Below are 113,743 nucleotides of genomic sequence, written 5' to 3'. Positions count from 1 at the left end.
GCCCTGCGCCTCGACGTAGTCGATGTCGTCGACGGCGACGAAACGGGTCACACCCGCCAGTTCCACCGGTATCTGTTCCGGCGCGCCGCCGGGCGCGAGGGCCGCCGGAGCGACGTGGGCCAGGTCGTGGACGCGTCGGACCGCCTCGGCGAGCCGCTCCCTGCGCACGGGCTTCAGGACGTAGTCGACCGCCTTCAGGTCGAAGGCCTGGAGGGCGAAGCCCTCGTGGGCGGTGACGAAGACGATCAGCGGCGGCCGGGCGAACCCGGCGAGCAGCCGGGCGACGTCGAGCCCGGTGAGACCGGCCATGTGGATGTCGAGGAAGACGACGTCGACGGCCTCCTCGCCGTCGGGGCCGGCCTCCAGGGCCCGCCCGATCCTGCGCAGCGCCTCGGTCGCGTCGGTGGCTCCCTCGGCGCTGCGGACCCGCGGGTCGGCACGCAGGAGGTAGAGGAGTTCCCCGAGGGCCGGCTCTTCGTCGTCGACGGCCAGTACGCGCAGCATGCAGCGGAGTGTAGGCGGGGCGGCGGGCTATCTCAGCAGTCGGGACATCCGGCGGTCGGCGAGCGGCTTGCCGCCGGTCTGGCAGGTCGGGCAGTACTGCAGCGAGGAGTCGCTGAAGGACACCTCGCGGATGGTGTCCCCGCAGACCGGGCACGGCTCGCCGGTGCGGCCGTGGACGCGCAGACCGCTCTTCTTCTCCGCTTTCAGCCTGCCCGCCGCGATGCCGTGCGAGCGTTCCACGGCCTCGCGCAGGGTGGTGCGCATCGCCTCGTACAGGACGGCGGTCTCCGCCTCGGTGAGGTTCTGGGTCGGCTTGAAGGGGGACATCCTCGCCGCGTGCAGGATCTCGTCGCTGTACGCGTTGCCGATGCCCGCGATCAGGCTCTGGTCGCGCAGGGCTCCCTTGAGCCGGCGCCGCTCCCCGGCGAGCAGCGCGGCGAACGAGGCGAGGTCGAACCCGGCGGCGAGCGGGTCGGGTCCGAGGCGGGCGACGCCGGGCACGTCCTGGGGGTCGCGGACGAGGTGGACGGCGAGGCGTTTGGTGGTGCCGGCCTCGGTGAGGTCGAAGCCCTCGCCCGTGATCAGCGCGGTGCGCAGGGCCAGGGGGCCCTTGCCGGGACGCGGGGGTCCCGAGGGCAGGGGGTCCCTCCACTGGAGCCAGCCCGCGCGGGCCAGATGGACCAGGAGGTGCAGCAGCTCGCCGGTGGTGCCGGCGGTCTCGATGTCGAGGAACTTGCCGTGCCGGGCGACCGAGACGACCTCGGCACCGTCGAGGGCGCCCAGTGGAGGGTCGTACGTCTTGAGCACGCTGATCGCGACCGGGATGACGCGGGCGATCTCCTTGCCCACGAGATGCTCGTCGAGGAACTCTCGCAGCGCTTCGACCTCGGGCAGTTCGGGCATGGCTCCACCCTGCCCCAAGCGGGCCCGCGCCGCGCGTTCGACGGCTCCCGCCCGCCGGCCGTCGTCCCCGCGCCGCCCCGCCGCTCCCGCCGTCCCCGCGGTCAGCGGCCGCCGTCCGCCCGGTCCAGCAGGTCGAGTTCGTCGCCGAGGGCGTCGGCGAGGGCGTCGAGGTCGGGGACGGCCTTGCCGTCGGCGACCAGGCCGACGTGGACCCGTCCGCCGTAGGGGGACATGGCGACGGCGAGGGACTGACCGCGGGCGAGCGGCGCCATGGGATAGAGCTCGCGCAGCGGGGCGCCGCCGAGGGAGAGGGCCGAGCGGGGCAGCGGCACGCTGGTGACCAGCACGTCGAAGAGGAGGCGGGCGGCTCCCGAGGCCAGCGGCGCCCCGAAGCGGTGGGCGAGCGGCGGGAGTTGGTCGGCGAGCACGGCGACGGCGCCGGCGCCCCGCAGCGGCCCGTCGGCCTTGTTGCGCTCCATCCCCCGTCGTACGGCGGCCAGCCGGGCGCCCGGGTCGGACTCGGTGACCGGCAGCGCGAGGAGGTACGCGGACAGGCTGTTGCCGGTGGCCGGCGCGGATCCCGGGCGCCGGCGCGAGACGGGGACGAGGGCGCGCGGGTCCACGCCGGGGAGCGGTTCCCCGCGTCCCTCGAGCCAGCGGCGCAGGGCCCCGGCGACCACGGCGAGCAGCACGTCGTTGGCGGTGCCGCCCGAGGCGCGGCGCACCCGCTGGATCCGGTCGAGGTCCAGGGCGGCGGTGGCCACCCGTCTGGTCCCGCTGGACTGGGCGGCGAGTGCCGTGGCGCCCCGGGGGTCCAGCCGGCTGGCGCGGAGCACGCTGGCGCCGACCTCCACGGCCCGGCCGAGGTCCTCGATCCGGTCGCGGGCGGCGCCGACGATCCGGCCGGGACCCGGGAGCCAGGAGCGAGGGGGCACGGGGCGGACCCGCCGCCGGCCGGCCCCGCGGGCGGCGGCGATCTCGTCGAAGATCCCGGCGCCGATGGCGACGGCCCGCAGGCCGTCCGCGAGGGCGTGGTGGAGTTTGACCAGGACGGCGAAGGAACCGTCGGGGGCGCCGGTGAGGAGGAACATCTCCCACGGGGGGCGCCCGCGCTCCAGAGGGCGTTCCATGAGGTCGCCGGCGAGCCGGGCGGCCTCGTCGGCGAAGTCCGCGCCCGGCAGGACGATCCGGCGCACGTGCCGTCGTACGTCGAAGTCCTTGTCCGACGCCCAGGCCGCGCCTCCTACGGGCAGCCAGACGTCGCGGACCCGCATGCGCAGCCGGGGGATCGCCGCCGCCCGGCGGGCGAGCAGGTCGAGGACGTCGGTGCCGTCCGGTGCCGGGCCGAAGTGGGCCAGGGCGCCCAGGTGCATGGGGTGGTCGGTGGATTCGAGGTGCCAGAAGGCCAGATCGAGGGGTGCCAGAAGCTCGGTGCTCAACGCATCCTCATGTCCAGGGTCGTGTGTCCGGAAAGGCAGCGGAAGCCCGAAGTCAATCGCGGACGGTCTGTTACGGTCAAGTACGATCTGTATACACAGGGTTAACTCCGAATTCGCACCAGACGCATTTGCCGCTGCCTCGCGACTCCACGCCCCAGACGTCCGAGATCTGGTCGACGAGCAGGAGCCCGCGTCCCGAGACGCCCGCGTCCCCCGCCTCCCGGCGCCTGGGCAGAGCGCTGGAGCGGTCCTCGACCTCCACCCGCAGCCGCCGTTCGGGGCCCTCGAGCATCCGCAGGGTCACGATCGCCCCTCCGTCGGTGTGCATCAGCGCGTTGGTGATCAGCTCGTCGGCGACCAGCTCGATCTCGTCGGAGCGGTCGCCGCCGCCCCAGGCCTTCACGGCGGCCCTGATCATGTGGCGGGCGGAGCTCAGAGCCTCCGGGTCGCTCTGCCCGACGTGCTGCTGGAGCCGGCCGCCGGGCCGTGGGAAGTACGCCCCCTCCCGGCGCAGCAGCAGGATCGCCACGTCGTCGTCGCCGCCCCGCTCGTCCACGCTGTCGCACAGGTGGTCGGCGAGCTGCTGGAGGTCGCGCGGCCCGCGCCGTACGAGGGAGGCGAGCCAGTGCATCCCTTCGTCGAGATCCGATCCGGGCGCCTCCACCAGGCCGTCGGTGTAGAGGACCAGGGTCTGGCCGGGGTCCAGTTCCAGGGCGGTCACCGGATAGTCCAGTCGTCCGAACTCCGCGGAGAGCCCGAGGGGCAGCCCGCCCTCCACGGCGAGCTTGCGGCAGCCGCCGTCGGCGTCCTGGATCAGGGGGTTCACATGGCCCGCGCGCACCAGCTGCACGACGCCGGTCGAGAGGTCAGCCTCGGCGTACGTACAGGTGGCGAAGCGCTCGGTGTCCAGTTCGTGGAGGAAGACGGAGGCCCGGGCCATCACCGTCGCCGGATTGTGCCCCTCGGCGGCGTAGGCCCGCAGCACGATCCGCAGCTGGCCCATGACGGCCGCCGCGTGGGTGTCGTGTCCCTGGACGTCGCCGATCACGGTGCCGACCCGGCCTCCGGGGAGCGGGATGACGTCGTACCAGTCACCGCCGATGTCCCGGCCGAGACGGGCCGAGCGGTAGCGGACGGCTATGTGCGCTCCCGGCACGTCGGGGATCCGGCGCGGCAGCATCGCCTGCTGGAGCCCTTCGGCCAGGTCGTGCTCCTGCTCGTAGAGCATGGCCCGCTGGAGGCTCTGCGCGATGCTGCTGCCGAGCGCGACCAGCAGATTGCGCTCGTCGGCGCTGAAGCCGGTCTTGTCGCTGTAGAGGAGGCCGAGCGCGCCGATCGGGCGGGCCTGGGCGATCAGCGGCAGGTAGGCGGCCGAGGTGATGCCCAGACCGCTGATGTGGGGCCACAGGAGCGGGTAGGACCGCGCGAAGTCCTCGGGCGAGTCGATGAACCGGGGCGCGAGGGTACGGATCACCTCGCCCATCGGGTACGGCTCGTCCACCCGGGTGAAGCGGGTGCCGGGCACGAAGGCGCCGACGGGGCCCTCGGCGACGAGGTGGATCCGGCCGGATTCGAGCAGGCCCATGACCAGGCTGGTGGCGCCGAAGTACTCCAGGCCGTGGGAGTCGTTCAGCAGGTCGATGACGTCCGTGACGGTCCGGGCGTGGGCGAGCGCCGCGGTGGTGCTCTCGACGACGCTCGTACGCTTGCGCCGTCCCTCGTCGAGGCCGAGCCGGGCGGCGGACTCGGTCAGCTCCTCCGAGGCGTCGCGGATGATGCCGAGGATCCGCCGGGGGCGTCCCGTCTCGTCGCGGTGGATGATGCCCTGCGTGTGGGTCCAGCGCTGGCTGCCGTCGCGGCGGCGGATGCGGAAGTAGGCGCCGTAGCGGTCACTGCCGTCCTTGAGGGCGTGGGTGACGAGCGTGTCGAGCCGACGGCCCTCGTCGGGCAGCACACGGGCGCCGAGGGTGGCGGGATCGTCGTCGTACTCGTCGGGGCGCATGTCGAAGACCGTCAGCGCGCCCTCGTCCATGGTCATGGTCCCGGTGGTCAGATCCCAGTCGAATCCGCCCATCCCGAACTCCTGGCCGAAGGTGCGGAGGAAGCAGCACGTCACACCCCCTGCCCCTGTTCCGCAGCGGCAGCTCTCCGCCGCCTCGCCCCCTCTGCCCGCGTCCATGGGGCCACGCTAGGCGCAGGTCCGGCCTCGCGCACGGCAGGATCACGCGGCGGGTCACGACGGCCGCGGACGGTGGGCGCGGACCGGAGGGTGCGGCACGGCGGCGGCGCCCGTGAGGGCGCGACCGGGGCGCACCCCACCTTCCAGGTCAGCCCTCGAAGGTCTCCGGCTGCCGGGCTCCCGGGTCGTCCGGGAAGAGGTCCTCGGGCAGACCCTCGGGCAGGTCGTCGGGCAGGTTCTCGGGCAGGTCGTCGGGCAGCGGAACGTCCTGATCCGGTCCCGTCGGCGCGTCGGGCTCCCTCGGCACGCCCTGCTCCGGGGGCGTATCCGGGCCGGGGGGCGGCTCCTGTCCCGGCGGCGGCTCGGGCAGCGGCTCCGGCGCGGACGGCGGGCCGTCCTCCGGGTCGCCGGGCGCCCGTCCCGTGCCGCCGTCGGGCGGGGGCGTGGGAACGCCCGGGGGCACCTGGCTCCGGGGCGGCGCGTCCGGGGCGTCCCGGCCGGTCGGCGGGCTCGGCGGTGCGGCGACGAGGTCGCACTCGTCCGGATCGCAGGGGGGCAGGACGTCGGGGTCGCGGTCCCCCTCGCCGTCGGACCCGCTGCGGCGCTCGATCCATGTGTTGTCGGCGAGGTTCACGATCACCAGGCTGCCGATGACGGTGGTGGTCGGGGTGACGGCCACGACCCGGTCGGGGCGGTAACCGCTCCAGGGTCTTCCGCTGTGCGCGGCCCCCTTGTCGTCGACGGGCGAACGCAGGGGGTTCCCGCAGGCGCAGCGGACGCGGGGAGCCCCGTAGCCGTCGACGAGGACCGCCGTGCCGGTCTGGAGGACGGCCTGGAAGGGGACGGCCTCGCCGGCCCGGTAGCCGTGGCCGGTGACCCGGGTGTCGGTGCGCAGCAGCACCGGGGTGAGTTCGCGCAGCCAGTCGGCGACGCCGGCCTCCGGAACACCGGCGCTCTCGGCGAAGGCCCGCGCCTTGGCCGGGTTCTCGGTGAGGAGGGCGACCTGCCGTTCGACGTCGCAGCTGGCCACCGAGCGGGTGCCGCCGTAGAGGCCGGGGGTGGAGCCGGTGACCTCGCGCAGCGCCCGCCCTCGGGCGGGCGCCGGGGACGCGGGCGCCTGGGCCCGGGCGGTCGTCCCCGCCGCGACGGTGGTGGTCAGTGCGGTGGAGGCGGTGAAGGGGTCGGGCCCCTGGGCCGTGGCCGACTGGAGGAGGACCTCCCCGAAGGCGGCGGTCGGCTCCTCGGTCCCCGCGCCACCGCTCGCGCCGCCGGAGGAACATCCCGCGACCAGCAGGACGGAGGCCAGTGCGGTGATCGCGGGGAGGGGCGGACGTGACCGCCGTAGGGGTGAGCGCACGTGCTTCTCCCGCCTCTTCGCCCCGAGCCGCTTGCTTCGCCCCGAGGGCGTTCGGCGCACCCGGGGCATTCCCTCATGTCTGTCCCATCCCGACCGCTCCCGCCATCGGAGTGCGGCCATTCGATGGCCCCGCCGGCTCCGGGTACGGAGCCGGCCCCGACTGCTTGAACACGTTCAAGACAAGGTCTACGCTCGACAGTGGCACTTGAACACGTTCAACAGGGGGTGGCGGCATGTCCGTGCTGGTCGGACTGATCGTGATGCTGGGCATGCTGGTCGTCGTCCCGGCGGGACTCCGGCTGATCGACGGCCCCCAGCCCGCCGGGCTGCGCCGCCTGGCCCGGTTCTGGCCGCTGCTCGCCCTTCCCGGCGCCGTCGCCCTCTGGCTTCCCCGCGGCCCCGCCGCGACCGCCCTCGCCGGCGTCTACGCCCTGGCCACGCTGGCACTGGCGCTGCACGCACCGCTCCGCCTCGCCGCGACGGGCTCCCTCGCCCCCGGCGAGATCGCCGTGCTCACCGCCCTGGCGGCCCCCTCGGTCGCCGGACTGGCCCTGGTCGCCGAACGCGCCGGCCACGAGCTCCTCGGCTTCGACCTCGAGATCCTCGCCCTCACGGTCCCCCACTTCCACTTCGCGGGCTTCGCCGCCGCTCTCGTGGCCGGCCTGGTCTGCCGCGCCTCCCCGGGCCCCACCGCGCGGTTCGCGGCCCTCAGCGTCCCGCTCGGCACCCTGCTCGTCCTGCTCGGCTACTTCGTGGACGACTGGGCCGAGCTGGCCGGAGCGGTCGTCCTCACCGCGGGGATGTGGGCGGTCGCCCTGCTGACCTGGCGGGATGTCCGCACCGGCGTGACCGACCCGGTCACCCGCTCCCTCCTCGCCTCCTCGGCGGCCGTCCTCGTCGCCACCATGCTGCTCGCCCTGAGCTGGGCACTGGGCGAGGCCACCGGACTGCCCCACCCCAGCCTCACCTGGATGGCCGCCACGCACGGCCTTGCCAACGCCCTCGGCTTCGCGCTGTGCTCGGTGCTCGCCTGGCGCCGGCTGCGCACCCTCCCGCCCCGATCGGAGACCGCGTCATGACCCGACTGATCCGCACCTTCGCCACCCCCTCCCCCACAGGCCCGAACTACCCCGAGGTCGGCGCCACGGCGTCGGGCTCTCTGCCCGCCGGCTATCACCACCTGCACCACACCACCCGCGTCGGGCACGGCCGCGAGGCCTTCGAGACCGCCGCCGCGGCCGTCACCACCTGGCGGATGCACCGCTCCTCGGGCGCCCGGGTCCGCAGCGAGGCCGACCGCGCCGAGCCGGGCGCCCTCGTCGAGGTCTCCGTCGGCGCCGGCCCCCTCCGCCTCGCCGCGCCCTGCGAGGTGGTGTGGACGGCGTACGAGGAGGACCGCGGCGGCTTCGCGTACGGCACCCGGGGCCGGCACCCCGAGCGCGGCGAGGAGTCCTTCGTCGTGGACCTGCACGCCGACGGCTCGGTCTGGTTCACGGTCACCGCGTTCAGCCGTCCCGCCGCCTGGTACACCCGCCTCGCGGGGCCCCTGATCCCGCTCCTCCAGCACGCCTACGCCCGCCACCTCGGGCGCACCCTGCGGCGCGTCGTCGAGGGGTGAAGGAGACACGCCGGGCGTTACGCTCCTTTGGTAGGCCTCTACAGACCTAGGTCCCGTCCGCGGTGGTTGCAGGCAGACCCCTCCCCATCCGAGGAGCCGGCGATGAGCCAGTACGACGAATACACGAGTCCCTCGCAGGCCGAGGGCGAGCGGCTCGACGAGGACATGGACGCCCAGGAACGGACGCAACGGCATCCGCAGACCCTGCGCACCACGCCGTCCCAGGCGGAGGGCGAGCGCACCGCGGACGACGAGGGGAAGGGCTGACCCACCGGCCCGCGCAGGGCCGGTGGGCCGTGGCGGGCGGGGCGCGACGGGCGGCGGCGCGCGCGGCTCCGATGACGGGACGGGGTGAACCCCGGCCCCTCGGGTCCGATACTGGAGGGGATGGAGTGGTTCACCGCACCCGACTACTGGCTGAGCCGGATCGTGTTCCAGCGCGGGCTCGCCGGGCTCTACCTCGTGGCGTTCCTCTCGGCCGCCCTGCAGTTCCGGGCCCTGATCGGAGAGCGGGGGATGACCCCCGTACCGGAGTACGTCCGCCGGGTGGACCCACGCAGGGCCCCCAGCATCTTCCACTGGCGCTACTCCGACCGCCTGTTCGCCCTGGTCGCCTGGACGGGGGCGGCGCTGGCGCTCGCCCTGGCGGCGGGCGCGGGAGACGCCGTCCCGCTCCCGGTCTCGATGCTCCTGTGGGCGGCGCTGTGGGCCCTGTACCTCTCCATCGTCAACGTCGGCCAGACCTGGTACGGCTTCGGCTGGGAGTCGCTGCTCCTGGAGACCGGGTTCCTCGCCGTCTTCCTCGGCAACGACGACACCGCGCCACCGGTCCTGGTGCTGTTCCTGCTGCGCTGGCTGCTCTTCCGCGTGGAGTTCGGGGCGGGACTGATCAAGCTGCGCGGCGACCGCTGCTGGCGCGACCTGACCTGCCTGTACTACCACCACGAGACGCAGCCGATGCCGGGGCCGCTCAGCTGGTTCTTCCACCGTCTGCCGCGGCCCCTGCACCGCGTCGAGGCGGCCGCCAACCACGTCGTCCAGCTGGTCGTCCCGGTGCTGCTCTTCGCTCCCCAGCCGGTGGCGACGGTCGCGGCCGGTCTCATGGTGGTCACCCAGCTGTGGCTGGTGCTCTCCGGCAACTTCGCCTGGCTGAACTGGATCACGATCGTCCTCGCGCTCTCCGCCGTGGACGGCTCGTCACTGGTCGGTGAGCACCCGCGGCCCGATCCGCCGCTCTGGTACGTCGTCGTGGTCGTGGCCGCGACGGCCCTGCTCCTCGCCCTCGGCTACCGCCCGGCCCGCAATCTCCTCTCCAAGCGCCAGGCGATGAACCGCTCGTACGACCCGTTCCACCTGGTCAACACGTACGGCGCCTTCGGCTCGATCGGCCGCGTGCGGGACGAGATCGTGATCGAGGGGACGGACGACCCGGCGCCACACCCGGGCACCGACTGGCGGGAGTACGGCTTCAAGGGCAAGCCGGGCGACCCGCGGCGGATGCCCCGCCAGTTCGCCCCGTACCATCTGCGACTCGACTGGCTGATGTGGTTCGCGGCGCTCTCCCCCGGCTACGCGCGCGACTGGTTCGGGCCCTTCCTCGAGCGGCTGCTCGAAGGCGACCGGCACACCCTGCGATTGTTGCGCCACAACCCCTTCCCCGAACGGCCGCCGGTCCACGTCCGGGCGCGGCTCTACCGCTACCGGTACACGACCTGGCGGGAACTGAGGGAGACCGGGGCGTGGTGGCACCGGACGCTGGTACGGGAGTACGCGCCGCCGGTCCGGCTGCGGGAGACGCGCGCCCGGTGAACGCGAGCGGGCCGGGCCCGCCGGACACGCCTGTGCCCCGGCCGGAATCCGGACGGGGGCACAGGGCGAAGCGATGATCGCGACTCAGTCGATACCGGGCAGGATGTGCGGCTCCGCGAGGTCGTCCTCGTAGCCTGCCAGCCGGATGGGGGCCGAGCGGGCCCACACCTCCAGGCTGCCCAGCTCTCCGGACCGCCGTGGCCGCTCCGGACGTTCGGCCGGTCGCTGGTCCTGCTTCGTCAGTTCTGGTGTCACCGCGCACTCCCTTGTGTCGCGTTACCAATGAGGGCTTGGCCGGTCGGTCGCGGTGGCGCCGTTCTCGGGCGGGACCGCGGCCTTGGTGGCAGGCCAGTCCCCGGGCCGGCCGTGAGGGTTTGGTGAAACCCTGGTGGCCGACCGTCGACATCAGACTAACCAAATGAGCGCCCTCGCGCTCTATGGGGCTCAAAAGTGTGACGCGATCGGGTGAATGCCATACGGGTGAGCGATCTACCAGTTGGCGGGGGCGTAGTCCTTCAGGAAGCAGCCGTACAAGTCCTCGCCCGCCTCGCCGCGCACGATCGGGTCGTAGACGCGGGCGGCGCCGTCGATCAGGTCGAGGGGGGCGTGGAAGCCCTCCTCGGCGAGCCGGATCTTGTCCGGGTGCGGGCGCTCGTCGGTGATCCAGCCGGTGTCGACGGCCGTCATGAGGATGCCGTCGGACTCGAACATCTCCTGGGCACTGGTGCGCGTCAGCATGTTGAGCGCGGCCTTGGCCATGTTGGTGTGCGGGTGGCCCGCCCCCTTGTAGCCGCGGCTGAAGACGCCCTCCATCGCGGAGACGTTGACGACGTACGTGCGCTTCGAGGCGGAGGCCGCCATCGCCGGGCGGAGCCGGCTGATCAGGATGAAGGGCGCGGTGGAGTTGCACAGCTGCACTTCGAGCAGCTCGACCGGGTCGACCTCGGAGACGGTCTGGATCCAGCTGTTGGTGTCGTGCAGGTCGGGGACCAGACCGCCGGCGTCGATCGCGGTACCGGCCGCGATCCGCTCCAGGGAGGCCGAGCCGCCGACGAGGGCCAGCTCGGTCACGTCCTTCGCGGTCAGCGCGTCGCCGCGACGGGCCGAGGGCAGGGCCGGGATGGTGTCGACGGCTCCGGAGCCGAAGGTGCCGATGATCTGGGCGGGCGGCAGCTCGCCGGCCGGCAGCGGCGCGGACTCGGCGGCGACCAGCTCGCTGTAAGCGCCCGGCGAGCGGCGTACGGTCTGGGCGGCGTTGTTGATGAGGATGTCCAGCGGGCCCTCCGCCGCGACCGAGTCGGCGAGCGCCACGACCTGGGCGGGGTCGCGCAGGTCGATGCCGACGACCTTGAGGCGGCCGATCCACTCGTCGCTGTCCGGCATCGCCTTGAAGCGCCGGATGGCGTCGTTGGGGAAGCGCGTGGTGATGGTGGTGTGGGCGCCGTCGCGCAGCAGCCGCAGCGCGATGTACATGCCGATCTTGGCGCGGCCGCCGGTGAGCAGGGCGCGCTTGCCGGTCAGGTCGGCGCGGGCGTCCCGCCGCGCACGGTTCTCCGCGGCGCAGGGCTGGCAGAGCTGGTGGTAGAAGTAGTCCACCTCGGTGTACCGCGTCTTGCAGATGTAGCAGGAGCGGGGGCGCTGGAGTATCCCGGCGATCTGCCCGGCCTCGGTGACGGAGGAGGGCAGGATGCCCTCGGTCTCGTCGTCGATCCGCTGGGCGGAGCCGGTGGCGGTGGACTCGGTGACCGCCTTGTCGTGTGCGGTCTTGGCGGCCCGGCGCTCCTGGCGGCGGCGCTGCTTCACGGTCCGGTAGATCCCGGCGGTGGCGCGGCGCACGGCGACCGCGTCGGGGTGGTCGACGTCGAGCTTGTCGAGCTCGTCGAGGACGCTCAGGCAGACGGCCAGGCGCTCGGGGTCGATGCCCGGCCCGTACTCCTGGGTCTCTTCAGTCACCGTCATGCCTTCGCCGTTCCTCGATCGCTCGTACGCTCGCGCGCGCCATCTCTCAAAAGAGGAACTTTACGGAGCCGGAGGCCGTGACTCCAAACCTGTGGCGGGAGGGTGTTCGAACACACAGTCGCCGCAGAGACCGCCCTGGGGCGAGCGGTAGTAGAGGCAGCAGGTGGTCCTGCGCAGGGCCGGGCCCCGGACGGTGCGGGCGAGGTCCGGGTGGGCGAACAGCCCGGAGACCAGGGCCGCGGCCCGTTCGCCGACGTCCGGGCGGCCCCGCGCGCGGGACCACCGGACCAGTTCGCGCAGGGCGCCGGCCAGGGCCGAGCCGGCGTTTCCCCACAGCAGCCGCGGCGCGATCCGGCCGTCCGCCCGGAAGGCGTGGGCCAGGGGGACGAGATGGGCTTCCAGGACGGCCTCGCGCAGCTCCGCCACCGTGCCGGGACGCGTGGCGGTGCCCGTCCACCACAGGTCGTCGGGCGAGGTGGCCGTCCCGTCCCAGTGCACGTGCCCGGGGTCGAGGTCGGGGAACCGGCCGTGGAGCGCCGCGGGCCCGAGGGCGACCGACCACAGCCGGGCCGCGAGCCCGAGGTGGGCGAGCGAGGCGGCCACCCGTCGCTCGGAAGTGCGAATGCGGGCGGCGACGGTGTCCACGCGGGCGGTCAGGGGGCCGGTGTGTCCCGCGTACAGGCGGGCCAGCGGCGGGGATGAGGTGCCGGCGGCCGGCGGGGCGGTGGACGCGGCCGGCGAGGCGGTGCGGGCGGCCGGCAGGGCGGTGGACGCGGCCGGCGGGGCGGTGCCTCCGCCCGGCGCGGTCGTCCGCAGCGCGAAGAAGCCGCCCACCGACGCGCTCTCGACGAGATCCACCGTCACTCTCCCCCTTCGCGTTCCGCCCCACCCTCGGCATGGGTGCGGTCAAAACTGGGTCACACCCGGTCATGATCGAGTCATGACCGGACCAAGCCGGTCCCGGTGCCCGTTGATCACCGTAACGCTCGGGCGCATGACCACTTCCCCTTCCCCGTCACCCTCCCCCTTCCCTGCCGCACGGACGTCCGTGCCCCGGCGGCGGGCGGTACTGACCCTCACGGCCGCCGCCGTCGCCGCGGGCGTTCCCACCGCGCGGGCCGCGGCCGCCCGGTCGACCCGCACCCGCACCGGAAAGCCGCCGGCCGCGGCGCGCGCGCTGGCCGAACTCCGGGCCGGGAACGCCCGGTTCGCGGCCCTGCGGCAGATTCACCCGCACGAGGACGCCACCCGGCGCGCGGCCGTCGCGGTCTCCCAGCACCCCTTCGCCCTGACACTCGGCTGCGTCGACTCGCGGGTGCCGCCCGAGCTGGTCTTCGACCAGGGGCTCGGCGACCTGCTGGCGATACGGTCGGCCGGACAGGCACTCGACGAGGCCGTACTCGGTTCGATCCAGTTCGGCGTCGCCGAGCTGGGCGTTCCGCTGGTGGTCGTGCTCGGCCACGAGCGCTGCGGGGCCGTGACGGCGGCGGTGGAGTACGTCTGCACCGGAAAGCCCGCCGAGGGCCACCTCGCCCGGATCGTCGAGGAGATCGCCCCGGCCGCGCGGGAGGCGCGCGGCCTGCCGGGCGACTGGGTGGAGAACACGGTGCGGGCCAATGTGGACCGGATACGGCGTCGACTGGCTCGGGATGAGGCGTTCGACGAGGCCCTGGTCGTCGGCGCCCGCTTCGACCTGGATACCGGAAAGGTCGCTTTCCACCCCTCCTGACCTGCGGCGCCGTACATCTCAAGGTGTACGCGACGGCCCCGTACTGCGACGGCAGTACGTCGGATGGGGTTCCCAGGTACGACGACGAGAACACCGAAAGGAGCGATCGTTGAAGGTATGAACCCCCTCCTGCTGTCCGTGCTCCTGTCACTGGTCTCGGCGGTCGCCTACGCGGCCGCGGCGATCGTGCAGGAGCGCGTGGCGGCCACCGTCGGCGGTCACGCGTACGCCCCGCTGCGCAACCCGGCCTGGTGGGGGTCGGTGCTGCTCAACGGCCTGGGAGCGGCGCTCCACGTGGCCGCGCTCGCCTACGGTCCGCTCAGCCTGGTGCAGCCCCTGGGCGCGCTCACGATCGTCTTCGCGCTCCCGATGGCGGCGCTCTTCGTCGGCCGCCGGGCCGGCCGCACGGCCTGGCGGGGAGCGGTGATGGCCACGGTCGGCCTGGCCGGCCTGCTCAGCCTGACCGGCGGCGCCGGGGCCCGGTCCCTGGACGGGAGCGAGCGATGGCTCCTCGCCGCCGGGACGCTCGGTGTGATCGTCGCGCTGTTCGCCGCCGCGCGGGTGGTGGGCCGCTCCGTACTGCGGAGCGTGATCCTGGCCGCCGCCGCGGGCGTCTCGTTCGGGATCGCCTCGGTGTTCACGAAGACGGTCGCGGTGGAGTGGACGGCGAGCGCGCCGCTCGCGCAGTGGCCCAGCCTTCTGGTCCTCTCGGCGCTCGCGGTCACCGGACTGCTGCTCTCGCAGGCCTCCTACCGGGGCGCGGGCCTCGCGGCGCCGCTGGCCACGGTCACGGTGGTCAACCCGGTGGTCGCGGCGGCCGTGGGCCTGACGCTGTTCGGCGAGACCTTCCGCTACGGCGCGGCCGGCACCGTGGCCGCGCTGATCTGCGGCGCCGTGACGGCGGCCGGCCTCGTCCAGCTCACCACGGACCGCCTGTCGACGGCGGAGGACTCGCGCGCGGTGCCAGACCCGTGCCCGGATCCGGTGTCGGACCCGGGCCCAGGGGCGGGTAGCGCCTGCCGTCCGGAGCGGCCCGGCACGATCCGGACGACCGGGCCCCGGCCTCGCGGGACGGGTCGGGACGCCGGGGGCGCGGAGTCGCACCGCGCGTCAGATCGAGACGCCGCGGCCCCGGAGGTACGCCAGGGGGTCGATGTCGGAGCCGTAGCCGGGACCCGTCCGCACTTCGAAGTGGAGGTGCGGTCCCGAGCTGTTGCCGGTCGACCCTGACCGGGCGATGCGCTGGCCGCCGCCGACCCGCTGCCCCTCCCGGACGTGGAGCGCGGACAGGTGGGCGTACTGGCTGTAGCGGCCGTCGTCGTGGCGGATCACGATCTCGTAGCCGTACGCGCCGCCCCATCCCGCCGAGACGACCTTGCCGTCGGCCACCGCCTTGACCGAGGTCCCGGTCGGGACCGGGAAGTCCACCCCGGTGTGGTAGCCGCTGGACCAGGAGGAGCCGGCCTTGCGGTAGCGCGTGCCGAGGGAACCGGAGACCGGGGCGCTGTAGCGGTCGTCGGCCCGGGGCGCGGGCGCCGGCCTCGTGGCGGGTTTCGTGGCCGGCCTGCTCACCGGCTTCGTGACGGGTCTGGCCACGGCTTTCGCCGGCGGCCCGGCCGCGGGCCGGGTGACCGGCTGCGTCCGTGCGGTCGGCGCCTTGGTCGCGGGCGCCTTGCCCGGGGGTGTCACGGTCGGCGGTTTGGCAGAGGGTGCCTTGGTCGTGGGCGCCTTGACCCTCGGCGCATCGGCGGGCGGGGTCCTGGGCGGCGCGGAGATGCGCAGGGTGAGCCGCTGTCCGGGGTGGATCAGGTCGGGGTCGCCGCCGACGACGGCGCGGTTCTCCTGGTACAGGCCCTGCCAGCCGCCCCTCACCCGCTCCTCGCGGGCGATCCGCGAGAGCGAGTCGCCCGGGGCGACCGTGTACATCTCACGGACCGTCGGCACGCTGGTCGGGGTGGTGGTGGCGGGCGGCTTCGGGGTGGCGGCCGGGGGCTTCATGCCCGTCGGCTGCTGCGCCGCGGGCGCCGGGGAGCGGCGCACCGTCCCCTGCTCGCCGGAGCCGCGCTGCCCGGGCAGGGACACCGGCCGGACGTCCGGCGCGTCGCCGCCTCGGGCCAGTCCGGCCCGGGAGGAGCACGTCGGCCAGGCTCCCGGGCCCTGCCCCTTGAGCACCTTCTCCGCGACGAGGATCTGCTGGTCCTTCGAGGCCAGGTCGGCGCGCGGGGCGTAGTGCGTGCCGCCGTACCGCTCCCAGGTCGACTGGCTGAACTGCAGGCCGCCGAAGTAGCCGTTGCCGGTGTTGATGGCCCAGTTCGAGGAGGACTCGCAGGCCGCGACCTTCTCCCACACGTCGAGGGAGGCGGCTTGGGCCGAGCCGGCGCCGATCAGCGGCAGCGCGATCCCGGCGCCGCTCGCGGTGACCGTGAGCGAGGCCCGGTTGATCCGGCTCTGCTGCGGTCTGCGGTGTCGTCCGCGTAAGGCCATGGTCCCCCCTTGGGCGCATCAGCAGCCGTCCAAGTTACGGGCAATCCACAGACCGTGACAAGGCCCCGCACGCAATCCGTGCGGGGCCCGACTTCCTCGCGTCGGCTGCCGCTCAGGGGCCCGCGGGGCCCGGCTGGGGCTGCGGCTCCGGTTCGGGTACGGGCGTGGGCTGCGGCGGTTCGGGCACCGGGTTCGGCGGCGGGACCGGCGTCGGCTCGGGAGCCGGGCCGGGCGTGGGCGGCGGAACCGGGCCCGGAGGCGGGACCGGCGAGGGGGGCACCGGATCGGGGTACGGGTGGGTCATGACGGGCCTCTCGGTCGACTCGGCCGTTCTGCACCAGGTTCTCCCGATGCGCGTGCCCGCGCCCGACGGATCCATTCCTTCGGGTCGACCGCCCGCCGCCACGGCGCCCCCGGCGAGGGGTCGCCGTCCGATCAGGCCGGATCAGGTCACCGCGTCCCCGGCAGGATCGACACGGCACCCCTGAGGCCGGTGGCGGGGCTGGAGAGGACGCGCGGCGAGGTGCGCGTGCGGTCGGCGGCGTCCGCCATGGACGCCTGGGCCAGTACGACGGCGACGTCCCCGGCCGGGTCGATCCGGTCCACGGCGGCGGCCGCCGCGTCGAGGCAGCCGTCGCGGTCACCCGCCTCGAAGCGCTCCCACGCCTCCTCGACCAGCAGGGTGGTCACGGCGGGGATCCGGTCGCGGGCCTCCTCGCGCAGCAGGTCGAGCGTCGGCCCGACGGTGGACGCCACGGTCGCGACGACCACGATCCTCGCGTGGCGCACGGCGGCGGCCGCCATCGGCCGGTCGGCCCTCAGCACCGGCACCCCAGGGAGGCCGCGTCGCGCTCGGCGACGGCCCCGAGGGTCGAGCAGGTGCAGAGCACGGCCGTCGCGCCGTCGGCGACGGCCCGCGCCAGGAGGTCGTGGACGGCGCAGGCGACCGCCGGCGGCCCTGGCTCGTGCCGGCAGCTCCTCGGCGACGAGGTGGCGCGGCACGAGCCCGGGATGGTCCCGGTCCCGCAGGCCGTCGAAGACGGGGACGTGGGCGGCCGAGGTGTGCAGCAGGGCCAGGGTCACCGGAGTTCCGGCGTCGCCCTCAGCCGGTCCTTCGCCGCCCGGACCACCTCGGCGGGGGCCTCGGGAGCCTCCTCGGGATGCTTCCGCGCCCAGGAGGCGGCGTACGGACACAGGGGCACGACGGGAACACCCTCGCGCGCCGCGATCGCGTAGAACTCCCGGACGAGCGCCCCGGCGATGCCCTTGCCCTCGTGACCCTCCTCGACGACCGTGTGCACGGCGACGAGGGCGTGCGACGGGGCGTCCAGGACGAAGTAGACGATGCCACCGACATAGGTGTCGCCCTCGAACGCCTCCAGGCGCCCCTTCTCCCGCTCGTCGCGGATCTGCGGAACCGCCGCCATGTGGAACATCCCCCTCGTCAGGCGTGCGCGGCGACGGCCTGCGGGCTGCGCCGGGTGTCACTCCCGGGCACCGGCGCGGACGCGTCGGTGCCCAGCTCCACGATCCGGTTGCCCGCGTCCACGTGCACGACCCGGGGCACGAGACTCCGCGCCTCGGCGTCCTCGACCTGCGCGTAGCTGATGAGGATCACCAGGTCACCGGGGTGGACGAGATGGGCGGCGGCGCCGTTGATGCCGATGACACCGGACCCGCGCTCACCCTCGATGACGTACGTCTCCAGCCGGGCGCCGTTGTCGATGTCGACGATGTGGACCAGCTCGCCGGGCAGCAGATCGGCCGCCTCCATGAGATCGGCGTCGACGGTGACGGATCCGACGTAGTGGAGGTCGGCCTGGGTCACGGTGGCCCGGTGGATCTTGGACTTGAACATGGTGCGCAGCACTATGGACTCCTCGAAGACGGCTCCCTGCCTGCTTTCTGCAGGTCAAGGGCGCTCTCGACTGTACACCGGGATGCGTCGGCCGAGGATTGTGAGGAACATCGCTCCGGCCAGGTCATACGGCCCCCACCTGGGCTTTCATGACGTCGCGGCCGGCTGTTCGGGCCATTCCGCAGAACGCACCGCGGCTCATGCCGACCGAATACCGGCTTACCTGATGATCCATCACATACGCTAATTCCCCCTCTGCACGCATGGATGACGCGCGTCGACGTGGCGACCTGTCGGGCACCGACCTCACTCCGTCTCGTGGAGAAGGGTCCCTTAGGCCGTAGGCCGGACGGCCGGGCCGCCCCGGAAGCCGGCTCGCCGCCTGCCGCCCGCCTGAGGCCCCTCGGCGGGCTGCCTCTCGAGCCGGAGGTGCGGTGGGAAGCCGCCCTCGATCGGCGGCGCACCGGCTGCGCGTCTTCGGCGTGGCGCGGCACGCCAGGTGGCTACGGCACCGACGGTGGCGGGATCCCTGTCCGGAGCGCTCGGCGGGCGCAGGGAATCACTCGCTTCCGCCCGGGGCGGCCCGGAGGAAGCGCTCGTACCCTGCGGGCGCCGCACCGCGGCCGGCGCGGTCCTCGTCCTCGATGGACCGGAGGGCGGCGCGCCGGCCGCCGTCGGACGCCCAGGAAGTCACCGGACCGCAGCGCCGTGTGCGGTGCGAGGAACCGGTACGTCGTGTCCGAGGACGGGAACCCGCTGCCATGTCACGCCGTTGTCGGCGGTGACCCAGGCCCGCACCTCGCGCAGGCCGTCGAACGCGCCCGTGACGTCGGCCTTCACCGACATCGGGGTCCGTCCGTGGCCGCGCCGGCTGCGCTGTCGTGCGGTCGAGCCCCTCACCCCTTGGCGAGCGAGTCCTTGAGGGCGATGTTGAGCTTCAGGACGTTCACCCGAGGTTCACCGATGAAGCCGAGGATGCGGTCGTCGGTGTGGGCGGCGACCAGCTTCTCGACCGTTGTGATGTCCAGCTCGTTGCGCTCGGCGACGCGGTGGACCTGGAGTCTCGCGTACTCCGGTGAGATGTGAGGGTCCAGGCCGGAGCCGGAAGAGGTGACGGCGTCGGCGGGCACGTCGGAAGGCCGCACCCGGTAGCCGGCCGTCGAGTTGTCCTTGATCACGGCGGCCTTGGCGTCCTTGACCCCCTGGATCAGGTCGGCGTCGTCGCCCGAGCGGTTGGTCGCGCCGGAGAGGACGATCGAGTACTGGGTGTTGACGGAGTTGGTGCCCAGGCCGTTCGAGGGGCGGGGCTGGAACCAGCGCAGGTCCGGGGCCGCGGTCTCCTCGCCGTCCATCAGGGGCAGGTCGTAGCGCTGGCCGATGAGTTCGGAGCCGACCACCTTCCCGCTCGCGTCCTCGATCTCGGACCCGTTGGCCCTGCCCGGGAAGGCGAGTTGGGCGACGCCGGTCACGGCGAGAGGGTAGAGCACGCCGCACACCAGGGTCAGGACGAGCAGGGCGCGCAGGCCCGCCCCGAGGACACGGCCGGTGTTCGCTGCTGAGTTGTTCATCGTGGGTCAGCCGATTCCGGGGATGAGGGTGAGGAGCATGTCGATGAGCTTGATGCCGATGAACGGGGCGACCAGACCGCCCAGTCCGTAGAGGCCGAGGTTGCGCCGCAGCATCGCGTCCGCGCTCGACGGGCGGTAGCGCACGCCCTTCAACGCGAGTGGGACGAGGGCGATGATGATCAGCGCGTTGAAGATCACGGCCGAGAGGATCGCGGACTCGGGCGAGTGCAGGCCCATGATGTTGAGTCTGTCCAGCGACGGGTAGGCGACGGCGAACATGGCCGGGATGACCGCGAAGTACTTGGCGACGTCGTTGGCGATGGAGAAGGTCGTGAGGGCGCCCCGGGTGATGAGGAGTTGCTTGCCGATCTCCACGATCTCGATGAGCTTGGTCGGGTCGGAGTCGAGGTCGACCATGTTGCCGGCCTCCTTCGCGGCCGACGTGCCCGTGTTCATCGCCACGCCCACGTCCGCCTGCGCCAGAGCCGGGGCGTCGTTCGTGCCGTCACCCGTCATCGCGACCAGCTTCCCGCCCGCCTGCTCGCGCTTGATGAGGGCCATCTTGTCCTCGGGGGCGGCCTCGGCGAGGAAGTCGTCGACGCCCGCCTCCTCGGCGATGGCCTTGGCGGTCAGCGGGTTGTCACCCGTGATCATGATCGTCTTGATGCCCATGCGGCGCAGCTCGTCGAACCGCTCCCGCATGCCGTCCTTGACGACGTCCTTGAGGTGGATGACACCCAGGACCCGCGCGCCCTTGCCGTCCTCCACAGCCACCAGCAGCGGCGTGCCACCAGCCTCGGAGATCCGGTCCGTGAGCGCCCGCGCGTCCTCGGCGACGGTGCCACCCTGCTCCTTCACCCACGCCACGACCGAACCTGTCGCGCCCTTGCGGATCTTCCTGCCGTCCACGTCCACGCCCGACATGCGGGTCTGCGCGGTGAACTCGATCCACGTCGCGTGCGCCAGTTCGCCGTGGCGCGGCTCACGAAGCCCGTACCTCTCCTTCGCCAGCACGACGACCGAGCGGCCCTCGGGCGTCTCGTCCGCGAGCGAGGACAGCTGGGCGGCGTCGGCCACCTCGGCCTCCGTCGCCCCGCGCACGGGGACGAACTCCGCCGCCTGCCGGTTGCCCAGGGTGATCGTGCCCGTCTTGTCGAGGAGCAAGGTGCTCACATCGCCGGCGGCCTCGACCGCCCGCCCGGACATCGCGAGGACGTTGCGCTGCACAAGGCGGTCCATGCCCGCGATGCCGATCGCCGAGAGCAGCGCCCCGATGGTCGTCGGGATCAGGCAGACCAGGAGAGCGCTGAGGACGATCAGTGAGGTCTGCTCGTTCGCCCCGGCGTAGATCGCGAACGGCTTCAGGGTGACGACGGCGAGCAGGAAGACGATCGTCAGCGAGGCGAGGAGGATGTTCAGGGCGATCTCGTTGGGCGTCTTCTGCCGGGCGGCTCCCTCGACCAGGTTGATCATGCGGTCGATGAAGGTCTCGCCCGGCTTCGTCGTGATGGTGATGACGATGCGGTCGGAGAGCACCTTGGTTCCGCCGGTGACCGCGCACCGGTCGCCGCCGGACTCGCGGATCACGGGCGCGGACTCACCGGTGATGGCCGACTCGTCCACGCTCGCGACACCCTCGACGACATCCCCGTCGCCGGGAATGACGTCACCGGCTTCGCAGACCACCAGGTCACCGACGCGCAGTTCGGCGCCGGCGACCTTCTCCTCGCCCTTGCCCTCCTTGGTCAGGCGGCGGGCGACAGTGTCGGCCTTCGCCCTGCGCAGGGTGTCGGCCTGCGCCTTGCCGCGCCCCTCGGCGACGGCCTCGGCGAGGTTGGCGAAGATCGTGGTGAGCCAGAGCCAGGCGGTGATCGCCCAGCCGAACCAGTCCCCCGGGTTCTTCAGGGCGAGCGCGGTGGTGACCACCGACCCGACCAGGACCACGAACATGACCGGCGACGTGACCATCACGCGCGGGTCGAGCTTCCTGAGCGCGTCCGGGAAGGAAGCGATCAGCTGCTTCGGGTCGAACAGGCCGCCGCCGACCCGGCCGGCCGACGGGTGACCGCCGGACAGGTCGCCGTGCGGTGCCTTCGCCGAAGGGGCGGAGGTGGACATCGGATCCTCGTGCTTCTGTACGTCGATGGTCATGCCGCGAGCCCTTCGGCGAGCGGGCCAAGGGCGAGCGCCGGGAAGTAGGTGAGACCGGCGACGATCATGATCGTGCCGACGAGCAGCCCGGTGAACAGCGGCTTCTCGGTCCTCAGGGTGCCCGCCGTCTCGGGTACGGGCTGCTGCTCGGCGAGTGAGCCGGCCAGCGCCAGGACGAACACCATCGGCAGGAACCGGCCGAGCAGCATCGCGATGCCGATCGTCGTGTTGAACCACTGCGTGTCGGCGTTGAGTCCGGCGAAGGCCGAGCCGTTGTTGTTGGCTCCGGAGGTGTAGGCGTACAGGATCTCGGAGAAGCCGTGCGCGCCTGAGTTGGTCATCGAGTTCGCCGGGGTGTCCAGGACGAAGGAGGCCGCCGTGAAGCAGAGCACGAGCGCCGGGGTGACGAGGATGTGGCAAGCGGCGAACTTGATCTCGCGGGTGCCGATCTTCTTGCCCAGGTACTCCGGGGTGCGGCCGACCATCAGGCCCGCGAGGAACACCGCGATGATCGCCATGATCAGCATGCCGTAGAGGCCGGAGCCGACACCGCCGGGCGCGATCTCGCCCAGCTGCATCCCCAGCATGGCGATGCCGCCGCCGAAACCGGTGTACGAGGAGTGGAAGGAGTTCACCGCACCGGTCGAGGTCAGCGTGGTCGCCACCGCGAAGATCGTCGAACCGCCGATACCGAACCGGTTCTCCTTGCCCTCCATCGCCCCGCCGGCCAGCTCGAACGCCGGCCCCCTGGCCGCGAACTCGGTCCACATCATCAGCGCCGTGAAACCGACCCAGATCACGGCCATCGTGCCGAGGATCGCGTACCCCTGCTTCAACGAGCCGACCATCCGCCCGAAGGTCCGCGTCAGCGCGAAGGGGATGACCAGGATCAGGTAGATCTCGAGGAGGTTCGACAGGCCGTCGGGGTTCTCGAAGGGGTGGGCGGAGTTGGCGTTGAAGTAGCCGCCGCCGTTGGTGCCCAGTTCCTTGATGACCTCCTGTGAGGCCACCGCCCCGCCGTTCCACTGCTGCGTGCCGCCGGTGAACTGCCCGACCTCGTGGATCCCGGAGAAGTTCTGGATCGCCCCGCAGGCGACGAGGACGAGAGCACCGATCACCGAGATCGGGAGCAGGATGCGGACGACTCCGCGGACCAGGTCGGCCCAGAAGTTGCCCAGCTCACCCGTACGAGACCGGGCGAAGCCGCGCACCAGGGCGATCGCGACCGCGATGCCGACCGCCGCGGAGACGAAGTTCTGCACCGCCAGGCCGCCGGTCTGCACGACGTGGCCCATGGCCTGCTCGCCGTAGTACGACTGCCAGTCGGTGTTCGCCACGAACGACGCCGCCGTGTTGAACGCCTGGTCCGGGTCGATCGACACGAAGCCGAGCGAGCCCGGCAGTGCCCCCTGGAGCCGCTGGAGCCCGTACAGGAACAGCACGCTCACCGTGGAGAAGGCGAGCACGCCGCGGAGGTAGGCCGGCCAGCGCATCTCCACCGACGGGTTCGCGCCGATCGCCGTGTAGATCCACTTCTCGGGCCGCAGGTGCCTCTCGGAGGAGTACACCTTCGCCATGTAGTCGCCCAGCGGCCGGTACGACAGACCGAGCGCGACGATCAGTGCCAGGAGCTGGAGGATTCCAGCCAGGACAGGACTCATATCCCTGCTCAGAACCTCTCCGGCTTGACCAGCGCGAGGACGAGGTATCCCAGCAGGGCGGCGGCCACGAGCAGACCGACGATGTTCTCGGCACTCACAGCTTCGCCAACCCCCTGGCGATGAACGCCACCAGCGCGAAGACCGCGACCGTGGTGACGACGAAGGCCACGTCGGCCATCGTGAACTCCCGAAAAAAGAACGAGCGGATTCTCTGACGAGATGAGGAAACCGCCTTTTCGGCCACCCGCCGTCGCCGTTGACGCCGCCCTGACGCTCTTGACGCCTCCCTTGACGCGCCCCCTACGCGACACGTCGCCGGCCAGGCTCGCCGGACCGCCGGGTTCCGGCTCCATCGTGAGTACGGCCGCCACACCACCGGACCGGCCGCCGTCAGCGGCGCGTCAAATCTGCGCGCCGCCGCGTGAACAGCGCGTAGCGACTCCGGTACCGGGGGTGCGGACGGCCTAGCGTCGGCTCCATGCAGCCACCCCCTTCTCCCTCCTCCCCGAGGGGCGCTCCCCACGACACCCTGTCCGACGTCGGATGGCTCGGCGAGGCTTCGTACGCGATCGGGTGCGCAGCCCTTCTGCTCGGAACGTCGCTGCTCGTCGACGCGGCCGCGCACGGCCTGACCCTGCTCCGGACGACGGGGTGGATCGCGCTGGCGGCGGCCCTGCTGGTGATTCTGCTGCCCGGGCGTGTCAGCGCCGGGCCGGGCCATCTGACGGTGCGGGGCCTGTGGGTCACCAAGTCCGTCCGGACCGACCGGCTCTCAGCGGTCGACTGGCCGGTCGGCATCGCGCAGCGCTTGGTCCTCACAGACACGGACGGCGTACGGGCAGAGGTGGACCTGCGGGTGCTCACCTCCAACCCGGCCCTGCGGCTGCGGCTCGAAACCGACGCGCAGGCCGCCCTCGAGCACGGCACCCTGGTTCGCGGAGCCGCGAGTCTGGCCCGGCTGTCCCTGCGCGTCGACGCGGAGACCACCCGCGGCGTCTTCGACGTCTCGGGCCTGAGCCGGTCCTGACCAGAAGGCCCAGCGACACCGGTGTCAAGAACGCGCCATGCATCGACTCGCATCACGGCGGCGAGGAGTGGTGCGCGGCAGTCTCCTCGTGTGGGGGATGTCTGGCGGCCTGACCGGGGCGTGCGACGGACGACGTACGTGCTCGCTACCGGAGCCGGACTCCTGGTCGCGCCGGGAGCGGTCCTCGGCGTTCCGTGGGTGTTCGGAATCGGCGCGTGCTTGCTCATGGCCGCTTTCGCTGTCGATGTGTTCCGTAGGCCATAGCCCGATCCCTGCCGATCGCGCGGGCCCCGACAGCTACTGAGCCGATCGCGTCCAGGTCCCGGTCCACCCTTCGAGCCTCCTCGGGGAGGGTCGGACGGGGACCGTTCGGCCCAGGCGAGACGCCTGTCCCGTGGGCGAGAATGGTGGTGTCGGATCCGGGAGGTCCCCATGGATACCCAGCCGAATGCCGCCGCGACGGCCTATCCTCTCCTGCTCGACGCGGCTCTGCCGGAGTTCCGGTTCTCGCGCGTGGAGTGTGCCGTGATCGCCGCCGCTCCCGACGTCGTGTACGGCGCGGCCCGCGGCCTGGACACGCTGTCCGTACACTCGCCGCTGTTCGACATGGTCATGTGGGCGCGCGGGGTGCCGGACCGCGTGCGGCGTCGCCCCGTGGCCACACCGCCGTCGATGCGGGTGTCCGACCTGTTCGAACCCGGCGCGGCTGGCGACCAGGAGGGCCTAGAGGTCCAGCCGTGGGTCGCCCTGGGGGAACGCGCGGGCCGGGAGATCGCCTTCGGGGCCGTCGGCAAGGTGTGGAAGCCCACCATCGAGTGGCGCCGTGTCGAACCCGGTGATTACGCGGGCTTCGACGAACCCGGCTGGGCCAAGATGGCGGCCGCCTTCATCGTTCACCCCTACGGGGCACGGCGGTCCCTCCTGACCTACGAGGCGCGCACCGCCTGCACCGACCCGGCTTCCACCACCAGGTTCGGCCGCTATTGGACGCTGGTCTCACCGGGCGTCGGCATCGTGCTGCGCGGTGCGCTGCGGTCGATCAGAGCGGCCGCGGAGGCCGGAGAACGAAGCACCTGAGGAGAGGTGGCGCGATGCGTGCTGTGATCGTGTACGAGAGTCTGTTCGGCGACACGCGCGAGATCGCCGAGGCGATCGGGGAGGGTGTGAAGGAGGCGCACCCGGACGCCGATGTCGAGTGCGTGCCGGTGAGTGACGCGGCGCCGGAGCGCATCGGTCCCACCGACCTGCTGGTCGTCGGCGGGCCGACCCACATGCGGGGCATGACCACCGGGATGAGCCGGAAGGCGGGGCTGAAGTCCCAGGGAGAGGCGGCCGAGCGGGAGGAGCGCCCCTTCGCCCCCGAGGAGGGCGCCGAGGGCCCAGGGGTCCGCGGCTGGTTCCACGACACGCTCCCGAAGGCCCACACGGGCACCCATGCCGCCGCTGCCTTCGACACCCGGGCGGACACGCGTCTGGCCGGCGCCGCCGCCACGGGCATCGCGCGCCGGTTGCGCGGCCATGGTTACGAACTCGTCGCGGAACCGGCGGGGTTCATCGTCGAGGACATCGAGGGCCCGCTGCGCGCGGGTGAGAGGGAGCGGGCCAGGGGATGGGGCGCGGCCCTCCCGGTCGCCTGACCGACCGGGCCGGACCGCCGCCGCGCACCCGGTGCCGTCGGCGCCTCGCACGGGCCGAACAGGGCGCCATGGGGGCCATCCGGCCCTCCTCGCTCCTTGCGGGCGAGGCCAGACTGGGAGTGGACACCGACCAGGAGGCCCCGATGAGCACTCCCCCGAGCCCACGGCTCACAGCGGCACTCTCCGCCGACCAGCGGGACCGGCTGCTGGCGTGTGCCAGTCCGGTGGACTTCCCCGAGGGGACCCGGCTGTTCGAGGAAGGCGGTTACGCCGACCGGTTCTGGATCGTCCGTACGGGGACGGCCACGCTGGACGTCCACGTCCCGGGCGGCCGGCCGGCCGTGGTCGACAGCGTCAGTGCGGGCGAACTGCTCGGCTGGTCCTGGCTGTTCGAGCCGTACCGCTGGCATTTCGGAGCCGAGGCCATGACGCGGGTACGCGCGGACGAGTTCGACGCGGCGACCGTGCGCATGATGATGGACGCCGATCCGGGCTTCGGCCTCGCCCTGGACCACTTCGTCGGCCAGATGCTCGCCCATCGTCTCTTCTCCGCCCGTGTGCGGCTGCTGGATCTTTACGCCCCGCACGGGAGCGGCCTGTAGGTCCTGATTCACCTCACTGGGAGAACGTGATGCCCGCTTCGCGCTACACCGTCAGCGACGTCATGACCCACACCGCCATCGCGATCGGGCGGGACGCGCCGTACAAGGAGATCGTCGCGCTCCTGGACCAGTGGAAGGTCAGCGCCCTGCCCGTGCTGGAAGGGGAAGCGCGGGTGATCGGGGTGGTGTCGGAGGCCGACCTGCTCCCGAAGGAGGAATTCCGCACGGACGAGCCGCGCCCGGACGAGTTCGCCGCGGCGTCGAAGGCCGGAGCTCTGCGGGCCGGGGAACTCATGTCCAGCCCGGCCGTGACCGTGCACCCTGAGGCGACACTCGCCGAGGCGGCACGGATCATGGCGACGCGGAGGGTGAAGCGCCTGCCCGTCGTCAACGGCGTGGGCATGCTGGAGGGCGTGGTGAGCCGGAGCGATCTGCTGAAGGTGTTCCTTCGTTCGGACGCCGAGATCGAGGAGGACGTACGTCTCTCCGTCCTCGACGGGCCTGCCGTACCCGCAGGGCTGGAGGTGGCGGTGGCGGACGGTGTGGCCACGGTCCGTGGGTCCCTCTCCGACCGGTCGCTGGTGCCGCTGCTCGCACGCGCCGTGCGCGCGGTGGAAGGGGTCGTGGACGTCCGGATGGAACTCGGCGCCCACGAGGAGGCCGCGTGACGGACAATCCCCAGGGGGGCTCCAGGTACCCGACGAGCACAGGGGTCGCCATGTCAGACCTGCCGGCAGCCGACGCACCCACCAGAGTCTTCCTCGTGGACGATCACGAGGTCGTCCGCCGGGGCCTTCACGACCTGATCGACGACGAGCCCGACCTGGAAGTGGTCGGCGAAGCGGCTACGGCTGCCCAGGCACTGGCCAGGGGGCCTGCCCTGCGGCCGGACGTGGCCGTGCTGGACGTGCGGCTGCCCGACGGCGACGGCATCTCCGTGTGCCGGGAGCTGCGCTCCCGGATGCCGGACCTGGCATGCCTGATGCTGACCTCCTTCGACGACGAGGACGCCCTGCTCGACGCCATCATGGCGGGAGCGGCCGGATACGTCCTGAAACAGATCAAGGGCTCCGATCTCGTCTCGGCGGTACGGACCGTGGCCACCGGGCAGTCGATGCTCGACCCGGCCACCACCGCCCGGCTGATGCACTCGCTGCGCGACCCGGAGGCGGCGAAGCCACCGGAGGACGAGCGGCTCGCGGTGCTCTCCGAGCGGGAGCGTTCGGTGCTCGGACTGATCGGGGAGGGACTCACCAACCGCCAGATCGCCAAGCGGCTCTACCTGTCCGAGAAGACGGTCAAGAACCACATCTCGCGACTGCTCGGCAAGCTGGGCGTGGAGCGGCGCGTGCAGGCGGCGGTGATCGCCGCGCAGGTACACGAGCACGGTCCAGAGGAGGGATGACCGCCTCACCTCCGGTCGGCGGCGAGGGGGACACGCCACTCGAGCACGGTGCCACTGCGGGGTTCCACCCGCGCGAAGACGGAGAGGGAGCCGCCGAGCCGGTGCGCGCGTTCGGCGAGGTTCCGCAGGCCGCTGCGGGGCCGGTTCGCGGGGATGCCCCTTCCGTCGTCGCTCACCGTCACGGCCAGGACGCCGTCTTCCACGATCACCGCCACGTCGACAGCACGGGCTCGTGCGTGCCGGGCGACGTTGGTGAGTGCCTCACCGATCACCGCGATCACCTCATCGGCCATCCCCGGAGGCACGTCCGTATCGAGCAGGCCCTCCATGCGCAGGGCGGGAGCGAACCCCAGCGTCGGGGCGGCCGACTCGACGGCTGTGACGACGCGACTGCGCAGCCTGGGTGCGGTTCCCGGCGTCTCGTGGTCGCGGAGGCCGAAGATGGTCGACCTGATGATCTTGATGGTGGCGTCCAGGTCATCGATGGCCCGGGACAGGCGGTCCAGCGCTTCCGGGTGCTCGATGAAGCGCCGGGCGCTCTGGAGGGTCATCCCCGTGGCGAAGAGGCGCTGAATCGCCAGATCGTGCAGGTCGCGGGCGATCCGGTCGCGGTCCTCCAGGAGGACCACCTGTTCGGCGTCACGGCGGCGGTCGGCGAGTTCGAGTGCCAGGGCCGCTTGCCCCGCGAATCCGGGGAGGGCGGAGATCTCCGCACCCGCGAACGGAGCCCTGCCGGTGCGCCGGGCGAGGATCAGTACGCCGCTCAGCCGCTCCTTGGTGCCGACCGTGACCGCCACCGCCGGCCCGAAGCCCCTCCACCGCTCGGGCTGTACGGTGACCCGCTCGTCGCTCTCCACATCCGCCACGTTGACCAGGCCGTCCTCCTCCGCGAGCGCGGCGGCGGCCAGAGTCCCCTCGCTGCTCGGCAGGACCACGTCCCGGTGGGCGTCGGACCCGGCGCCGCGCGCGAGTGACCCCCGTAGCTCGCCGCCCGTGCCCACCAGGTAGAAGACGCCCATGTCGGCGCCCGCGATGTCGACGGCCCGCTCCAGCATCCCGTCGAGCACCTGCGACTCCTCCGCGCCGGACAGGAGGGCGCTGGTGAGGTCGGCACTCGCGGCCAGCCACTGCTCCCTGAGACGGCCCTCTTCGTACAGGCGGGCGTTCTCGATCGCGATGCCGGCGGCGACGGCCAGCGTCGTCACGACGGCCTCGTCCTCGGAGTCGAAGTCCGCCGCCCCCCGCTTCTCGGTGAGGTAGAGGTTGCCGAAGACCTCCTCGCGAACGCGGATGGGGACGCCGAGGAAGGAGTGCATCGGCGGGTGATGGGCCGGGAACCCGTACGAGGCGGGGTGCTCGGACAGCTCGGACAGGCGCAGCGGCCGGGGGTTGCGGATGAGCTCGCCGAGGATGCCGTGTCCGGACGGCAGGGCGCCGATCTGCGCACGGCGTCGGTCGTCGATGCCGATGGGGAGGAACGCGGAGAGTTTCCGGTCTCCGCCGATGACACCGAGGGCTCCGTATTCGGCGTCGACGAGGGTGACGGCCGCCTCCACGATGCCGCGCAGCACCTGCGGCAGGTCGAGTTCCCGTCCCACGGACATCACGGCTTCGAGGAGCCCGTTGAGCCGGTCCCTCGTCCCCCGCACCTCGCCGATGCGGGCCTGGAGTTCGTCGAGCAGTTCGTCGAGCTTCAGCCGTGGCATCCGCGCGCTCACGGACTCGGTGTCCTTCCGGGCCATCAAGACCTCCGGTCACGTCAGGCGCGGGGACCGCGCCCGGCGCCCGACTCTCACGGTAGCCCCTGGGCCACGACCGCTCCTGTCGGACTCGTTCCCCGGAAGGCCGTGCGGCAAGGAAGTCGGCCGGGGGGGGAGGCTGCGGCGAGGACGATGCCCGCTCAGCCGAGCGGTTCGGTCTCCAGGGCCGAGCTGGGGAAGGGCACGGAGAGCGCTGCCGCGCCCGGCAGCGCGGAGGCGAGGACGGACAGGGGAAGGAAACGGGTTCTTCCGGGTCAGCGGCCGCGCACGCAGGCCCAGGAGGAAGCCGAGCCGGGCGGCGAGGAGCGCGACGAACAGGACAGGCTGCCAGGGCAAGCCGGCGGGGTGAGTGTCGTTCTGCGGCGGCACGGCGGCCACCAGGGACTGCCCCCGTCTTCGCAGGCGTGCCTCGTCCGCGGCCCAGCCAAGGGCCGTGTGCCGGTCCTCGACCGGGTCGATGCCGACGACGATCTCATCGCGGTCCGTGGTGGTGTGCCCGCGGCGGTACGGCGTGACGTCCCCCGTAAGGGACTTCGACACCGCCCGGCCGTACCTCTGCACGCTTCGAGAAGACGCCGCAGATCGCGCTGCTCGGCACGGTCGACGACACCCCTGAGGCATGGCCGAGGGCCGGTCAGGTCATGCGCCGGGTCCTCCAGCGGGGCACCCTCGACGGCCTCGCCACCTCCCTGATGTCACAGCCGCCGGAATGGCCCGGACTCCGTTCGGAGACACGCGATCCCGGCTCGGCGGTCGGTTTCGTCCACATGGTGATCCGCCTGGGCCACGGCCCCGATGGGCGGGCCACGCCGCGCCGTCCCCCCGCCGAGGTGCTCGCCTTCGGCTGACGCGCCTCGGGCGGACGGCGCCGCTGCTCACAGGCGGAACCAACGCTCGTGCCCGGGTGCGACCGTGACCCTGCGGTCGCCGGGAAGGACGACGGCGAGCGGGCCCTCGGGCGAGGCGGGGACCCGGATGGCCAGCCGGCCCGGAAGCACCCGCAGGCGCACCCCTCGATGGCGGCCGACGCACAGGGTGAAGGCGAACCGCGGGATCTCCGCCAGTGGCACCGGAGCGACCCGGAGCCCTTCAGGTCCCGTTTCCAGGCCGGTGATCCCGCGCTCGACGAGGTCGACCGTGCCGGCCATCGCCCCGAGGTGGATGCCCTCGCCGGTCGTTCCGCCCTGGACGTCGGCCACGTCGGCGAGCAGCGCCTCCTCGCAGTACCGCCAGGCCTCGGTCCCCTGCTGCCGGGCGAGCACCCAGCCGTGGACGAGGCTGCTGAGCGTCGAGCCGTGGCTGGTGCGCCGGAGGTAGGAGTCCACGGTGGCGCGCCAGACCTCGTCGTCCAGCCGGTAGCCCAGCCTGGCGAACAGTCCGTACAGCTCCTCGGGACGGAAGAGGTATCCGAGCATGAGGGTGTCGGCCTGCTTCGACGCCCGGTAGCGGTTGACGGTGTCGCCCTCGGCCTCCAGGATCCGGTCGAGCCTGCGGATGTCGCCGTACCGGGCCCGGTAGGCCTCCCAGTCCAGCTCCGCCAGGTCTCCGTACCCCTCGAACTGGCTGACCACGCCCTGGTGGAACGGCACGTACAGGCGGCGGGAGACGTCCTCCCAGCGGGCGAGTTCGCCGTCGTCCAGCGAGAGTCGCTCCGAGAGTTCGGCGCGGCGGGCGGCGGGCAGCTCACCGAGGAGGTCGAGGCCACGGGCGAGGACCCAGGCCGCGGTCACGTTGGTGTAGGCGTTGTCGTCGATCCCCGGGGCCACGGCATGCGGATAGGCGTCGTGGTACTCGTCGGGTCCCATGACGCCGCGGATGCGGTAGCGGCCGAGCGCGGGGTCGAAGGTGGCGGCCCCGGCCCAGTGGCGCGCGACCTCGAGGACGATCTCCGCCCCGGCGGAGTGGAGGAATCCGCGGTCGCCGGTGGCCTGCGCGTACCGCCAGACGTTGTACGCGACGGCGGAGCCCACATGGTGCTGGAGCCGCGAGTGGTCGGGCAGCCAGCGCCCGGAGCGGGGGTTGAGATGCAGGGCCTGTGTCTCCTCCCGGCCCGAACTCGCGCTCTGCCATGGATACATCGCCCCCTGGTGACCGGCGAGGCGGGCGGCCTCGCGGGCGGCCGGCAGGCGGCGGTGCCGGTACATGAGCAGAGCGCGGGCCACCTCGGGGAAGTGGAGGTCGAGGTAGGGCAGGACGAAGAGCTCGTCCCAGAAGACGTGCCCCCGGTACGCCTCACCGTGCAGCCCGCGAGCGGGCACGCCCACGTCGAGGTCCGCCGTGTGCGGGGAGAGCGTCTGGAGCAGGTGGAACACGTGCAGCCGCAAAATGCGGCCGGCCTCCCCGGGCACGTGCAGCTCCCCCTGCTCCCAGACGCGCTGCCACGCCGCCTTGTGGGCGGAGAGCAGCCGGGGGAAGGACGGGGCCCGAGCGAGCACGTCGGTGGCGGTCGAGAGCGGGTCGGTGCCGGGCCGGTCGTGGGACGTGTGCAGGGCCAGGGTCTTCACGACCATCGCCGAGCGGCGGGGAGCGACCGGCAGGCGGAACGTCTGGACGGTGCCGGTACCGGTGGCCTCCTCCTGCCCGGGCCGCGCCGGCCGGGTGACCGTGCGCACGGCCATGGCGATCCTGACGCCCGGATCGACGGTACGGCAGGAGATCCAGGCGACACCGGCCGGCTCGAAGCCGGTCCGGTGATCGGTGAGATGACGGCCGTCCAGGTGCCGGTAGCGCTCCACTCCGGCGTTCGTGACGGCGCCGTCGAGGACGGACCGCACCTCGACGGCGCCACTCCACCCGTAGGCCCGGAACAGCGTGTACTGGGCCGCCAGCCTGGTGTCCCCCATGTGCACGACGCGGATGTGGCCGACGCGCAGGCCCCGCCCCTGAGCATCCTCGAAGTACAGGTGGCGGGTGAGCACGCCCGTGCGCAGGTCGAGGTGCACGTCGTAGTGACGCAGGTCTTCGGCGTCGGGCGTCAGCCAGCCACCGGCCGGCCCGTCGTCCGGCAGGCAGCGATAGCGCAGAAGCGTCCAGTTCGGAAGGTTGACGAGGTCCTCGTTCTCCACGCGCTCACCCGCGACCACCGAGGTGAGCCGGTCGTAGCAGCCCGCCAGATAGGTACCCGGGTAGTGCCCGGTTCCGGCGGTGCACTCGGGGGCGGAGCCCCGGGTGGCGAACCGGCCGTTGCCGAGCGTGCAGAGCGATTCGACCAGCGGCTCGCGCCCCGGGTCGTAGCGGTCGTAGCCCCACGTCCAGCCGGAGGTCATCCGCGCCCACCCCACACGCTCCGGACCAGCGTCGTGAGATCGGGCACCACGAGGTCGGCGCCCTGCTCGCGCAGGCGCGCGGCGGCGCTCCGCGGAGGGGTGCGGTCGACTCCGACGGCGAGACCGAAACCGCCGCGACGCGCCGCCGCGACCCCGGCGAGTGCGTCCTCGGCGACGGCGACGTCTCGTGGACGGCTGCCGAGGAGGGCCGCCGCTCGCAGGAAGAGCGCCGGATCCGGCTTTCCGGCGAGGCCGAGCCGGGCGGCGTCCTCGCCGTCCACGATCGTCGAGAGGAGACCGGCGAGCCCGGCGGCCCGGAGCAGTGGCCGGGCGTGCCGGGAGGCGGACACCGCGGCGCACGGGACTCCCGCCGTGCGCAGCGCCGCGAGAGCAGGCCGGGCGTCGGCGAAGGCCGTGACGCCTTCCGTACGCAGCAGATCGGTGAAGGCCTGTTCCTTGCGTGCGGCGACCGCCCAGACCGTCGTGGAACCGGGCGGGTCACGGGGCGTTCCCGTGGGGAGTCCCAGGCCCCGGGCGCCGAGGAAGGCCGCCGCCCCGTCGAACCGTGGTTTCCCGTCGACGTACCGCCGGTAGTCGGCGTCCGCGTCGAAGGGCGGCTGCTCCGCGCCCGCCACGGCGTCCAGGCATGCGTCCAGCGCGGTCTTCCAGGCCGCGGCGTGGAGGCCGGCCGAGTCGAGGAGGACGCCGTCGGTGTCGAGGACGAGGGCACGCGGCGGGCCGGACGCGGGCCCTCGGACATCCACCGGAGAACTCTGTGCCGGGCCCGGAGGGGAGCCGGTCATCGGTACGTCCTACATCCCGCCGAGCGCGACCTTGAGGGCGCCCGTCTCCGCGGCGCGCCCGAAGACGTCGTACGCCTCCTCCATCCGCCCCAACGCGAAACGGTGGGTGATCAGGGAGGACGACGGGAGTCGCCCTGCCGCCATCATGCGCAGCAGCATGGGTGTGGACGAGGTGTCCACCAGACCGGTGGTGATCGTGACGTCCTTGATCCACAGGTCTTCGAGGTGGAGGACCGCCGGCTTGCCGTGCACGCCGATGTTGGCGATGTTGCCGCCCGGTCGGACCATCCGGGCGCACATCTCGAACGCCTCCGGGACGCCGACGGCCTCCATGACGACGTCGGCGCCCAGGCCGTCGGTGAGATCGGCGACGAGTTGTTCGGGTCCCTCCCCGGCGTTCACGGTGGCGTCCGCTCCGCGTGCACGGGCGGCGGCGAGCCGCGACTCGTCGAGGTCGACGGCGATGATCCGGCCCGGACTGTAGAAGCCGGCCGTGACGATGGCGGCGAGACCGATGGGGCCCGCGCCGACGACGACCACCGTGTCGGCGGGGCGCACGGCACCGTTCAGGACCCCGACCTCGTAGGAGGTGGGAAAGATGTCGGCGAGCAGGACCGCGTCGGAGCCGTCGATCGAGTCCGGCAGCGGATGGAGGGACAGATCGGCGAAGGGAACCCGGACGTACTCGGCCTGTGTGCCGTCGACGGTGTGGCCGAGGATCCAGCCGCCGCCGCCCCGGCACTGGCCGTAGCGGCTCTCGCGGCAGAACCGGCACCTGCCGCAGGCGGAGATGCACGAGACCAGGACGCGGTCTCCCGGCCGCATCGTGCGAACGTCGCCTCCGGTCTCGACCACGGTGCCCACCGCCTCGTGGCCGAGGACGCGTCCGGGCGTCACCTCCGGCACGTCTCCCTTCAGGATGTGCAGGTCCGTGCCGCAGATGGTGACGACGTCGACCCGGACGATCGCGTCGGCGGGGTCCTCGAGGCCCGGGTCGGGTGCCTCCTGCCAGGCGATCCGACCGGGTCCCTGGAAGACGAGTGCCTTCATGGCGCCCACCCACTCCCTCTCGCGCCTCGTTGCGGTCCTCGTCCACCAGGCTCCGCGGAGCCCAGCGGCGCCGCATGAGCCGGTCGGTCCCCGAAAGGGGCCCTTCCGGGCCCTGCGGAGCCGGCCGGGCGGGGCGCGAAGGTGGTGGGTGGTACCAGTCCCCCGGAGGGAGGGCTGACCATGACCGGTTCCGGTGACGCCGGCCTGGTCCGCCGACCGGGGCCCGACCGTCCCCCGGGTGTGACCTGACCGGCCCTCCCGGGCGCGGCCGCCGCGCGGGAGGCTGACCGTGAAAGAGCTGGAGGCACGGCATGAGCACCATGACGATGCTGCTGAGCGGACTCGCTCCGAAGGCGCGCGACCGGCTTCTCCGGCAGTCCAGGCCGGTCCGGTTCCCCGCGGGCACGCGGATCTTCCGCGAGTGGCAGCGGGCCGACCGCTTCTGGGTCATCGAATCCGGGCGGGTCGACCTGGACGAGCACCGCCCTGGCCAGGGCTCCGTACTCGTCGAGACACTCCTCCCCGGCGACCTGCTCGGCTGTTCCGGAATGACCCCTCCCCACCACTGGCGCTGCGGCGCCTCGGCGATCACCGAGGTGCACGCCCTCGAATTCGACGGACAGGCCGTCACGGAGCTGCGCACGCGGGACGCCTCCGTCGACGAGGCGCTGTCCGCCGCCGTCGCCGCCGCGCTGACGCGACGGCTCCTGACCTGAGGATCGGGCGATGACAGGCCAGCGGTTCACCGTCGCCGACGTCATGACCGAGAAGGTCGTCGCCGTCCGGCCCGGCGCGCAGTTCAAGGAGATCGTCGCCGCCATGGAGCGGTGGAAGGTGACCGCCGTCCCGGTCGTCGAGGGCGAAGGCCGCGTCGTCGGGGTGGTCTCCGAGGCGGATCTGCTCCTCAAGGAGGAGTTCCACGATCGCCGTCTCGGACTCGTCGAGCAGATGCGGCGTCTCGACGCCACGGCCAAGGCGGGTTCCCTCCGGGCGGAAGACCTGATGACCGCCCCCGCCGTCACGGTGGCGCCCGACGCGCCGCTGCCCCAGGCAGCGCGCGTGATGGCCGCACAGCACGTCAAGCGGCTGCCGGTCGTCGACGCGAGCGGCACGATCCAGGGGATCGTGAGCCGGTCCGACCTCCTCAAGGTGTTCCTCCGGCCGGACGAGGACCTCGCCGACGACGTACGTCGCGACGTCATCGAGCACCTCTTCCCGCTCTCCCGCCACCGGGTCGACGTCCGCGTCCGCGCCGGTGTCGTGACCATGTCGGGCGAGGTCGGCGACAGCGCGCTCATCCCTCTGGCGGAACGCCTGGCACGGGCTGTCGAGGGCGTAGTGGACGTGCGGTGCCGGCTCACGGCCCACGGGGCGCACCCGTGTCCGCCGTGACCGCACCGACCCGGACGAGGTCACGACGGCGCTTCCGTACCCGCGGGAGGGCATGCGGGAGCCGGCCGCCTTCGGGCTCTTCGTCCGTGGCCTTCCGCCGAACCGCGGGCTCCTCGTCGCCGCCGGCCCGGAACCGGCCCTGGATCGTCTCCCGCTTCCGGGTGGGCCGCTCCGTTGGACCGTGCCGCCGGACCGCGTCGGGGGAGGCCGACCGACCGGCGTTCGAAGACGACCGACTGCCGAGGAAGTGACGATCATGGACATGCAGCGCGCCTCTCGCCCTCCGGTGCTGGTGACGGCCGAACTCGATACTCCGCTGTCGCGCTGGCTGTGGCTCGTGAAATGGATCCTGGTGATCCCTCATGGGATCGTGCTGTTCTTCCTGTGGATCGCCTTCTTCGTGGTGACGGTGATCGCGTTCTTCGCGATCCTCTTCACCGAGCGCTTCCCCCGGGGCCTGTTCGACTTCAATCTCGGCGTGCTCCGCTGGTCCTGGCGGGTGTCGTACTACTCGTACGGGGCTCTCGGCACGGACCGCTACCCGCCCTTCAGCCTGGGCCCTGAGCCGGACTACCCGGCCCGGCTCGACATCACCTGGCCGGAGCGGCTCTCCCGCTCGCAGGTGCTCGTCAAATGGTGGCTGCTGGCCATCCCCCACTACCTGGTGATCGGCTTCTTCACGGGCGGGCTGCAGGTGCACTGGTGGAGCGGCGGACTGATCACGCTGCTCACGCTCATCGCGGGCTTCGCCGTGGCCTTCACCGACCGGTATCCGCGCGACCTGTTCGCCCTGATCGTCGGGCTGAACCGCTGGGTCCTGCGGGTCGCCGCCTACGCGAGCCTCATGACGGACGCCTACCCGCCCTTCCGCCTCGACCAGGGCGGCGAGGAGCCGGCCGGCACCGGGCGCTCCGCGGTCGCCGGCTGACGGCGCCAGCCGGCACGCCTGTCCATCGCTGCGTTCCCGGTCCTGGTCTGGGACACGGACGAGCTGCGAGGATCTCTTCGGAACGGCCGCCCTGCCTTCCTCGGCCGGGACCCGTGGGAGTCGCCCGCACGGGTGGCGTCACGCGAGGTGACGTGCGCGTACGACGCCTTCGGGTGGTCCACGTCGCGCCTTTCGGCAGGCCGGGCACCGTTCAGCGCGCGGTGTCGAGTTCGGCTCCTATGCGGTACGAGCCTTCGCGCCGCACTTGCTGCCGTAGGCGACCGGAATCCGCCCGGGGTTCACGAGGTGGCTCCTCCCGGCGGGGTGCCGCCTCGCCTCACCGGGATGGTGCGTGCGGCACCGGTCTTCTCCCGGGGCATCGGAACGCGGATGGTGAGGATGCCGTCCGTGTACGACGCCTCGACGTCGTCGGCCGGAATCGTGTCCGGGAGGCGTACCGTCCTGCGGAATGATCCGTAGCGGAACTCCGAGTGGTCCTTGTCCTCCCTGCTCTCGCTGTGCTCGGCGCTCACCGTGATGAGGTCGTCGTCGACGGTGATGCCGATGTCGTTGTCCGGGTCCATGCCCGGAAGCTCGGCCCGCAGCACGTACGCGTCGTCACCGCTGGTCACCTCCACGGGTATGGAGTGAGCAGCCGTCGCGGGCCGCCATCCGGGCAGTCCCGGAAACTCCCGGTTGAACATGTCGTTGAAGTCGGGGAAGAGGCTGTGCCTTCGTTCCACCTCGCGTCCTGCCATTGTTCCGCTCCTCGAGTGGGGGCCCAGGGCGATGGTCGTGAACCCGATTCGGTGAGAGACGGCGGACCGGGAGGGGGCCCGGTCCGGCTCCGTAAGCCCATCGTGCGCCCGCCGGACCGCGTGGCACAGCGTCTCAGAGGGTCGTCGGAGGGGCCGAACGGGCCGGACGAAGTGGACCGACCGGCCCATGGCGTGACGGCTCCCGCGCCGGTGCCGTCAGCGGCAGATCTCCTCAGAGGAAGAGCGCCGAGACGGTGATGGTGTGTATCGGTCGCTTGGGAGGCGGGTTCGCCCCCTTCACGGACGACGGGTGCTTCATCGGGCCGGCGGACAGCGGGCCTCCCGGCGTCACCTGTCGGCACCCCAGGGCTTGCCTTCCGGTCTTCCGCGCGACTCGGTTCCGCGTCTTCCTGGGCATGATCGCTCCCTTCGTTCGGCGCCGCTCGCGAGCATCGGCTCGGCGCGGGCCACGTGCCGTGTACGGTTCGCGAAGCTGTCCGGCGCCACGCAGACGGAGGCGACAGCCAGGCGGAGCGGGGGTGCTCTCCCTACGGCTTCGCCGGCCGCCCGGATGAGAGCCGGGGACCGCTGCCCCCGAGGATCACCCCCGAGCAGCATCCCGTTCATGTCTCCTCGACCCGGGCGGCGAAGGCGGGTGGGACGATCTCCACGGGGCAGTGGGCGTGGTGGAGCAGCACGTGGGCGACACGCCCCAAGGACGGGCCCGCGCCCAGAACACGGTGTTCTCGGCCCATCACGAGCAGATCGGTGTGGGCACTGGCCTCCACCAGGATCCCGGGCGTGCTCGTGCCGGTCTCGACGTGATGGCTGACGATGAGCCCGGGGTAGAAGTCGCGTACGCGGTCGGCGAGGGCTTTGATCTCGTGCACGCGCTGCCGCGCGACCTCGTCGAGGTCGTCCAGCATGGTCGCGACGCTGCCGACATGGGTGAGCAGGTTCCAGACGCTCACCAGTCGCAGCACCGCCTTGTGGGCGTCCGCCTCGGCTGCGGCGAGGAGCAGCCAGCCGAGATCGGAGGCACCGTGCACGGCTGCCGTCACCGTGCCGGCCTCGGGATGGTCGCCGTCACCGCGGACGACGATCACCGGTCCCTCCGCTCGAGCGGCCACTCCCAGACCGACGGAGCCGAGCATGAGGGCCGAGAAGCCGCCGAGCCCTCGGTTGCCCACCACGATCGTCCCCCGACGACCGGCGGCCGCCCGGAGCCCGGCGACCGGCTCCTGACGGCTCAGTTCCTTGGTGACGGCAAGGTCGGGAAAGCGCTCTTGCACCGAGCCGGCGGTCTCGATCAGCAGGTCGCGCCCCGCCTCGCGAACCGCCTGGACCGTCTCGGCATCGGCGAAGAGGGCCCGGCGGTCGGTGTCGGCGGCGTGGACGAGATGCAGGGGCCGCCCCCGTCGGTCCGCCTCGGCGGCGGCCCAGAGCACGGCCGTGCGCGCGGAAGGAGACCCGTCGACTCCCACGACGACGCCGCCGAGCTCCGGCCGGGCGGGAATCTCGCTGGCCATGGTTCCTCCTCCGGGGACGTCCGGGGCTCGGAAGCAGGTCCCGCGGAACTCCTGCTTCCTCCGGGGACGTCCGGGGCTCGGAAGCAGGTCCCGCGGAACTCCTGCTACATCCGGGGCTCGGAAGCAGGTCCCGCGGGCACACTCCGAGGCTGACACCTGACGGGCCGCCTCGGGATGGGCCGTTCGGGCCCGATCGGCACCTGCCCGGCCCTGCTGAGGGGGACGGGGCCATTCCGGCCCGGGATCCCGGGACGTCCTCTGCGGTCCGCGCCACGGCGGGAAGGAGCGGGACGCGAGGGAGGAGGCACACCATGACGCCCCAGGTCACCGTCGGTCCGGACGGCTCGAAGGAAGGCCTCGCCGCCGTCGGTTGGGCGGCGACGGCGGTGTCGCGTTTAGTCCCCCTCCGGCTGATGCACGTGGAGAACGGCCGAAGGCACCCGAGGTGCCGCTTTCGTGCACCCGCGCCTCGACCGAGCGCGCCGAGAGCCTCCCCGGACCCGACCGACCGGACCATCAGGACGCGGACCGCCGAGATCACCGGCATGCGCGAGATGCTCCGCGGCGGCCGACGGCGAGAACGGGGTCACCCTCGGATCGGCCCTTGCCCGGCAGACCCGGGCGCCCCCGGGACCCGGATGCGGCGGCCGGTCACTCGACGCGGTGAGAGGGCCACCAAGGTGTCCCGCCCGTCCCCGGCCCACGGCTCCGGCGTGACGGAGTCCCTCATCCTCCGTGCGACGGCTTCGTCCGGCACCGTGCGCACCGGACCGACGAGGAGCACGCTCCATCCTTGGCTGAAGGCTTCGTCCAGGCGGTCCGCCTCGAAGGCGACCTCCTCGCCGGACGCCGAGGCGCGAGCCAGGGAGGACTCCGCAGCGGTCATGAAGACGGCCTCCCCGCCGAGGGCCCGGTAGTTCACGGGAAACACCGCGAGCCCGTCCTGCCCTTCGACGGCGACCCGGCCGACGCCTTGGCCGTCGAGCAGTTCCCAGCACTCCGCCTCCTCGATCTCCTCCATCTGCGGCCGGTACCCGGCGCGGCCACCACCGGGGGCGCGGTCCGCCGTGTACCCGGTGAGATCCTGGACGGTGGTCTCCAGGGCATTCGCGAGCCGGACCAGGAACTCGATCCCGGGGGTGGGCACCCGCTCCTCCACGTAGGCGAGGTAGCCGGGAGTGGAGCCGGCCCGTTCCGCCACCTCCTCCCAGGAGAGCCCGAGTTGGGCGCGCCGTGCCGCGACGCGGCGGCCCAGGTCGCTCGTGCCATGCGCGTCGTGCCGAGCGTCGGCTGTGTTCATCACGGCTCTCCTTGCGTGGTCCCCAGAGGCCGCTGCGGCACGACGGCGACCGGGCACGTGGCGTGGTGCAGGGCGCGGTGGGCGACTCTGCCGAGCTCCATGCCGGCGAGACCGCCCCGGCGTCGGGCCCCGACGACCAGCAGGTCGGCGGCGGCGGAGCGCTCGGTCAGCACTCTGTGGGCGGTCCCCTCGACCGTGGTCCTGCGCAGGCGCACGTGCGGATGTTCGGAGGCCGCGGCCTCCAGGGCCTTGTCGAGCAGTGCGGAGGACCGTTCCGCGACGTAGGCGCCTCCGTCACCGCTCGGCAGCGGGTGGTCGGCCGGCTCGTGGGCCGGGCGGCGCCACGCACGGACCACGTCGAGTTCCGCGTCCCTGACAGCCGCCTCACGGAAGGCGAACCGCACGGCCGGCGAGTCCACGTCGTGCTCCCCGACGCCGAGCAGGACGCGTTCGTGGCGTGCTTCCAGGGAGTGCCGGTCGCCTCTGACGACCACGACAGGGCAGTGGGCCCGGGCGGCCACGACGAGGCCGGTGGAGCCGAGCAGGAGATCGGCGAACTCGCCGCGTCCCCGGGACCCGACGACGAGGATCGTGCCCTCACGTCCTTCCTCGAGCAGCGCGGTGGACGCGTCCTCGGCCAGGACGTCCGTGGTGAGAGGGAGGCCGGGTGCGCGGACCCGTGCCCGGTCGGCGGCGGTGCCGACGATGTTCTCGGCGAGGACCTGGCCTGACGGCCGTTCCGTGGCCCAGGGCGGCACGGCTCCCTCGTACCGTTCCCACAGCGAGGCGTGGACGATCCGCAGCGGGAGCCCGTGCCGTACGGCTTCGTCGACCGCCCAGTCCAAGGCCGTGAGACCGGCGTCGGATCCGTCGACCCCTACCACCAGGGGTGATTCCATCGTGCCCACCGCCTTTCCGCGTCGTGTGGTGGCTTTCTGCCACCACGCTCGCACCGGCGTGGAGGGGCCGGGTAGGGCCGGTCGGTCCCGGTCGCGGCCCGCCAGGACCACCCCGGGAGGCGCCGCGGCGACACGACGGGAGCAGGGGTCGTCCGCGGCGACACGACGGGAGGAGGGGTCGTCCGCGGCGACACGACGGGAGGAGGGGTCGTCCATCCGCTTCTCGAGGGTCCTGGTCGCGCGGTGCCCGCCGCGCGGCCCGGTGGACCGTCCGGTTCACGCGTCACCACGGGGTGTGAACGCGGTTCCCGTGCTGTCGGCCGAGGGACGGGGCTCGGCGGGGTCCGGGACAGACCGACCCGGGTGGTGCCCGGCGCGGGGTTCCTCCTGGCCCTGTCGTCTGCCGGTCTCCGCCATGGTCCTCGCCTCCCGGACCTCATGACCGGCCGCGGCCCTCCGTGACCGGCGCTCGCCTGCCACGACGGGTCCCTGTCAGCCGCTCGCCATAGGGGCCGTCCGTCCCGGAAGGGGACCGTTCGGCACTGCCCCGGGACCGGCTCCGCGCGGCAGGGTGAGCTCTGCCGGGGCCAGCGTTCCGTACAGGAGGACCGTCATGCGGCACCGCACGGTATTCGAGGTGACGGTCGAGTACGCCCGCGGCGGTCTCGCGTTCGATGGGGGGCCACCCCGATGAACGCCCTCTGGGTGGCACCCGTCATGCCCGAATACGACAGCGCCCGGGCCGCGTTCTCCTGGCGACGCGAGCGCTCCCGGCTCGCCGGGCTGCCGGACGGCGGCCTCAACATGGGGTACGAGGCGGTCGACCGGCATCTGCGCGAGGGCCACGGTGAACGTGTCGCGCTGCGATGCGTGGGCCGCGACGGATCCGTGTCGACGGTTTCCTTCGCCCGGCTCGCGGCCGCGAGCTCCCGCTTCGCGCACGGGCTGGAGAGGCTCGGTGTGGAACGCGGTGAGCGTGTCTTCACCCTGCTGGGCCGCCGGTCCGAGCTGTACGGCACCGTCCTCGGAACGCTGCGTGCCGGGCGGGTCCTGTGTCCCCTGTCCACCGCCTTCGGCCCCGAGCCCGTCGCGCTGCGCATGCGGCTGGGCAACGCCAGGGCCCTGGTCACGACCCGGGAGCAGTACGAGCGCAAGGTGGCGCCGGCGAGGTCCCGGCTCCCGCACCTGCGGCACGTCCTGCTCCTCGACCCCGGTGCCGACCCGCCGCCGGGCACCCTCTCCCTCTCCTCGGTCACGGACGGGGCGCCGGACGCGTACACGGTGGGGGCGACCGATCCCTCGGAGCCGGCGTTGCTGCACTTCACCAGCGGCACGGCGGGAACGCCCCAGTGCGCGGTCCACGTGCACGAGGCGGTCCTCGCGCACCACGTCACCGCCGCCTACGCCCTGGACCTTCACGAGGGCGACGTCTTCTGGTGCACCGCCGACCCCGGCTGGATCACCGGCATGTCGTACGGCATCATCGCCCCCCTCACCCACGGGGTGACGACCGTCGTCGACGAGGGGGACTTCGCCTCCGCCCGCTGGTACGCGGTCCTCGCCGACCAGCGGGTCACCGTCTGGTACACCACACCGACCGCGCTCCGCACGCTCATGCGCGCCGCACCACGCGGCGGCGACGCGACGCCCGCCGGGCGCCACGACCTGTCGTCGCTCCGGTTCGTCGCGAGTACCGGCGAGCCGCTCGATCCCGAGGCCGTGCGCTGGGGCGCGGAGGCTCTCGGACCACCGGTCCACGACACCTGGTGGCAGACGGAGACGGGGGCGATCATGATCGCCAACTTCGCGGCCGATCCGGTGCGGCCCGGTTCCATGGGCCGGCCGCTTCCGGGCGTCGAGGCCGCCGTGCTCGCGTGCGGCGAGGACGGCCGGGCCGCGGTCACCGGCGGGCACCCCCGGATCCTCCGGGAGCCGGACGCGCGGGGCGAGCTCGCCCTGCGAGCGGGCTGGCCCTCGATGTTCCGCGGCTACCTCCACGAGCCGAGCCGATACGAGGCGTGCTTCGCGGACGGCTGGTACCTGACCGGGGACCTGGTCAGCCGCGACGCCGACGGCTGGTACTGGTTCGTGGGCCGCGCCGACGACGTCATCACGTCCGCGGGGCACCTCATCGGGCCGTTCGAGGTGGAGAGCGTGCTCATGGAGCATCCGGCGGTCGCCGAGGCCGGGGTCATCGGACGGCCCGACCCGCCGGCCGGCGCGGTCGTCAAGGCGTTCGTGCTGCCGCGCCCGGAGTATCCGCCCGACACCGAACTGCGGCGCGAGGTCCTGGCGTTCGCCCGTCGGCGCCTCGGCCCGGCCGCCGCCCCCCGGGAGATCGAGTTCGTCGAGAACCTCCCCCACACCCGGAGCGGAGAAGTGATGCGCCGCCTGCTGCGGGCCCGTCAACCGGGTTTGCCCGACGGCGATGTGTCCGTCTACGACGTCGACGACACCGACCAAGGAGGTGGACGATCATGACCCAGGGTGTCGTGGTCGGCCTGGACGGCACGGATCAGGCGGACGCCGCCGCGCGGTGGGCCGCGGAGGAGGCGCTTGTGCGCGGCACCGGGGTGCACCTGGTACACGCGCGGGAGGCGTCACCCGCGGCCCTGCTGCCGTTCGCGGCTCGGGAACCCGACGAGCCGTGGGCGGAGGATCTGCTCGCTCGCACGGCGGCCGGACTGCGCGAACGTCATCCCGGTCTGTCGGTGACCACCCGGCTTCTGCCCGCGGAGCCCGTGGCGAGCCTCGTCGCCGCGGCCGAACAGGGCGATCTCCTCGTCCTCGGCTCACGGGCGTTGAGCGGAGTGGCCGGATATCTGATCGGCTCGGTCGGGATGTCGGTAGCCGGGGTGGTCAAGCGGCCCGTGGTCCTCGTACGGACCCTCGGCACGTCTCCCTCGCGGGGACCCGTCGTGGTCGGCGTCGACCTGCGACACCCCGTGGACACCGTTCTGGGATTCGCCTTCGAGGAGGCGGCCCGGCGCCTCACCCAGGTGCGGGTCGTCTACGCACAGCAGCTGCCCGGTTTCGCGACGCTCGGCCCTCCCGTCGTCCCGGACATCCGTCTCACCGTCGGCCCCGAGATCCAGCGTTCGCTTGACGACATCCTCGAACCCTGGCGTGCGAGGTTCCCCGGCCTGGTGGTGAGCGGGCGGGTGACGGTCGGGTCGGCGGGCCAGGAACTGGTGCGGACCGCCGAGGACGCCGCTCTCGTGGTGGTGGGTCGGCGCATTCAGCGATCGACGCTGGGTACCCGCCTCGGAAGCGTGGCCCACGCGGTCCTGCACCACAGTCGACCACCGGTCGCCCTCGTGCCCCACGACTGACGTCGGGACCGCCGGCCCGCAGGGCGGCGCGCAACCCGCCGACGACGCGGGCGACCGCCTCGGCCCCCCCTGGACGGTCGCCATGCGCCGCGCTCGCGGACCATCGGCTCGGTGAGACGTTCGGGGGCGTGGGGTATCCGTACGCGGAGCGACCCTTCACGCAGGTGCGGCCCTGGTCGACGGGCCCGTCCCGGGCGGATTCGTCCTCCTCGCCGTGACCGCGACGGGCGCGGGCACCTTGGCCGCCACCGCCGTCCGGCGGCGCTCCCGGGCATCGGGGAACGCCTGATCAGGGCCGGGTGAGGCCCGCCGGGGCGCGCCTCGCCGTCACCGGCGATGGGGCCCTTCGGCCCCTGTCCCGGGTCTGGCTGGCCGTAGCGTCCCGTCGCCTCCGGCGGTTGGTATGGAGCACATGGGAACCGATCAGGCGCTTCTCGTCGCCACCGGAGTCAGCGAGATCTACCGGACGGGTTCCGTGGAGGTCACCGCCCTCCGCGACCTGGATCTCCTCGTGTGGCACGGGGAGATGGTGGCGGTCATGGGACCGTGGGGTTCAGGAAAGACCACGCTGCTGAACTGCTTGTCCGGGCTGACGACATCGACGGCGGCCGGGTGTCGGTCGGCGGCCATGACCTGTTCGCGATGTCGGACGCGGTGCGCACCGAGCACCGGGCCCACACCATGGGCTTCGTCTTCCAGGCGTTCAACCTCATACCGGTCTTCTCCGCGGTGGAGAACAACGGTGGCCGGCCGAGGAGTTCCCCGGGGTGCGCCGAAGGGGACGGCCCCTGCCAGGCCGAGGGCGACTCGGGCCTCGCAGGCGACCGTTGGCCGCGCGAACGGGCCGTCCTCGTCGGGCAGGGCGGGATGGCGCGGACGACGGCGGACCGCGGGCGGTGGTCTCAGATGACGCCCTGGGCCGTCATGGCCCGCGCCACCCGCAGGAAGCCCGCCACGTTGGCGCCGAGTGCGTAGTCCTCGGGGTTTCCGCCGTAGGCCTCGGCGGTGTCGCGGCAGTCGGCGTGGACGGCGCGCATCACCGCGGCGAGCCGGGACTCGGTCTCCTCGAAGGACCAGCTGTCGCGGGAGGCGTTCTGCTGCATCTCCAGCGCCGAGGTGGCGACACCGCCCGCGTTGGCGGCCTTTCCGGGGCCGAAGAGGACTCCGGCCTCCCGGAGCACCTTCACCGCCTCCGGGGTGCAGGGCATGTTCGCGCCCTCCGCGACGGCGATGACTCCGTTCTTGACCAGAGCCACGGCGTCCTCGCGGCCCAGTTCGTTCTGGGTCGCGCACGGCAGGGCGATGTCGCACGGGACGTCGAACACCGTGCCGCGGGCCGAGAAGCGCGCCGTCGGCCTCGCCTCGGCGTAGGCGGAGATCCGTGCGCGCCGCACCTCCTTGACGTCCTTGAGCAGCTCAAGGTCGATGCCGTCCTCGTCGACGACGTACCCGGAGGAGTCGCTGCACGCCACCACCCGTCCGCCGAGCGCGTGGACCTTCTCCGCCGCGTACACCGCCACGTTCCCGGAACCGGAGACCACCACCCGGCGCCCCTCGAAACCGGCGCCGCGCGTGGCCAGCATCTCCTGGGCGAAGTACACCGCGCCGTAGCCCGTGGCCTCGGTGCGGACGTGGGAGCCGCCCCAGCCCACCGGCTTGCCGGTGAGGACGCCGGACTCGTAGCGGTTGGTGATCCGCTTGTACTGGCCGAAGAGGAAGCCGATCTCGCGCGCGCCGACGCCGATGTCGCCCGCCGGCACGTCCGTGTGCTCGCCCAGGTGGCGGTGGAGCTCGGTCATGAACGACTGGCAGAACCGCATGATCTCGCCGTCCGAGCGGCCCTTCGGGTCGAAGTCGGCGCCGCCCTTGCCGCCGCCGATCGCCATCCCCGTCAGCGCGTTCTTGAAGATCTGCTCGAAACCGAGGAACTTCACGATGCCGAGGTTGACGCTCGGATGGAACCGCAAGCCACCCTTGTACGGGCCGAGCGCGCTGCTGAACTCCACCCGGAAGCCCCGGTTGACGCGTACCGAGCCCTCGTCGTCGACCCAGGGGACCCGGAACATCAGCTGCCGCTCGGGCTCGACCAGCCGTTCCACGATCCCGGTCTCGGCGAACTCGGGATGCCGCTCCAGCGCGGGCGCGAGGGAGTCCAGCACCTCGGCCGCCGCCTGGTGGAACTCCGTCTCGCCGGGGTTGCGCCGGCAGACCTCGGTGTAGACGGCCTCGATGTGCGCGCTGACGTTCATCGGTGTGTCTCGCCTTCCTTCGCCGAAAGTCCCGTCGCCCGCGGGCGACGGGACCCAGTCGTGATCGGACCCTAACCTGTGCGGGGGCGAAGGCGGCCCCGCCCTCCGCCCGCCCGTAACGGAGGACGCGCCGCGGGAGGCGTCGCCGCGCTCGGTCCCGCCTCGAATGGACCAGCCTTGCCGCGCCGTGCAATCTGGAGGAGTGAAGACCGAGGCGCCCGCCAAGGGCCGGGGCCACGCCGCCGGAATCCTCCAGAACCCGGTTGTCGGCATGGCGCCGTGGATCATCTTCTCGTTGCTGGTCGGTCCCGGCCGGTTCGAGATCGCCGTCGCGCTGGCCCTCCTGACCGGCGTCGCTCTGGTCGCGGGCGGACGGTTCGTCGACCGGGGCAGCTCCTGGAAGCTGCTCGAACTCTCCGACCTGGTCTTCTTCGCCGTCCTGGCCGTCATCGGCGCCTTCGCGAGCGACGGCACCCTGCGCTGGCTCGAGACGTACGCCGGGGAGGTGTCCAACATCGCCCTCGTCGTGATCGCCTTCGGCTCCATGGCGGTCCGTATGCCGTTCACCCTCCAGTACGCGCGGGAACAGGTCGATCCCGCCTACTGGCGCACCCCGGTGTTCCTGCGGACCAACTACCTCATCACCGGCGCGTGGGGCCTCGCCTTCCTGGTCGCCGCCGTCGCCGGCGCGTACGGCGACCTGGTGCTGCACAACGCGGACAACATCTGGACCGGCTGGATCATCCAGATCCTGGCCGTCATCGCCGCGCTGCGCTTCACGCTGTGGTATCCCGACGTCGCCAGGGCCCGTGCGAGGAGCGCGGCGGGCCGGCCAGGGAGTGAAGCACCGCCCCTGTCCGGGCTGTTCGTGCCGCTGGCCGGTCTGCTGGTCCCCGTCGGGGTCGCCGTCCTGGTCTTCGACGAGGTGTGGTGGCTCGGTGTGGCCCTGATCGTGGCCGGTGTGCTGCTCACCAGGGCCCTGAGGACCCGCGACTGACCACCGCCCGGGGCCGGGCGGGGTGCACCGGCCCGTCATGGTCCGGCTCGGACGACAAGGAGTGCCCATGTCAGGGAAGTTCGAAGCGACGGCCCGCATCGACCGGCCCGTCGAGGAGGTGTTCGCCTACCTCGCCGACGGACGCCACGATCCGGAGTTCAGCCCCCGGGTCCTGCGCATCGAGCGGACCCCCGACGCGCCTACCGCTGTGGGCACCGTCTTCCGGAGCGCCGTGAAGGACGCCGGGATGAAGACCGCCAGGGAGTTCCGCATCACCGCCCTCGAAGCCCCGGTACGGATCCGCTGGGCCGAGGTCTCGAAGAACAAGGTGACGGCGCGGGAGGGCGGTTACGACCTGGAGGCGCTCCCGGGCGGCGGGACGCGGGTCCGCGTCCACAACGTGCTCGAGGGGCACGGGCTGGGCAAGCTCGTCGTCGGACCGGCCCTCTTCGCGGCCCGGAAGGACGCCCCGGCGTTCGCGGGCCGGATCAAGGCGGCGGCGGAGGCGGCGATCCCGCCCCGCTGACGCGGCCGGGGCACCGGTACACGGCGCCCCGCGGTGGACAGCCCGGCGGGCTGGGGCGGGTCGCGACAGGAGCACCGCCCGCCCGAAGGGCGCTCCCCGCGGCGTATGGTGCGCGCGATCGCCCGAAGGGCGGGCCCCGCGGCTACGGCGCGCGCAAGGCGGAGGATCGTCCTCGTACGGGACGTACTCGGCCGATCCCGACAACGGGGCGAGCCGGCGTGCCAGGCGCCGTCCTATCCGACCGGTCCGGCCGGCGGCAAACGCTTTAGCGGTCCTCATCGGCCCTGGTCGCCGGGAGCTGACCGACTACGGCCGCTCCGGCTGACGTGGCGGCCCCCTCGGACGCAGGATGCTCCGGACGGCCGGCACGCGCCGCAACGCCCCTGAGGGCCGACGCTCTTGACCAGGAAGAGGACCCGCTCCATGACATCCGATCGCACGGACGAGCAGGCGCGCGCTCTCGGCCTGGTGGAGGCCCAGCGCAAGGCGGTGGCCCTGTTCGCGGAGGTGGAGGCGCGGGGCCTGGTGGCCCCCGGCTCCGGCGAGCGGGAGGTCAGCGACCGGATCCGGGACCTGGCGAACGAGATGTTCGGCACCACCAGGCACTGGCACAAGCGGATCGTCCGCTCCGGACCCCACACCATGCACCCCTACAAGGAGAACCCGCCGGACCGGATCATCGGCGAGGAGGACATCGCCTTCGCCGACTTCGGTCCGATCTTCGAGGAGTACGAGGCCGACTTCGGCCGCACCTTCGTCTTCGGGAACGATCCCGTCAAGCACCGGCTCCGCGACGACCTGGTCCCCGTCTTCGACGCCGGGCGGCGCGCCTTCCGGGCGGACCCGGAGATCACCGGCCGCCGGCTGTACGCGGAGGTGGAGCGTGCGGGCTCGGAGCGGGGCTGGACCCTGGGCGGGTGGCACGCGGGGCATCTCGTCGGCGAGTTCCCGCACGAGACGATCGACGGCGCCACGGCGGAGTCGTACATCACCCCGGACAACGACCAGCCGTTGCGCCGTACCGACCGGGCCGGCCGGCGCTGCCACTGGATCCTGGAGATCCACCTCGTCGACACGTCACGGGGGTTCGGCGGGTTCCACGAGCAGCTGCTGGATCTTGCCTGACACGGACGCGGACACGACTGGGAACGCGCCTGTGCCTCGTACGGCACGGGGCGGGCAGCGGAGCGGCTCGGCCCGGGGACCGGGCTCGACGCCGGCGTGGCCGTGACGGCACGGGTCATGTCGACGGACGTCCGCGTCGGCCTTCCCCAGCCGCGGGACGGGACGGACCGGGATCGGCCGCGGCCCTCATCTCCTTCGCTCTAGCGCTCCCCTGACGACCCCGACGTGCCCGCGTGCCGGAGGACTACCGTCCGGGCCGCGGCCGGCCGGAGGGGCGTCGTTCACCGCGCGGCGAAGACAGGGCCGATGCCCTCCTCGGCCCCGCGCCCAGTAGGGACGGGAGTGTGTCCGCCCGTCGTCCGCGCCGGTGATCCCGACCCCTGTCGGTTCCTCCAATCGATCTCGCATCTGCTGCTAGGAAGCCACGAAATAATTGCATGTGAGAGCCAGAGAGCCCTACGGTGTCGCATATGCAGTCCTACACCATCGGGCAGGCGGCGCGCCTGCTCGGCGTCAGCCCCGACACCGCCCGCCGCTGGGCCGACGCCGGCCGCGTCGCCACCCATCGGGACGAGGGCGGGCGCCGCCTCATCGACGGCCGCGCTCTGGCCGCGTTCTCCGTCGAGGTCGCCCAGAGCGGCCAGGGCGAGGAGGACACTCCGTACACCAGCGCCCGCAACGCGTTCCCCGGCATCGTCACCGCGGTCAAGCTCGGCGACGTGGCGGCGCAGGTGGAGATCCAGGCCGGTCCGCACCGTCTGGTGTCCCTCCTGACCAGGGAGGCCGTCGAGGAGCTGGGACTCGAAGTCGGCATGCAGGCCACCGCCCGCGTGAAGTCGACCAGCGTGCACATCGACCGCACCTGACACCTCGCGCAGATCAGCGGCGTCGCCCGTCACCGGCGCGGCTCACCATCATCCGTTCGGACGGCCCCCGCCGGCCGTCGTCCCCAGGAGAGCCCCATGCCTTCTCCCTTCCCCTTCACCGGACGCCGCGCCGCCGGCGCCGCCCTGACGGCCGCGCTCCTCGTGCCGCTGGCCGCCTGCGGCGACGCCGGCACGAAGGACGCCGGCGGCCAGGGCGCCGCCTCCGCCTCCGGCGCCCCCGAGGCCGAGCTGACGGTCCTGGCCGCCGCCTCCCTGACCGATGTCTTCAAGACCGCCGGCGCCGCGTACGAGAAGAAGCACCCCGGGACCACCGTGACCTTCTCCTTCGCCGGGTCGCAGGAGCTCGCCGCGCAGGTGAAGCAGGGCGCTCCCGCCGACGCCCTGGTCACGGCCGACACCAAGACGATGGACGGGCTGCGGGCCGACACCGGCGCGCCGACCGTCATCGCCAGGAACCGCCTGGTCATCGCCACCGGCGAGGGCAACCCCAAGAAGATCGACGAGCTGAAGGACCTCGGCGACCCGGGGCTGAAGGTCGTCCTCGCCGCGCCCGAGGTGCCGGCCGGGCGCTACAGCGCGAAGATCCTCGACGCGCAGAAGATCGCGGTGAGGCCGGTCTCGCAGGAGCCGAACGTCCGCGCCGTGCTCAGCAAGGTCGAGCTGGGCGAGGCCGACGCCGGCCTCGTCTACAAGACCGACGCCGAGAAGTCCGCCGACGAGGTCGACGCGGTCGCGATCCCCGACGAGCAGAACGCCATCGCCGCGTATCCGGCCGCCACGCTCAAGGCGTCGAAGAACTCCGAGGCCGCCGCCGCGTTCGTCGCCTGGCTGAGCGGCCCGGAGGCGCGGGAGATACTGCGGGACGCCGGCTTCCAGCTGCCGTAGCCGCGTCCGCGCCCATGCCGGGGCTGCCCAGGTCCGGGGGGGGACCGGGCGGCTCCGGTACGGCTCCATCCGTCGCTCCCTCCTCCTCCGAGCCCGGGAACCATCGATGAAACGCCTCCGCCCCCTCCCGCCGGCCTCGGCCCGGACGCCGCGTGGCCGGCGCGCCTCGCGGGCGCGCGCGCCGCTCGCGCTGGCGGTTCCCGCGCTGCTGGCCGTCGCGTTCCTGCTGATGCCGCTGATCGGGATCCTCGTCCGCACGTCGTGGGGCGAGCTCGGAGACCATCTGACCAGCGCGGGTACCACGCGGGCGCTGCGTCTCTCGCTCGTCGTCTCGCTGTGGGCCCTCGGCCTGTCGCTGCTCCTCGGCGTGCCGCTGGCCTGGCTGCTCGCCCGGGTGGACTTCCCCGGCAAGGCGTTCGTCCGCTCCCTCGTCCTGCTCCCGATGGTCCTGCCGCCCACCGTCGGCGGGGTCGCCCTGCTGCTGGCCTTCGGCCGCCGCGGCCTGCTCGGTCCGTGGCTGGAGGACGCCTTCGGCATCACGCTGCCGTTCCATACCTCGGGCGCGGTCCTCGCCGCGACGTTCGTCGCCATGCCCTTCCTCGTCATCAGCCTGGAAGGCGCGCTCGGCGGACTCCGTCCCCGCTACGAGGAGACCGCCGCCTCGCTGGGTGCCTCGCCCCTCCGGGTGTTCCTCACCGTGACCCTGCCCATGGTCGCGCCGGGTCTCGTCGCGGGCGCCGCCCTCACCTGGGCTCGGGCACTGGGCGAGTTCGGGGCCACCATCACCTTCGCCGGCAATCTCCCCGGCACCACCCAGACCCTGCCCCTCCAGGTGTATCTGCTGCTCCAGGAGGAGCCGGAGGCGGCGACGTCCGTCTCCCTCCTGCTGCTCGTCATCGCCATGCTCGTCCTGATCGCGCTGCGCGGACGCTGGACCGGAACCCCGAGCGACCGGCCCCGCCCCGCGGCGCACGCGGCGGAGGAGCCGGACCCCGCCCCCGCGACGCTCCCCGCCGACCCGGCACCCGTCGCGACGCGGGACCGCTGGTCCCTCCACGCCGAGGTCTGCGGCTTCACCGAACTGACCCTGGACGCCGAACCGGGCACCACCATCGCCGTGGTCGGCGCCAACGGCGCGGGCAAGACCACCCTTCTGCGCGCCCTCCTCGGCCTGACCCCCCGCGCGCACGCCACCGTCCGTCTCGGTGACACCGACGTCACCGCGCGGCCTCCGCACCGCAGGGAGATCGCCTGGGTCCCCCAGGACGGCGCCCTCTTCCCGCACATGAGCGCCCTCGCCAACACCGCCTACGGGCTGCGCGCGCACGGTGCCTCCCGCGCCGAGGCGCGCCGCGAGGCGCGGCGGTGGCTCGACCGGCTCGGCGTCGGGCACCTCGCGCGCCGCAGGCCGGCGCAGCTCTCCGGCGGACAGGCACAGCGCGTGGCCCTCGCGCGCGCCCTGGCCGCCCGCCCCCGGCTGCTCCTCCTCGACGAGCCGCTCGCCGCACTCGACCAGACCACGCGCGCGCACGTACGCCACACCCTGCGCCGGCATCTCGACGGCTTCGGCGGCGTCTGCCTGATCGTGACCCACGACCCGGTCGAGGCGGTCGCCCTGGCGGGCCGCGTCCTCGTCCTCGACGACGGCCGGACGCTCCAGGACGCTCCGCCCTCCGAGGTCACCCGGCACCCCCGCTCCCCGTGGGTGGCCCGCATGCTCGGGCGCAACGCCTGGCCCGGCACGGGCTCGCCCGAGGGGCTGCGACTGGCCGACGGCGGCCGCCTGGTGGTCGCGGAGGCCGTCCCGACGGGCACCGAGGCGCTGGCGGTCATCGCCCCCGAGGCCGTCTCCCTCCACCGTGACAAGCCCGCCGGCAGCCCCCGCAACGTCTGGCCCGGCACCGTCCGGGAGATCACCACCTCCGGCAGCCGTCTGCGCGTCCTGGTCACCTCCGACCGGGCCCCCGACCTGGTCGCGGAGATCACACCTCAGGCGGCGGCCGAACTCGGGCTCGGCGACGGGACGGCGGTGTGGACGAGCGTGAAGGCGACGGAGGTGACGGTCGTGGCCCTCTGACGGGGACACCGTGGACGGCCCGGAGAGGTCGTGACGCGGAGCGGACGGAGTCATTGACTCCGGGTTCCTCCCCGTGAGAGAAACCGCTTGCTAAGGCGCGCTCCTCCCCGCGCCGCCGCCCCACCCGCCCCGGGGGTCCTCTCGCCATGCACTCCTCCGTCCCCTCTCCCCTTCCCGCCTCCTTCCTGTCCCGTCGCGGTCTGCTGCGCGCGACCCTCGGCGCCGCCGCCCTGGCACCGTTCGCGGTGCCGGCATCCGCCGCACCCGCCGTCGCCGCCGATGCCTACGACGCGCTCCGCCTGACGTGGCGGGACCTGCTCCTCGGCACCGGCTTCGACCCCGCCGCCGAGCCCTTCGCCTCGAAGCTGGCCGCGCTCGGCGCGACCGCCCGCGACCTCCGCGCCTCCATGGCCCCGGCGAACGGCTCCCTCTGGCCCGACCTCCCGTACCTCGACCCGGAGCCGGACACGGACGCCGAGTCGTACACGTACTCCGGCAATCTGCAGACGAGTTACAGCCGGCTGCGCACCCTCACCGAGGCGTACGCCCAGCCCGGTACCGGACTCAGCGGCGACACCGGCCTGCGGACGGACATCCTCACCGGACTCGACCACCTGCACGACCAGGCCTATCGCGCGGGCCGGGCCCGCTACGGCAACTGGTACAACTGGCAGATCGGCATCCCGCAGGCCCTCCTCGACATCGACGTGCTCCTGTACGAGCACCTGGGAGCGGCCCGTGTCGGGGCACACACCGCCGCCGTCGACCACTTCGTGCCGGACAGCGCGGTCGCGCACTACACCGGCACCTCCACGGGCGCCAACCGGGTCGACCTGTGCCGGGTCCTGGCGCTGCGCGGTGCCGTGGGCGGTTCCCCGGCGAAGCTGGCCCTCGCCCGCGACGCGTTGTCGCCGGTCTTCCCCTACGTCACCTCAGGGGACGGGCTCTACGCCGACGGAAGCTTCGTCCAGCACCTCTACGTGCCCTACGCCGGGTCGTACGGCGCCGTCATGCTCGGCGGCCTGTCGATGCTGTTCGCCCTGCTGGCGGGCTCCGCCTGGGAGGTCACGGACAACGGCAGGCAGGTCGTCCTCGACTCCGTCGAGAAGGCGTACGCGCCGTTCCTCTTCAACGGCCTGGCCATGGACGCCGTCTCGGGGCGCGCGGTCAGCAGGGGCGTGCAGAAGGCGGACACCCGGGGCGTGCGTCAGGACGACCATCTGCGCGGTCACGCCGTCATCGCGTGCGTACCCCTGCTCGCGCGGAGCGCGTCCGCCGCCGAGAGGGCCCGCTGGGACGGCATGGTCAAGGGCTGGATCGCGCGCGACTACTACAGCCCCGTCCTCTCCAGCCCCGCGCTCGGCGTCGCCGCGCTCGCCCGCCTCGAGAGCGTGGACGGCGGTCCGGCCCCGGCGACGCCCGAGCCGTCCGGGCATCGACTCTTCCCCGGCATGGACCGGGCCGTGCACCGTCGCCCTGGCTGGGCCGCGTGCCTCTCCATGGCGTCCAACCGGATCACGTACTACGAGAACGGCAACGGCGAGAACCTGCGGGCCTGGCACAGCGGATCGGGGATGCTGTACTGGTGGGGCGGCGACTTCGCCAACGGGCAGTACAGCGACGACTTCTGGCCGACGGTCGATCCCTACCGGCTGCCCGGCACCACCGCCTCCCGCACCCCGCTGGCCGACGGCGAGGGCGGCGTGTGGGGCGCCGCCCGGCCGGACGTGCGCTGGGTCGGCGGGGCGACCGACGGCACGTACGCGGCCGTCGGGCAGTACCTGAAGGGACTGTCCTCCACCCTCCTGGCCAAGAAGTCGTGGTTCTTCCTCGACGACTCGGTCGTCTGCCTCGGCGCAGGGATCCACGGCCGCGACGGCACCGGCGTCGAATCGGTCGTCGAGAACCGCAACCTCGGGGCGAACGGCGTGCACGCCTTCACCGTCGACGGTACGGCCCAGCCCGGCACGCCCGGCTGGAGCGGCACACTCACCGGCGCCCGGTGGGCCCATCTCGCGGGCCACGCCGGGTACGTCTTCCCCGGGGGTGCCACGACACCGCTGAAGGCGCTGCGCCAGGCGCGGACGGGCGCCTGGTCGGACATCAACAGGAGCGCCGTGACCGATCCGGTCACCCGCAGGTACCTCACCCTCTGGTTCGACCACGGCACCGACCCGACGTGGGCCGCGTACTCCTACGTGCTGATGCCGGGAGCGAGCCAGGCGGCCACGGCGGCCCGCGCCGCCGACACGGCCTGGCTCGCGGTCCTCGCCAACACCAACGACCGGCAGGGCGTCCGCGTCCCCTCCCTCGGCTTCACGGGAATCAACTTCTGGGTCGGCGGCACGGTCGGCGACGTGACGGCCGGCGCCCCCGCCTGCGTGATGATCCGCGAGACGGGAACGACCGCGACCGTCTGCGTCTCCGGTCCCCTGCGCGACGGCGCGGCCATCGACCTGACATGGAACCGGCCGGTCTCCGCCGTCCTCTCCAGGGACCCCGCGGTCACCGTGCAGGGCACGGGCTCCGCGCTCCGCCTGCGCATCGCGCCGGGCACCCTCGCGGGGGTGCACAAGGCGGTGGTCCGGACGGGCTGAGAGGCACCGGACCCGAGCACGGCACCCGCCGCACCGCCCGGACGGCCGCGCCCCGATGGCCGCCTGGGCGGCCCGGTGGTCCACTCGGGAACGTGCCCTTCGACCACTACGGCGTCCTCGTCGGAACCCTGCGGCATCACTTCCGCGACACGCCCGACTCGCAGGGCTCCTGGTTTCACGTCCATCTCAGGGTCGACGCGCCAGGAGGCCAGTACAGGTGCGCCGTCGACGTGGACAGCCACCAGTCCGCCACCGGCGTGCAGTGGAAGACCTTCACCGTGGAGGCCTCGGACCTCGGCCCGGTGACCGCGCTGCCGCCCGGCTTCCACGATCTCGCCCGGACGGCCGGCTCCGGGGCCCTCGACTACATCCGGCACCGGGCGCTGCGTGGCCGCCCCGGCTGCGCCGGGCGCCTGCTGTCGCGGTGGACGACGTCGTCACGGCCGTGGACCTCCGGCTCCAACCTGGACGCCGCCCTGGCCCTGGAGCCGATCCTCGTCGTCGGCCGACCGATCCTCGTCTTCGGCGAGCCGTTCGACGCGGGTCTGGGCATGCACAACATCCACCAGAACCAGGGCGATCCGCAGGGCAGCCCGTGGTGGGACGAGAACGGCGTCTGGCAGGACGGAGCGACCGTGACCCGCCGCCCCGACGGCCGCTACGACGTCTTCCTCAACAAGTTCTCCACCCAGAAGGACCGCACGGACGCCGAGGGCCATCCACTTCCGTCCTCCTAGGGCGTGTGACGGCGTCTGGTGCGTGCGATCGCACGGCGGAGGGTCGCCCTCCTACTGGACGGACGTGGACGATCCCGGCAACGCGGCGAGCGTGCGTGCCAGGCGTCGCGGGGCAGGCGGGACTTTCGAAACACGCCCCAGGGCGTGTCCGGACGGTCTCCCGGCCCGTGCGGCCCGTACGACCGGTGATCGGCAGCACGTCATGTCAGAGCCCGGTCGGCGGCGCCGACAGGTTCGCCCACCGTCTCCCCGGCCTGCGCCGGGACGCCGCCCTGCGCGGCGGCGCCACCGCGCAGGGCGGTGAGGAACGAGCGGGCCCAGTGGCTCACGTCGTGGGTGAGGACGTGACCGCGCATGGCGGTCATGCGGTGGCGGGCCTCGGCCGGGCCCATCTCCAGGGCGCGGGCCAGCTGGGACTTGACCTCCTCCAGGTGGTACGGATTGACCTGGAGGGCGTCGGTGAGTTCGGCGGCGGCGCCCGCGAACTCGCTGAGGACCAGGGCGCCGCCGAGGTCGTGGCGGCAGGCGACGTACTCCTTGCAGACCAGGTTCATCCCGTCGCGCAGCGGGGTGACGAGCATGACGTCGGCCGCGCGGTAGAAGGCGGCGAGCTCCTCGCGGCCCACCGAGGTGTGCAGATAGTGGACGGCGGGGTGCCCGACCCTTCCGAACTCCCCGTTCATGCGGCCCACCGCCCGTTCGATGTCCTCGCGCATGCGGATGTAGTGCTCGACGCGCTCGCGGCTCGGGGTGGCGATCTGCACCATCGTGGTGTCCCGGGCGGAGATCCGCCCCTCCGCGAGGAGTTCGTGCAGGGCGCGGAGCCGGATGTCGATGCCCTTGGTGTAGTCGAGCCGGTCGACGCCGAGCACGATCTTCCGCGGGTTGCCGAGGTCGGCGCGGATCCGGCGGGCCCGGCGCTCGATGTCGGGCCGGCGGGCCAGGCTGTCGAGTTCGGCGGCGTCGATGGAGATGGGGAAGGCCCCCACCCCCACCGTGCGGTCGCCGACGGTCAGCCGGCCGGGTTCGTCACCGACGTCGGACACGGGCCGGCCCGCCTCGGCCTCGGCCAGCGTCCGGGCGAGCCACTGGAAGTTCCGTGCCCCGCCGGGGCGGTGGAAGCCGATGAGGTCCGCGCCCAGAAGTCCCTGCACGATCTCGGTGCGCCAGGGGAGCCGCATGAAGAGCTCGACGGGAGGGAACGGGATGTGCAGGAAGAAGCCGATCCGCAGGTCGGGCCGCAGGTCGCGCAGCATCGCGGGGACGAGCTGGAGCTGGTAGTCCTGGATCCAGACCGTGGCCCCGGGCCCGCCGGCCTCGGCGGCGGCCGCGGCGAACTTGCGGTTGACGTGGACGTACGCTTCCCACCAGTGGCGGTGGTACTCCGGCGGCATGACCACGTCGTGGTACAGCGGCCACAACGTGGCGTTGGAGAAGCCCTCGTAGAAGTCGTCGACCTCCTCCACCGTCAGGCCGACCGGGTGCAGCAGCAGTTCACCGTCCTGCCAGGAGCCCCGTGTCGTGCCGCCGACGCCGGGCCAGCCGACCCACGCTCCCCGGTGGGCGCGGAGGAAGGGCTCGAGCGCGCTCACCAGACCGCCAGGACTGCGGCGCCACCGTTCGGCGCCGTCCGCGTCCCGCTCCAGACTCACCGGCAGCCGGTTGGCCACGACGACGAGACCGGCACCGGTCGCCGTCGCTCCGTTCTCGTGCGGTTCTTCCATCCGGGTGCCTTCTTTCGCGAGATCACTCGGTCCTGGCCCACCGGGGAAACGGTGTACGTCAGTTCCGGAAGTCGACGATCGTCTACAGATCGGTGGTGCCCCTTTCGTTCTCGAAAATGTCCGCCCGATCGCAATAGTGACGAATTTGCGGGACGCGCACAGGAGGGCCTTTTCCGTCAACCCGTTCCGACCGCGACATCTGCGGGAAAGACGTGAAGACATGGGCGCTCTCGTGCAGGGAGAAACTGCTGCAACCAAAGGGAGCAGAGCGATTATTGGGGCTCTTCTCGACTCAGCCGGCGTCGAACTCCCGCTGCTCTCGGGAGGTGCCGTAAAGAAGGGAGCGGTCGTCGGCCTTCGTCCTGCGCGAGGTGACGCGACGGAAGTGAGGGCTTCGGCGACATCCGCCGCATTCCGTTCGGCCCCCAGAGAAGACGTGGGTCCCCGCTCGCGAATCCGGGCACGCGCCTGATCGCATTCCCGCCTCCGCTCCCGAGCGCGGAGAGCGAACGGCATCGGCCGTGTCCCCGCGCCATGAGGCCGGCGTCGTCGAGTAAGCCTCCGTGGTCTGGGTAGGCGCCGACCGGCTGCCCCGGAGGAGCGACAGGGAGGTGTTCCCCATGAGCACACCGAGCAATCCGGACCCGGAGCCCCGCACCACGCCCGGTCTCGACGCGGGCGGCGGCGTGCCCCCCGGAGAGACCCCTCCGGCCGAGGCGGGCACGAGCACCGGCACCGGCCCTCACCGGCCGCCCCGCCGCGGCTGGGCGCGTGGCCCCCTGGCCGTCGTCTGGGTCCTCGCCCTCGCCTGCGCGCTGTTCTTCCTCGCGTACGCGCTCGTGCTCGCCACGCGCTGACGCCGCCCGCCCGCGGACGCGGGGGGGGCGGCGACCGCCGCCCGCCCGCGGGGCTCCCGCGGGCGGGTCGTTCCGGCGCGCTTCAGCGCGCGCCCCGGCCCCGCCCACCCGCGCGCACGCCGTCCGGTCACCCTCAGCGCACGCCTCGACCTCCGCCGCAGTCTCCGCGCCCCCGGACGCCCCTGCCTCCGCGCCCCGCGCCGGCTCCCCTCCCCCTACCAAGGCTCCGGGCATTCGGCATGGAGACGGGCATATCCGGGTGAAAGGGTGCTTCCAGCGAGTAGCGCTGCTCGGCAGGGGTAGCAGCGGCCCGGAGGCCGAGCACCCGCTCCCTCCCCGTCCCCGTCCCCGTCCCCGTCCCCGCAGAGCCTCTCGTGACGAACCGCCTCCCGCGCCCCCGAAGAGCACCCGGACAGGCGGTTTCGTCTGGCGGCCCGCACGCACGTGACGGACGCTGAAGTTCCGCACCGGCCCCCCGGAGCGCGCCCCGCCCGGGCGCGGGGGGGGCGCCGCCGGCTTCTCGTCCTCCGGAGCTGCGGCTCATCACCTCACGTCCGTCGGAGGAGATCACCCATGACCACTTCATTCCCGACCCGCTGGCGGCACGCGGTCGTCACGGGCGGCGCCGGCTTCGTCGGTTCGCACCTGTGCGCCGCCCTGCTCGACGCCGGAACGGCGGTGACCTGCGTCGACGACTTCAGCACCGGGCGCCGGTCGAACGTCTCCCCCCTGATGGACGACCCCGGGTTCACCCTTCTGGAGGCGAACGTCTCCGAACCCTTCTCCGTCGGCCGACCGCCCGACCTCGTCCTCCACTTCGCCTCGCCCGCCTCTCCCGCGGACTATCTCCGCCTCCCCCTGCACACCCTGGAGGTCGGCAGCCTCGGGACGCGGAACGCCCTGGCCCTCGCCCGGACCTCGGAGGCGCGTTTCGTGCTCGCCTCGACGTCCGAGGTGTACGGCGACCCGCAGGAACATCCGCAGAGCGAGCGGTACTGGGGCCATGTGAACCCGGTCGGGCCGCGCAGCGTCTACGACGAGGCCAAGCGCTTCGGCGAGGCGCTCACGACGGCCGAGTCGTCGGAGCACGGCACCGACACCGCCATCGTGCGGCTCTTCAACACCTACGGACCGCGCATGCGCGGATACGACGGTCGGGCGGTGCCCACCTTCGTACGGCAGGCCCTCGACGGGGCGCCGCTGACGGTCACCGGGGACGGTCTGCAGACCCGGTCCCTCTGTTACGTCGACGACACCGTCCGAGGCATCCTCGCGGCCGCCGCCCACGGGATGCGCGGCCCGGTCAACCTCGGCAACCCGACCGAGATCACCATGCTGGACCTGGCGCGCTGGATCGTCGAACTCACCGGCTCCCGATCGGAGATCCGGTTCATCGAGCGGCCCACCGACGATCCCGCCGTCCGCTGCCCGGACATCACACTGGCCCGCGACAAGCTCCAGTGGGAGCCCACGGTCCAGGCCGAGGAAGGGCTGCGGCGCACGATCGCCTGGTTCCGCGCCCATCAGGACGACTGACCCCGCGCGCCACGCCCTCCTCGCGAGAGACAACCGTGCCCCGACAGCGGAAAGGCCCCCGCCACCATGCGTGTTCTCGGAATCAACGCTCTCTTCCACGACCCCGCCGCCGCCCTGGTCGTCGACGGGAAGACGGTCGCCGCAGCGGAAGAGGAACGATTCTCCCGACGTAAGCACGGCAAACGCCCCGTGCCGTTCTCCGCCTGGGAACTGCCCGAACAGGCGGCCCGCTGGTGCCTGCAGCGGGCCGGTCTGCGACCCCAGGACCTCGACGCCGTCGCGTACTCCTACGACCCGGCACAGTCCCTGCCGGCCGACGCCATGGGCCTCGACGACCCGTGGGACCACCTCCGTCAGACGTACGCGCGGGAGGTTCCCGGGTTCCTGCAGACCGCGCTCCCCGGCCTCGACCCCGGCATCGTCCGCTTCGTCGGCCACCACATGGCACACGCCGCGTCCAGCGCCTTCGCCGCGGACGACGCCGAGACGTCCTCGGTCCTGGTCCTCGACGGCCGGGGAGAACGCGGCTCCCACCTGTCCGCGCGCCGGACCGGCGACCGCATCGAGCCGCTGTACGCCCAGGAACTCCCCGAATCCCTCGGCCTCGTGTACGAGGAACTCACCGACCACCTGGGATTCCTGCGCTCCTCCGACGAGTTCAAGGTCATGGCGCTCGCCTCGCACGGCACGCCCCGCATGCTCGCCGAACTCCGCCGTTACGTCCACCCGACGGGCGAGGGCGGCTTCCGCGCGAGCGGCGTGCCCTGGGACGAGTTCTGCCCGCCCCGCGCGCCCGACGAGCCGTGGACCCAGGCCCATGCGGACGTCGCGGCGAGCACCCAGGCCGTCCTGGAGGAGACGATGCTGGACCTCGTGCGGTGGCTTCACGGGCGCACGCACGACCGGCTGCTGACCCTCGCCGGCGGTGTCGCCCTCAACTGCGTCGCCAACTCGCGGATCGCTCGCGAAGGGCCGTTCGCGCGCGTGTGGGTGCAGCCCGCCGCCGGTGACGCCGGCACCGCGCTCGGGAGCGCCCTGCTCCTGTCGGCGGGGGCGGGCGACAACCCGGAGCCGATGCCGACGGCCGCCCTCGGCCGGGACTGGTCCGACGCGGAGCTCGCCGGCTGGCTGAAGACGGCGGCCATCCCGTTCGAGCGCCCGCCCGACATCGCCGCCACCGTGGCCGAGGCACTGGCCGACAACGCCATCGTGGCCTGGTTCCAAGGGCGTTCCGAGTACGGGCCGCGGGCTCTCGGCCACCGCTCGCTGCTCGCCCACCCCGGACACGCGGGCAACCTGGAGCGGCTCAACGACGTGAAGGGCCGCGAACAGTTCCGGCCCGTCGCGCCCATGGTGCTCGCCGAGCGGGCGGCCGAGATGTTCGACGGGCCGCTGCCCAGTCCCTACATGCTCTTCGTGCACGACGTCGCCGCCGAGTGGCGCGAGCGCATCCCGGCGGTCGTGCACGTCGACGGCACGGCACGGATCCAGACGGTCGACCGGGACCGGGAGCCGCTCGTGGCGCGCATGCTCGAGGAGTTCGAGCGCCGCACGGGCCTGCCGGTCGTCGTCAACACCAGCCTCAACACCGCCGGAAGGCCCATGGCGGACGATCCGCGCGACGCCCTGGAGTGCTTCGGCTCGTCCCCGGTCGACCTGCTGGCCATCGGTCCCTTCGCGGTCCGCCGCGACGAGATGTTCCGTTCCGGCGCGAACGGGTGGTCGCGATGAACGGCCGCAGCCCCGCGCTCTCGTACGCCGTGGTCGTACCGACCCTCGGACGGCCGAGCCTCGGCCGCTGCCTCGCCGCCCTGGCCGCGTCCCCCGGACCGAAGCCGACCCGGATCGTGATCGTCCACGACCGCCCCGGCGGCGGGGCGATCCCCGGGCTCAGGATCCCCGAGGCCCTCAGGTCCCTGACCGCCGTCGTGCCCGGCGGAGGGCGCGGTCCGGCGGCGGCGCGGAACACCGGCGCCGTCGCCGCGGGCCCGGTGCCGTGGATCGTCTTCCTCGACGACGACGTGGTCCCCTCGGCCACCTGGGGCGAGGACCTGGAACGGGACCTCTCCACGGCCTCGTCCGACACCGCGGCGGTCTCCGCCCGTATCGACGTACCCCTGCCCGCGGACCGCCGCGCCACGGACTGGGAACGCAACACGGCCGGTCTGGCGACCGCCCGCTGGATCACCGCCGACATGGCCTTCCGCCGCGAGGCGCTGGAGGCGTCGGGAGGCTTCGACGAACGCTTCCGGCGCGCCTTCCGCGAGGACGCGGACCTGGCGCTGCGGCTCCTCGACGGCGGCTGGGTCCTGGCGGCGGGAACCCGGAGGACCACCCACCCCGTGCGACCGGCGGACCGCTGGGTCTCCCTGCGCCAGCAGGCCGGAAACGCCGACGACATCCTGATGAGGCGGCTGCACGGGCCTGACTGGTGGTCCCGCGCGGACGCTCCCCGCGGACGCATCCGCCGCCACCTGGCGGTGACCGCGGCCGGCGTCGGCGCGCTGGGCTGCGCCGCCCTCGGCAGGCCGGGAGCCGCGGCCGTGTGCGCGGCCGGCTGGCTGGCCGGGACCGCCGAGTTCGCCTTCGCCCGCATCGCCCCCGGCCCCCGTACGCCCGAGGAGATCACCGCCATGCTCCTGACGAGCGCGGTCATCCCGGCGGCCGCCACCTGGCACCGGCTGCGCGGGATGGTCGTCCACCGGTCGGCCCGCCCCCGCGAACGGGCCCGTCCCCCGGTCCTGCGCCCGACGGCTCCGGACGAGCCCCTGCGCGAGGGGGTCCGCTCATGACCGGCCCCTCGACGCCCCGGCCCCACCCACCGGACGCGCCGGGAGGTCGCGCGGGCGCCGTCGGCGGGGCCGGTCCCGCCGGCACCGACGCCGGTCACCCCCCGCACACCGCCCCGGCGCACCCGTCCGCCCCCGGACACCCCTGCCCCGGTGGCGTGGCGGCCGCACGTCCCGCCGCCGCGGATACCGGGCGTCCTCCGGGCGCGGGCGGCGGGCTCTCGCCGTCCGCACACGACCGCCGCTCACCGGCCGTGCGTCACGGTGGCGCGGACCGCCTCCCGACGCGGTCGCAGGACGCCGGACCCTGGCTGCTCGACAGCGAGGAAGGCAGGGCACCGGCACCCGTCGGAGCGGGACGGGCGCGGGCGCCGTACGCGCGACTGCCGGAGGCCGTTCTCTTCGACCGCGACGGAACGCTGATCGCGGACGTGCCGTACAACGGCGACCCGGACCTGGTGACGCCCCTGCCGGGCGCCACTGACGCCGTCAGCGCCCTTCGCGGACTCGGTGTCGCCGTCGGTGTGGTGAGCAACCAGTCCGGTGTGGCCCGGGGCCTGCTCACCCGTCAGGACGTGGAGGCGGTACGGCGGCGGGTGGACGACCTGCTCGGCCCCTTCGCCGTGTGGGCGGTCTGTCCGCACGGCCCGGACGACGGCTGTCGGTGCCGCAAGCCCGCGCCCGGTCTGGTCCTGGCCGCCTGCGCGCGGCTGGGAGTGCGGCCCGCCCGCACCGTGGTGATCGGCGACATCGGAGCCGACGTGGAGGCGGCACGGGCCGCCGGCGCCCGGGGCATCCTCGTGCCGACCCCGGTGACCCTGCCCGACGAGGTCGAGGCGGCAGCCGAGACCGCCGCCGGTCTCCCGGGCGCTGTCCGCGCGATCCTCCTGGGCGCCGCCCCCCGCTCGCACGCACCCCGCACGGGCGCGGTGCACCGCCCGCACACCCCCGCCCCCGGCACAAGCGAGCCGCTTCCCCGCGGAGGTGCCCGTTGAACGCACCCCCGTCGACCCTCCCGGGCGTGGCCCCTGACGAGCGGTCCGCCGCCGCGCGGAGGTCTCCGCTGAACGCGCCCCGCACCCTCGTCGTACGCCTCGACAGCGCCGGAGACGTCCTGCTCGCGGGACCGGCGGTGCGGGCGGTGGCCGCGGGATCCGCCCGGACCGTGATGCTCTGCGGCCCGCTCGGCGCCCCCGCCGCCGAAGTGCTCCCCGGCGTGGACGACGTCCTCGTCCACGACGCGCCCTGGGTGGGCCTCGACCCGCCGCCGGTGTCGCCGCCGTCCTGCGCGGCCCTGGTCGACGCCCTCGGCGCGCAGCGGTTCGACCGCGCCCTGATCCTGATCTCGTACCACCAGAGCCCGCTCCCGGCCGCCCTCCTGCTGCGCCTCGCCGGCGTGCCGTGGATCGCCGCCGACAGCGAGGACTACCCCGGCTCCCTGCTGGACCTGCGGCACCGCCGCCTGCCGGGCCGGCACGAGGCGGAGGCCGCGCTGGACCTGGCGCGGGCCTGTGGCTTCCGGCTCCCGCCCGGCGACGACGGGGCCCTGCGGGTCACCGGGCGGCCCGACACCACGGAACTGACCGGTCCGGAGCCGTACGTCGTCGTGCATCCGGGAGCGGCGGTGCCCGCACGCGCCTGGAGCCCGGCGCGCGCCGAGCGGGCCGCGGCCGCGCTGCACCGCGCCGGGCACCGGGTCGTGGTGACCGGCGGCCGCGCCGAGAAGGCGCTCACCGCGCGTGTCGCGGGCCGGCACGGCCTCGACCTCGGCGGCGCGACCCCCGATCTGCGCACCCTCGCCGGTGTCCTCGCGCGCGCCCGGTGCGTGGTGGCGGGCAACAGCGGCCCCGCCCACCTGGCGGCGGCCGTGGGAACCCCCGTCGTCTCCCTCTTCGCGCCGGTGGTCCCCGCCGAGCGCTGGCGTCCCTATCGCGTCCCGCATGTGCTGCTCGGCGACCAGGACGCGCCCTGCGCGCTCAGCAGGGCCCGGATCTGCCCCGTCGAAGGGCATCCGTGCCTCGACGGGGTGAGCGACGCCGAAGTGGTCGCGGCGGTGACCACGCTCACCGGCCGGCCGGTGACCGGCGCCGCTCCGGCCCGCCCGGAGGGCGCCCACGGAGCAGAGCGAGGAGCGACCGTATGAACATCCTCCTGTGGCACGTGCACGGTTCCTGGACCACCGCGTTCGTCCAGGGCCCCCACACCTACCTGGTCCCGGTGACACCGGACCGGGGCGCCGACGGGCGCGGCCGCGCCGAGACCTTCTTCTGGCCGTCGACCGTGCGCGAGGCGACCCCTCGGGAGCTCGCGGACGCGCCCGTGGACCTCGTCGTGCTCCAGCGTCCGCACGAGGAGGAGCTGGCCACCCGCTGGCTCGGCGGCCGCCGCCCCGGCAAGGACGTCCCGGCCGTCTACCTGGAACACAACACTCCGCGCGGGGACGTGCCGGACACCCGGCATCCGATGGCCGACCGCGACGACCTCACGCTGGTGCACGTCACGCACTTCAACCGCTTGTTCTGGGACAACGGCCGCACCCGCACCACCGTCATCGAGCACGGCATCGTCGACCCCGGCCATCTCTACACCGGCCACCTGCCGAGGGCAGCCGTGGTCGTCAACGAGCCGGTCAGACGCCACCGTCACGTGGGCACGGACCTGCTGCCGCTGCTGGCGGAGGCCGCGCCGCTCGACGTCTTCGGCATGCGGACGGAGAACCTCGCCGGCCATCTCGGCCTGACCTCCGACCGGTGCCGCACGGCCGATCTCCCCCAAGGCGGGCTGCACGCCGCCATGGCCCAGCGCAGGCTCTATCTGCACCCCGTGCGCTGGACCTCGCTGGGGCTCTCGCTCCTGGAGGCCATGCATCTCGGGATGCCCGTGGTGGCGCTCGCCACCACCGAGGCCGTCGAGGCCGTCCCGGCCGGCACCGGAACGCTCTCCACCCGCCCCGAGGTCCTCGCGCGGGCCGCCCGGCACTATCTCGCCGAACCGGAGGCGGCCGCCGAGGACGGCGCGCGGGCCCGGCAGGCGGCTCTCGAACGGTACGGCCTCAAGCGCTTCCTGGACGACTGGGAGCACCTCATCGCGGAGGTACGGTCATGACAGCTCTCTCCTCTCCCGACGGCCGTCCGCTGGCCCTGGCCCTCGTCTCCGAGCACGCGAGCCCGCTCGCGGCCCTGGGCGAAGTCGACGCGGGCGGCCAGAACGTCCACGTGGCCCACCTCGCCGGGGCGCTCGCCGACCGCGGCCACCAGGTGACGGTGTACACGCGTCGGGACGATCCGGCCCTCCCGGTGCACACGCCGCTACGGCCGGGCGTCGAGGTGCATCATGTCCCGGCCGGGCCCCCCGAACCGATACCGAAGGACGAACTCGCTCCGCACATGCGGGAGTTCGCACGCTATCTGGCCGGCCACTGGCAGGCCCGCGCCCCCGACGCGGTCCACTCGCACTTCTGGATGTCCGGCGTCGCGGCCCTGTGGGCGACCCGCGAGACCCACCTGCCGCTCCTGCACACGTATCACGCGCTCGGCACCGTCAAGCGGCGGCACCAGGGGCGTGCGGACACCAGCCCGCCCTCCCGGGTCGCCTGCGAGAGGGACGTCGGCGCCGGGTGCGACCGGGTGATCGCCACATGCCGCGACGAGGTGGACGAACTGGCCGCCATGGGCGTTCCGCGCGGCAAGGTCGACATCGTCCCGTGCGGCGTCGACCCGGAGGTGTTCCGTCCGGACGGTACGGTCGCGCCCCGCGGACCGCATCCGCACCGGCTCCTGCACCTGGGGCGGCTCGTGCCGCGCAAGGGCGCGGCGGTGTCGATCGCCGCCCTGGCCGGGCTGCGGAGCGCGGAACTGGTGCTGGCGGGCGGGCCGCCCGCCGACCGGCTCCACCGCGACCCCGAGGTCCGGCGCCTCCGCTCCCTCGCGATCGAGGCGGGTGTGGCTGACCGGGTCCACTTCCTGGGCGGCGTGCCGACGGCGGAGGTGCCCGCCCTGCTGCGCAGCGCTGACGTGGTCCTCTGCCCTGCCGACTACGAACCCTTCGGCATCGTGCCCCTGGAGGCCATGGCCTGCGGGCGGCCGCTCGTCGCCAGCGCCGTGGGCGGCCAGCTGGACACCGTCGCCGACGGGGTCAGCGGGCTCCTCGTGCCGCCGCGAGACCCCAGGGCCCTGGCCGCGGCCGTGACCGCGCTCCTCGCCGATCCCGCCCTGCGCGTGGCGTACGGCAACGCCGGCCGCAGACGCGTCCTCGAACGGTTCTGCTGGGCGCGGGTGGCGGCCGCCACGGAGGCGTCCTACCGCACGGCGCTCGCGGCGCGGGCCCCGGTGGCGGGGGCGCTCTGACCACCGCCCACGCGCCGGCCCCGGGTGCGGCCCGGAGCACCGGGCGGTCCGTACCGGCCGGACGGGGCTGTTCCGCCGGAGGCCGCCCTCCGGCCGACGGTTCCGTTCCGCCGGAGGCCGCGGTCCGGGGAGGCGTTGCGGAGCGCCGGATGAGTCCGGTCGGGCAGCCGGCGGACCGGTCCCCGGGCGGGAGCGTCCGGGGCCGGGGCCCGCCGGACGGTCCCGACCTCAGCCGAGCCCTGAGCCACGAAGCGGAAGGAGGTGCGGCGGGCGCGGACCATCGCGCCCGGCCGGCCCACCATGAGCGAATCCCCCACGTCACGTCCCTCACGCACGTCTCCCCCGCCACACCCGTACGAAAGCGCCGAGCGGCACTGCCAGGCGCTCCACGACGCCCTGGAACGGCTGCGCGGCCGGGAGCTGGGCGTCCTGGCCCGGTGGGGCGAGCATCTCGCCGAGGTGCTCCCCGCGGGCGGCCGGCTGCTGGCGGCGGGCAACGGCGGCAGCGCCGCCCAGGCGCAGCACCTGACGGCGGAACTGGTCGGGCGCTATCTGGAGGAGCGGCCCGCCTACTCCGCGATCGCGCTGCACGCGGAGACGTCGAGCATCACCGCCATCGGCAACGACTACGGCTTCGAGCACGTCTTCGCCCGGCAGGTCGCCGCGCACGGCCGCGGCGGCGATGTGCTGATGCTGCTGTCGACCTCGGGCCGCAGCGCCAACCTCCTTTCCGCCGCCATGACCGCCCGCTCCGCCGGGCTGCGGGTCTGGGCCCTGACCGGCGCGTCCCCCAACCCGCTCGCGGAGGCGGCCGACGAGGCCCTGTGCGTCGACGCCGCGACGACGGCGACCGTCCAGGAAGCCCATCTGGTGGCCGTCCACCTCCTCTGCGAGTTCTTCGACGCCGCCGTCGCGACCGGGCGGGGCACCCGGACCGCCCGGGCGGGGACCCCCGCCTCGGCGGCCGCGAACGGGGCGCCCGGCCGCCGAGCCGTGCTGAGCGGGGCCCCTCGCAGCGCCGCGGCCCGGAACGGCTCGGCACGGAACGGCTCGGCCCGGAACGGCTCGGCACGGAACGGCTCGGCCCGGAACGGCTCGGCACAGGAAAGGGAGCCTCGGCACGGGGCGCCGCAGGAGGAAACGCCTTCAAGGGGGGCGCCGGCCGGTGGGGCCGCGCCCGCCGCACCCGTCGGCCCCACCGCCAGTGCTGCCCCGGCCCCCCACCCCGGGCCCGCACCCGTCCTCCGGAGGTCGCCGTGAACTCCTCGTCCGGACCGCTCGTCGTCGTCGGCGACCTCCTGCTCGACGAGGACGTCGAAGGGGACGCGACGCGGCTCGCCCCCGACGCCCCCGTGCCCGTCATCGACGTCGCGACGCGACGCGCCCGCCCCGGCGGCGCCGGGCTGGCGGCCGCGCTCGCGGCACGCCACGGCGTCGAGGTCGTCCTCGTCACCGCGCTCGGCCGGGACGAGGCGAGCGACACCGCCCGGCACGCGCTGCGGGACCGCCTGACGCTGGTGGAGATCCCCCTGGAGGGGACGCTGCCCGTCAAGACCCGACTCATGGCAGGCGGCCGTCCCCTCGTACGGATGGACCGGGGCGGGGGCACACCCGGGGCCCCGGGCGCACCCGCCCTGGCCGCCCTCGCCTCGGCACGGGCGATCCTCGTGGCGGACTACGGCCGCGGCACGGCGGACGCCCTGCGCACGGCGCTCGCCTCGGCGGCCCCCCGCGTACCGCTCGTGTGGGACCCGCACCCCCGGGGCGGCCCGCCCGTGCCGGGGGCCCGGCTGGTCACCCCCAACGCCGCGGAGGCGGCCGCGCTCAGCTCCGTCGCCGGAACCTCGCTGCGCGCGCACGCAGGCCGGGGCGCCGACCTCGCCGAACGATGGGGCGCCGGCTCCGTGTGCGTGACGCTCGGCGAGCGGGGCGCGCTCCTCGCCCGGCCGGGCGCCGCCCCCGTCCTCGTACCGCCGCCGTACCGCGCCACCGGCGACCCGTGCGGGGCGGGCGACTGCTTCGCCGCGACGGTCGCCGCCGCCCTCGTCGGCGGCGCCCTCCCCGAGGAGGCGGTCACCCGCGCGGTCGCCGAGGCCGCGGCCTTCGTGAACGCCGGCGGAGCCGGCGACCCCGGCCTGTGGGAGACCGCACCGGCCCGCGAGAACGAGGCCCCGCCCACCCGCGACGCCTTCGAGCTGGCGCGTCGGGTCCACGCGCGCGGCGGCACGGTGGTGGCGACCGGTGGCTGCTTCGACCTGCTGCACGCGGGCCATGTGGGCCTCCTCGAGAACGCGGGCAGGATCGGCGACTGCCTGATCGTCTGCGTGAACTCCGACGCCTCGCTGACGCGGCTCAAGGGCCCGGGGCGGCCGCTCAACCCGCTGGCGGACCGCATGCGGGTCCTCGGCGCGCTGGGCAGCGTCGACGCGGTGGTGGCCTTCGAGGAGGACACGCCCGTCCGGCTCCTGGAAACCCTGCGGCCGGACGTCTGGGTCAAGGGCGGGGACTACGCCGCCGACGATCTGCCGGAGGCCGAGGTGCTGCGGACGTGGGGCGGCCAGGCGGTGGTCCTGCCCTACCTCGACGGCCGGTCCACCACGTCCCTCGCGCACCGGGCGGCCCGGGCGGCGGCCGACCGATGACGGAGGCGGAGAAGGGCGCGGGGGCGGCGGAGGGGACCGAAGGGGCGCACGGGACCGCGGGCGGGACGCCGGGATCCCGCCCGAGCGTCCTGGTGCTGCGCGCGCTGGGGCTCGGCGACCTGCTGACCGTCGTACCGGCCCTGCGGGCCCTGCGCCGGGGGTACCCCGGCCACGAGATCGTCCTGGCCGCCCCGGAACGGCTCGCCGAGGTCGCGCGCGCCACCGGGGCCGTCGACCGGCTGCTGCCGACGTGCGCTCCCGGCCGCGAGGTCCCGGCCGTGCTGCCGTGGACCGGTCCGCCACCCCACCTGGCGGTCGACCTGCACGGCAACGGCCCGCTCAGCCACCGCCTCCTGGAGCGACTCGCCCCGGGCGGGCTCTGGGCGTACGGCCATCCGGGACTGCCCCTGCTGTCCGGGCCCCGATGGCGGGCGGACGAACACGAACGGGACCGCTGGTGCCGGTTGCTGCGCTGGTACGGCCTCGACGCCGACCCCGGCGAGGTGCGGATCCCGGCGCCGGCCGTCGCCTCCCCGACGCCGGGGGCCGTGGTGATCCACCCGGGGGCGGACGCCGCCGCCCGCCGCTGGCCGGTCGACCGGTTCGCCGCCGTGGCGCGCGACGCACGGGCGGCGGGTCACCCGGTGGTGGTGACGGCGGGACGGGGCGAGCACGCGGCGGCACACGCCGTGGCGGAGCTGGCGGGCCTGCCCGCCACGTCGGTCGTCGGCGGGCAGGAGGACGTGCCGTTCTCCCGGCTGTGCGCGCTGATCGCGGAGGCCCGCTGCGTGGTGGTGGGCGACACGGGCCTCGCCCACCTCGCCTCGGCGCTGGGCACCCCCTCCGTGGTCCTGTTCGGCCCCGTGGCACCCAGGCTGTGGGGCCCGCCGGAGACGGGCCCCCACCGCGCACTCTGGCACCCGTTCCCGGACGACGACCCCCTGCGCCCGGGCGACGCCCACGGCGCCCTGCCGGACGCGCGACTGCTGCGCATCACGGTGGAGGAGGTACGGGGGGCGCTGGAGAGCCTGTCGAGAAAGGCCGACGCGGCGGCGGGGGCGGGGCCCTGACGGCGGTGGCCCCGTGGACGGGTCCCGTGTGCGGTCGCCGGTGCCGCGCGGCGCGTGTCCGTGAGGGGGCGTGGCCGGGCCTGGTGGGGGTGCGCAGCGCCGCCGCACCCCTGCGCGCGCCCCGCCCCGGGACCGCCACCGTCAGACCGCCGCCTCCACCTCCGGCCGCCCCACCGTCAGACCGCCGCCTCCACCTCCGGCCGCCCCACCGGAAGCACGGGCCTGACCGGCACGATCTCCGTGGCCGGGGCGGCCCCGGCCGGCGACGCGGCCCGGGCACGGCGGGCGCGGGCCAGGAGGGCCGTGCCGACGGTGGCCGCGACGACCACCCCGCCCGCCACGAGGGCCGCGCGGACCCCGAGCAGCTCCATCAGGAATCCCAGGGTCGGCGGCGCCGCCAGGCCCCAGAGCGTGCGGACACTGTTCCAGGCGCCGAGCACCCGGCCGCGCATGTGCGCAGGCGGGTCGGTCTGCAGGACGGTGTTCTGGGCGGTGTCCGCGACGGACTCCGCCACCGCCATCGGCAGGACCAGGACCAGCAGGACGGCGACCGAGGGCACCACGCCCGCGAGGACCTGGAGCAGCGCCCCGGCGAGTGTGAGGAGCGCGACGAGCCGCACGCCCGGGCGGCGCAGGCGGGCGCCCAGGACCGCGCCGACGATGCCGCCCACGGCCAGCGCGGTGGCGACGGTGCTGAACGTCCCGGCGTCGCCCGCGAGGGGGCCGGTGACGAGGACGACCAGGGTCAGGGAGTAGTTGCGGCCGAGCAGCGCGCTGACGGCGTTGAGGCCGGCCAGGGCGACGAGCCTCGGCCGTCGGGCGAAGAAGGTCAGCCCCTCCCGCACCCCGCCGCCGCTCCCGCTTCCGTCGCCGTCTCCGGTGTCCCGGCGCGGCCGTCCGGGGCGCGCGCCCTTGAGCGGGGCGGCGGTGGTCGCGGTGGCGCCGGCCTGCCTGACCGGCGTGACCGCCTTCGCCGGCCCGGCCGGCTCGTCGCGCCGTACGGGCTTGAGGAAGGGGATCACGGCGGCGACGAAGAGGAAGGACAGCCCGTTCGCGACGTAGGCCGCGGCGGTGCCCAGGACGCCGACCGTCACCCCGGCGAGCGCGGCTCCGGCGAGCCGCCCCCCGCTGTGGGCGAGGGAGCCCACTCCGATCGCGGAGGGTACGTCCTCGGTGCGCACGAGATCGTTGCCGAGGAGGGCGCAGGCCGGGCCGTCCACCGTGGCGATGAGCCCGGTGAGCGCCGCCAGGCCCATCAGCAGGGGCAGGTTCAGCTGGTCGAGCGCCACGAGTACGGCGGTGAGCGCCGCGACCCCGGCCAGCAGGGCCTGGCCCACCGCGGCCGTCAGCTTCCGGGGCCAGCGGTCCACGACGGCCCCGCCCAGGGGGCCCAGGAGCAGGCCGGGCGCGGCCTGCACGGACATGGAGAGTCCCGTCGCGGCGGCGGAGCCGGTGATCTGGAGGACCAGCAGGTTCTGGACGGTGAGCTGCATCCAGGTGCCGGCGTTGGAGACGAGGTTGGCGACGGCCCACCAGCGCATGCTGCGCCCGCGCAGCGAGCGCCACGGGGAGCTGTCGCTCCGGGCGGCTCGGGACGCGGAGGTGCCGGGGGCAGGGGCGGACGAGGGCGGCGTGGAGGAGGACACAGGAGTACCTGGGAGCGCGCGGCGGCGCGGACGGGGGAGGGACGGCAGGACCCGCCGTGCCTCCCCGTGGTGCTGGAGCGGCGTTCCGCGAGCGCTCGGCGGTGAGCGGCGGGGCGGTCCCGACCATCGTGGCAGACGGTTCCCGAGAAGCCACGGGCCACTCGCCCGGGGCCGCCTGGCCGAGGACCCGCGTACCGCCAACGGGCCTGCGCCGTATGCGCTTTCGCGCTTCCGGTGTGCTTGCTCACACCAGGCCCGCACCCTTCCCCGCCCTCCGGGGCGGAGGCTTCGGGCGACCGCCCCGGAGCCCCGTCCGACAGGGCTCCGTTGCACCCAGCGGCCTAATCCGGCGCGCCCGCCGCCGCACGGCGTACGCAGAGTGAGACAGGACACAGAACGCGGACTCCACACCGTACGGATTGCACTCCGAAGGGAACGCGATGAACAGCGGCGTACAGGTCGAGCTGGACGGCAAGCAGGCCCTCGTCACCGGCGGAGCGCGCGGACTCGGCGCCGCGATCGTGCGGCGGCTCGCGCGGGCCGGGGCCTCGGTCCTGGTGGCGGACGTACGCCAGGATCTGGCGAAGGAGCTGTGCGAGAGCCTGCTCGCCGAGGGGTGCCGCGCACGGCCGGTCGCCTTGGACGTCTGTGACGCGGAGGCGGTGGGCGAGGTCTTCCGGGATCTGGACGACACCGGCGAGGCGGTCGACATCCTGGTCAACAACGCCGCCATCGACGTCACGAAGGCCGTGGAGCAGTTGTCGGCGGAGGAGATGACCCGGGTCATCACCACCAATCTGCTCGGGCCGATGTACCTGTGCCGGGAGGCCTACGGGCGCATGGTGGCCCGGGGCGGGGGGCACATCGTCAACATCCTGTCGACCGCGGCCATCCGCACCTGGACGGAGGCGGGCCCGTACGCGGCGGGGAAGACGGGGCTGCGGACGTTCACCCACACGCTGTTCAAGGAGGCGCAGCGCGACTGCCCCGGTATCGGCGTCACGGGGGTCGTCGCCGGCGGGATGGAGACCGCTTTCATCCTGGACCGTTTCCCCGACGCCGACGTGTCGCTGTTGCAGAGCCCCGAGATCGTGGCGGACACGGTGATGTACGCGCTGTCGGTACCTCCGGGCAGCGCGGTCGCCGAGGTTGTGGTCGTCCCTCGCCGGGAACCCTCATGGCCGTGACCGACCGAATCTCTCTGCGGAGGAGGCAGAGCCATGGCCGACACACTCGGCTTCGAGCCCCGGACAGCGATCGTCACCGGTGCGGACTCCGGTATCGGGCGGGCCGTCGCGGTACGGCTGGCGGAGGCCGGACTTGACATCGGGATCACCTGGCACACCGACGAGAAGGGCGCGGCGGCCACGGCCGAGGAGGTGCGCGCCAAGGGCCGGCGGGCCGCCACCGCCCGTCTTGATCTGACGCGGCTGCCGGCGGCGGCCGATGTGGTCGATCAGCTGGCGGAGGAACTGGGCCGGGTCGACGTCCTGGTCAACAACGCGGGTACGGGCACGGCGACGCCGTTCCTCGACCTCGACCTCGCCACCGTCCGCACCGTCCTGGACGTGGACCTGGTCGGGCCCCTCCTGTGTTCGCAGCGCGCGGCGCGCCGCATGATCGGCCAGGGTGGCGGCGGCCGGATCGTCAACGTGACGTCGGTGCACGAGCACCAGCCCCGTGTCGGCGCCGGCCCGTACTGCGCGGCCAAGGGCGGTCTCGGCCTGCTCACCCAGGTGATGGCTCTGGAGCTGGCGGAGCACGGCATCACGGTGAACTCGGTCGCCCCGGGCGAGATCGCCACGCCGATGACCGGCCAGGAGGACGCGGACGTCCTGAGGGCATCACGGCCGGGGATCCCGCTCGGCCGTCCGGGGGACGCCCGTGAGGTGGCGGCGGTGGTGGCGCTGCTGGCCGGGCGGGAGTCGTCGTACGTGACCGGCGCGTCGTGGACGGTGGACGGCGGGATGCTGCGGATGGGGCCGATGGCGGGCTCGCACCTGGAGAGCGACGACTGGCGGCGGCCCTGACGCCGGCATGTCTGGGCGGGCCGACAGCGGGTACGCGCGGCTCGACCGGCGGACGAGCCCGACGGATGGCCCGGCGGGCCGTCGGCGCGGGCCGCGCCGCGGCCCGTCACGCAGGGCACGCGAGCGAGGAGGCCCCTTGATCAACGCGGTGACGAAGACGGTGAAGCGGGCGCGCAACGGCTCCGTGAGGGGCTCGGGGCCCACGCTCCTGGGGGTCTATCTCAACGACCACCTGGCGGGCGCGTCCGCGGGGGCCCAGCTCGTGCGCCGGATGACGCGGGCGCACCACGGCAGGGCCTTCGAGCCGCAGTTGGCGGAGCTGACCGAGGAGGTCCGGGAGGATCTGCGCTCCCTGCGCAGGTTCATGGACGTGCTCGGTGTGCGGCGGCTGCGCTCGAGGACGGCGGCGGGGTGGCTGGCGGAACGGCTCGGCCGGCTCAAGTTCAACGGCCGCGTGCTGTCCCGGTCCCCGCTCAGCGATGTCCTCGAACTGGAGGCGATGCGGCTCGCGGTCGAGGCGAAGGCGGACTGCTGGCGTTCCCTGCGCGGGCTGGCCCGGGCGGACGCCCGCCTCGACCCCGACCGTCTGGACAAGCTGATCCAGCGTGCCCGGCGGCAGTCCCAGTCGCTGGAGGCCATGCGCACGACCGCCGCGACGCACGTCCTGTCCGCGGACGTGCGGGCGGACGCGGCCGAGACGCGGCCGGCGGTGGTCGGCACGGCCGGCGGCGGCACGGCAGGCGCGCCGCGCTCCTGAGGGGACCGCGCCGCCGGGCCGCGCCGCGCCGGCTTGTCCCGTCGCGCGGCCTCCCCTGTCCCGCAGGCCTCTTCTTGCCCCGCATGTCCCCCCCTGTTCCGCCGGCGTCCCCCTTGGGCGCCGCGCGTGCCGGTTTGGGGGCCCTGGCCCGGTCCGCTCAGCACAGCAGGCGCAGGACCGCCCGTTCCACCGCCCCGTGGGTGGCGGGCCGTCCGAACACCCCGTGCTCGCCGAGGCGTTCCAGGGCGGCCGCGATGGTGTCCCCGTCCTCGTAGCGCTCGACGACGGTCGGGTCGATGTACGAACCGCGGCAGACGGCGGGGGTGTTGCCGAGATAGCCGCTGACCTCCCGGACGGCGCGGTTCACCGCTCTGGTCCGCGCGGTCGGTGACTCTCCCGCCACCTCCTCGGAGACGGCGAGGGCGACGGCGGCGAGGACGGTGGCGTGCCAGGTACGGAAGTCCTTGGCGGTGATGTCGCTGCCGGAGCGCTCGCGGAGGTAGGCGTTCAGTTCGTCGGCGTGGACGTCGTGCCACGCGCCGTGGCCCCAGTAGGCGAACAGCTGCTCTCCGCCGCCGCGTCGGCGGAGCAGCGCGCTCAGGACCCGGTGGGTGGGCTCGTCGACCAGGGCGCGGGTCTGGTGGCGGCCGGACTTGCCGGGGTAGCTCAGCCAGACTTCGCCTCCGGTGCAGCGCGCGTGCTCGCGCCGCAGGGTGGTGAGTCCGTACGAGTCGTTGTCGCGCCGGTAGCTGTCGTTGCCGACCCGGAAGAAGCCGAGGTCGAGGAGGCGTGCCGCGCAGGCGAGGACGCGCTCGCGGCACAGGCCGCGCCGGGCCAGGTCGGCGGCGATGGCTTCGCGGAGACGGGGCAGGCTGCGGGCCACGGCGCGGACGTGTTCGTGCTTCACCTGCTCCTGCCGGCGCCGGAACTCCTCGTGGTAGAGGTACTGGCGGCGGCCGGCGGCGTCCGTGCCGAGGGCCTGGATGTGCCCGTGGGGCCAGGGGCAGATCCAGACGTCCTGCCATGCCGGAGGGATCACCAGCGCCTTGACGCGCTCCGTGTCCTTCTTCGTGAGGGGATGGCCGTCGGCGTCCAGATAGCGGAAGCCGCGGCCGTGGCGGACGCGTCGCCACCCCGGGCGGTCGGGATCGCTCGTTCTCAGTCGCACGTCTTCCCTGTGCCCGTTATCGCCCGTTTCACTGCTGCGGGGTCTCCGGCCGGGTCAGGCCAGCTTCTTGACGATCTCGTCGGCGAGGGGCGCCGAGGAGGACGGGTTCTGCCCGGTGTACAGATTGCGGTCCACGATCACGTGCGGGGCCCACGGCTCGGCCGTCCGGACGTCGAGCCCGGCCTCGGTGAGGCGGGTCTCCAGCAGCCACGCGGCCTTGTCGGCGAGGCCGGCCTGCGTCTCCTCGGCGTTGGTGAACGCGGTGACCCGGTAGTCGGCGAAGGCGTTGACGCCGTCGTCGTCGGTGGCGGCGAGGAGCGCGGCGGGGCCGTGGCAGACGACCGCGAGCGGCTTCCCCGAGGCGAGGGCGTCGGTCAGGAGCCGGCCGGAGATCCGGTCGACGGCGAGGTCCTCCATCGGGCCGTGGCCCCCCGGGTAGTAGACGGCCGCGTAGTCGTCGAGGTCGACGGCGTCGAGCGGGACCGGGTTCTTCAGCTCGGTCATCGAGGCGAGGGTACGGGCGATGCGGTCGGCCTTCTCCTGGCCGCCGTTGGCGTCGGCCGTCAGGCTCCCCTGGTCCACGGGCGGAACGACGCCGCCGGGGGTGGCGACGACGATCTCATGGCCGGCGGCCGTGAACGCCTCGTAGGGGGCGACGGCCTCCTCGGCCCAGAATCCGGTGGGGTGTCGGGTGCCGTCGGCGAGCGTCCAGTGGTCGGCGCCGGTCATCACGAAGAGGATCTTCGACATGGGGGTCTCCGAGGAGGGGTGGGCCCGGTGGGAGGGCCGTGGCGGAAGTCCGGACCGTCCGGGCCCGGGCCGCACGGACGAGGGGGCAGGGCGGGAGGGCCGTGGCGGAAGTCCGGCCCGCCAGGCCCCGGCCCGCACGGACGAGGGGTCAGGGCGCCTCGTCCGGGTCCGGTTCGGCCTCCGAGCGGGCGGACTGGATCTGCTCGCGGCGGCCGACGACGGCGGCCGCGGCGAGGGCGCTGCCGAGGAAGGCGACGGCGACGACCCACGGGCGGTCGACGACGTGTCCGGTGGCGTGGTCGAGGGAGTAACGGCCCGCGCCGGCGACGCCGATGGCGGCGGCGGTGAAGCCGAGGAAGGCGGGGTATTCGTAGCCGCCGCTCTGGGCGAAGAAGCCCGCCGGGGCGTGGACGGCGACCGCTCCGGCCATGGCGCCGGCCGCGGCCGCGCCGGCGGCGGGGGTGGCGAGTCCGAGGGCGAGGAGGGCTCCGCCGCCCGCCTCGCCGATGCCCGCCGCGATCGCGCTCTCGCGTCCCGGCGAGAAGCCCATGGCCTCCATGGCGTGCGTGGTGCCCTCGATGCCACCGCCGCCGAACCAGCCGAACAGCTTCTGCGTTCCGTGTGCGGCGAGGACGGCGCCGGTGCCGACCCGCAGGACGAGCAGCCCGAGGTCGCGTCGGTTGAGGCAGGTCATAGGGGTCTCCCGGTCGCTGGGTTCGGGGGGCGTACGGCGTGCCCTCCCTGACCCACTGTCGCCGCCCGGGGCGCGGGGGCCTCAGTGATACTGCGCCGGACGGGGTACGCCGCCCCGCGGACACCCGCCCCGAGCGCCGGGCCTCGACCGCCGGCCCGCGGCCCTCGATCCGTACCGCCCGTTCTCCACCCCCCGGTCCCGGCCCCGCCCGTTCTCCACCCCCCTCCCCGCCCCCGGCCCCTGTTGCCACGTCGCCGCCGCCCGGCGCCGCACGCCCCGTCGCCGCCGACCAGCCCCTTCGGACCCGTCCGGACGCCCCCGCGCCCCGGCCCCGCTCTCCCCCGCCCCTACCACCCGGGCCGGTGACCCGGGTCGTGCGCTACATTTTGCCGGTCCACCGCCCCTCGATCATTCGCGATCACTTCCCCTCGGAGCCGGCATCCCATGAGCGACATCGTCAACGGCCTCGGCCGGGCCACCGCCTACGGCGCCCTGGGTGTGGTGCTGTTGATCCTCGGCATCGTCATGATCGACCTCCTGACGCCGGGGAAGCTCGGGCGGCAGATCTGGGAGGAGCGCAACCGCAACGCCGCGGTGCTGCTCAGCTCGGCGCTCCTCGGCATAGGCGGGATCGTCTTCACCTCGATCTGGACGACCTACGACGACTTCGGCAAGGGCCTCGCCTCCACGGCCGCCTTCGGTCTGCTCGGTCTCGTCATGATGGCCGTGGCGTTCCTGGTGGTGGACCTGGTGACGCCCGGCAAGCTGGGAGCGACCCTCGTCGACCCCGAGCCGCACCCGGCGGTCTGGGTGACGGCCTCCTGCAACCTCGCGGTCTCCGCCGTCCTCTCCGCCTCCATCGCCTGACCCCGCGGACGGGCCGCCAGGCGGGCGGCCCCCGTCACGGGCGCGCCCGCGCTCCGTGCGCCGTCATCTCGGCGGGAGGGGACCGGCGGGCTCGACCTCCAGGAACCGCCGTCCGCGCGGCCCCCGGTAGAGCAGTGCCTCCCATCCGACGCGCTCCAGGACGGCGACGAGCCCGGTGAGCGCGGGCTCCTGTTCCCGGGGCGCCCCGCCGCCCGGTGGACCCAGCCACTCCACGACGGCGGTCCCCGGCCGCTCCCCGGCCGTGACGCGGTAGCCGGTCACCACTCGCGCGCCGGAGCCGTCGACGGCGGAGGGGACGCTCTTCGCCGCCTCCAGGGCGAGGGCGACCGCCCTGACCGGCTGTCTTCGCTCCCATTCCGCGGGCAGGGTGCGCGTGTCGTCGCCCCGTCCGCTCAACCTCCGGATCTGCAGCAGCCCTTCCCAGGCCGCGCGCACCTCCCTGGACCGCTGCTCGGCCTCTCCGCCCGGCGGCGGCGGACCGTCCCCCGTCGCAGCATCGAAGGTCCCGCCGGTCACAGCAGGCGCCTGATGTCGCCGCGGACACGGTAGAAGCCGCCCGAGGCCGGGTGCAGGGCATCCACCACGTACCGCGCCCCGGCCTCCCGGATCGCGCGGGGGAACTGCACGTTCCACGAGGGTTCGTAGCCCTCGGAGAGCACGTGCACCCGGGTCCTGCCGCCCTCCTGGACACACTCGACGATCACCGAGCCGGCCGGTGCGGCGCTCACCGCCGTCACGGCCGACACCGTCGTCGCCGGTTCGTACGTCGGCAGGGCGGCGGCGAGCTTGATGTCCCTGGTGACCGGGACGGTGCCCTCCTGGGCGGCGGAGATCGCCGCCTCGCTCGCGTCGACGCAGACCAGCGAGCCGTCCGTGGTGACCAGATAGAGGCGTTCCTCGCGGTACTGCATGGAGAGCGCGGAGCCGTTCCCGGTGCCCAGCTTCCAGAGCCGGGTGCCGTCCTCGGCGAAGCAGTAGACCGAGGAGGCGGAGTCGGCGGCGAACACGAACCGGCCGCCCGGGGAGGTCGCACAGGAGTACACGGGGCTGTCGCAGGCGTAGACGGCTTCGACGCGCCCGTCCTTCTTCGCCAGGCGCTGCACCTTGCGGTGGGCGGTGCCCGCGTAGACGGCGGTGTCCTCCTGCCAGCCGAAGAGGACGCCGCCCGCGGTCGCGGTGTGCCACAGCTCGCCGCCGCCGTCGGGCGCGTACGCCGTGACGCCCTTGCTGTGGCCGTGGTAGACGGCGTCGCCGTCGGCGCGGACCATCCAGGCGTGCTCGCCCCGGCTGTTGCGCGACCACTGGTGCTCGTCCTCGTGGTCGATGACGGTCAGCCGTCCGGACCGGTCGGCGACGTCGAGCACGCCCTCGTGGATGTCCAGCCAGAAGATGTCCACGTCCGAGGCGATGTCGTACGCGGCGAAGGGGAGCTTCGACGACAGGTCGTACACCCGGCCGTCGTCACATCCGGCGTAGATCCAGAAGTCGTCCGCGACCAGGCACTTCACACCGTCCGGGAGGCTGAACCGGGCCCGGACCTCGCCCGTGTGGTCCAGGGTGTACACCGATCCGGCCTGGTTGCCGACGTAGACGTGCCGGTCGTCGACGTGGATGCCGAAGGCGGCGGAGCCGGTCCTGAACCGCCACAGGACGGGGGCGGCCGCGCGCGCCGTGGAGGGGGCGGAGACGACCTCGCGGCGGGTGACCGCACGGGCCGCGCGCTGTCCCTGCACCGCGGGGGCGTACCCCTTGCGGACCTTCTCCCCTATCTTCCTGGCGGCCGCGGCACGGGCCTTCTCCGCGGTGGGGAAGGTCGATGTCTGGGTCTGGCCCGGCGAGCCGATCCGTCCGTAACGGACCGACACCACGAGGTCGGCGACCGTCACTTCGTAGAACTTGTGCGCGCCGCCGCCGTCCTGCGACAGCTCCAGATAGGTCTTCGTCGTCATGTCGAAAACCGTAGGCGGTGCCACTGACAGCGGCCCCTCCGCGAGCGGTCAGCGCTGGCTGCGGCCGCTGGTCACGGCGTAGTACTGGAGGTCCTGCCGGTCGATCGGCCGGCGCACCGGGTAGCGGCTCGCCACCGTCGTCGTGGTCACGCCGTCCCGCACCACGGTCGCCTCGCTGTGCCCGGTGCGCAGCGGCAGGAGTTGCGCGTGCACACCCGACGGAGCCTCGTACGCGCCCTTCACTCCGCCGGTGCCGGTGCGGATCTGCGCGGGCGCGGTGAGGAAGCTGAGCACCTCCACGGCGTCCCGGGGCGGGGCCGTGCCCTCGCGCGGCTCTATCACCTTCGGCTGGGCGGCGGCGGGAGGCCTGTCGCCGGCGAACTGGACGCGGGAGGTCAGGTAGAGGGTGTCCCGCACGATCTTCGGCCAGGCTCCGGTCTTGAAGCGGGTGAGGTAGTAGGAGGAGAGGTCGAGGTAGGCGTAGCCGTTGTGCAGGGACGGGGCGAAGTGGGTGCCTTCGGAGTAGTCGTTCCAGGTGGTGAGTTGCACCCAGTCGGCGCCGGACGCGAGGGCCGCGCCCCAGCTCGCGCGGAGTGTCTCGGTGTTGCCCGCCTCGTCGTAGACGCCCTGGTTGGGGCGGGCGTCCTGGACGGACACGGGCTGCATCCAGATCTTGCCGAGCTTGTGGGCGCGCGCGGCGTCGGCCGTGGCGCCGGACTGGCGGTGGTAGGTGCGGCTGCCCCATTCGGAGAAGCCGTGGCTGATGGCGGCGTACCGCTCGCGGTCGGGTGTGAAATCGAGGAAGAGCGGGACGAGTGCGGTGCGGACGCCGTGCCGGGTCCGCAGTTCGTCCATGGTCCGCTGCCACCAGGCGGGGTCCTTCTCCTCCGCCTTGAAGGGGGAGACGACGAGCCGGCCGTCGGCGAGCCGGTGGGCCGAGGGGTGGCGGGCGAGTTGCGCGAGCGAATCGGCGAGGGCGGCGGGGGTGGTGCTGAGCGAGGTCATGTCCGGCATGAGCTGGATGCGGAAGCCGGGGTCCTCCTCGGCTGCGGCGCGCATCAGCAGCTGGACGCGCTCCCAGTTGCGCCCCCTCTGCGACAGGAGGTCGACGGTGAACCCGTCGAGTCCGGCGTCGCGCGCGGTGCGGACCTCCTGACGCAGGTGGGCCAGCTCCCACTCCCCCGTCTGGGGTCCGGCGGGCAGCGGCCGGTCGCGCAGGAGCCCGCCGTAGGCGCGGTGCTTGCCCTTCTCGCCGTCCGCCGTCAGGTAGTTGCGGCTGTAGTAGTCGCTCCGCGGCGGCTGGTTGTCGAGCGAGAGGGGGTAGGGCGTGAAGTAGTGGGCGAAGACCAGCTTGCCCGAGGACCGCAGGGTCCGGGTGTCCGGCAGGTCGAACGGGAGGGCGGCGCTGTACTGCTCCGGTCGCGCGGTGGCCCGTTCCGCGGTGGCGCCGTCGCGCAGCGCCGCCGCCGCGCCGATGCCGGCCAGCGAGCCGGCCAGCAGGACGCCGAGGACGAGCCCGGGCAAGAGTCTGCGCCGTCCCGGCGCCCGGTGGGACCGCGCGCCGCGGGTGCGGCGGCCCGGCTGGGCGGGTGGTGTGGGGGTGGGCGCCATGGGGTCCCTCCGGCGGGTCGAGGCTGCCGCGGTCCCGCGGGCTGCGCTGCCAGTAGTACAACCGATCCCACGGCACGGGACAACAACCGTCCGGGGCGTGGCGAGGGGGCCTCGGCGGCCCGGCCGGTACCGCTTGCGCGGCCGGCGGCGGGGTGACCGGGGACGGGCCGGACGGCGGGTGGTTCCGCTTCGCCGTCCGCCGGCGGGCGAATTCCTTTTCGTCCAGAAAGTCCTTCCGCCGATCGGGACGGCCACTCCCGGATGACTGTGCTTTGCGCCACAGTGAGGGCGTCCGGGAAGGTGAGGCTCGCCTTCCCTCGGGCGGTCCGGGAGCTTCCTCTCCCCGCCTCACGTGCGCCAACTCCGCCTCCGTGAGCGTATTATGCGGTCGGTCATGCGGACGCGGGCCGCCTTGTCACGAGATGAACACGCCATCACCTTCTGAGGTCGTTCGCGTGAACCGCAGCGGACGTGGGCGAGTTTGTCGTACTGTTCCGCGTTGCGACGCTTGCTCATCGGTCAGGGGCCCGACGAGTACAGCCGCGAACGTCGACACGTGCCGGGGGGGTACATGTGGCATGCCCGTACAACTGAGACCCATTCTGTCCGCACTGGAACCGGTCCACGACCGGTCCATCCTCATCCGCGTGCCAAAGCGCGCTGGTATCCGGTCCTCGCGCTGGCGGTGGACGTCCTCGGGGTGGGGCTGCCCACCGCGCTGATCCTGCACGCCGAGCGGCAGCCGTACGCCCTCTCGGGCCCGGTGGTCGCCGCTGTGGCCTGGGTCGGGGTGCGCGCGCTGCGGCGCCGGTACGCCGGACGCGAGCTGGGCGAGTCCCGGGGCAGCCTGCCGGTGCTGCACGACTGGCTGATCCTGCTGGGCGTGCTCGCCGTGGTGCGGGCCGCCGCCGATCTGCACCACCCGGCGCTGTTGTGCCTGGCGGCGCTGCTGCCTGCGCCCTTCCTCACGCTGACCTGCACGAAGCTGACCTGGCACCACCTGGTCGCCGCCCGGCGGGAGGCGCAGGTCGTCACCCGGGTCCTCGTCCTGGGCGAGCCCCGTGCAGCCGGTGATGTCGCCGAGCACCTCGCGGGCCGCACCGAGCATCCGTACGTGGTGGTCGGTGTCGTCGCCATCGGTGAGGGGCCGGTCCGTACCGGCGCCCCGGTGGCGGCCCGGCTCGGGGTGCTGATGCCCGAGGCCGCCGACGGGGACACCACGCCCGTCCTCGCCGCGGCCGGCGAGCTGGAGGCCGACGTCGTGCTGGTCGCGGCGGGTGCCCGGATGGCCGGTGAGCGGCTGCGCCGGCTCGCCTGGGGGCTGCACGACGCGGGCAAGGAGCTCGCGCTGGCGCCCGGTCTCGTGGAGTTCGCCGTGAAGCGACTGGAGACCACCTCGGCGGCCGGGATGGCGCTGCTGAGGGTCGCGCCGCCGGTGCGCAGCGGTGTGCAGCAGGTGCTGAAGTCCGTGATGGACCGGGCGGGCGCCGCGCTGGGCCTGCTCGCCCTGTCGCCGTTGTTCCTCGGGATAGGGGCGGCGGTGCGCCTGACCTCTCCGGGGCCGGTCTTCTATCGCCAGATCCGTGTCGGTCAGGCCCGGGTCCCGTTCGTGATGTGGAAGTTCCGCACCATGTACGTGGACGCCGACGCCCGCAAGGCCGAGCTGTCGCACGCCAACGAGCACGACGGCCTGATGTTCAAGATGCGCCGCGACCCCCGTGTGACGCGGGTGGGCCGGCTGCTGCGGCGCACCTCGCTCGACGAACTCCCGCAGCTGATCAACGTGCTGCTCGGCTCGATGTCGCTGGTCGGCCCGCGTCCGCCGCTGCCGGAGGAGGTGGCGCGGTACGGGGACGTGGAGCTGCGCCGGCTCTCCGTGCGGCCCGGGATGACGGGTCTGTGGCAGATAAGCGGCCGCTCCGACCTGTCCTGGGACGAGACCGTCGAGCTGGACCTGCACTACGTCGACAACTGGTCCTTCACCAGTGACGTCGACGTCATGGCCCGTACGTTCCGCGCCGTCGTCGACGGTCGCGGAGCGTACTGACGGGCCGGTCCCATGGGTTCAGTTCTGTGCACGCCACCATGCGTAGGTGGACGCGATGCCGTCCCGGAGGGCGATCCTGGGCTTCCAGCCGAGGCCGCTCAGCCGGGACACGTCGAGGAGCTTGCGCGGCGTCCCGTCCGGCTTGCCGGTGTCCCAGGCCAGCCGGCCCTGGTATCCGGTGACGTCGGCGACGGTCTCGGCCAGTTCGCGGATGGTGAGGTCCTCGCCGCAGCCGATGTTGACCGGCTCGTCGGCGTCGTACGACCGCAGCAGGACGGCGCAGGCCGAGGCGAGGTCGTCGACGTGGAGGAACTCGCGGCGCGGGGTGCCGGAGCCCCAGAGCACGATCTCCTCGCGCCCTTCCTCGCGGGCCTCGTGGAAGCGGCGGATCAGCGCCGGGAGGACGTGCGAGGTCTCGAGGTCGAAGTTGTCCCCGGGTCCGTAGAGGTTGGTCGGCATCGCGGAGATGTAGGCGGCGCCGTACTGCTTGCGGTACGCCTGGACCTGCACGATGCCGGCGATCTTGGCGAGCGCGTAGGCCTCGTTGGTGGGCTCCAGCGGGCCCGTCAGGAGCGCGTCCTCGTGGATGGGCTGGGGTGCCAGCTTGGGGTAGATGCAGGACGAGCCGAGGAAGAGCAGCCGCTCGACCCCGGCCGCGTGCGCGCCCGCGACGACGCTGAGCTGGATCTGGAGGTTCTCCTCCAGGAACTGCACCGGGTAGGTGCTGTTCGCCATGATGCCGCCGACCTTGGCGGCCGCGAGGACCACGGCGTCGGGACGCGTTCCGGCGAGGAAATCGGCGGTGCGTGCCGCGTCGCGGAGGTCGAGCTCGGCGCGGGTACGGGTGATCACCTCGTGCCCGTCCGCGGTCAGCCGACGGGCCACGGCGGCGCCGACCAGGCCGCGGTGCCCCGCGACGAACACGCGGGCGCGCTCCGGCAGGTAGGACGGTGCTTCCGTCCGGTCGGTCGTCGGGTCGGTCGTCGATTGAGTCATGGTCCGGATCATGCCAGGCCGCCGGGGACGACAACACACCAGATCCGGATTTTCTTCTTGTTCCATCACAGACCCGTATGTCACGGGATATTCGCACGCTACGGACCGGCTGGGGGCCGGTCCGTTCGGGAGGGGCACCACGCATGAGCAAGACCGCACTCATCACCGGCGTGACCGGTCAGGACGGCTCGTACCTGACGGAACTGCTGCTGTCCAAGGGCTACACGGTGCACGGACTCGTCCGCCGTTCGTCCAGCTTCAACACGGAGCGGATCGACCACGTCTACCAGGATCCGCAGCAGGAGAACCGGTCGTTCGTGCTGCACCACGCGGACCTCTCGGACGGGGTCGCTCTGGTCAACCTGCTCCGGGACATCCAGCCCGACGAGGTCTACAACCTCGGGGCGCAGTCCCATGTGCGGGTCTCCTTCGACGCCCCGCTGTACACGGGTGACGTGACGGGCCTCGGCGCGCTGCGGCTCCTGGAGGCGATCCGGGCGAGCGGCGTGGACACGCGGATCTACCAGGCGTCGTCGTCCGAGATGTTCGGCGCGACGCCGCCGCCGCAGAACGAGGCGACGCCGTTCCACCCGCGCAGCCCGTACGGCGCCGCCAAGGTCTTCGCGTACTGGGCCACGGTGAACTACCGCGAGGCGTACGACATGTTCGCCGTCAACGGGATCCTCTTCAACCACGAGTCCCCGCGCCGCGGCGAGACGTTCGTGACCCGCAAGATCACCCGCGCCGTGGCGCGGATCAAGGCCGGTCTCCAGGACCGGCTCTACCTGGGCAACCTCGACGCCGTCCGGGACTGGGGGTACGCCCCCGAGTACGTCGACGCCATGTGGCGGATGCTCCAGCAGGACGAGCCGACCGACTACGTGGTGGCGACCGGAGTCGCTGCGACGGTCCGGCAGTTCCTGGAGACGGCCTTCTCGCACGCCGGTCTCGACTGGGCGGAGTTCGTACGGTTCGACCCGAAGTACGAGCGTCCGAGCGAGGTCGACGCGCTGATCGGGGACGCGAGCAAGGCAAACGATCTACTTGGCTGGAAGCCTGCCGTCCTCGTGGAGGAACTGGCGCGGATCATGGTGGACGCGGATGTCCGTCTTGTCCAGGATCAGCTGGCTGGCGCGACCGTTCGAATAGACCGCTGACCTGCGCTTTCAGCAGGTGCAACGTACCGGCTTGGTCAAGTGCGCAACAATGCCGTCCGGTTCGTCATATGGTTCGCATTCATCACATCGCATGGCACGACTTCGCGCCACATGTACTGGGCTATCACGCCTGGGGGGAACATTGCGTAGAACCTGGGGGCTCACCTCTGCCCTCGTCCTCACCGTCGGGGCGGCGGTCGCGGCCGGCGGCTCGCTGCTGGCCCCGACGGCCGCGGCACTGACGCCGCCCGTCGCCTTCACCGCGGACGATCTGCCGACCTGGCAGACGAACGGCATCGTCTGGGCACTCGCCGAGGCGAACGACACCGTCTTCGTCGGCGGCACCTTCTCCGAGGTGCGGCCGCCCGAGGGCGGCGCCGGCACCCCGAAGGGCGCCGTCAACTTCGCCGCGATGAACGCGGCGACGGGCGCGCCCACCGACTGCTCCCTGTCCTTCACGGTCGGCGAAGGCACCGCCACCGTGCGGACCCTCGTGGTCTCGCCGGACAAGAAGACGCTGTACGCGGGCGGCTACTTCGGCGCCGTCAACGGCACGCCCGTCTCCAGCGTGGCGGCGATCGACATCGCCACCTGCACGCCGAAGGCGAGCTTCACGCCGAGCTTCCCCGCCACGGTCCGCGCGCTCGCCGTCACCGACACCACCCTCTACGCCGCCGGCGACTTCGGCACCGTCGAGGGCCAGACCCGCGAGCGGTTCGCGGCCATCACCACCGCCGGCGCCCTGCTGCCGTTCCGGGCCGACGCGGACGAGCCCGGCCGGGCCGTCGAGGTCACCCCCGACGGGCAGCACGTGCTGCTCGGCGGCGACTTCTTCAGCGTCAACGGCGCCAACTCGCACGCCCTCGCCGTGGTCGACGCCACCAGCGGCGCCGTGACGAAGGCGTACCCCAACGGCTGGATCCCGCAGAACTCGGTCGTCAAGGACATCGAGACCGACGCGACCGGCTTCTACACCGGCAACGAGGGCACGGGCGGCGGCGTCTTCGACGGACGCATCGCCCTGAACCTCTCGGACTTCGAGCAGCGCTGGCGCGACACCTGCCTGGGCGCCACGCAGGCGGTCCGCTCGTACGAGGGCGTGCTCTACAGCGCCTCGCACGCGCACGACTGCTCCAGCGTCGGCGAGTTCCCGGACGGACGCCGCTACCACCTGCTCGCACAGCCGACGACGTCGACCGGCAAGCTCGGCTGGTTCCCCGACACCAACGACGGCATCGGCGAGGGCATCGGCCCGCGCGCCTTCGCCATCTCGGGCACCGGCACCACGAAGTACATGTGGGTGGGCGGCGAGTTCACCACGGCCAACGGCGCTCCGGCGCAGGGCCTGACCCGCTTCTCCTCCGGTCCCGACACCGGTGCGCCGACCGTCCCCGTGGCGAGCGCCGCGGCCGTCGGACCCGGCGCCGTGCAGGTCCGCTGGCGCTCCAGCCTCGACCTGGACGACTCCAAGCTGACGTACAAGGTCTACCGCAACGGCGCGGCCACCCCGGTCGCGACCGTCGAGGGCGACTCCCTGCACTGGTCGCGTCCGCAGGTCTCCTTCAAGGACACCGCCGTGACCCCCGGCCAGACCTACACCTACCGGGTGACGGCCTCGGACGCGGACGGCAACACCAGCGCCCTGTCCGCGACGTCCACGGTGACCGTCCCGACCTCCCCGGAGCCGTACGCCTCCCAGGTGGTCGCGGACGGTGCCGGCCTGTACTGGCGCTTCGACGAGTCGACGACGCCGTACGCCGCCGACTCCTCGAACGCGGACAACAGCGGTCTGTACGTCAACGCCCCGGCGCTGCGCCAGACCCCGGCCGCCGTCACCGGAGCCTCCACGGCCGTGACCCTCAACGGCACGGACGAGCAGATCCACACCGACAAGCGCCAGAACGTGACCGGCTCGTTCACCGTCGAGACGTGGTTCAAGACGACCACGAACCGCGGCGGCAAGCTGATCGGCTTCGGCAACAACACCACCCGCAACAGCGGCAGCTACGACAAGCACCTGTACATGACGAACACCGGCAACGTGGTGTTCGGCGTCTACACCGGCACCACCCGCACCCTCACCTCGTGGGGCTCGTACAACAACGGCGCCTGGCACCACGCGGTGGGCACCCAGGGCCCGGACGGGATGCGGCTGTACATCGACGGCCAGCTCGCCGGCTCGAACAACGTCACCACCAACCAGCAGTACGCGGGCTACTGGCACGTCGGAGCCGACAACCTCTCCGGCTGGCCGCTGCGTCCGACGAGCAGCTTCTTCGCCGGCCAGCTCGACGAGGCCGCCGTCTACCCGTCGGCGCTCACCGCGGCGCAGGTCGCCAAGCACTACAGCCTGGCCACCGCTCCGGCCGACACGGTCAGCACCGTGACCGCGACGGAGGACAGCTACGTCAACGCCGGCGCGCCGGGCACCAACTACGGCGCCTCCAGCTCCATGGCGGTGCGCGGTACCTCGGCGTACGAGTCGTACCTGCGGTTCACACTGCCGTCCGCCCCGGCCGGCACCGTCCTCAAGAGCGCCCGTCTCGCGGTGAAGACCACCACGATGACCGGCGCGGGTTCGGCGGACAGCCAGTCCGTCGTCCCGGTGACCGGAGCGTGGACCGAGGCCGCGGTGACCTACACCAACCGCCCCGCGCTCGCCCCCGCCCCGATCGGCACGCTGAGCGGCGCCACGGACGGCTCGGCGATCTACTCGGCCGCGCTGGACACCTCGGCGCTCTCGGCGGCGCTCGGCGGCTCGTACAGCGTCGCGCTGACCAGCGTGGGGACCGACCCGCTGTGGATCTGGTCGTCCGAGGCCGCGGCCTCGGAGGGCACTCCGCAGCTGGTGCTGACCTTCGGCGCCCCGTAAGCGGCACGCAGTACACCTCATGACAGGCCGCGGGGGCCCGGCTCAGCCGGGGCCCCGCGGCCGACGTACCACAGGAGCTCCCTCATGCGTCGTCCACTTCACCGGCGCCCGGCCGCCGCGGCGGCCGTGGTGGCCGCCCTGATCGCCCTCTCCGCCTGCTCGTCGTCCGGCGACGACAAGGCCGACGGGCGGCCGACGGCGGGCCCGTCCCGGGCGGCGGCCGTACCCGACCGGCAGACCGAGGTGGCGCCGACCGGCCCCACCCCCTCCGCGTCCAGGGGACCGGTCGTGCCGGACTCGGAACTCAAGCCCGTCACGGGCTCGTTCACCAAGGACCAGAAGTCCTATCTGAGCGGACGCGTCCCCAAGGACACCGACCCCGCCGCCGTGCTGCAGACCGGCCAGGAGTCCTGCCAGCGCCTGGAGCGCACCGCCAAGCGGGACAAGGACGCGGCCGTCGGCGCGATCATCGCCGGCGACATCAAGGACGCCGAGGCGACGGTCGCCCACCTGTGCCCGGCGCAGAAGCCGCTGCTCGCCACGGCGAGCACCGGCTTCCCCGACGGCACCACCAAGAGCCCCGAGGCGGGCACGTACCGCGCGCTGACCACCGACCCGGCGTGCTCCTGGCGCGCCCTCGGCGACGGCGGGAAGGTCCTGGCCTCCGGACCGCCGCTCGGCTCCGACGGGCAGGTGAAGGCCAAGGTCCCCGCGGGCACGGTGGAGTTCGTCTCCTCGGGCTGCTACGCCTGGCTGCCCGCCTGACCCTTCCGCGCCCTCTCGTAGACACCGAGCAGCGTGTCGAGGACGGCATCCATCGAGAACGCCTCCGTGGCCAGCTTCCGGGCCGCCGCGGAGGCGTCGTCGTTCGCCCGGGGGTCCAGCAGGGCGCGGACGGCGGGGGCGAGACCCGCGGCATCGGTGACGACGCGGCCCGCGCCCGCCTCCTCGATGTCCCGTGCGAGGCCGTTGGAGGTGGTGACGACGGCCGGGGTGCCGACCGACAGCGATTCCAGCACGGACATCGGGAACGGCTCGTCGACGGACGGCAGGACGTAGACGTGCGCCCGGCGCAGCTCCTCCAGCATCCGCTCGGCCGACAGCGGCCCCGGCCGGCTCACCCGGTCCTCCAGGCCGAGTTCGGCGACGAGCGCGTCCACCGCGGGCCGCTCGCCCTCGTCGGGGCCGGCCAGGACGAAGTGGGCGTCGGGGTGGTGGCGCAGGATCTCGGGCACGGCCGCGACGAAGTCGGTGGGCCGCTTGCGGGCCTGCAGGCGGGCCGCGTAGAGGACGCGGGGCGGCCCGGCCGGTGCGGGGCGCGGCTCCTGGGCGGGGACGCCGTTGACGAGCCGTACCGACCGCTCCAGGGGGACGCCGGCGACGGCGTCCAGGTCCTTGCGCTCGCGCCCGGTCAGGTGGAGGACGGCCGAGGCACCGCGCAGGACACGGCGGACCGCCACGGCGTCCAGGACCTTGGCGAGCACCTTGCCGCTCGGGTCGACCATGCCGTGGGTCTGCAGCACGAGCGGGCGCCCGGCCCGCAGCGCGGCGAGCGCGACGGGCAGGGTCACCAGGTCCCGCGCGAGATGCACGTGGACGATGTCGGCGTCCCGCACCAGCGCGCCGGCTCCCGCGAGCATCGCGGGCGAGGTGATGCCGCTGAAGCCGAGCGGCAGGATCGACCGGGCCTGGTAGAGGCGGGCGGGCACGCCCTCCACCTCCGTGGGCAGCGAGCCGCCCGCCGCGTCGAAACCGTCGCCGAGTGCGGTCAGCCGCGCCTCGTGGCCGCGCGAGGCGAGACCCCGGCAGAGGTTGAGCGCCACTCGGACCGGCCCGCCGAAGGCGTGGGTGGGGCTGTGCAGCGTGACGGCGTGCAGGACACGCAGGCCGCTCATACCGGCATCGGGAGGGGTCGGCGGCCCTCGGCCGTGTGCAGGGTGAGCTCCGGCAGGTCATTGTGGAGCGTGGTGCCGGCGGCGACGACCGCGTGGTGCCCGACGGTGACGCCCGCGAGGACGGTGGCGCGGGCCGCGACCCACGCACCGTCCTCGACGGTGATCGGGGCGTTGCGGTAGCGGAAGTCCGCCGCCCGGTGGTCGTGACTGCCGGTGCACAGCAGCGCCTCCTGTGAGACGCAGACGTGGGCGCCGAGCGTGATGGGCTCCAGGTTGAGCAGCCAGGCGCCCTCGCCGATCCAGGCGTGGTCGCCGACGGTGAGCTTCCAGGGCCACAGGACCCTGACCCGGTGCCGTATGAGCACGCCGTCGCCGATGGTCGCGCCGAAGGCGCGCAGCAGCGCGACCCGCAGCCGGGCCGGGCAGAACCAGGCCATGAAGACCGTGTTCATCACCGCGAACCACAGGGCCTGCACCAGCAGACCGCGGCCCTTGTCGTAGCCGGCCAGTGTGAAGGCCGGAAGATTCCTCATGATTTCGGTTCACCCCCCGTCGGCACCTCCCCTGGTGCCGACGAGGTCAGACTAACGGTTGACGCGAGGTGGCCGGGGAGCGTCGGTAGACTGCCGCGTGAGGTTCCGGGGGCGGGGGCAGCGACTTCTCGGCACGGGGCCGCAGGGAAGCCAGGGGGCGGGATGACGACCGATGTACGCGCTACGGCCACACAGGCGCGCCCGGCGCCGCCCGTGCCCGCTCCGCTGCTGCTCGCTCCCGCGGTCTCCCCGCGCACGCTGCTCTCCCGCGCGCTGTCGATCCCGCTGGTGCTCGGCTTCTCGGTGTTCCTGCCGCTCGTCGTGGCGATCCAGCCGGGCGCGGGTGTGCGGGACGCCGCCTACTACCTGCAGATCGCCCTGACGATGTACGCCGGCGCCCGGCTCTCGGCGATGATCCTGACGAGCCGCCGCAAGCTGCTCCAGGGATCCTTCTGGCTCTTCGTCTACATGGCGATGGGGGTGGCGCCGCTGGCGCAGGCGGTGCTCGGCCGGGTGCCGACCCCGGTGGTCGGCCCGCGTTCGGACCTGACGATGGCGGTCGCCCTGGTCCTGGTCGGCTGCGCCGCCTTCGACCTGGGGTCGCTGCTGGCCCGCGGCCGGCCGGGCGGGTCGAAGCGGGCCGAGGAGCGTCCGGCGCTCGTGCACCGGCGCCGGCTGTACTTCCTGGTGCTGCTCGCCTTCGCGTGCAGCGGGCTGTTCGTCGTGAAACTGGGCGGTCCCGCGGTCTTCTTCTCCAGCCGTCAGGAGATCATCGCGGGGATCGAGGAGGCCGGCGTCTCCCAGGCCGACTCCCAGGCCGGACAGGCGTTCCTGCGCGGCTTCGGCACGGTCCCCGCGCTGTTCGCGCTGCTGGTGTACTGCCGGTGGCTGGTCACCTCCCGCCGGGCCCGGCGGCGGCCGATGGTGATCGCGGTCTTCCTCGCCCTGGTGCTGCTCAACGGCGTGGTGAACAACCCGATCTCCAACCCGCGGTACTGGTTCCTGACGGTGATGTTCTCGCTGCTGTTCACCGTCTTCCCGGTGAGCGCGGCGATGTACCGCTCGGCGCTCAGTCTGGGCGTGGTGATGGCGCTGATCGTCTTCCCGTTCTCCGACCGGTTCCGCTACGACGAGAAGAACTACCGTCCGGTGGAGACGACGTCGGTGCTGGAGCCGCTGGCGCTGAAGGACTACGACCAGGTCGGCATGTTCGCCAACACGATCACGCTGGTGAACTCCGGCAGCCGGCACCGCTACGGCCGTCAGCTCGCCGGGTCCGTGTTCTTCGCGGTGCCCCGCTCGGTGTGGGCGGGCAAGCCGCGGGACACCGGCGTGATGGTCGGTCAGTGGATGGGCACGGTCAACACCAACCTGTCCTCGCCGATCTGGGCCGAGCTGTGGATCGACTTCGGGGCCGTCGGCATGGGCGCCGGGATGCTGGGGCTCGGCTACGCCGCGGCGCGCGTGGACGGACGGTTCGCCCGCCGGGGCACGCGCAGGGCGCCACCGGGCAGTCTGATCTCGCTGGTGGTGCCACTGGTCGCGGGCTACTCCTTCATCCTGCTGCGCGGTCCGCTGCTCCAGGCGTCGGGCCGGGTGGCGATCGCCCTGATCTGCATCGCCCTGGTCACCACCTGGCGTCAGGACAAGGGCGCCGTGCTGCGCTGACCCTCCGCCTGCTCCGCGAGGGGCTCGGGGCGGGTGCGGGCGACGCGGGACCACGCGGCGACGGCCTTCAGGGCCGATCCGGCGGCCAGGCCCCAGGCGGCCCCGGCCGCGCCGCCGACGACATAGCCGCCGAGCATGAGGGCCACCGCCAGCAGGGAGAACACGACCTGCACGGAGAGGGTGGCGCGGGGGCTGAGGACGCGCAGGGTGACGAGCGCGCAGGTGCCCGCCGCCATCACGGCGTACTGGCTGCCGGTCGCGGGCAGCAGCGCGGCGGCGGCGTCCCAGGTGTCACCGAGGAGCCGGCGGCCGAGGTGCGCGGGCAGCGCGTACAGGGCCGTCGCCCAGCCCGCCGCGAGGACGGCGAGGACACCGGCGAGGCCTGCGGCGGCGCGCACGGTGGCGCGGCGGGAGCCGGCGCGTCCGAGGAGCGGCGGGCCGAAGGCGTTGACCGAGGTGAACAGGACGTTGAGCGGGCCGAAGAGGGTCGAGGCGCCGCGCAGCGCGCCGACGGCGAGCGGGGCGGCGAAGAGTCCGAGGCCCAGGACGGCGAGCTGGCTGGAGGCGTTGCCGACGGCGTACTCGACGACGAAGCGGCGTCCGAGGTGGCCCTTGCGGAGGTAGCGGCGCGGGTCGCCGGGGAGGCCGCGCACACGGGGACGCAGCAGGGCGAGTCCGAGGAGCACGGCGGGCAGCGCCGACAGCCCCCAGACGAGGACCAGCCGGGCCGGTGAGGCTCCCTGCGGCTGGAGGACCAGGGCGGGGACGGCGCAGGCGAGGCGCAGCGTGTCGGCGGCGAGGGCGCGGTGCGGCTGCCGGAGCGCGGAGAAGGCGTAGCGCAGGCCGTCCTGGACGAGGACGACGGGTAGCACCAGGCCGAGGGCGAGGAACGCCCGGCCCGTGCCGCCTCCGGCGAGCGCCCCGCCGACGGCGAGCTGGAGCCCGCCGGTCGTGGCGGCCAGGGCCGTGAAGGAGACGGCGGCGCGGGCGGCCGAACCGACCGACGCGTCCTCGCCCTTCTCCAGGACGACGCTCTGGCCGACGAAGGCCATGTTGAGGCCCATGAGGACGGTGAAGGTGATGTAGACCATGGAGAAGGCTGCGAAGCCGTCCGCGGTGGACGCCCTCGCCGCGATCACCAGGACGGCGATGTTGGTGAGGCTGGACGCCGCCTGGTCGAGGACCGAGGCGGCGACCGTGACGGCACGTCTCACCGATCGCCGGCGTGGATGTCGCCGCCCCGCGCGGACTTCGCCCCGCGCAGGTCGCTCGGGCGGAGGGACCGCAGCGTGACGGTGTCGGAGCCGTCACCGGGGACGACCTGCTCCGGCTCGGAGACGGGATCGGTCTCCGGGTCGGTGTCGGTGTCGTACTCCTCCGGCTCGGACGGCCGGGGGGCCGGGGGGCGGCCCCGGCCGCCGCCGCGGCGTCCGGCGGGCTGCTTGGCGGCGCGCCCGCGGCCGGGGGTGTGGACGACGGCGCCGAGGACGGTGCCGCCCGCGCCGGCGATGAGTTCGCGGATGCGCTGGAGGTCGGCCCGGTGCACGCTGCGCGGGTCGCAGACGATCAGGACGCCGTCGACCCGGTCGACGAGCGCGAGCGCGTCGGCGTAGTTGAGGACGGGCGGTGCCAGCACCACGACGGTGGAGTTGGGCGAGTCGGCCTCGGAGATGAGCCGGGAGACGCGGGGCGCGGTCAGGGCGCGGGCGACGTTGCGGACGCGCTCGCCCGGGACGAGGCCGAAGGAGCCGGACTCGCCGGCGTCCACCGAGAGCTGGCGGCGGGAGGGCCAGCCGCTCTCCTCGGCGCCCGTGGGCTCCACCGGATGGCTCCAGCGGGGCGCGCTCGCGGCGTGGGCGCGCAGGCGTCCGGCGAGCGTGGGGGTGCGCAGGTCGGCCTCGATGAGGAGGACGTCCTTGCCGGTCTCGGCGAAGGAGGCGGCGAGGTGCGAGGCGACGGCCACGGCGGCGTCGTTGGAGCCGCGCGGGGCGACCACGAGCAGGCGCCGGCGGTCGGCGAACCGCTGGTCGTAGGCGAGCCGGAAGGCGACGGAGCGGTACTCCTCGGCGATCCGGGCGTCGGTGTGGTCGTCGGCGAGCAGGACGTCGGTGGCGCCGCGCGGCAGGGTGCCGAGGACGGGTGCGCGGACGGCGCGGGCGACGTCGCCCGCGGAGCGCGGCGAGGGGTCGAAGACGAGCCGGACCCAGGCGGCGAGCAGACCGAGGGCCACGCCGACGAGGGCGCCGAGGCCGAGGCTCATGGGGAGGCCGGGTCCGTCGGAGTAGCCGGGGGCGCTGGCGACGCGGATGACCGTGCCGGGTGACATGTCGAGCGACTTCAGCTGGCTGATCCGGGCGTCGAGCTCGTTGATGCGGTTGAGCAGGTTGGTCTTGACGCCGTATTCGGCGTCGCGAGCCGCCCCGTCGGCCATCCGGTCGAGTTCCTTGGTCTTCTGGTCGTGCTTCTTGGCGACCTCGTCGAGCTGCTTCTGCTGCCCTTCGAGCATGGTGGCCCGTACGTCGGTCCACTGCTTCTGGCGCAGGTCCAGATAGGCCTTGGTGACGGCGTTGGCCCGGTCGGCGGCCGCCTGCGGGGTGTCCGCGGTGTAGGTGAACTGGAGGACCTGGCTCTGGGGCGGGTTGGTGACCTGGAGGTCCTTCTGCAGGCTGCCGATGGTGCCGGTCCAGCCGAGCTTCTTGGCGGCCTGCTCGGCGACGCTGCTGCTGAGCGCGGTCTGCCGCTCGGAGCCCATGTTGAGCGTCTTGTCCTGCGAGATGCTCGGGTTGAAGGGGTCGTTGACGGGGGCGCGGAGCACGACCTGGCTGGTGGCGACGTACGTGTCGGCGTTGGACACGCCGAACCAGACACCGCCGAGCAGGCCGATGCCGATGCCGGCGCCGATGATGGAGCGGTAGCGCAGGAGCTGGCGGAACTGGTCCCGCAGCAGTTCCGGTTCGTCGTCCTCCACCGCGGAGACGTGCGTGTGTGTCACGTGCTCGGACCCCCCAGAGCCTCGTCGATCAGTGCGTCGATCCGGGCCAGTCCGGCCGTCCGGGTCAGGTGGGCCTCGACATGGCGGGGCCCCTGGGCACCGAGTGCGTCGGCGGCCGCCGGATCGTCGCCGAGTCTACGGACTTCGGCGAGCAGGGCGTCGGGGTCCTCCGGCGGGACGAGCACTCCGGCGCCGGAGCGCAGCACTTCGAGGGCGGTTCCGCCCTCGGCGGCGACGGAGGCGACGACGGGCCGGCCGGCGGCGAAGTAGGAGGTCAGCTTGGAGGGGACGCTCATGTCGAGGACCGAGGCGCGCTGGGTGACGGCGAGGACGTCGGCGGCGGCGAGGACGTCGGGGAACTCGTCGTCGCCGACGGGCTCCATGAAGTCGAGGTTGTCGACTCCGGCGGCCAGCGTCTCCAGGTGGGCGCGCTGGTTGCCGTCGCCGAGCAGGACGATCCGGATCTTGGGGTCGCGGCGGGCGGCCTCGACCAGGACCTCGAGCCCCTGCTTGAGGCCCATGTTCCCGGAGTGCAGGACGACGGTCTCGCCGTCACGCCAGCCGAGGCGGGCCCGGGTCTGGTCCCGGGGCGCCGTGGGCCGGGCGACGTGTGACCAGTTGGGCACGAGCCGGATGCGCGAGCGGTCGACGCCGAGGGCGGCGACCTTGTCGACGAACGTCTCGTGGATGACGCCGACGAGGGCCGCTCCGCGCAGGGCGTAGCTCTCGGCTCTCGCGGCGAGCGCGGCGGCCCGGTCGCCGCCGCGGATACCGCTCTGGGCGGCGGCGGCGCCCATGAGGTCCTGGACGACGGGCACGTACGGGACGCGCCAGCGGGCGGCGAGGCGGGCGCCGATGATGCCGCCGGCGAGGCTGGGCATCTGCGACAGGACGGCGTCGGGCCGGGCCATGGAGGGCGGGGCGAGCAGGCCGTGGGCGAGCACGCTGGCCTCGAAGGCGGCCCTCTTCAGGGCGGTCTGGCGGGGCGGGACGGTGTGGCGTCTGCGGTGGACGACGACCCCGGCACGCTCCTCGGTACGGCGCCAGGCGCGGGCGTAGGCCGGGTCGAGGGACCAGGAGGGGTAGTGCGGCATTCCGGCCAGGACGTGGGTCTCGTGACCGCTGCTCGCCCAGTGTTCCGCGATCTGGGTGGCGTACGGGCCTATGCCCGCGTGCTCGGGGGCGTAGTTGGTGGACACCATCAGCAGACGCCGCCGCCCGCCGGGCGTACCCTTTCCGGTCGACGTGTCGCTCACTGCTTCCCCCATGCCGGTCCCCCTCTTCCCCGTACCCGGACCAAGGCCCCACCCTAGTCGTTCACTCTGTCTCAACGGAACGTGCACGCTATCGTTCGAAAATCCTTCGCGCTGGGGAGCGCGAACGCACCAGGGGGGTTCCTCGTATGACCGCAGGCAGGACGCATCGGGTCGGGTACGCACCGGGGGCGTACGATCTGTTTCATATCGGACATCTGAATATCCTTCGGCACGCGCGCAGTCAGTGCGACTATCTGGTGGCCGGCGTGGTGTCGGACGAGATGGCGGAGCTGGCCAAGGGCCGCCGTCCGATGATTCCGCTCGTGGAGCGGCTGGAGATCGTGCGCAGCGTGAAGTACGTCGACGCGGCTTTCGTGGAGACCGTGCCGGACAAGCTGGAGACCTGGAAGCAGGTCCGGTTCGACGTGCTGTTCAAGGGCGACGACTGGCGGGGGACCGCCAAGGGGGAGAAGCTCGAGCGGGACTTCGCGGGCGTGGGGGTGGAGATCGTCTACTTCCCGTACACGGTCCACACCTCGAGCACGCAGCTGCGGCGCTCGCTCGACCTCCTGACGCAGGAGGCCGGGCCGGCGGCGGGGATCAGCGAGGGACAGCGCTGAGTTCGCGGAACCACTTCGCCAGGAAGGCGAGGAGGAACAGCGCGCTCACGGCGCCGAGCGCGGCGTAGGCCCAGCGGAACGCCGGGCCCGCGCCGAGCAGGAGGAAGACCAGGCAGAAGACGCCGTGGTCGACGGGGAGCAGCGCGAGCGAGCGGAGGGTGGAGGGCGCCGGAGCCGGTGTCCCGGGCGCCGGGCGGGGCTTGAGCTTCTCGGTGAGGAGCCCTCCGAAGAAGGTGACGACGGCGGCGAGCTGGAAGCCGAGGGGGACGAGCAGCCAGGCGTCGTCGGTCGTTCCGAAATGTCCGGCATGGCGATAGAACGCGATGAGGACGACGACGTGCAGCGCGGTGATCTTGGCGCTGTCGACGACGTGGTCGAGCCACTCCCCCGCGGCGCTGCCGCCGCCGCGCAGCCGGGCGAGCTGGCCGTCCGCGGAGTCGAAGGCGAAGCCGACCGCGAGGCCGAGCCAGACCAGCAGGCCGAGCGTCCAGGACGGAGTCCCCAGAGCCACCCCCGCGACCGCGGCGAAGCTGAAGGCCGCGCTGATGAGGGTGACTTGGTTGGGTGTCAGGCGGGCTGCGTACGCCGCTGCCGCGAGGTACCGCCCGACCGGCCGGTTGACGAAGCGCGAGTAGAGGGAGACCCCCTTCGCGGACTTCTGGGCTGATCTCAGCTCGGTCAGCGCGGTACCGATCGTTCCCACGTACCCCCCCGGGTCATGATGCGTATGGTCACACTTTCGTATGTGATGGTCCACATCATGACAGCACCGACGGGGCGGTCGGGACAGACCGCCCCCCGGGGAGCGTGGATCCTAGGGCGTGTGCCGAAAGTCCCGCCTGCCCCGCGACGCCTGGCACGCACGCTCGCCGCGTTGTCGGGATCGTCCACGACCGTCCCGTACGAGGGCGACCCTCCGCCTCGCGATCGCACGCGCCGGACGCCGTGGGGCCCGCCCTTCGGGCGGACGGCGCTCCTTTCGACACACGCCCTAGGAGCGGAGCGGCTCCGGGTGACGGTTCTCCCTGAGGGTGATCCGTCCCTTGCGGAGGGTCGCCACGCGCGGGGACCGACGGGCGATGGCGCTGTCGTGGGTGACCATCACGAAGGTCAGGCCGTGCTCCTTCCACAGCCCTTCGAGCAGCTCGACGATCTCGTCCCGCATCGACTCGTCGAGGTTGCCCGTCGGCTCGTCGGCCAGGAGCACCTTGGGCCGCTTCACCAGCGCGCGGGCGATCGCGACGCGCTGCTGCTGTCCGCCGGAGAGCTCCGACGGCAGATGCCCCAGACGCTCGCCGAGACCGACGGACTCCAGCGCCTCCGCCGCGCGGGAGCGCCGTTCGGCGGTCCTGACGCCCAGCGGCACGAGGGCGGTCTCCACGTTCTCCTGCGCGGTCAGGGTGGGGATGAGGTTGAAGCTCTGGAAGACGAAACCGATGGTCTGGCTGCGGACGGTCGTCAGCCGGCTCTCCGAGAGCGTGGCCAGATCGGTGCCGTCGAGCAGGACGCTGCCCGCGGTGGGCCGGTCGAGGCCGCCCAGCATCTGCAGCAGCGTGGACTTGCCGCCGCCCGTGGGTCCCTGGATGACCAGTCGGTCCCCCGCGCCGAGGGTGAGGTCGATGCCGGCGAGGGCGTCGACCCTCTCCTGGCCGCGGCGGTACTGCTTGGTGACGCCTGTGAGTGTGTACATGGTGGCTGCTCCTGCGGTACGGGAAGGGATGCGGGTCACTCGACGCGGCGCAGCGCGTCCGCCGGGCGCAGGCGCGAGGCGCGCCAGGCGCCGAAGCCGCCCGCGACGAGCCCGCCGCCGACCGCGAGGACCACGGCGAGGCCGACGGTGGCCACGCTGACCGGGGCGGTCAGCGCGATGTCGAGCGTGGTGCCGGGGGCGCCCGCGCTCCCCATGGGGCCGCCGAGCATCCGGCCGCCGCCCGGCCCGCCCGTCAGGGCGCCGGAGCCGAGTTCGGCGGTCAGCGTCGGGGCGGCGGCCGACACGGCGTACGCGCCCGCGAGCCCCACGACGATGCCGAGGGCGCCGCCGATGAGGCCGTTGACCAGGGCTTCGCCCATGACCTGGCGGGTCACCCGGCCGCTCTTCCAGCCGAGGGCCTTGAGCGTGCCGAACTCGCGCACCCGGCGGCTGACCGCCGCGGCGGTGAGCAGTCCGGCGACGAGGACCGCGGCGGTCAGCACGGCGTACGAGAGCCATCGGCCGACGTTGGCGGCGAGGCCGGCGGCGGTGTCGAGCGAGCCGGAGACGGTCTCGGCGAGATCGGCGGAGGTGGTGACCGTGGTGCCGGACACGTTCTTCCGGATGGACTCCTTGACGGCGTCGATCCGCGTCGAGTCGGTGGCCTTCACATAGACGGTGGTGATCTTGTCCTTGGAGTCGGACAGGGTCTGCGCCCGCGTGAGCGGCAGATAGACCTGCGCGGCGGCCTGGCCGCTGTCGGCGGTGGCGATGCCGACGATCTCGAACGTCACGCCCTTGACCGCGAGCGTCCCGCCGACCTTCAGGCCCTCCTGCTTGGCATAGGCGCTGTCGAGCACGACCACCTTCGCGTCGGTCTCGGTGGTCGTGAAGGTGCGGCCCTCGGTGACGGTGGAGGTGGTCAGGGGGCCGAGGTCCGGGGTGGTGACGTCGGTGCCGTAGAGGGTGAAGGAGTCGACCTCGAAGGCGGCGCCACCGCCCTCGACCCGGCCGCCGCCACCGCCGCCGCCCGGGGTGCCGGGTTCGGCGGGCAGCGCCTGCTGAAGCCGGCCCCGCTGGAACTCGCCGTCGATCTTGAGGTTGGTGAGGCTGAGTCCGCCCACGGCCTGGGCGACGCCGTCCTGCTTCGCCACCGTGGCGACGGTGGAGGCGGGCAGGGTCTCGAAGCCCTGGACCATCAGCCGGTCGCTGCTCTGCTCCTGACCGTCCTCCTTGGCGTCGAACCGGAACCGAGGGCGGCGCACCTCCCCCGCTTCGGGCTCCGCGCGGGCCTTGGTGACCGTCAGGTCGGTGCCGAGCCCGTAGAGCGACTCCAGGACCCGCGTCTGCGCCTGCTTCATCCCGGAGGTGACGGAGTTGACGACGATGACCAACGCGATCCCGAGCGCCAGCCCGGAGGCGACGACGAGCGCCGCCTTTCTGCGACGGCGCAGTTCGCGCCGGAGGTAGGTGAAGAACATGGGCGCGAAGCTAGGCGCGGGGGGTGATGGCCGGATAAGGCGCGCGTGAGGAAGACATGAGAGTCCGCCAGGGGGTGGGGACGGGTATCGCGGAGCGGGTGGAGGGGGCGTCAGCCGGTGTACGAGAGGGGATCGGCGAGCACCTCTCGGATGACGACTGCGGCCGCGCCCCGGGCCGCGTCGGCGGAGGCGGAGGCGGCGCGCAGGCGACCGGCGGAGGGCTTCCACAGGCCGGAGACGACACGGCGCTCCAGTTCGGCCTCGACGGCGGGGCCCAGACGGGCCATCAGGCGGGGGTAGATCCCGCCGAGGACGACCGCCTCCGGGTCGAGCAGGTTCACGGCGCCCGCCAGGGCGAGTCCGAGCATCCGCCCGGCCTCCTCGACGGCGGCCACGGCACGGGGCTCGCCCTCCTCGACCCGCCGGACCAGCTCGTCGACACCGGAGGCGGCGAGGGGGGCGGGGGACGGCGGGCCGGGGGCGGGCGCGCCGGGGGCGGGTGCGGGTGGCCCGGGGGCGGGGGGAGTGCCGGGGGCGGGCCGGGACGGATCGGCGGCGCGGGGCAGCACGCCGGACGCGGGCGAGAGGGGTTCGGGGGCGGGGGGCAGCACGCCGGACGCGGGCGAGAGCGGTTCGGAAGCGGGCCGGGACGGATCGGCGGCGCGGGGCAGCACGCCGGACGCGGGCGAGAGCGGTTCGGGGGCGGGCGCGTCGGTGATGCCCGCCGCCCGCAGCAGCGCCGCCTGACCGGCGTACTGCTCCAGGCACCCCCGCGAGCCGCAGCGGCACATCGGGCCGCCCGCGTCCACGGGCAGGTGGCCGATCTCCCCGGCGAAGCCGTGCGCACCGCGCAGCAGTTCGCCGCGGAAGACGATCGCACCGCCGACGCCGATCTCGCCCGTCAGGTGCACGAAGCTGCGCACCGGGCCCTGGGCGCCGAACCACAGCTCCGCCAGCGCCGCCGCGTTCGCCTCGTTGTCGGAGGCGACCACGAGCTGCGGGAGCCCGGGGCGCTCGGCGGCGAGCGCCCCGGCGAAGAGCCGGTCGGCCTCCACCCGGTTCCAGCCGAGGTTGGGGGCCTGGTGGACGGTCCCCGCGGAGACGAGGCCGGGCAGGGCGAGCCGCACGCCCACCGGGTGCAACCGCCGTACCGCCGCGGTCTCCAGGGCCCGCGCGGCGATCCGGGCGGCACGCCGCAGGACCTCCTCGGGTCCGGCCGCGCGGTTGTCGACGGTCTCGGTGATCCGGACCCGGTCGGCGCCCGCCAGGTCGACGACGCAGACGGAGACGTAGTCGACGTTGATCTCGACCCCGAGCGCCGCCGGGCCGGTGTCCGCGGCCTTGAGGACGGTCCCCGGCCGCCCCGCCTGACCGCTGAAGGTCTTGCCCGACTCGACCAGCAAGCCGTTCTCCATGAGCTGCTCGACGAGCGAGGAGACGGCGGCCCTGGTCAGGCCGACGCGAGCCGCGACGGCGGCACGGGTGGTCTCGCCCGCCTCGTGGACGGTACGGAGGACGAGGCTGAGGTTGTGCCGGCGCACGCTCGCCTTGTCGGCCTTGGGTTCCACCGGGTGCGCGCTCCCGGTCGCCGGAGTCTTCTTCATCGTGCGCCGAGCCTAGCCGCCCCGCTGCGCGCGACCTCGTGCCCCGCTCCTCCCTCTTCCGATGGAGAGTTCGATGAGCGAACCGTTTCCGCTACGGTCGGCAGCGTGTCCCCCTACCCGAGCCCGGTCCGGCGTGCGACGCCGACGACCCGGTGCCCGGGCCCTGTCCCGGCCGTACCACCTGCTCCTGCCCCTGCGCCCCCACCGCTCACCATCACCGGTCGGGGCCCGGGCCCGCCGCCGCGTGCGCGTCCGGAGCCGGCCACGGCCCCGGCACCGGCACCGGCCCCGAATTCAGCTCCAGCTCCAGCTCCAAGAGAGGCTCACACCTATGAAGATCCTGGTCGTCGGCGCCGGGGCCACCGGAGGCTACTTCGGGGCCCTGCTGACCCGCGCCGGACAGGACGTCACGTTCCTGGTCCGCCCGCACCGAGCCGCCGTCCTGCGCGAGCGCGGGCTGCGCGTGACCGGCAGGGACGGAGAATGGGCCGTGGAGCCCAGGCTCGTCACCGCCGACGCGCTGAACACCCTTTACGATCTGGTCCTGCTGTCCGTGAAGTCCACGGCCCTGGAGCAGGCCGTCGAGGACATAGCCCCTGCCGTCGGCCCCGACACGGCGATCGTGCCGCTGCTGAACGGCCTCGCCCACATCGACGCCCTCAACGCCCGCTTCGGCACCGCCGCGGTCCTCGGCGGCGTCGCCAAGGTGGTCACCACCCTGAGCGAGGCGGGGGACGTCGTCCGCCTGGCGCCCCTCGCCCATCTGACGCTCGGCGAGCAGGACGGCCGGCCGTCGCCGCGCGTGGAGAAGATCAGGTCCGTGCTCGCCGAGGGGGGCATCGACGTCCTCGTGTCCGAGGACGTGACGGCCTCGATGTGGCACAAGTGGGTCTTCATCACCACCTTCGGCGCCGTGACCTCGCTGATGCGCGGAACGGTCGGCGAGGTCAACGCCCAGCCCGGGGGCGCGGACCTCGGCCCGGCGGTCCTCGCTGAGGCGGCGGCGGTGGCGGCCGCGGCGGGCCACCCCGTACCGGAGCGGGAGCGGAGGGCGACGCTGGACATCGTCACGGCGGCCGGGTCCTCCATGGTCCCGTCCCTCTACCGCGACCTGACGGCCGGGCGCCCCACCGAGGTCGAGCACCTCTTCGGCGACTTGCTGCACCGGGCCCGTGCCCTGTCGGTGGCGACCCCGCTGCTGGACCTGGCCACCCTCCACCTGCGCGTGCACCAACGGCGCGCCACCGCGGCCCCCTAGTCCCCGGGCAAGGCCCTGGCCGCGGGCCGGGGCGGACGGCCCGGCGGTCGTGCGGAGCGTCCGGCGCGGGCCGGACGTCGAACCGCACCACGGAACCCCTCCGACCTCGCGGCGAACCGGGCCTCGGCCGACAGGACAGGCCGGGCCCCTTTCAGGCGGCCCTCAAGAGGACGGCTCGGCGCTTCTCACACGCCGACGGCTCCGTCGATCCGTTCGCGCAGCAGATCGGCGTGGCCGTTGTGGCGGGCGTACTCCTCGATCATGTGGATGAGCACCCAGCGCAGGGAGACCGTCCCGCGCCACGCGTCCTCGCCCTCCACGTCGAGGCCGGGCGCCTCGGCGGCGAACCGCCGGCCGAACGCCACCTCCTCGCGCCATGCTTTCCAGGCGTCCCCGACCGCCGAGGGGGTGGCCGCCGCTCCGTCGAAGTCCCCGTCGGGGTCGTCGTCGGTGACGAAGAGGGCAGGCGCGTCCTGGCCGGCCAGGACGCGCCGGAACCAGCGGCGTTCCACCTCGGCGAGGTGGCGCACGAGACCGAGCAGCGACAGCGTGGACGGCTCGACGGACCGCCGCGCCAGTTCCTCACCGAGGCCGGAGCACTTCAGCTCCAGTGTGTGGCGCTGGGCCTCGAGGACGTCGATCAGCATGCACCGCTCGTCGCCGGTCGTGGGGCCCTGGAAACGCCGGTCGGCGTCGTCACCGGAGAACAGCTCGGCCCGTCGGCGCGGGATCCGGGAGGCGTCCCGACCCGTCATGTCAGTCGGCCGGCCCTTCCAGTCCTTCCAGGCTGTCCATGAACGAGCTGACGGAGAACACCGCGCGGCCGGGACCGGCTGGGCCGTATCCGGGGGGCGAGCTGAGTCCGAACTCCTCCAGCGTCGCCCGGTAGGTCTCCAGGAGACGGATGTGGTAATCCAGGGGCGCGCCGAGCGGGTTCGCCTTGCCGAGGGGTGTGGTGGGTTCGGGGCACCAGGTGGTGAAGCGGGGCACGACCCCGTTCGACATGAAGAACCGCAGCCCTTCGGCGGTGGACTCGATCGCCTCGCTGACCTTGGTGAACCCGAACGGCTCGGCCATCTCGATGCCGGCGACGAAGTTGGGGATCACGTTGCGCGGTCCGAAGATCTCGGTGGAGTCCAGGATGCGGCGGTGCCACTCGTCGCGGCCGACGTAGCGCTCCTTGCCGGGGCAGTGCAGCTGGAAGAGCCGGCGGTCCCACACCTCGAAGTTGGGGTGGTAGATCCGGATCCCGTAGTCGTGGAAGCGCTGGACGGCGTCGCGGGGCAGCGCCTGGGCGACGACCTTGCCGATCCAGCGCCCGGGGAAGCGCTCCTCGATCGCCTTGGCGTAGTGACCGTAGAAGTCGGCCTCGTCCCGGCCGCCGACCTGCGAGGTGATCGACCCACCGGTGAGCGTGTAGGCGCGGGAGGTCCCGGCGGTGTCGTACCGGTCGATGATCTCCAGCGCCTCCAGCACCTCCTCGACCGGCTTGACCCCGGTGTAGGGGCGGCCGGCCGCCTTGTGCTGGCGCCAGTTGTGGTTGATGTCGCAGAACTGGCACTCCTCCTTGGCACCGAAGTACTGGCACACCCGGAAGACGGTCAGATAGACGAGGTAGCCCCACTGGATGGTGGGCGCGACCTCCATCACGGACTTGCCGTTCGACAGCGTGTGCCGGTAGTACTCCGGCATCGGCGGCAGCCCGACGTCCGCGATCCGCGTCCCGTCGAGGTACAGCCCGAGCGCTCCGTCCTCCCCGGCGCGGACGACGTAGGGCGAGTCGGGATTGACCCGCACGGACACGACGGTCCGGCGCAGGTCATAGGGCCCGCCGGTGAGGACGATCTCCTCGGGCGGCCGGTTCAGCGCGGCGGCACCGAGCTCGGGGAGGGTGCGGTGGTCGAAGGAGAAGATGAAGTACGACTTCGGCTTGACGTCCCCGGATCCCCCGTCGGCCGTCCCACTGAGCGCGGACTCGTCGAAGGCCATGCCGCCCCGCAGCAGGTCCTCCTTGATGACGGCTTCCCGCGGCACGTGCGGAAAGCGCGCCATCAGTCCCTCGACCAGCGCGGTGCGGCTGAGGCTCTCCATGTGCTGCTCCATCCCTGACTCCGTTGAGGATCACCTCGAAGCGTATCCCCGCCGGAAAAGGGCGCGGAGGCGGGTCGCCACGGCCGGGGGCCAAGGCGCGGCGAGCCGGAGGGGAACGACGTACGGCGCAGGCATGGAAGGGAAACACCGGAATGCCCGGCCGAGAAGCTCGGCCGGGCATTCCGGTCATGGCGTCAGGTCACGACTCCAACTGCGTGGCCCTTGCCTGCAGGGCTTCTGCTTCTTCGTCCCAGTCCGGGCCGAAGCAGAGCAGGTCGGCTGCGGCCTCGCGCAGCAATACGGCGTCGTCCGGACTCTGGAGGCATGCCAGGCGGTAAGCCAGATTGCGCGCCCAGACCGGCATGGCCATCCAGTCCTCTTCGAGTGCGCCCCGCACTGCCGACAGGATGTCGTCAGCACTGGCGAACGTGATCCTCTCGATGAAGTCCCGAATCTCGTCGGGAATCTTCGGCGAATTGTCACGGTAAACCGAAGAGATCATGTCGCGTGTCGACTCGTTCAGCTCGTTCACTGCACAGACCTCACTTCGGAACCACCCAGAACGTGGCCACTCGATAGACGTTATCACGCGTGTGGGTGGCTCGATATCCGAAGGTGTGCCCACCCAGGTCGAATTCCCTCTCCAAGGGCTTCTTGAAACTCGGGGTACCGGGCCGCGGAACCGTGCCGCCGTTCGCGATGTACCCGTACACGTCGTCGACGATGCCCTGCTCGATCTCGTCTGCGGTCAGCCCGGTGGTTCGGGGGTCGTTCTTGACTCCGTCCTTGCCCGTGTGCTCACGGGCGTATCCGTGGCCGGTGTTGAACTGCCAGGTGTCGTCACCCACGGTGGCGTCGCGCTTGAGGTCCTTGCCCTCACCTCGCTCGCCGGTGTAGACGACCTTCCGGCTGCTGTCGCCACTGTCACTGCCTTCGTCGGCCTTGCCGGACCCGCCGCCGCCGCTCGACCCGCCATTGCCGCGGGAAGAGCCGCCCGACTTTCCGCCGCCGCCACCGGAGCTCTTGCCGCTGGCCGAGCTCTTCTTCAGGCTGACGGAAGAAGACTTGGGTGCGGATTTGGCCTGAGCCTTCTTCTGCACCGCGTTGCCGGTCTTCTTGGCCTGGGCAGCCGCTTTGTCGGCCGTTCTCTTGGCCTGCTCGGCCGCCTTCTTCTTGGCTCTTTGCGCGGCTTCCTTCTTGGCCTTCTCGATGGCGGCCTTCTTGGCCTTCAGAGCTGCCGCTTCGGCTGCCTTGGCGGCCTTGAGGACGGCTTCGGCGGCAGCTTTCGCCTTCTTGAACGCCTGGATGGCGTCGATCGTGCGGCTGACGGCCTTGAGGACGGACGGGATCTTGCCGAGCTTGGTCCACGGGATGGCCCCGACGATCAGGCTGCCGCATGACCACATGTCACCGCCGAAGCAGGCCATGGCGTCGTTGATCCCGATGAAGTCCTTCAGCGCACCCCAGGCCGCCGACAGGATCACCGAGGTGAGCGACTTGCCCATGGTGGCCTGCGCCTGCGCCACCTGCGCGGGTGAGAGACCCGCGCCGGCGAGCGCCGCTGCCTTCTCGGACGCGGTCAGGACGATCGACAGTCCGGTCGGATCGTCGAATGTCACCGGGTTGTTGTGCGCGTACGCGTACCCGTTGGACTGCAGCAGGTCGTTCAGGTCGAGCACGGGGTCGGCGGACAGGAAGCGTCCGACGACCGGGTCGTAGAGACGGGCGCCCAGCGGCTGGAAGCCGGAGGCGTCGTCCCTGTTCTTCCCCAGGAAGCCCTTGTGCGTCTGTATGTTCTGACCCGCCGTGTCGGCACCGCGCTGGTTACCGAACGGGTCCTGCTTGCGTACACGGACGGGCTGGCCGCTGTAGAGCGCCACCTCCGCGTAGACGCTGCCCTGGTGGTCCATCGCCAGAGCGACCAGAGCGTCACCGCCGGTGCCGTTGGCGTACCGGAGAACCGATCCACCGGGCGCGGAATACACGCGCTCGCTGCGCACGAGGATGCCACCCTGCTGGACGGTCACCTCGGCCTCGCCCAGGTGGAGCGTGGCCTGCTTGCCCTGGATGGTCAGCAGGCGGTTGCCGTCAGCGCCGTAGATGTGACGGGTGTCGTTCTGCGGCAGCCACTGCTGGGCCGCGGAGGCGGCATCGCAGGTGGCGAGCACGATCGGCGTCGCGTTCACGTTCGCCGCGCCCTGCACCGCGAGGCACAGACCGGAAACGGCGTGGGTCAGCTGACCGGAGGCGTTGCGCTTGAGCTGCTGCGCGGTAGTGCCGTTGCACTTCTGCACCTGGACCGCCGAGCCTGCGGTCGTGGCCGCGGGCTGGACGCACCAGTTGTCGTAGACCTCGAGGGTGCCGACGTTGGCATCCGCCTGGTTCGGCGCCGGGTCGAAGTGCCACGCCTGCGCCACCGTGCTGTTGCACTGGTAGAGCTGGATGGCGGTGCCGGCAGCCGCGAGGCCCGACTTGAGGTCGATGCACTTCTGGCCGAGACCCACGTACGGGGTCTTGCCGTTCGAGCCCTGACCGGTGATCCGGTCGACCTTGCCGTCGTGGGTCCAGGTCAGCTCCTGCTTGTCGCCGTTCTGGACCGAGGTGATCGACTTGGTCTCACCGGTCAGCTCGTACAGACGCTGTGCCTCGGCCGTGACCTGGGCGCCGGCCGGGGTGGTGTACTGCTTGGTCACCTTGGTCAGCGTGTGCGGCTGGTCCTTGGCGGCACCCTTGCCGTACGCGTACGTGCTGACGGCGTCCTTGGCGGCGGCGCCGGTCAGGTCCTTCTCGGTCAGCTTGGTGCGGTTGCCGAGGAGGTCGTACTCGTACTCCTGCCAGTAGCCGGAGCCATCCGCGCCGGCGGCGACATTAAGCGTGCCGTCGGTGTTCTTCGGGGTGGTGCAGCCCTTCGTCGCCGGGTCCTTGGAGGTCCAGGCGGACTTCAGCTGACCCAGCGGGTCGTAGGCGAAGCACTGGCGCTCCTCGATCCCGACGGACTTCTCCTGGATCGAGGTGACGTTGCCAGCAGGGTCGTAGGTGTACGCCCGGTTCGAGACCAGGTTCCCGCCCACCAGGCTCGCGGTGTTCTGTTCGCGGTAGACCGACTGGTCGCGCAGTTCGCCGCTGCTCTCGTCGAAGCTGTTCTGCGTCCAGACCCGGTACGGCTGTGCACCGAGGGTGGATCGCAGGACCTGGCCGTACGGGGAGTAGACCGTCTCCGAGCCGTACCAGTCCTTGCCGGAGAGCGAGAGCGGCTTGCCGTCCTCGTTGTGGCGGACGACCAGCTTCTCGGCCGCGAACTTGCCGGCGGCCGGAAGCTGAGCCTCTTCCAGAGCACCCGTGTCCGTATAGCTGTAGCCGTAGGTGTAGTCCTTGGCGAAGCCCCAGGTGTCGACGACGGACTGCGGAAGCGACAGAGTGGTCGAGGTGGGCTGGTAGTCCTTGGTGTACCCGTTGACCTTCTGGGTGTATGCCAGGCCGTCGGTGTAACGGGTGGCGGTGGCGGGCATGCCCTTGCCGCCGGGTGCCGTGTCGTACGTGTACTCGGCGAGCAGCGTGCCCGCGGAACCGTCGAGGCGCTGCTGCTTCGGCCGGGACAGTTCGTCGTAACCGTTCCAGACCTTTCCTCTCGCGTTCGCGGTGGTCAGCACCCGCCCGCGGTGGTCGTATTCCAACCGCGTGGTGCCCGAGTCAGGGTCCGTAGCGGTCAGCACGCGGCCACGGTGATCGTAGGTCCACGACCACGGGTGCGTCGGGTCCTCGGAGTTGGCGGCCTTCGCCATCTGGCCGCGCGCGTCGTACTCGTACGACATCGAGGTGTAGCCCTTGGGCGCAGCCGGATTGAAGGTGTCGACGCGAGATGTGCGGCCCTCGGCATCGGTGTAGACCCGGTAGGACGAGGTGCCCTGCGGGTTGATGACCTTGGACCAGTCCTTGCCGTACTCGTAGCGGGTGGCCCGCTCCGGGTAGGCCTTGGACATGGCCTCCGTGGTGTTCGGGTCCACCCACTTCATGTAGGGGGTCTCGGTCACCACACGGCCGAGGCCGTCGTACTCGTAGCGGGTGATATTGGGGATGGCGGTGTCGGCGAGCGGAGTGAACAGCTCGCCGGGCTTGGCATCCTGCGTGAGGTAGGCGTTGTTGGTCTGGTAGACCTCGCCGGCGCTGTTGTAGAGGGTGTCGGTGACGAGGTAGCCGGCGTCATTGTCCGCTTCCTCCAGCGACTGGCGCTCCCGGCCGAGGCCGTCGTAGAGCGTGACGGATGTGTCTATCCGGTCCTCGTGTCCCCGCGCGTACGTAGTCACGTACGGAGGCCGTCGAATCTCTCGTTCGGCATCCTCCGGGTCGACCTCCGGCTTCGGGACCGTGTACTCGGCCCGGAAGTCCGGTACTGCTCCTGTCGCTGGCGTGCGGCCCGGGGCCCACGCTTCTGCCAGACGGCCCAGCGGGTCGAACTTCGCCTCGCTCACCAGGCCGTTGGTGTCGGTCGTCCTGAGCGCGGTCGCGCGGCCCGGCTCGATCTCCTGGACCTGCGAGTGACCCAGCACATTGGATTGGGTGATCTTGAAGACCTGACCCGTGGGCGGGTCGAAGGTGATCGTGGACGTCTGCTGATCGGGATCGGTCTGACGGATCACACGGCCGATGGCATCGAAGCCCGTGGTGCCGTTGGACTGGAAGCCCGTGCCGTCGCCCTTCAGCGTCCAGGACTCCGTTGCCAGCCCACGCGTGGTGTCCGCGAGAGCGGTCCCGTACGCGGCGCCGTCGTAAGCGGTCCGGGCTGCTTCGCTCAGGGTCGACAGATCGGCGAAGTCGGCCGCGGCACAGGTCGTCGGCGAGTTCAAGACCTGCTTGGTCAGGCCGATGATGTTCTTGCCGGTCTGGTGCAGGTACTCCGACTTGGTGCAGGACTCGTCGCCGGTCTTGCCCGTGTCACCGAATGACTCGACCTGGACGGGCAGACCGTGGGTCGGCTCGTAGGTCGTCTTGGTGCGGACCTCACGCAGGGTGCGCGGGTCGTCGGTGTTGGTGCCGGATGCCTTGGTGTAGGCGATCTCCTCGGGCTCGGTGACCCGCCAGGCCTTGAGGTCGCTCAGGCCGTCCTCGCGGTCGCGCTTGCCGAGTTCGGTGGCCTCCAGCTTCGTGATCGAGCGGGAGAGCCAGTTGGTGTCCGCGTCGGTGGCGTTGGTGTACGTGAGCTCTTCGGCTATTCGGCCGGCGAAGGGCTCGCGGTCCTTGGCGATCTCGACGCCGTGGACGTCCGTGACGGGGACGGTGTCGCCCATGCCTCGGTAGAAGCGGGTGACCGCCTTGGTCTGCGGGGAGTCGACACCGGGGGTGTTCTCGCCCGTGGAGCCTTCACCGCTGTCGGCGTCGGACGGCTTGGGGCCGGTGAGGACGGTGGTCTGCTCGAAGCCGGCGAACTGGGAGTAGGTGCGCGTGGACTTCTTGGTGAACTCGGCCTCGGCGAGCTTCCAGCCGGCGTTCTTGTACTCGTAGAACGTCTTCGTGCCGTACGAGCCGGCCACGTTCGGGAGTTCCTCGATCGATTCCACGACGTACTTGTGGAACCAGTCGATGTCCTCGACCTCGGGGTCCGGGTTCCAGTACGTGGGGTAGCACAGGCGGGTGTTGGCCTTCAGGCCCGCCGTGTCCGTCTTGATCGGCAGACCCGTGCCGGTGGCGCACTGGCCTTCGATCGGCTTGTACGTGACGACCGTCTCGCCGCCGTACTCGTTGATCACACGGGCGATGCGCAGGCGCGAGAAGCCCGGGCGGCTGGGGTTGAACGCCTTGACCCGGTTGGGCATGTCCTCGGCGTTGGACTCGAAACGCACCGAGTTCAGCGTGACGCTCGCGTCGGTGGAGCCGTTGCGGGCGTAACCGGTGCGCTGGACGGACTCCAGCCACAGGGCCGTGTTCGGGCCGGTCTTCAGCGAGGCGAAGCTCTGGTTCAGCTTGTACTCGTCGACGACCTGGCGGGCCGTGGTGTCGGTGCGGCGCTGGGCCGAGGTGGTGATCTTGTCCAGGCGCTTACGCGTCCAGAACGTCGGACCGGCGTTCCAGCACTTCTGCTTGTACGTCGTCGTGACGGCCGCGCAGCGCAGGTCGGCCGGGGTGTCGTACCAGATGCGGTACT

The 113,743-nt window shown here is 73.0% G+C and carries 95 protein-coding genes and 4 pseudogenes (1 of these 99 cut by a window edge); 50 read left to right on the top strand and 49 right to left on the bottom strand.

The features are described 5' to 3' along the window. The 5 genes from AB0K65_RS13900 to AB0K65_RS13880 all read right to left on the bottom strand — a co-directional run. Window positions 1-504, bottom strand: partial view of a LytTR family DNA-binding domain-containing protein gene (locus tag AB0K65_RS13900; RefSeq protein WP_365716050.1) — the 5' portion only. Its footprint begins 258 nt before the window's first position; 504 of the gene's 762 nt are visible here — the first part of the coding sequence; its start codon is at window positions 502-504; its stop codon lies beyond the left edge, outside the window. 27 nt (window positions 505-531) lie between these two features. After that, a complete protein-coding gene (locus AB0K65_RS13895) occupies window positions 532-1,407 on the bottom strand; it encodes a DNA-formamidopyrimidine glycosylase family protein (protein ID WP_365716049.1) in 876 nt (291 codons plus the stop codon). A 101-nt stretch (window positions 1,408-1,508) separates the two neighbouring features. Continuing rightward, window positions 1,509-2,846: a wax ester/triacylglycerol synthase family O-acyltransferase gene (locus AB0K65_RS13890; RefSeq protein WP_365716048.1), complete on the bottom strand. Its 1,338-nt coding sequence runs from the start codon at window positions 2,844-2,846 to the stop codon at window positions 1,509-1,511. Between the two features lie 76 nt (window positions 2,847-2,922). After that, window positions 2,923-4,920: a SpoIIE family protein phosphatase gene (locus AB0K65_RS13885; protein WP_365716129.1), complete on the bottom strand. Its 1,998-nt coding sequence runs from the start codon at window positions 4,918-4,920 to the stop codon at window positions 2,923-2,925. Window positions 4,921-5,173: 253 nt separating this feature from the next. After that, a complete protein-coding gene (locus tag AB0K65_RS13880) occupies window positions 5,174-6,382 on the bottom strand; it encodes a DUF6777 domain-containing protein (protein ID WP_365716047.1) in 1,209 nt (402 codons plus the stop codon). A 233-nt stretch (window positions 6,383-6,615) separates the two neighbouring features. Between AB0K65_RS13880 and AB0K65_RS13875 the strand changes: the two genes are divergently transcribed. The 4 genes from AB0K65_RS13875 (at window position 6,616) to AB0K65_RS13860 (ending at window position 9,809) form a co-directional block, all read left to right on the top strand. After that, window positions 6,616-7,461 carry a YndJ family protein gene (locus tag AB0K65_RS13875; protein WP_365716046.1) on the top strand — a complete coding sequence of 282 codons (846 nt, stop codon included), beginning with the start codon at window positions 6,616-6,618 and terminating at the stop codon, window positions 7,459-7,461. Beyond that, complete coding sequence (locus AB0K65_RS13870) at window positions 7,458-8,000, top strand: DUF1990 domain-containing protein (protein WP_365716045.1); 543 nt, start codon at window positions 7,458-7,460, stop codon at window positions 7,998-8,000. Before AB0K65_RS13875 ends, AB0K65_RS13870 begins: the two co-directional genes overlap by 4 nt. Window positions 8,001-8,102: 102 nt before the next feature. Further along, entirely contained in the window at window positions 8,103-8,267 is a 165-nt protein-coding gene (locus AB0K65_RS13865; protein WP_365716044.1) for a hypothetical protein, read from the top strand. A gap of 120 nt (window positions 8,268-8,387) precedes the next feature. Then, window positions 8,388-9,809, top strand: a complete 1,422-nt coding sequence (locus tag AB0K65_RS13860; protein WP_365716043.1) for a lipase maturation factor family protein — start codon at window positions 8,388-8,390, stop codon at window positions 9,807-9,809. Window positions 9,810-9,893: 84 nt separating this feature from the next. Here AB0K65_RS13860 and AB0K65_RS13855 read toward each other — a convergent pair whose 3' ends face one another. The 3 genes from AB0K65_RS13855 to AB0K65_RS13845 form a co-directional block, all read right to left on the bottom strand. Next, complete coding sequence (locus AB0K65_RS13855) at window positions 9,894-10,064, bottom strand: hypothetical protein (protein WP_365716042.1); 171 nt, start codon at window positions 10,062-10,064, stop codon at window positions 9,894-9,896. Window positions 10,065-10,298: 234 nt separating this feature from the next. Continuing rightward, window positions 10,299-11,768, bottom strand: coding sequence for an SDR family NAD(P)-dependent oxidoreductase (locus AB0K65_RS13850; RefSeq protein ID WP_365716041.1), 1,470 nt, complete (start codon window positions 11,766-11,768; stop codon window positions 10,299-10,301). Window positions 11,769-11,828: 60 nt separating this feature from the next. Continuing rightward, complete coding sequence (locus AB0K65_RS13845; RefSeq protein ID WP_365716040.1) at window positions 11,829-12,626, bottom strand: (2Fe-2S)-binding protein; 798 nt, start codon at window positions 12,624-12,626, stop codon at window positions 11,829-11,831. A gap of 136 nt (window positions 12,627-12,762) precedes the next feature. Here AB0K65_RS13845 and AB0K65_RS13840 point away from each other — a divergent pair, with 136 nt between their 5' ends. Both AB0K65_RS13840 and AB0K65_RS13835 read left to right on the top strand, forming a co-directional pair. After that, the gene (locus AB0K65_RS13840; RefSeq protein ID WP_365716039.1) at window positions 12,763-13,497 is read left to right on the top strand and encodes a carbonic anhydrase; all 735 of its coding nucleotides are present in this window, start codon (window positions 12,763-12,765) and stop codon (window positions 13,495-13,497) included. 117 nt (window positions 13,498-13,614) lie between these two features. After that, complete coding sequence (locus tag AB0K65_RS13835; protein WP_365716038.1) at window positions 13,615-14,727, top strand: DMT family transporter; 1,113 nt, start codon at window positions 13,615-13,617, stop codon at window positions 14,725-14,727. Here AB0K65_RS13835 and AB0K65_RS13830 read toward each other — a convergent pair. The 10 genes and pseudogenes from AB0K65_RS13830 to AB0K65_RS13785 form a co-directional block, all read right to left on the bottom strand. Further along, complete coding sequence (locus AB0K65_RS13830) at window positions 14,608-15,981, bottom strand: transglycosylase family protein (protein ID WP_365716037.1); 1,374 nt, start codon at window positions 15,979-15,981, stop codon at window positions 14,608-14,610. The genes AB0K65_RS13835 and AB0K65_RS13830 overlap by 120 nt on opposite strands. A 450-nt stretch (window positions 15,982-16,431) precedes the next feature. Then, window positions 16,432-17,064 (bottom strand): annotated as a pseudogene (locus tag AB0K65_RS13825) (aspartate/glutamate racemase family protein). Then, window positions 17,061-17,417: a GNAT family N-acetyltransferase gene (locus AB0K65_RS13820; protein ID WP_365716036.1), complete on the bottom strand. Its 357-nt coding sequence runs from the start codon at window positions 17,415-17,417 to the stop codon at window positions 17,061-17,063. Before AB0K65_RS13820 ends, AB0K65_RS13825 begins: the two are co-directional and overlap by 4 nt. A gap of 8 nt (window positions 17,418-17,425) precedes the next feature. Then, a complete protein-coding gene (gene panD / locus AB0K65_RS13815; RefSeq protein WP_365716035.1) occupies window positions 17,426-17,851 on the bottom strand; it encodes an aspartate 1-decarboxylase in 426 nt (141 codons plus the stop codon). Between the two features lie 678 nt (window positions 17,852-18,529). Continuing rightward, entirely contained in the window at window positions 18,530-18,685 is a 156-nt protein-coding gene (locus AB0K65_RS13810; protein WP_365716034.1) for a hypothetical protein, read from the bottom strand. A 50-nt stretch (window positions 18,686-18,735) separates the two neighbouring features. Continuing rightward, on the bottom strand, window positions 18,736-19,407 hold the full coding sequence (locus tag AB0K65_RS13805; RefSeq protein ID WP_365716033.1) for a potassium-transporting ATPase subunit C: 672 nt from the start codon (window positions 19,405-19,407) through the stop codon (window positions 18,736-18,738). Between the two features lie 6 nt (window positions 19,408-19,413). Continuing rightward, complete coding sequence (gene kdpB, locus AB0K65_RS13800) at window positions 19,414-21,525, bottom strand: potassium-transporting ATPase subunit KdpB (protein ID WP_365716127.1); 2,112 nt, start codon at window positions 21,523-21,525, stop codon at window positions 19,414-19,416. Window positions 21,526-21,554: 29 nt separating this feature from the next. Continuing rightward, window positions 21,555-23,219: a potassium-transporting ATPase subunit KdpA gene (gene kdpA / locus AB0K65_RS13795; protein ID WP_365716031.1), complete on the bottom strand. Its 1,665-nt coding sequence runs from the start codon at window positions 23,217-23,219 to the stop codon at window positions 21,555-21,557. An 8-nt stretch (window positions 23,220-23,227) separates the two neighbouring features. Next, window positions 23,228-23,317, bottom strand: coding sequence for a K(+)-transporting ATPase subunit F (gene kdpF, locus AB0K65_RS13790; protein WP_033204243.1), 90 nt, complete (start codon window positions 23,315-23,317; stop codon window positions 23,228-23,230). Next, on the bottom strand, window positions 23,314-23,463 hold the full coding sequence (locus AB0K65_RS13785; protein WP_365716030.1) for a hypothetical protein: 150 nt from the start codon (window positions 23,461-23,463) through the stop codon (window positions 23,314-23,316). Before AB0K65_RS13785 ends, kdpF begins: the two co-directional genes overlap by 4 nt. Before the next feature lie 234 nt (window positions 23,464-23,697). On the opposite strand from AB0K65_RS13785, the gene AB0K65_RS13780 reads away from it, so the two are divergent. The 6 genes from AB0K65_RS13780 to AB0K65_RS13755 all read left to right on the top strand — a co-directional run bounded on the left by AB0K65_RS13780 (window position 23,698) and on the right by AB0K65_RS13755 (window position 27,890). Further along, on the top strand, window positions 23,698-24,246 hold the full coding sequence (locus tag AB0K65_RS13780) for a hypothetical protein (protein WP_365716029.1): 549 nt from the start codon (window positions 23,698-23,700) through the stop codon (window positions 24,244-24,246). 432 nt (window positions 24,247-24,678) lie between these two features. Beyond that, window positions 24,679-25,323, top strand: coding sequence for a hypothetical protein (locus tag AB0K65_RS13775; RefSeq protein WP_365716028.1), 645 nt, complete (start codon window positions 24,679-24,681; stop codon window positions 25,321-25,323). Between the two features lie 14 nt (window positions 25,324-25,337). Further along, on the top strand, window positions 25,338-25,883 hold the full coding sequence (locus tag AB0K65_RS13770; RefSeq protein ID WP_365716027.1) for a flavodoxin domain-containing protein: 546 nt from the start codon (window positions 25,338-25,340) through the stop codon (window positions 25,881-25,883). A 143-nt stretch (window positions 25,884-26,026) separates the two neighbouring features. Then, on the top strand, window positions 26,027-26,485 hold the full coding sequence (locus AB0K65_RS13765) for a cyclic nucleotide-binding domain-containing protein (RefSeq protein ID WP_365716026.1): 459 nt from the start codon (window positions 26,027-26,029) through the stop codon (window positions 26,483-26,485). 29 nt (window positions 26,486-26,514) lie between these two features. Next, window positions 26,515-27,153, top strand: a complete 639-nt coding sequence (locus AB0K65_RS13760) for a CBS domain-containing protein (RefSeq protein WP_365716025.1) — start codon at window positions 26,515-26,517, stop codon at window positions 27,151-27,153. Window positions 27,154-27,203: 50 nt separating this feature from the next. Continuing rightward, on the top strand, window positions 27,204-27,890 hold the full coding sequence (locus tag AB0K65_RS13755; RefSeq protein WP_365716024.1) for a response regulator transcription factor: 687 nt from the start codon (window positions 27,204-27,206) through the stop codon (window positions 27,888-27,890). 5 nt (window positions 27,891-27,895) lie between these two features. Here the strand turns inward: AB0K65_RS13755 and AB0K65_RS13750 are convergent, their stop codons facing one another. After that, window positions 27,896-29,632, bottom strand: coding sequence for a GAF domain-containing protein (locus AB0K65_RS13750; protein WP_365716023.1), 1,737 nt, complete (start codon window positions 29,630-29,632; stop codon window positions 27,896-27,898). 514 nt (window positions 29,633-30,146) lie between these two features. Here AB0K65_RS13750 and AB0K65_RS13745 point away from each other — a divergent pair. Continuing rightward, window positions 30,147-30,498: pseudogene (locus AB0K65_RS13745) on the top strand (nitroreductase); the annotation flags it as partial. A 27-nt stretch (window positions 30,499-30,525) separates the two neighbouring features. On the opposite strand, the gene AB0K65_RS13740 reads toward AB0K65_RS13745, so the two are convergent. Genes AB0K65_RS13740 through AB0K65_RS13730 form a run of 3 tightly spaced genes read right to left on the bottom strand, consistent with a single transcriptional unit; the run spans window position 30,526 to window position 34,769 of the window. After that, window positions 30,526-32,916 (bottom strand): glycoside hydrolase family 65 protein, encoded by a 2,391-nt coding sequence (locus tag AB0K65_RS13740; RefSeq protein ID WP_365716022.1) that lies wholly within the window; start codon window positions 32,914-32,916, stop codon window positions 30,526-30,528. After that, on the bottom strand, window positions 32,913-33,680 hold the full coding sequence (locus AB0K65_RS13735) for an HAD-IA family hydrolase (RefSeq protein WP_365716021.1): 768 nt from the start codon (window positions 33,678-33,680) through the stop codon (window positions 32,913-32,915). The genes AB0K65_RS13740 and AB0K65_RS13735 overlap by 4 nt, the downstream gene beginning before the upstream one ends. Before the next feature lie 48 nt (window positions 33,681-33,728). Then, window positions 33,729-34,769, bottom strand: a complete 1,041-nt coding sequence (locus tag AB0K65_RS13730; protein ID WP_365716020.1) for a zinc-dependent alcohol dehydrogenase family protein — start codon at window positions 34,767-34,769, stop codon at window positions 33,729-33,731. Between the two features lie 311 nt (window positions 34,770-35,080). Between AB0K65_RS13730 and AB0K65_RS13725 the strand changes: the two genes are divergently transcribed. The 4 genes and pseudogenes from AB0K65_RS13725 to AB0K65_RS13710 all read left to right on the top strand — a co-directional run bounded on the left by AB0K65_RS13725 (window position 35,081) and on the right by AB0K65_RS13710 (window position 37,089). Further along, window positions 35,081-35,485 carry a cyclic nucleotide-binding domain-containing protein gene (locus AB0K65_RS13725; RefSeq protein WP_365716019.1) on the top strand — a complete coding sequence of 135 codons (405 nt, stop codon included), beginning with the start codon at window positions 35,081-35,083 and terminating at the stop codon, window positions 35,483-35,485. Between the two features lie 10 nt (window positions 35,486-35,495). Continuing rightward, complete coding sequence (locus tag AB0K65_RS13720) at window positions 35,496-36,161, top strand: CBS domain-containing protein (RefSeq protein ID WP_365716018.1); 666 nt, start codon at window positions 35,496-35,498, stop codon at window positions 36,159-36,161. A 4-nt stretch (window positions 36,162-36,165) separates the two neighbouring features. Then, window positions 36,166-36,312: pseudogene (locus tag AB0K65_RS13715) on the top strand (nicotinate phosphoribosyltransferase); the annotation flags it as partial. Window positions 36,313-36,423: 111 nt separating this feature from the next. Next, the gene (locus AB0K65_RS13710) at window positions 36,424-37,089 is read left to right on the top strand and encodes a DUF4389 domain-containing protein (protein ID WP_365716016.1); all 666 of its coding nucleotides are present in this window, start codon (window positions 36,424-36,426) and stop codon (window positions 37,087-37,089) included. Window positions 37,090-37,388: 299 nt separating this feature from the next. Here the strand turns inward: AB0K65_RS13710 and AB0K65_RS13705 are convergent, their stop codons facing one another. The 4 genes from AB0K65_RS13705 to AB0K65_RS13690 form a co-directional block, all read right to left on the bottom strand. Beyond that, window positions 37,389-37,847 (bottom strand): Hsp20/alpha crystallin family protein, encoded by a 459-nt coding sequence (locus tag AB0K65_RS13705; RefSeq protein WP_365716015.1) that lies wholly within the window; start codon window positions 37,845-37,847, stop codon window positions 37,389-37,391. Between the two features lie 623 nt (window positions 37,848-38,470). Further along, complete coding sequence (locus tag AB0K65_RS13700; RefSeq protein ID WP_365716014.1) at window positions 38,471-39,376, bottom strand: universal stress protein; 906 nt, start codon at window positions 39,374-39,376, stop codon at window positions 38,471-38,473. 586 nt (window positions 39,377-39,962) lie between these two features. Continuing rightward, window positions 39,963-40,676: a pyridoxamine 5'-phosphate oxidase family protein gene (locus AB0K65_RS13695; protein WP_365716013.1), complete on the bottom strand. Its 714-nt coding sequence runs from the start codon at window positions 40,674-40,676 to the stop codon at window positions 39,963-39,965. Further along, window positions 40,676-41,575 (bottom strand): universal stress protein, encoded by a 900-nt coding sequence (locus AB0K65_RS13690; protein ID WP_365716012.1) that lies wholly within the window; start codon window positions 41,573-41,575, stop codon window positions 40,676-40,678. Before AB0K65_RS13690 ends, AB0K65_RS13695 begins: the two co-directional genes overlap by 1 nt. A 690-nt stretch (window positions 41,576-42,265) precedes the next feature. Here AB0K65_RS13690 and acsA point away from each other — a divergent pair. From acsA to AB0K65_RS13675, 3 genes are all read left to right on the top strand, one after another. Then, window positions 42,266-44,056, top strand: coding sequence for an acetate--CoA ligase (gene acsA / locus AB0K65_RS13685; RefSeq protein WP_365716011.1), 1,791 nt, complete (start codon window positions 42,266-42,268; stop codon window positions 44,054-44,056). Continuing rightward, window positions 44,053-44,907, top strand: coding sequence for a universal stress protein (locus tag AB0K65_RS13680; protein WP_365716010.1), 855 nt, complete (start codon window positions 44,053-44,055; stop codon window positions 44,905-44,907). The genes acsA and AB0K65_RS13680 overlap by 4 nt, the downstream gene beginning before the upstream one ends. 403 nt (window positions 44,908-45,310) lie before the next feature. Continuing rightward, window positions 45,311-45,817 carry an ATP-binding cassette domain-containing protein gene (locus AB0K65_RS13675; RefSeq protein WP_365716009.1) on the top strand — a complete coding sequence of 169 codons (507 nt, stop codon included), beginning with the start codon at window positions 45,311-45,313 and terminating at the stop codon, window positions 45,815-45,817. Here the strand turns inward: AB0K65_RS13675 and gdhA are convergent. After that, a complete protein-coding gene (gene gdhA / locus AB0K65_RS13670) occupies window positions 45,810-47,156 on the bottom strand; it encodes an NADP-specific glutamate dehydrogenase (protein ID WP_365716008.1) in 1,347 nt (448 codons plus the stop codon). The two genes, AB0K65_RS13675 and gdhA, sit on opposite strands and share 8 nt — an antisense overlap. A 202-nt stretch (window positions 47,157-47,358) precedes the next feature. Between gdhA and AB0K65_RS13665 the strand changes: the two genes are divergently transcribed. The 8 genes from AB0K65_RS13665 (at window position 47,359) to AB0K65_RS13630 (ending at window position 56,987) form a co-directional block, all read left to right on the top strand. After that, complete coding sequence (locus AB0K65_RS13665) at window positions 47,359-48,153, top strand: hypothetical protein (protein WP_365716007.1); 795 nt, start codon at window positions 47,359-47,361, stop codon at window positions 48,151-48,153. 67 nt (window positions 48,154-48,220) lie between these two features. Further along, window positions 48,221-48,679: an SRPBCC family protein gene (locus AB0K65_RS13660; RefSeq protein WP_365716006.1), complete on the top strand. Its 459-nt coding sequence runs from the start codon at window positions 48,221-48,223 to the stop codon at window positions 48,677-48,679. Between the two features lie 423 nt (window positions 48,680-49,102). After that, a complete protein-coding gene (locus AB0K65_RS13655) occupies window positions 49,103-49,804 on the top strand; it encodes a M24 family metallopeptidase (protein ID WP_365716005.1) in 702 nt (233 codons plus the stop codon). A gap of 470 nt (window positions 49,805-50,274) precedes the next feature. Beyond that, window positions 50,275-50,670, top strand: coding sequence for a helix-turn-helix transcriptional regulator (locus AB0K65_RS13650; protein WP_365716004.1), 396 nt, complete (start codon window positions 50,275-50,277; stop codon window positions 50,668-50,670). A gap of 96 nt (window positions 50,671-50,766) precedes the next feature. After that, window positions 50,767-51,576, top strand: coding sequence for a molybdate ABC transporter substrate-binding protein (modA, locus tag AB0K65_RS13645; RefSeq protein WP_365716003.1), 810 nt, complete (start codon window positions 50,767-50,769; stop codon window positions 51,574-51,576). Window positions 51,577-51,682: 106 nt separating this feature from the next. Beyond that, window positions 51,683-53,653, top strand: a complete 1,971-nt coding sequence (locus tag AB0K65_RS13640; RefSeq protein ID WP_365716002.1) for an ABC transporter permease — start codon at window positions 51,683-51,685, stop codon at window positions 53,651-53,653. A gap of 146 nt (window positions 53,654-53,799) precedes the next feature. Further along, complete coding sequence (locus AB0K65_RS13635) at window positions 53,800-56,250, top strand: polysaccharide lyase 8 family protein (RefSeq protein WP_365716001.1); 2,451 nt, start codon at window positions 53,800-53,802, stop codon at window positions 56,248-56,250. 92 nt (window positions 56,251-56,342) lie between these two features. Next, on the top strand, window positions 56,343-56,987 hold the full coding sequence (locus AB0K65_RS13630; RefSeq protein ID WP_365716000.1) for a DUF2278 family protein: 645 nt from the start codon (window positions 56,343-56,345) through the stop codon (window positions 56,985-56,987). A 200-nt stretch (window positions 56,988-57,187) separates the two neighbouring features. Here the strand turns inward: AB0K65_RS13630 and AB0K65_RS13625 are convergent, their stop codons facing one another. Next, on the bottom strand, window positions 57,188-58,711 hold the full coding sequence (locus AB0K65_RS13625) for a trehalose-6-phosphate synthase (RefSeq protein WP_365715999.1): 1,524 nt from the start codon (window positions 58,709-58,711) through the stop codon (window positions 57,188-57,190). A 620-nt stretch (window positions 58,712-59,331) separates the two neighbouring features. Between AB0K65_RS13625 and AB0K65_RS13620 the strand changes: the two genes are divergently transcribed. The 11 genes and pseudogenes from AB0K65_RS13620 (at window position 59,332) to AB0K65_RS13570 (ending at window position 71,951) form a co-directional block, all read left to right on the top strand. Beyond that, on the top strand, window positions 59,332-59,568 hold the full coding sequence (locus AB0K65_RS13620) for a DUF6480 family protein (RefSeq protein WP_365715998.1): 237 nt from the start codon (window positions 59,332-59,334) through the stop codon (window positions 59,566-59,568). Window positions 59,569-60,141: 573 nt separating this feature from the next. Beyond that, the gene (locus tag AB0K65_RS13615) at window positions 60,142-61,104 is read left to right on the top strand and encodes an NAD-dependent epimerase/dehydratase family protein (RefSeq protein WP_365715997.1); all 963 of its coding nucleotides are present in this window, start codon (window positions 60,142-60,144) and stop codon (window positions 61,102-61,104) included. A gap of 66 nt (window positions 61,105-61,170) precedes the next feature. Further along, window positions 61,171-62,835 (top strand): carbamoyltransferase C-terminal domain-containing protein, encoded by a 1,665-nt coding sequence (locus tag AB0K65_RS13610; protein ID WP_365715996.1) that lies wholly within the window; start codon window positions 61,171-61,173, stop codon window positions 62,833-62,835. After that, the gene (locus tag AB0K65_RS13605; protein WP_365715995.1) at window positions 62,832-63,896 is read left to right on the top strand and encodes a glycosyltransferase; all 1,065 of its coding nucleotides are present in this window, start codon (window positions 62,832-62,834) and stop codon (window positions 63,894-63,896) included. The genes AB0K65_RS13610 and AB0K65_RS13605 overlap by 4 nt, the downstream gene beginning before the upstream one ends. A gap of 380 nt (window positions 63,897-64,276) precedes the next feature. Then, window positions 64,277-64,888 carry an HAD-IIIA family hydrolase gene (locus AB0K65_RS13600; RefSeq protein ID WP_365716126.1) on the top strand — a complete coding sequence of 204 codons (612 nt, stop codon included), beginning with the start codon at window positions 64,277-64,279 and terminating at the stop codon, window positions 64,886-64,888. 68 nt (window positions 64,889-64,956) lie between these two features. Continuing rightward, complete coding sequence (locus AB0K65_RS13595) at window positions 64,957-66,036, top strand: glycosyltransferase family 9 protein (RefSeq protein WP_365716125.1); 1,080 nt, start codon at window positions 64,957-64,959, stop codon at window positions 66,034-66,036. Further along, window positions 66,033-66,998, top strand: coding sequence for a glycosyltransferase (locus AB0K65_RS13590; RefSeq protein WP_365715994.1), 966 nt, complete (start codon window positions 66,033-66,035; stop codon window positions 66,996-66,998). Before AB0K65_RS13595 ends, AB0K65_RS13590 begins: the two co-directional genes overlap by 4 nt. After that, window positions 66,995-68,239 (top strand): glycosyltransferase, encoded by a 1,245-nt coding sequence (locus AB0K65_RS13585; protein WP_365715993.1) that lies wholly within the window; start codon window positions 66,995-66,997, stop codon window positions 68,237-68,239. The genes AB0K65_RS13590 and AB0K65_RS13585 overlap by 4 nt, the downstream gene beginning before the upstream one ends. A 300-nt stretch (window positions 68,240-68,539) precedes the next feature. Beyond that, a pseudogene (locus AB0K65_RS13580) lies at window positions 68,540-69,151 on the top strand (SIS domain-containing protein); the annotation flags it as partial. A gap of 344 nt (window positions 69,152-69,495) precedes the next feature. Then, the gene (gene rfaE2, locus AB0K65_RS13575) at window positions 69,496-70,881 is read left to right on the top strand and encodes a D-glycero-beta-D-manno-heptose 1-phosphate adenylyltransferase (RefSeq protein ID WP_365715992.1); all 1,386 of its coding nucleotides are present in this window, start codon (window positions 69,496-69,498) and stop codon (window positions 70,879-70,881) included. After that, entirely contained in the window at window positions 70,878-71,951 is a 1,074-nt protein-coding gene (locus AB0K65_RS13570; RefSeq protein WP_365715991.1) for a glycosyltransferase family 9 protein, read from the top strand. Before rfaE2 ends, AB0K65_RS13570 begins: the two co-directional genes overlap by 4 nt. 176 nt (window positions 71,952-72,127) lie before the next feature. Here the strand turns inward: AB0K65_RS13570 and AB0K65_RS13565 are convergent, their stop codons facing one another. Then, window positions 72,128-73,492, bottom strand: a complete 1,365-nt coding sequence (locus AB0K65_RS13565) for an MFS transporter (protein ID WP_365716124.1) — start codon at window positions 73,490-73,492, stop codon at window positions 72,128-72,130. A 545-nt stretch (window positions 73,493-74,037) separates the two neighbouring features. Between AB0K65_RS13565 and AB0K65_RS13560 the strand changes: the two genes are divergently transcribed. The 3 genes from AB0K65_RS13560 (at window position 74,038) to AB0K65_RS13550 (ending at window position 76,384) form a co-directional block, all read left to right on the top strand. Then, a complete protein-coding gene (locus AB0K65_RS13560; protein WP_365715990.1) occupies window positions 74,038-74,784 on the top strand; it encodes an SDR family oxidoreductase in 747 nt (248 codons plus the stop codon). Between the two features lie 33 nt (window positions 74,785-74,817). Further along, window positions 74,818-75,627 carry an SDR family oxidoreductase gene (locus AB0K65_RS13555; protein WP_365715989.1) on the top strand — a complete coding sequence of 270 codons (810 nt, stop codon included), beginning with the start codon at window positions 74,818-74,820 and terminating at the stop codon, window positions 75,625-75,627. Window positions 75,628-75,763: 136 nt separating this feature from the next. Then, the gene (locus tag AB0K65_RS13550; protein WP_365715988.1) at window positions 75,764-76,384 is read left to right on the top strand and encodes a hypothetical protein; all 621 of its coding nucleotides are present in this window, start codon (window positions 75,764-75,766) and stop codon (window positions 76,382-76,384) included. A 157-nt stretch (window positions 76,385-76,541) separates the two neighbouring features. Here the strand turns inward: AB0K65_RS13550 and AB0K65_RS13545 are convergent, their stop codons facing one another. The 3 genes from AB0K65_RS13545 to AB0K65_RS13535 all read right to left on the bottom strand — a co-directional run bounded on the left by AB0K65_RS13545 (window position 76,542) and on the right by AB0K65_RS13535 (window position 78,996). Beyond that, window positions 76,542-77,552 (bottom strand): DNA topoisomerase IB, encoded by a 1,011-nt coding sequence (locus AB0K65_RS13545; protein WP_365715987.1) that lies wholly within the window; start codon window positions 77,550-77,552, stop codon window positions 76,542-76,544. Between the two features lie 54 nt (window positions 77,553-77,606). Next, complete coding sequence (locus AB0K65_RS13540) at window positions 77,607-78,302, bottom strand: type 1 glutamine amidotransferase domain-containing protein (RefSeq protein ID WP_365715986.1); 696 nt, start codon at window positions 78,300-78,302, stop codon at window positions 77,607-77,609. 148 nt (window positions 78,303-78,450) lie between these two features. Further along, window positions 78,451-78,996: a DoxX family membrane protein gene (locus tag AB0K65_RS13535; RefSeq protein WP_365715985.1), complete on the bottom strand. Its 546-nt coding sequence runs from the start codon at window positions 78,994-78,996 to the stop codon at window positions 78,451-78,453. 444 nt (window positions 78,997-79,440) lie between these two features. On the opposite strand from AB0K65_RS13535, the gene AB0K65_RS13530 reads away from it, so the two are divergent. Beyond that, window positions 79,441-79,863: a DUF350 domain-containing protein gene (locus AB0K65_RS13530; protein ID WP_365715984.1), complete on the top strand. Its 423-nt coding sequence runs from the start codon at window positions 79,441-79,443 to the stop codon at window positions 79,861-79,863. Window positions 79,864-79,926: 63 nt separating this feature from the next. Here the strand turns inward: AB0K65_RS13530 and AB0K65_RS13525 are convergent, their stop codons facing one another. From AB0K65_RS13525 to AB0K65_RS13515, 3 genes are read right to left on the bottom strand one after another with little or no spacing between them, the layout of a single operon-like run. Further along, window positions 79,927-80,400, bottom strand: coding sequence for a hypothetical protein (locus AB0K65_RS13525; RefSeq protein ID WP_365715983.1), 474 nt, complete (start codon window positions 80,398-80,400; stop codon window positions 79,927-79,929). Continuing rightward, entirely contained in the window at window positions 80,397-81,833 is a 1,437-nt protein-coding gene (locus tag AB0K65_RS13520) for a WGR domain-containing protein (RefSeq protein ID WP_365715982.1), read from the bottom strand. The genes AB0K65_RS13525 and AB0K65_RS13520 overlap by 4 nt, the downstream gene beginning before the upstream one ends. Window positions 81,834-81,881: 48 nt before the next feature. Beyond that, window positions 81,882-83,444, bottom strand: a complete 1,563-nt coding sequence (locus AB0K65_RS13515) for a glycoside hydrolase family 71 protein (RefSeq protein WP_365715981.1) — start codon at window positions 83,442-83,444, stop codon at window positions 81,882-81,884. 700 nt (window positions 83,445-84,144) lie between these two features. Here AB0K65_RS13515 and AB0K65_RS13510 point away from each other — a divergent pair. Then, on the top strand, window positions 84,145-85,491 hold the full coding sequence (locus tag AB0K65_RS13510; RefSeq protein ID WP_365715980.1) for a sugar transferase: 1,347 nt from the start codon (window positions 84,145-84,147) through the stop codon (window positions 85,489-85,491). 18 nt (window positions 85,492-85,509) lie between these two features. Here the strand turns inward: AB0K65_RS13510 and AB0K65_RS13505 are convergent, their stop codons facing one another. After that, a complete protein-coding gene (locus AB0K65_RS13505; protein WP_365715979.1) occupies window positions 85,510-86,487 on the bottom strand; it encodes a GDP-L-fucose synthase in 978 nt (325 codons plus the stop codon). A 143-nt stretch (window positions 86,488-86,630) separates the two neighbouring features. On the opposite strand from AB0K65_RS13505, the gene gmd reads away from it, so the two are divergent. From gmd to AB0K65_RS13490, 3 genes are all read left to right on the top strand, one after another. Further along, window positions 86,631-87,644: a GDP-mannose 4,6-dehydratase gene (gene gmd, locus AB0K65_RS13500; protein WP_365715978.1), complete on the top strand. Its 1,014-nt coding sequence runs from the start codon at window positions 86,631-86,633 to the stop codon at window positions 87,642-87,644. A 142-nt stretch (window positions 87,645-87,786) separates the two neighbouring features. Further along, complete coding sequence (locus tag AB0K65_RS13495) at window positions 87,787-90,516, top strand: LamG-like jellyroll fold domain-containing protein (protein WP_365715977.1); 2,730 nt, start codon at window positions 87,787-87,789, stop codon at window positions 90,514-90,516. An 84-nt stretch (window positions 90,517-90,600) separates the two neighbouring features. Then, window positions 90,601-91,281, top strand: coding sequence for a hypothetical protein (locus AB0K65_RS13490; protein WP_365715976.1), 681 nt, complete (start codon window positions 90,601-90,603; stop codon window positions 91,279-91,281). On the opposite strand, the gene AB0K65_RS13485 is transcribed toward AB0K65_RS13490, so the two are convergent. Then, complete coding sequence (locus AB0K65_RS13485; protein ID WP_365716122.1) at window positions 91,260-92,402, bottom strand: glycosyltransferase; 1,143 nt, start codon at window positions 92,400-92,402, stop codon at window positions 91,260-91,262. The two genes, AB0K65_RS13490 and AB0K65_RS13485, sit on opposite strands and share 22 nt — an antisense overlap. 5 nt (window positions 92,403-92,407) lie before the next feature. Next, a complete protein-coding gene (locus AB0K65_RS13480; RefSeq protein ID WP_365715975.1) occupies window positions 92,408-92,944 on the bottom strand; it encodes a WcaF family extracellular polysaccharide biosynthesis acetyltransferase in 537 nt (178 codons plus the stop codon). 162 nt (window positions 92,945-93,106) lie between these two features. Between AB0K65_RS13480 and AB0K65_RS13475 the strand changes: the two genes are divergently transcribed. Beyond that, a complete protein-coding gene (locus AB0K65_RS13475) occupies window positions 93,107-94,612 on the top strand; it encodes a hypothetical protein (protein ID WP_365715974.1) in 1,506 nt (501 codons plus the stop codon). On the opposite strand, the gene AB0K65_RS13470 is transcribed toward AB0K65_RS13475, so the two are convergent. Genes AB0K65_RS13470 through AB0K65_RS13460 form a run of 3 tightly spaced genes read right to left on the bottom strand, consistent with a single transcriptional unit; the run spans window position 94,585 to window position 98,806 of the window. Further along, a complete protein-coding gene (locus AB0K65_RS13470) occupies window positions 94,585-95,826 on the bottom strand; it encodes a hypothetical protein (protein WP_365715973.1) in 1,242 nt (413 codons plus the stop codon). The two genes, AB0K65_RS13475 and AB0K65_RS13470, sit on opposite strands and share 28 nt — an antisense overlap. Continuing rightward, window positions 95,823-97,604 (bottom strand): lipopolysaccharide biosynthesis protein, encoded by a 1,782-nt coding sequence (locus AB0K65_RS13465; protein WP_365715972.1) that lies wholly within the window; start codon window positions 97,602-97,604, stop codon window positions 95,823-95,825. Before AB0K65_RS13465 ends, AB0K65_RS13470 begins: the two co-directional genes overlap by 4 nt. Further along, on the bottom strand, window positions 97,601-98,806 hold the full coding sequence (locus AB0K65_RS13460; RefSeq protein WP_365716121.1) for a glycosyltransferase family 4 protein: 1,206 nt from the start codon (window positions 98,804-98,806) through the stop codon (window positions 97,601-97,603). Before AB0K65_RS13460 ends, AB0K65_RS13465 begins: the two co-directional genes overlap by 4 nt. Before the next feature lie 200 nt (window positions 98,807-99,006). On the opposite strand from AB0K65_RS13460, the gene AB0K65_RS13455 reads away from it, so the two are divergent. After that, window positions 99,007-99,480 (top strand): adenylyltransferase/cytidyltransferase family protein, encoded by a 474-nt coding sequence (locus tag AB0K65_RS13455; RefSeq protein ID WP_365715971.1) that lies wholly within the window; start codon window positions 99,007-99,009, stop codon window positions 99,478-99,480. On the opposite strand, the gene AB0K65_RS13450 is transcribed toward AB0K65_RS13455, so the two are convergent. The 4 genes from AB0K65_RS13450 to AB0K65_RS13435 all read right to left on the bottom strand — a co-directional run bounded on the left by AB0K65_RS13450 (window position 99,461) and on the right by AB0K65_RS13435 (window position 104,255). Continuing rightward, window positions 99,461-100,183, bottom strand: coding sequence for a CDP-alcohol phosphatidyltransferase family protein (locus AB0K65_RS13450; RefSeq protein ID WP_365715970.1), 723 nt, complete (start codon window positions 100,181-100,183; stop codon window positions 99,461-99,463). The genes AB0K65_RS13455 and AB0K65_RS13450 overlap by 20 nt on opposite strands. 288 nt (window positions 100,184-100,471) lie before the next feature. Continuing rightward, window positions 100,472-101,170, bottom strand: a complete 699-nt coding sequence (locus AB0K65_RS13445) for an ABC transporter ATP-binding protein (RefSeq protein ID WP_365715969.1) — start codon at window positions 101,168-101,170, stop codon at window positions 100,472-100,474. 35 nt (window positions 101,171-101,205) lie between these two features. Then, window positions 101,206-102,651 carry an ABC transporter permease gene (locus AB0K65_RS13440; protein ID WP_365715968.1) on the bottom strand — a complete coding sequence of 482 codons (1,446 nt, stop codon included), beginning with the start codon at window positions 102,649-102,651 and terminating at the stop codon, window positions 101,206-101,208. Between the two features lie 110 nt (window positions 102,652-102,761). Beyond that, window positions 102,762-104,255: an ROK family protein gene (locus AB0K65_RS13435; protein WP_365715967.1), complete on the bottom strand. Its 1,494-nt coding sequence runs from the start codon at window positions 104,253-104,255 to the stop codon at window positions 102,762-102,764. Window positions 104,256-104,586: 331 nt separating this feature from the next. Here AB0K65_RS13435 and AB0K65_RS13430 point away from each other — a divergent pair, with 331 nt between their 5' ends. After that, window positions 104,587-105,513, top strand: a complete 927-nt coding sequence (locus tag AB0K65_RS13430; RefSeq protein ID WP_365715966.1) for a ketopantoate reductase family protein — start codon at window positions 104,587-104,589, stop codon at window positions 105,511-105,513. Between the two features lie 185 nt (window positions 105,514-105,698). On the opposite strand, the gene AB0K65_RS13425 is transcribed toward AB0K65_RS13430, so the two are convergent. The 4 genes from AB0K65_RS13425 to AB0K65_RS13410 form a co-directional block, all read right to left on the bottom strand. Next, complete coding sequence (locus AB0K65_RS13425) at window positions 105,699-106,268, bottom strand: DinB family protein (protein WP_365715965.1); 570 nt, start codon at window positions 106,266-106,268, stop codon at window positions 105,699-105,701. A 1-nt stretch (window position 106,269) separates the two neighbouring features. Next, complete coding sequence (locus tag AB0K65_RS13420; RefSeq protein WP_365716120.1) at window positions 106,270-107,604, bottom strand: radical SAM protein; 1,335 nt, start codon at window positions 107,602-107,604, stop codon at window positions 106,270-106,272. A gap of 199 nt (window positions 107,605-107,803) precedes the next feature. After that, window positions 107,804-108,136, bottom strand: coding sequence for a hypothetical protein (locus AB0K65_RS13415; RefSeq protein ID WP_365715964.1), 333 nt, complete (start codon window positions 108,134-108,136; stop codon window positions 107,804-107,806). Between the two features lie 10 nt (window positions 108,137-108,146). Continuing rightward, window positions 108,147-113,743 (bottom strand): RHS repeat-associated core domain-containing protein (locus tag AB0K65_RS13410; RefSeq protein ID WP_365715962.1); only part of this gene is annotated, 5,597 nt, incomplete at its 5' end.

Origin of the sequence: Streptomyces sp. NPDC053755, from assembly GCF_040677675.1 — a bacterium.
Lineage (GTDB): Bacteria > Actinomycetota > Actinomycetes > Streptomycetales > Streptomycetaceae > Streptomyces.
The sequence above is the reverse complement of the archived record's forward strand: the minus strand, read 5'-3'. Positions and strand labels throughout refer to the sequence as shown.

Excerpts from the sequence above, each read along its gene's own strand:
- AB0K65_RS13865 (WP_365716044.1), top strand. The coding sequence starts at position 8,103 with ATGAGCCAGTACGACGAATACACGAGTCCCTCGCAGGCCGAGGGCGAG.
- AB0K65_RS13480 (WP_365715975.1), bottom strand. The coding sequence starts at position 92,944 with ATGAGGAATCTTCCGGCCTTCACACTGGCCGGCTACGACAAGGGCCGC.
- modA (WP_365716003.1), top strand. The coding sequence starts at position 50,767 with ATGCCTTCTCCCTTCCCCTTCACCGGACGCCGCGCCGCCGGCGCCGCC.
- AB0K65_RS13730 (WP_365716020.1), bottom strand. The coding sequence starts at position 34,769 with ATGAAGGCACTCGTCTTCCAGGGACCCGGTCGGATCGCCTGGCAGGAG.
- AB0K65_RS13860 (WP_365716043.1), top strand. The coding sequence starts at position 8,388 with ATGGAGTGGTTCACCGCACCCGACTACTGGCTGAGCCGGATCGTGTTC.
- AB0K65_RS13435 (WP_365715967.1), bottom strand. The coding sequence starts at position 104,255 with ATGAAGAAGACTCCGGCGACCGGGAGCGCGCACCCGGTGGAACCCAAG.
- AB0K65_RS13455 (WP_365715971.1), top strand. The coding sequence starts at position 99,007 with ATGACCGCAGGCAGGACGCATCGGGTCGGGTACGCACCGGGGGCGTAC.
- AB0K65_RS13835 (WP_365716038.1), top strand. The coding sequence starts at position 13,615 with ATGAACCCCCTCCTGCTGTCCGTGCTCCTGTCACTGGTCTCGGCGGTC.
- AB0K65_RS13535 (WP_365715985.1), bottom strand. The coding sequence starts at position 78,996 with ATGACCTGCCTCAACCGACGCGACCTCGGGCTGCTCGTCCTGCGGGTC.
- AB0K65_RS13810 (WP_365716034.1), bottom strand. The coding sequence starts at position 18,685 with ATGTCGGTGAAGGCCGACGTCACGGGCGCGTTCGACGGCCTGCGCGAG.
- AB0K65_RS13555 (WP_365715989.1), top strand. The coding sequence starts at position 74,818 with ATGGCCGACACACTCGGCTTCGAGCCCCGGACAGCGATCGTCACCGGT.
- AB0K65_RS13520 (WP_365715982.1), bottom strand. The coding sequence starts at position 81,833 with ATGACGACGAAGACCTATCTGGAGCTGTCGCAGGACGGCGGCGGCGCG.
- AB0K65_RS13725 (WP_365716019.1), top strand. The coding sequence starts at position 35,081 with ATGAGCACCATGACGATGCTGCTGAGCGGACTCGCTCCGAAGGCGCGC.
- AB0K65_RS13705 (WP_365716015.1), bottom strand. The coding sequence starts at position 37,847 with ATGGCAGGACGCGAGGTGGAACGAAGGCACAGCCTCTTCCCCGACTTC.
- AB0K65_RS13850 (WP_365716041.1), bottom strand. The coding sequence starts at position 11,768 with ATGACGGTGACTGAAGAGACCCAGGAGTACGGGCCGGGCATCGACCCC.
- AB0K65_RS13530 (WP_365715984.1), top strand. The coding sequence starts at position 79,441 with ATGAGCGACATCGTCAACGGCCTCGGCCGGGCCACCGCCTACGGCGCC.
- AB0K65_RS13585 (WP_365715993.1), top strand. The coding sequence starts at position 66,995 with ATGACAGCTCTCTCCTCTCCCGACGGCCGTCCGCTGGCCCTGGCCCTC.
- AB0K65_RS13425 (WP_365715965.1), bottom strand. The coding sequence starts at position 106,268 with ATGACGGGTCGGGACGCCTCCCGGATCCCGCGCCGACGGGCCGAGCTG.
- AB0K65_RS13820 (WP_365716036.1), bottom strand. The coding sequence starts at position 17,417 with ATGTTCCACATGGCGGCGGTTCCGCAGATCCGCGACGAGCGGGAGAAG.
- AB0K65_RS13660 (WP_365716006.1), top strand. The coding sequence starts at position 48,221 with ATGTCAGGGAAGTTCGAAGCGACGGCCCGCATCGACCGGCCCGTCGAG.
- AB0K65_RS13655 (WP_365716005.1), top strand. The coding sequence starts at position 49,103 with ATGACATCCGATCGCACGGACGAGCAGGCGCGCGCTCTCGGCCTGGTG.
- AB0K65_RS13720 (WP_365716018.1), top strand. The coding sequence starts at position 35,496 with ATGACAGGCCAGCGGTTCACCGTCGCCGACGTCATGACCGAGAAGGTC.
- AB0K65_RS13440 (WP_365715968.1), bottom strand. The coding sequence starts at position 102,651 with ATGTTCTTCACCTACCTCCGGCGCGAACTGCGCCGTCGCAGAAAGGCG.
- AB0K65_RS13430 (WP_365715966.1), top strand. The coding sequence starts at position 104,587 with ATGAAGATCCTGGTCGTCGGCGCCGGGGCCACCGGAGGCTACTTCGGG.
- acsA (WP_365716011.1), top strand. The coding sequence starts at position 42,266 with ATGAACGCCCTCTGGGTGGCACCCGTCATGCCCGAATACGACAGCGCC.
- AB0K65_RS13750 (WP_365716023.1), bottom strand. The coding sequence starts at position 29,632 with ATGGCCCGGAAGGACACCGAGTCCGTGAGCGCGCGGATGCCACGGCTG.
- AB0K65_RS13875 (WP_365716046.1), top strand. The coding sequence starts at position 6,616 with ATGTCCGTGCTGGTCGGACTGATCGTGATGCTGGGCATGCTGGTCGTC.
- AB0K65_RS13610 (WP_365715996.1), top strand. The coding sequence starts at position 61,171 with ATGCGTGTTCTCGGAATCAACGCTCTCTTCCACGACCCCGCCGCCGCC.
- AB0K65_RS13870 (WP_365716045.1), top strand. The coding sequence starts at position 7,458 with ATGACCCGACTGATCCGCACCTTCGCCACCCCCTCCCCCACAGGCCCG.
- AB0K65_RS13770 (WP_365716027.1), top strand. The coding sequence starts at position 25,338 with ATGCGTGCTGTGATCGTGTACGAGAGTCTGTTCGGCGACACGCGCGAG.
- AB0K65_RS13640 (WP_365716002.1), top strand. The coding sequence starts at position 51,683 with ATGAAACGCCTCCGCCCCCTCCCGCCGGCCTCGGCCCGGACGCCGCGT.
- AB0K65_RS13755 (WP_365716024.1), top strand. The coding sequence starts at position 27,204 with ATGTCAGACCTGCCGGCAGCCGACGCACCCACCAGAGTCTTCCTCGTG.
- AB0K65_RS13635 (WP_365716001.1), top strand. The coding sequence starts at position 53,800 with ATGCACTCCTCCGTCCCCTCTCCCCTTCCCGCCTCCTTCCTGTCCCGT.
- AB0K65_RS13490 (WP_365715976.1), top strand. The coding sequence starts at position 90,601 with ATGCGTCGTCCACTTCACCGGCGCCCGGCCGCCGCGGCGGCCGTGGTG.
- AB0K65_RS13625 (WP_365715999.1), bottom strand. The coding sequence starts at position 58,711 with ATGGAAGAACCGCACGAGAACGGAGCGACGGCGACCGGTGCCGGTCTC.
- AB0K65_RS13760 (WP_365716025.1), top strand. The coding sequence starts at position 26,515 with ATGCCCGCTTCGCGCTACACCGTCAGCGACGTCATGACCCACACCGCC.
- AB0K65_RS13805 (WP_365716033.1), bottom strand. The coding sequence starts at position 19,407 with ATGAACAACTCAGCAGCGAACACCGGCCGTGTCCTCGGGGCGGGCCTG.
- AB0K65_RS13650 (WP_365716004.1), top strand. The coding sequence starts at position 50,275 with ATGCAGTCCTACACCATCGGGCAGGCGGCGCGCCTGCTCGGCGTCAGC.
- AB0K65_RS13695 (WP_365716013.1), bottom strand. The coding sequence starts at position 40,676 with ATGAACACAGCCGACGCTCGGCACGACGCGCATGGCACGAGCGACCTG.
- AB0K65_RS13420 (WP_365716120.1), bottom strand. The coding sequence starts at position 107,604 with ATGGAGAGCCTCAGCCGCACCGCGCTGGTCGAGGGACTGATGGCGCGC.
- AB0K65_RS13775 (WP_365716028.1), top strand. The coding sequence starts at position 24,679 with ATGGATACCCAGCCGAATGCCGCCGCGACGGCCTATCCTCTCCTGCTC.
- AB0K65_RS13445 (WP_365715969.1), bottom strand. The coding sequence starts at position 101,170 with ATGTACACACTCACAGGCGTCACCAAGCAGTACCGCCGCGGCCAGGAG.
- AB0K65_RS13605 (WP_365715995.1), top strand. The coding sequence starts at position 62,832 with ATGAACGGCCGCAGCCCCGCGCTCTCGTACGCCGTGGTCGTACCGACC.
- gdhA (WP_365716008.1), bottom strand. The coding sequence starts at position 47,156 with ATGAACGTCAGCGCGCACATCGAGGCCGTCTACACCGAGGTCTGCCGG.
- AB0K65_RS13710 (WP_365716016.1), top strand. The coding sequence starts at position 36,424 with ATGCAGCGCGCCTCTCGCCCTCCGGTGCTGGTGACGGCCGAACTCGAT.
- AB0K65_RS13895 (WP_365716049.1), bottom strand. The coding sequence starts at position 1,407 with ATGCCCGAACTGCCCGAGGTCGAAGCGCTGCGAGAGTTCCTCGACGAG.
- AB0K65_RS13830 (WP_365716037.1), bottom strand. The coding sequence starts at position 15,981 with ATGGCCTTACGCGGACGACACCGCAGACCGCAGCAGAGCCGGATCAAC.
- AB0K65_RS13765 (WP_365716026.1), top strand. The coding sequence starts at position 26,027 with ATGAGCACTCCCCCGAGCCCACGGCTCACAGCGGCACTCTCCGCCGAC.
- AB0K65_RS13690 (WP_365716012.1), bottom strand. The coding sequence starts at position 41,575 with ATGGAATCACCCCTGGTGGTAGGGGTCGACGGATCCGACGCCGGTCTC.
- AB0K65_RS13540 (WP_365715986.1), bottom strand. The coding sequence starts at position 78,302 with ATGTCGAAGATCCTCTTCGTGATGACCGGCGCCGACCACTGGACGCTC.
- AB0K65_RS13615 (WP_365715997.1), top strand. The coding sequence starts at position 60,142 with ATGACCACTTCATTCCCGACCCGCTGGCGGCACGCGGTCGTCACGGGC.
- AB0K65_RS13700 (WP_365716014.1), bottom strand. The coding sequence starts at position 39,376 with ATGGCCAGCGAGATTCCCGCCCGGCCGGAGCTCGGCGGCGTCGTCGTG.
- AB0K65_RS13505 (WP_365715979.1), bottom strand. The coding sequence starts at position 86,487 with ATGACTCAATCGACGACCGACCCGACGACCGACCGGACGGAAGCACCG.
- AB0K65_RS13560 (WP_365715990.1), top strand. The coding sequence starts at position 74,038 with ATGAACAGCGGCGTACAGGTCGAGCTGGACGGCAAGCAGGCCCTCGTC.
- AB0K65_RS13885 (WP_365716129.1), bottom strand. The coding sequence starts at position 4,920 with ATGGGCGGATTCGACTGGGATCTGACCACCGGGACCATGACCATGGAC.
- AB0K65_RS13565 (WP_365716124.1), bottom strand. The coding sequence starts at position 73,492 with ATGCGCTGGTGGGCCGTCGCCAACCTCGTCTCCAACGCCGGCACCTGG.
- kdpB (WP_365716127.1), bottom strand. The coding sequence starts at position 21,525 with ATGTCCACCTCCGCCCCTTCGGCGAAGGCACCGCACGGCGACCTGTCC.
- AB0K65_RS13570 (WP_365715991.1), top strand. The coding sequence starts at position 70,878 with ATGACGGAGGCGGAGAAGGGCGCGGGGGCGGCGGAGGGGACCGAAGGG.
- gmd (WP_365715978.1), top strand. The coding sequence starts at position 86,631 with ATGAGCAAGACCGCACTCATCACCGGCGTGACCGGTCAGGACGGCTCG.
- AB0K65_RS13475 (WP_365715974.1), top strand. The coding sequence starts at position 93,107 with ATGACGACCGATGTACGCGCTACGGCCACACAGGCGCGCCCGGCGCCG.
- kdpA (WP_365716031.1), bottom strand. The coding sequence starts at position 23,219 with ATGAGTCCTGTCCTGGCTGGAATCCTCCAGCTCCTGGCACTGATCGTC.
- AB0K65_RS13740 (WP_365716022.1), bottom strand. The coding sequence starts at position 32,916 with ATGACCTCCGGCTGGACGTGGGGCTACGACCGCTACGACCCGGGGCGC.
- AB0K65_RS13460 (WP_365716121.1), bottom strand. The coding sequence starts at position 98,806 with ATGGTGTCCACCAACTACGCCCCCGAGCACGCGGGCATAGGCCCGTAC.
- AB0K65_RS13675 (WP_365716009.1), top strand. The coding sequence starts at position 45,311 with ATGGAGCACATGGGAACCGATCAGGCGCTTCTCGTCGCCACCGGAGTC.
- AB0K65_RS13515 (WP_365715981.1), bottom strand. The coding sequence starts at position 83,444 with ATGGCGCCCACCCCCACACCACCCGCCCAGCCGGGCCGCCGCACCCGC.
- AB0K65_RS13680 (WP_365716010.1), top strand. The coding sequence starts at position 44,053 with ATGACCCAGGGTGTCGTGGTCGGCCTGGACGGCACGGATCAGGCGGAC.
- AB0K65_RS13620 (WP_365715998.1), top strand. The coding sequence starts at position 59,332 with ATGAGCACACCGAGCAATCCGGACCCGGAGCCCCGCACCACGCCCGGT.
- AB0K65_RS13780 (WP_365716029.1), top strand. The coding sequence starts at position 23,698 with ATGCAGCCACCCCCTTCTCCCTCCTCCCCGAGGGGCGCTCCCCACGAC.
- AB0K65_RS13840 (WP_365716039.1), top strand. The coding sequence starts at position 12,763 with ATGACCACTTCCCCTTCCCCGTCACCCTCCCCCTTCCCTGCCGCACGG.
- AB0K65_RS13590 (WP_365715994.1), top strand. The coding sequence starts at position 66,033 with ATGAACATCCTCCTGTGGCACGTGCACGGTTCCTGGACCACCGCGTTC.